The 115,343-nt window shown below is 38.1% G+C and carries 120 protein-coding genes (2 of these 120 only partly in view); 75 read left to right on the top strand and 45 right to left on the bottom strand.

Translation table 11 applies throughout. The annotated features are described in order from the left end of the window. The 5 genes from R2R71_RS11095 to R2R71_RS11075 all read right to left on the bottom strand — a co-directional run. Positions 1-256, bottom strand: the 5' end (the start) of a protein-coding gene (locus R2R71_RS11095) for an anti-sigma factor domain-containing protein (RefSeq protein WP_316831329.1). Its footprint begins 602 nt before the window's first position; only the first 256 of its 858 coding nucleotides appear in the window; it begins with the start codon at positions 254-256; the stop codon falls past the left edge of the window. A 2-nt stretch (positions 257-258) separates the two neighbouring features. After that, entirely contained in the window at positions 259-810 is a 552-nt protein-coding gene (locus tag R2R71_RS11090) for an RNA polymerase sigma factor (RefSeq protein WP_316831328.1), read from the bottom strand. A gap of 116 nt (positions 811-926) precedes the next feature. Continuing rightward, the gene (lipA, locus tag R2R71_RS11085) at positions 927-1,820 is read right to left on the bottom strand and encodes a lipoyl synthase (protein ID WP_316831327.1); all 894 of its coding nucleotides are present in this window, start codon (positions 1,818-1,820) and stop codon (positions 927-929) included. 241 nt (positions 1,821-2,061) lie between these two features. Further along, positions 2,062-2,412, bottom strand: a complete 351-nt coding sequence (locus R2R71_RS11080; RefSeq protein ID WP_316831326.1) for a nuclear transport factor 2 family protein — start codon at positions 2,410-2,412, stop codon at positions 2,062-2,064. Continuing rightward, on the bottom strand, positions 2,409-2,843 hold the full coding sequence (locus R2R71_RS11075; protein WP_316831325.1) for a GNAT family N-acetyltransferase: 435 nt from the start codon (positions 2,841-2,843) through the stop codon (positions 2,409-2,411). The genes R2R71_RS11080 and R2R71_RS11075 overlap by 4 nt, the downstream gene beginning before the upstream one ends. A 228-nt stretch (positions 2,844-3,071) precedes the next feature. Here R2R71_RS11075 and R2R71_RS11070 point away from each other — a divergent pair, with 228 nt between their 5' ends. Continuing rightward, a complete protein-coding gene (locus tag R2R71_RS11070) occupies positions 3,072-4,580 on the top strand; it encodes a malate:quinone oxidoreductase (RefSeq protein WP_316831324.1) in 1,509 nt (502 codons plus the stop codon). Between the two features lie 75 nt (positions 4,581-4,655). Here the strand turns inward: R2R71_RS11070 and ytxJ are convergent, their stop codons facing one another. From ytxJ to R2R71_RS11045, 5 genes are all read right to left on the bottom strand, one after another. Further along, positions 4,656-4,988 (bottom strand): bacillithiol system redox-active protein YtxJ, encoded by a 333-nt coding sequence (ytxJ, locus tag R2R71_RS11065; protein ID WP_316831323.1) that lies wholly within the window; start codon positions 4,986-4,988, stop codon positions 4,656-4,658. Between the two features lie 88 nt (positions 4,989-5,076). Continuing rightward, positions 5,077-5,199, bottom strand: coding sequence for a hypothetical protein (locus R2R71_RS11060; protein WP_316831322.1), 123 nt, complete (start codon positions 5,197-5,199; stop codon positions 5,077-5,079). Between the two features lie 131 nt (positions 5,200-5,330). Next, entirely contained in the window at positions 5,331-5,822 is a 492-nt protein-coding gene (ribH, locus tag R2R71_RS11055; RefSeq protein WP_316831321.1) for a 6,7-dimethyl-8-ribityllumazine synthase, read from the bottom strand. 64 nt (positions 5,823-5,886) lie between these two features. Beyond that, positions 5,887-6,561 carry a LytTR family DNA-binding domain-containing protein gene (locus R2R71_RS11050; RefSeq protein ID WP_316831320.1) on the bottom strand — a complete coding sequence of 225 codons (675 nt, stop codon included), beginning with the start codon at positions 6,559-6,561 and terminating at the stop codon, positions 5,887-5,889. A gap of 171 nt (positions 6,562-6,732) precedes the next feature. After that, the gene (locus R2R71_RS11045) at positions 6,733-8,238 is read right to left on the bottom strand and encodes a sensor histidine kinase (RefSeq protein ID WP_316831319.1); all 1,506 of its coding nucleotides are present in this window, start codon (positions 8,236-8,238) and stop codon (positions 6,733-6,735) included. Between the two features lie 259 nt (positions 8,239-8,497). On the opposite strand from R2R71_RS11045, the gene R2R71_RS11040 reads away from it, so the two are divergent. The 13 genes from R2R71_RS11040 (at position 8,498) to R2R71_RS10980 (ending at position 20,612) form a co-directional block, all read left to right on the top strand. Continuing rightward, positions 8,498-8,845, top strand: coding sequence for a Spx/MgsR family RNA polymerase-binding regulatory protein (locus R2R71_RS11040; protein ID WP_316831318.1), 348 nt, complete (start codon positions 8,498-8,500; stop codon positions 8,843-8,845). Positions 8,846-8,912: 67 nt separating this feature from the next. Continuing rightward, positions 8,913-9,656 carry a hypothetical protein gene (locus tag R2R71_RS11035; RefSeq protein ID WP_316831317.1) on the top strand — a complete coding sequence of 248 codons (744 nt, stop codon included), beginning with the start codon at positions 8,913-8,915 and terminating at the stop codon, positions 9,654-9,656. Between the two features lie 112 nt (positions 9,657-9,768). After that, complete coding sequence (locus R2R71_RS11030; protein WP_316831316.1) at positions 9,769-11,763, top strand: M1 family metallopeptidase; 1,995 nt, start codon at positions 9,769-9,771, stop codon at positions 11,761-11,763. A gap of 86 nt (positions 11,764-11,849) precedes the next feature. Further along, on the top strand, positions 11,850-12,278 hold the full coding sequence (locus tag R2R71_RS11025; RefSeq protein WP_316831315.1) for a RidA family protein: 429 nt from the start codon (positions 11,850-11,852) through the stop codon (positions 12,276-12,278). Positions 12,279-12,287: 9 nt separating this feature from the next. Further along, on the top strand, positions 12,288-12,896 hold the full coding sequence (locus R2R71_RS11020) for a class I SAM-dependent methyltransferase (protein WP_316831314.1): 609 nt from the start codon (positions 12,288-12,290) through the stop codon (positions 12,894-12,896). Between the two features lie 26 nt (positions 12,897-12,922). Further along, positions 12,923-13,144 carry a VF530 family protein gene (locus R2R71_RS11015; RefSeq protein ID WP_316831313.1) on the top strand — a complete coding sequence of 74 codons (222 nt, stop codon included), beginning with the start codon at positions 12,923-12,925 and terminating at the stop codon, positions 13,142-13,144. A 104-nt stretch (positions 13,145-13,248) separates the two neighbouring features. Next, complete coding sequence (locus R2R71_RS11010) at positions 13,249-13,422, top strand: hypothetical protein (protein WP_316831312.1); 174 nt, start codon at positions 13,249-13,251, stop codon at positions 13,420-13,422. 165 nt (positions 13,423-13,587) lie between these two features. After that, positions 13,588-16,404 (top strand): TonB-dependent receptor, encoded by a 2,817-nt coding sequence (locus R2R71_RS11005; protein WP_316831311.1) that lies wholly within the window; start codon positions 13,588-13,590, stop codon positions 16,402-16,404. Between the two features lie 281 nt (positions 16,405-16,685). Next, on the top strand, positions 16,686-17,099 hold the full coding sequence (rpsL, locus tag R2R71_RS11000) for a 30S ribosomal protein S12 (protein ID WP_010599925.1): 414 nt from the start codon (positions 16,686-16,688) through the stop codon (positions 17,097-17,099). Between the two features lie 17 nt (positions 17,100-17,116). Further along, positions 17,117-17,584 (top strand): 30S ribosomal protein S7, encoded by a 468-nt coding sequence (gene rpsG / locus R2R71_RS10995; RefSeq protein ID WP_316831310.1) that lies wholly within the window; start codon positions 17,117-17,119, stop codon positions 17,582-17,584. Between the two features lie 128 nt (positions 17,585-17,712). Then, complete coding sequence (gene fusA, locus R2R71_RS10990; RefSeq protein ID WP_316831309.1) at positions 17,713-19,827, top strand: elongation factor G; 2,115 nt, start codon at positions 17,713-17,715, stop codon at positions 19,825-19,827. A 142-nt stretch (positions 19,828-19,969) separates the two neighbouring features. After that, positions 19,970-20,275 carry a 30S ribosomal protein S10 gene (gene rpsJ, locus R2R71_RS10985; RefSeq protein WP_008244591.1) on the top strand — a complete coding sequence of 102 codons (306 nt, stop codon included), beginning with the start codon at positions 19,970-19,972 and terminating at the stop codon, positions 20,273-20,275. Positions 20,276-20,369: 94 nt separating this feature from the next. After that, the gene (locus R2R71_RS10980) at positions 20,370-20,612 is read left to right on the top strand and encodes a hypothetical protein (protein WP_316831308.1); all 243 of its coding nucleotides are present in this window, start codon (positions 20,370-20,372) and stop codon (positions 20,610-20,612) included. 78 nt (positions 20,613-20,690) lie between these two features. Here the strand turns inward: R2R71_RS10980 and R2R71_RS10975 are convergent, their stop codons facing one another. Then, positions 20,691-21,341 (bottom strand): response regulator transcription factor, encoded by a 651-nt coding sequence (locus tag R2R71_RS10975; RefSeq protein WP_316831307.1) that lies wholly within the window; start codon positions 21,339-21,341, stop codon positions 20,691-20,693. Positions 21,342-21,692: 351 nt separating this feature from the next. On the opposite strand from R2R71_RS10975, the gene R2R71_RS10970 reads away from it, so the two are divergent. Further along, a complete protein-coding gene (locus R2R71_RS10970; protein ID WP_316831306.1) occupies positions 21,693-21,992 on the top strand; it encodes a hypothetical protein in 300 nt (99 codons plus the stop codon). Positions 21,993-22,260: 268 nt separating this feature from the next. On the opposite strand, the gene R2R71_RS10965 is transcribed toward R2R71_RS10970, so the two are convergent. After that, positions 22,261-22,455: a YtxH domain-containing protein gene (locus R2R71_RS10965; protein WP_316831305.1), complete on the bottom strand. Its 195-nt coding sequence runs from the start codon at positions 22,453-22,455 to the stop codon at positions 22,261-22,263. Positions 22,456-22,465: 10 nt separating this feature from the next. Then, positions 22,466-22,834: a hypothetical protein gene (locus R2R71_RS10960; RefSeq protein ID WP_316831304.1), complete on the bottom strand. Its 369-nt coding sequence runs from the start codon at positions 22,832-22,834 to the stop codon at positions 22,466-22,468. A gap of 112 nt (positions 22,835-22,946) precedes the next feature. Between R2R71_RS10960 and R2R71_RS10955 the strand changes: the two genes are divergently transcribed. The 4 genes from R2R71_RS10955 to R2R71_RS10940 all read left to right on the top strand — a co-directional run bounded on the left by R2R71_RS10955 (position 22,947) and on the right by R2R71_RS10940 (position 28,197). Continuing rightward, positions 22,947-24,290 carry a deoxyguanosinetriphosphate triphosphohydrolase gene (locus R2R71_RS10955; protein ID WP_316831441.1) on the top strand — a complete coding sequence of 448 codons (1,344 nt, stop codon included), beginning with the start codon at positions 22,947-22,949 and terminating at the stop codon, positions 24,288-24,290. 255 nt (positions 24,291-24,545) lie between these two features. Beyond that, on the top strand, positions 24,546-26,768 hold the full coding sequence (locus R2R71_RS10950) for a hypothetical protein (RefSeq protein WP_316831303.1): 2,223 nt from the start codon (positions 24,546-24,548) through the stop codon (positions 26,766-26,768). Between the two features lie 8 nt (positions 26,769-26,776). Continuing rightward, positions 26,777-27,295, top strand: a complete 519-nt coding sequence (locus tag R2R71_RS10945; protein ID WP_316831302.1) for a gliding motility-associated C-terminal domain-containing protein — start codon at positions 26,777-26,779, stop codon at positions 27,293-27,295. 5 nt (positions 27,296-27,300) lie between these two features. Continuing rightward, positions 27,301-28,197, top strand: coding sequence for a PorP/SprF family type IX secretion system membrane protein (locus tag R2R71_RS10940; protein WP_316831301.1), 897 nt, complete (start codon positions 27,301-27,303; stop codon positions 28,195-28,197). Between the two features lie 55 nt (positions 28,198-28,252). Here R2R71_RS10940 and R2R71_RS10935 read toward each other — a convergent pair whose 3' ends face one another. Next, positions 28,253-28,864 (bottom strand): hypothetical protein, encoded by a 612-nt coding sequence (locus R2R71_RS10935; RefSeq protein ID WP_316831300.1) that lies wholly within the window; start codon positions 28,862-28,864, stop codon positions 28,253-28,255. Positions 28,865-28,948: 84 nt separating this feature from the next. On the opposite strand from R2R71_RS10935, the gene R2R71_RS10930 reads away from it, so the two are divergent. The 34 genes from R2R71_RS10930 (at position 28,949) to R2R71_RS10765 (ending at position 51,272) form a co-directional block, all read left to right on the top strand. Further along, the gene (locus tag R2R71_RS10930) at positions 28,949-30,205 is read left to right on the top strand and encodes a prephenate dehydrogenase (RefSeq protein ID WP_316831299.1); all 1,257 of its coding nucleotides are present in this window, start codon (positions 28,949-28,951) and stop codon (positions 30,203-30,205) included. 157 nt (positions 30,206-30,362) lie between these two features. Next, positions 30,363-31,196, top strand: a complete 834-nt coding sequence (locus R2R71_RS10925) for a sulfite exporter TauE/SafE family protein (protein ID WP_316831298.1) — start codon at positions 30,363-30,365, stop codon at positions 31,194-31,196. Beyond that, entirely contained in the window at positions 31,196-31,591 is a 396-nt protein-coding gene (locus tag R2R71_RS10920; RefSeq protein ID WP_316831297.1) for a DUF1634 domain-containing protein, read from the top strand. Before R2R71_RS10925 ends, R2R71_RS10920 begins: the two co-directional genes overlap by 1 nt. 171 nt (positions 31,592-31,762) lie before the next feature. After that, on the top strand, positions 31,763-32,380 hold the full coding sequence (gene rplC / locus R2R71_RS10915) for a 50S ribosomal protein L3 (protein ID WP_290241746.1): 618 nt from the start codon (positions 31,763-31,765) through the stop codon (positions 32,378-32,380). Between the two features lie 4 nt (positions 32,381-32,384). Next, positions 32,385-33,014, top strand: a complete 630-nt coding sequence (gene rplD, locus R2R71_RS10910) for a 50S ribosomal protein L4 (protein ID WP_316831296.1) — start codon at positions 32,385-32,387, stop codon at positions 33,012-33,014. A 1-nt stretch (position 33,015) separates the two neighbouring features. Continuing rightward, positions 33,016-33,306 (top strand): 50S ribosomal protein L23, encoded by a 291-nt coding sequence (rplW, locus tag R2R71_RS10905; protein ID WP_231459159.1) that lies wholly within the window; start codon positions 33,016-33,018, stop codon positions 33,304-33,306. 13 nt (positions 33,307-33,319) lie between these two features. Continuing rightward, complete coding sequence (gene rplB / locus R2R71_RS10900; RefSeq protein WP_316831295.1) at positions 33,320-34,144, top strand: 50S ribosomal protein L2; 825 nt, start codon at positions 33,320-33,322, stop codon at positions 34,142-34,144. Then, positions 34,144-34,410, top strand: coding sequence for a 30S ribosomal protein S19 (rpsS, locus tag R2R71_RS10895; RefSeq protein ID WP_010599906.1), 267 nt, complete (start codon positions 34,144-34,146; stop codon positions 34,408-34,410). The genes rplB and rpsS overlap by 1 nt, the downstream gene beginning before the upstream one ends. Before the next feature lie 7 nt (positions 34,411-34,417). Then, the gene (gene rplV, locus R2R71_RS10890; protein WP_113951796.1) at positions 34,418-34,780 is read left to right on the top strand and encodes a 50S ribosomal protein L22; all 363 of its coding nucleotides are present in this window, start codon (positions 34,418-34,420) and stop codon (positions 34,778-34,780) included. 7 nt (positions 34,781-34,787) lie between these two features. Then, positions 34,788-35,621, top strand: a complete 834-nt coding sequence (gene rpsC / locus R2R71_RS10885; RefSeq protein ID WP_316831294.1) for a 30S ribosomal protein S3 — start codon at positions 34,788-34,790, stop codon at positions 35,619-35,621. 40 nt (positions 35,622-35,661) lie between these two features. Further along, entirely contained in the window at positions 35,662-36,084 is a 423-nt protein-coding gene (gene rplP / locus R2R71_RS10880) for a 50S ribosomal protein L16 (protein ID WP_010599903.1), read from the top strand. Positions 36,085-36,156: 72 nt separating this feature from the next. Beyond that, complete coding sequence (gene rpmC / locus R2R71_RS10875) at positions 36,157-36,369, top strand: 50S ribosomal protein L29 (RefSeq protein WP_039475207.1); 213 nt, start codon at positions 36,157-36,159, stop codon at positions 36,367-36,369. A gap of 13 nt (positions 36,370-36,382) precedes the next feature. Then, positions 36,383-36,637: a 30S ribosomal protein S17 gene (gene rpsQ, locus R2R71_RS10870; RefSeq protein WP_010599901.1), complete on the top strand. Its 255-nt coding sequence runs from the start codon at positions 36,383-36,385 to the stop codon at positions 36,635-36,637. Between the two features lies 1 nt (position 36,638). Next, a complete protein-coding gene (gene rplN, locus R2R71_RS10865) occupies positions 36,639-37,007 on the top strand; it encodes a 50S ribosomal protein L14 (RefSeq protein WP_008244575.1) in 369 nt (122 codons plus the stop codon). Position 37,008: 1 nt separating this feature from the next. Next, positions 37,009-37,347 (top strand): 50S ribosomal protein L24, encoded by a 339-nt coding sequence (rplX, locus tag R2R71_RS10860; RefSeq protein WP_124561703.1) that lies wholly within the window; start codon positions 37,009-37,011, stop codon positions 37,345-37,347. Further along, positions 37,347-37,913 carry a 50S ribosomal protein L5 gene (gene rplE, locus R2R71_RS10855; RefSeq protein WP_316831293.1) on the top strand — a complete coding sequence of 189 codons (567 nt, stop codon included), beginning with the start codon at positions 37,347-37,349 and terminating at the stop codon, positions 37,911-37,913. Before rplX ends, rplE begins: the two co-directional genes overlap by 1 nt. Next, positions 37,913-38,182, top strand: a complete 270-nt coding sequence (gene rpsN, locus R2R71_RS10850) for a 30S ribosomal protein S14 (protein ID WP_039475193.1) — start codon at positions 37,913-37,915, stop codon at positions 38,180-38,182. Before rplE ends, rpsN begins: the two co-directional genes overlap by 1 nt. Before the next feature lie 147 nt (positions 38,183-38,329). Continuing rightward, complete coding sequence (rpsH, locus tag R2R71_RS10845) at positions 38,330-38,731, top strand: 30S ribosomal protein S8 (protein WP_231427289.1); 402 nt, start codon at positions 38,330-38,332, stop codon at positions 38,729-38,731. Between the two features lie 19 nt (positions 38,732-38,750). After that, entirely contained in the window at positions 38,751-39,308 is a 558-nt protein-coding gene (gene rplF, locus R2R71_RS10840) for a 50S ribosomal protein L6 (protein WP_316831292.1), read from the top strand. A gap of 5 nt (positions 39,309-39,313) precedes the next feature. Continuing rightward, positions 39,314-39,667: a 50S ribosomal protein L18 gene (gene rplR, locus R2R71_RS10835; protein ID WP_316831291.1), complete on the top strand. Its 354-nt coding sequence runs from the start codon at positions 39,314-39,316 to the stop codon at positions 39,665-39,667. A 17-nt stretch (positions 39,668-39,684) separates the two neighbouring features. Beyond that, positions 39,685-40,203: a 30S ribosomal protein S5 gene (rpsE, locus tag R2R71_RS10830; protein WP_010599893.1), complete on the top strand. Its 519-nt coding sequence runs from the start codon at positions 39,685-39,687 to the stop codon at positions 40,201-40,203. A 4-nt stretch (positions 40,204-40,207) separates the two neighbouring features. Further along, on the top strand, positions 40,208-40,387 hold the full coding sequence (gene rpmD / locus R2R71_RS10825; protein ID WP_115402667.1) for a 50S ribosomal protein L30: 180 nt from the start codon (positions 40,208-40,210) through the stop codon (positions 40,385-40,387). 105 nt (positions 40,388-40,492) lie between these two features. Beyond that, positions 40,493-40,939 (top strand): 50S ribosomal protein L15, encoded by a 447-nt coding sequence (gene rplO / locus R2R71_RS10820; protein WP_316831290.1) that lies wholly within the window; start codon positions 40,493-40,495, stop codon positions 40,937-40,939. 7 nt (positions 40,940-40,946) lie between these two features. Next, complete coding sequence (gene secY / locus R2R71_RS10815) at positions 40,947-42,293, top strand: preprotein translocase subunit SecY (RefSeq protein ID WP_316831289.1); 1,347 nt, start codon at positions 40,947-40,949, stop codon at positions 42,291-42,293. A 95-nt stretch (positions 42,294-42,388) separates the two neighbouring features. Further along, entirely contained in the window at positions 42,389-43,174 is a 786-nt protein-coding gene (map, locus tag R2R71_RS10810) for a type I methionyl aminopeptidase (RefSeq protein WP_316831288.1), read from the top strand. A 71-nt stretch (positions 43,175-43,245) separates the two neighbouring features. Beyond that, positions 43,246-43,464, top strand: coding sequence for a translation initiation factor IF-1 (gene infA, locus R2R71_RS10805; protein ID WP_010599888.1), 219 nt, complete (start codon positions 43,246-43,248; stop codon positions 43,462-43,464). Between the two features lies 1 nt (position 43,465). Then, positions 43,466-43,582, top strand: a complete 117-nt coding sequence (gene ykgO / locus R2R71_RS10800) for a type B 50S ribosomal protein L36 (RefSeq protein WP_082434884.1) — start codon at positions 43,466-43,468, stop codon at positions 43,580-43,582. Positions 43,583-43,653: 71 nt separating this feature from the next. After that, complete coding sequence (gene rpsM, locus R2R71_RS10795; protein WP_010599886.1) at positions 43,654-44,031, top strand: 30S ribosomal protein S13; 378 nt, start codon at positions 43,654-43,656, stop codon at positions 44,029-44,031. A 148-nt stretch (positions 44,032-44,179) separates the two neighbouring features. Further along, positions 44,180-44,569 carry a 30S ribosomal protein S11 gene (gene rpsK, locus R2R71_RS10790; RefSeq protein ID WP_039475175.1) on the top strand — a complete coding sequence of 130 codons (390 nt, stop codon included), beginning with the start codon at positions 44,180-44,182 and terminating at the stop codon, positions 44,567-44,569. 61 nt (positions 44,570-44,630) lie between these two features. After that, positions 44,631-45,239 carry a 30S ribosomal protein S4 gene (gene rpsD / locus R2R71_RS10785; protein ID WP_010599884.1) on the top strand — a complete coding sequence of 203 codons (609 nt, stop codon included), beginning with the start codon at positions 44,631-44,633 and terminating at the stop codon, positions 45,237-45,239. An 85-nt stretch (positions 45,240-45,324) separates the two neighbouring features. Beyond that, positions 45,325-46,317 (top strand): DNA-directed RNA polymerase subunit alpha, encoded by a 993-nt coding sequence (locus tag R2R71_RS10780; RefSeq protein ID WP_056848536.1) that lies wholly within the window; start codon positions 45,325-45,327, stop codon positions 46,315-46,317. A gap of 122 nt (positions 46,318-46,439) precedes the next feature. Next, entirely contained in the window at positions 46,440-46,970 is a 531-nt protein-coding gene (rplQ, locus tag R2R71_RS10775) for a 50S ribosomal protein L17 (protein WP_316831287.1), read from the top strand. Between the two features lie 91 nt (positions 46,971-47,061). After that, a complete protein-coding gene (locus tag R2R71_RS10770; protein ID WP_316831286.1) occupies positions 47,062-48,222 on the top strand; it encodes a hypothetical protein in 1,161 nt (386 codons plus the stop codon). A gap of 89 nt (positions 48,223-48,311) precedes the next feature. Continuing rightward, on the top strand, positions 48,312-51,272 hold the full coding sequence (locus tag R2R71_RS10765) for a glycoside hydrolase domain-containing protein (RefSeq protein WP_316831285.1): 2,961 nt from the start codon (positions 48,312-48,314) through the stop codon (positions 51,270-51,272). A 93-nt stretch (positions 51,273-51,365) separates the two neighbouring features. Here R2R71_RS10765 and R2R71_RS10760 read toward each other — a convergent pair whose 3' ends face one another. Beyond that, complete coding sequence (locus R2R71_RS10760; RefSeq protein WP_316831284.1) at positions 51,366-51,998, bottom strand: gluconate 2-dehydrogenase subunit 3 family protein; 633 nt, start codon at positions 51,996-51,998, stop codon at positions 51,366-51,368. Between the two features lies 1 nt (position 51,999). Continuing rightward, the gene (locus tag R2R71_RS10755) at positions 52,000-53,736 is read right to left on the bottom strand and encodes a GMC family oxidoreductase (RefSeq protein ID WP_316831283.1); all 1,737 of its coding nucleotides are present in this window, start codon (positions 53,734-53,736) and stop codon (positions 52,000-52,002) included. A gap of 203 nt (positions 53,737-53,939) precedes the next feature. Here R2R71_RS10755 and R2R71_RS10750 point away from each other — a divergent pair, with 203 nt between their 5' ends. Further along, a complete protein-coding gene (locus R2R71_RS10750; protein WP_316831282.1) occupies positions 53,940-55,142 on the top strand; it encodes an SAM-dependent methyltransferase in 1,203 nt (400 codons plus the stop codon). Between the two features lie 82 nt (positions 55,143-55,224). On the opposite strand, the gene R2R71_RS10745 is transcribed toward R2R71_RS10750, so the two are convergent. Then, positions 55,225-55,584, bottom strand: a complete 360-nt coding sequence (locus R2R71_RS10745; RefSeq protein WP_316831281.1) for a DUF1304 domain-containing protein — start codon at positions 55,582-55,584, stop codon at positions 55,225-55,227. 666 nt (positions 55,585-56,250) lie between these two features. Between R2R71_RS10745 and dnaK the strand changes: the two genes are divergently transcribed. Continuing rightward, positions 56,251-58,155, top strand: coding sequence for a molecular chaperone DnaK (gene dnaK, locus R2R71_RS10740; protein WP_316831280.1), 1,905 nt, complete (start codon positions 56,251-56,253; stop codon positions 58,153-58,155). A 373-nt stretch (positions 58,156-58,528) separates the two neighbouring features. Here dnaK and R2R71_RS10735 read toward each other — a convergent pair whose 3' ends face one another. The 13 genes from R2R71_RS10735 to R2R71_RS10675 form a co-directional block, all read right to left on the bottom strand. Then, positions 58,529-59,605, bottom strand: coding sequence for an aminoglycoside phosphotransferase family protein (locus R2R71_RS10735; RefSeq protein WP_316831279.1), 1,077 nt, complete (start codon positions 59,603-59,605; stop codon positions 58,529-58,531). Further along, on the bottom strand, positions 59,596-60,495 hold the full coding sequence (locus R2R71_RS10730) for an NDP-sugar synthase (protein ID WP_316831278.1): 900 nt from the start codon (positions 60,493-60,495) through the stop codon (positions 59,596-59,598). Before R2R71_RS10730 ends, R2R71_RS10735 begins: the two co-directional genes overlap by 10 nt. Before the next feature lie 107 nt (positions 60,496-60,602). Then, entirely contained in the window at positions 60,603-62,177 is a 1,575-nt protein-coding gene (locus R2R71_RS10725; protein ID WP_316831277.1) for a helicase HerA-like domain-containing protein, read from the bottom strand. 87 nt (positions 62,178-62,264) lie between these two features. Next, positions 62,265-62,561 (bottom strand): chaperone modulator CbpM, encoded by a 297-nt coding sequence (locus R2R71_RS10720; RefSeq protein ID WP_316831276.1) that lies wholly within the window; start codon positions 62,559-62,561, stop codon positions 62,265-62,267. A 5-nt stretch (positions 62,562-62,566) separates the two neighbouring features. Then, on the bottom strand, positions 62,567-63,448 hold the full coding sequence (locus R2R71_RS10715) for a J domain-containing protein (protein WP_316831275.1): 882 nt from the start codon (positions 63,446-63,448) through the stop codon (positions 62,567-62,569). A 136-nt stretch (positions 63,449-63,584) separates the two neighbouring features. Continuing rightward, positions 63,585-66,002: an alpha/beta hydrolase family protein gene (locus R2R71_RS10710; protein WP_316831274.1), complete on the bottom strand. Its 2,418-nt coding sequence runs from the start codon at positions 66,000-66,002 to the stop codon at positions 63,585-63,587. A 121-nt stretch (positions 66,003-66,123) separates the two neighbouring features. After that, on the bottom strand, positions 66,124-66,540 hold the full coding sequence (locus R2R71_RS10705) for a DUF1801 domain-containing protein (protein WP_316831273.1): 417 nt from the start codon (positions 66,538-66,540) through the stop codon (positions 66,124-66,126). Positions 66,541-66,542: 2 nt separating this feature from the next. Beyond that, a complete protein-coding gene (locus R2R71_RS10700) occupies positions 66,543-67,010 on the bottom strand; it encodes a hypothetical protein (protein ID WP_316831272.1) in 468 nt (155 codons plus the stop codon). 107 nt (positions 67,011-67,117) lie between these two features. Beyond that, complete coding sequence (gpmA, locus tag R2R71_RS10695; protein ID WP_316831271.1) at positions 67,118-67,807, bottom strand: 2,3-diphosphoglycerate-dependent phosphoglycerate mutase; 690 nt, start codon at positions 67,805-67,807, stop codon at positions 67,118-67,120. Between the two features lie 86 nt (positions 67,808-67,893). Beyond that, positions 67,894-69,009, bottom strand: coding sequence for a M42 family metallopeptidase (locus R2R71_RS10690; RefSeq protein WP_316831270.1), 1,116 nt, complete (start codon positions 69,007-69,009; stop codon positions 67,894-67,896). 111 nt (positions 69,010-69,120) lie between these two features. Then, the gene (locus R2R71_RS10685) at positions 69,121-69,537 is read right to left on the bottom strand and encodes a GNAT family N-acetyltransferase (RefSeq protein ID WP_316831269.1); all 417 of its coding nucleotides are present in this window, start codon (positions 69,535-69,537) and stop codon (positions 69,121-69,123) included. Position 69,538: 1 nt separating this feature from the next. Beyond that, entirely contained in the window at positions 69,539-70,696 is a 1,158-nt protein-coding gene (locus R2R71_RS10680) for an MFS transporter (protein WP_316831268.1), read from the bottom strand. 118 nt (positions 70,697-70,814) lie between these two features. Then, positions 70,815-72,356: an acyl-CoA carboxylase subunit beta gene (locus R2R71_RS10675; RefSeq protein WP_316831267.1), complete on the bottom strand. Its 1,542-nt coding sequence runs from the start codon at positions 72,354-72,356 to the stop codon at positions 70,815-70,817. Between the two features lie 273 nt (positions 72,357-72,629). On the opposite strand from R2R71_RS10675, the gene R2R71_RS10670 reads away from it, so the two are divergent. The 3 genes from R2R71_RS10670 to can all read left to right on the top strand — a co-directional run bounded on the left by R2R71_RS10670 (position 72,630) and on the right by can (position 75,385). Continuing rightward, positions 72,630-72,974, top strand: a complete 345-nt coding sequence (locus tag R2R71_RS10670; protein WP_316831266.1) for a hypothetical protein — start codon at positions 72,630-72,632, stop codon at positions 72,972-72,974. Positions 72,975-73,117: 143 nt separating this feature from the next. Beyond that, positions 73,118-74,722 carry a SulP family inorganic anion transporter gene (locus R2R71_RS10665; protein WP_316831265.1) on the top strand — a complete coding sequence of 535 codons (1,605 nt, stop codon included), beginning with the start codon at positions 73,118-73,120 and terminating at the stop codon, positions 74,720-74,722. Positions 74,723-74,728: 6 nt separating this feature from the next. After that, complete coding sequence (gene can / locus R2R71_RS10660; RefSeq protein ID WP_316831264.1) at positions 74,729-75,385, top strand: carbonate dehydratase; 657 nt, start codon at positions 74,729-74,731, stop codon at positions 75,383-75,385. Positions 75,386-75,432: 47 nt separating this feature from the next. Here can and R2R71_RS10655 read toward each other — a convergent pair whose 3' ends face one another. The 4 genes from R2R71_RS10655 to pruA all read right to left on the bottom strand — a co-directional run bounded on the left by R2R71_RS10655 (position 75,433) and on the right by pruA (position 77,910). Next, a complete protein-coding gene (locus tag R2R71_RS10655) occupies positions 75,433-75,693 on the bottom strand; it encodes a hypothetical protein (RefSeq protein WP_316831263.1) in 261 nt (86 codons plus the stop codon). Between the two features lie 121 nt (positions 75,694-75,814). Next, the gene (locus tag R2R71_RS10650; protein WP_316831262.1) at positions 75,815-75,937 is read right to left on the bottom strand and encodes a hypothetical protein; all 123 of its coding nucleotides are present in this window, start codon (positions 75,935-75,937) and stop codon (positions 75,815-75,817) included. A 41-nt stretch (positions 75,938-75,978) separates the two neighbouring features. Next, on the bottom strand, positions 75,979-76,155 hold the full coding sequence (locus R2R71_RS10645) for a hypothetical protein (RefSeq protein WP_316831261.1): 177 nt from the start codon (positions 76,153-76,155) through the stop codon (positions 75,979-75,981). Positions 76,156-76,275: 120 nt separating this feature from the next. Continuing rightward, complete coding sequence (gene pruA / locus R2R71_RS10640) at positions 76,276-77,910, bottom strand: L-glutamate gamma-semialdehyde dehydrogenase (protein WP_316831260.1); 1,635 nt, start codon at positions 77,908-77,910, stop codon at positions 76,276-76,278. 433 nt (positions 77,911-78,343) lie between these two features. Between pruA and R2R71_RS10635 the strand changes: the two genes are divergently transcribed. The 5 genes from R2R71_RS10635 to R2R71_RS10615 all read left to right on the top strand — a co-directional run bounded on the left by R2R71_RS10635 (position 78,344) and on the right by R2R71_RS10615 (position 85,762). Next, positions 78,344-79,162 (top strand): hypothetical protein, encoded by an 819-nt coding sequence (locus tag R2R71_RS10635; RefSeq protein ID WP_316831259.1) that lies wholly within the window; start codon positions 78,344-78,346, stop codon positions 79,160-79,162. 221 nt (positions 79,163-79,383) lie between these two features. Next, positions 79,384-80,022, top strand: coding sequence for a TetR/AcrR family transcriptional regulator (locus R2R71_RS10630; RefSeq protein WP_316831258.1), 639 nt, complete (start codon positions 79,384-79,386; stop codon positions 80,020-80,022). Positions 80,023-80,041: 19 nt separating this feature from the next. Next, positions 80,042-81,415, top strand: coding sequence for a TolC family protein (locus tag R2R71_RS10625; RefSeq protein WP_316831257.1), 1,374 nt, complete (start codon positions 80,042-80,044; stop codon positions 81,413-81,415). A 3-nt stretch (positions 81,416-81,418) separates the two neighbouring features. Further along, entirely contained in the window at positions 81,419-82,471 is a 1,053-nt protein-coding gene (locus R2R71_RS10620) for an efflux RND transporter periplasmic adaptor subunit (protein WP_316831256.1), read from the top strand. Between the two features lie 243 nt (positions 82,472-82,714). After that, on the top strand, positions 82,715-85,762 hold the full coding sequence (locus tag R2R71_RS10615) for an efflux RND transporter permease subunit (RefSeq protein ID WP_316831255.1): 3,048 nt from the start codon (positions 82,715-82,717) through the stop codon (positions 85,760-85,762). A 299-nt stretch (positions 85,763-86,061) separates the two neighbouring features. Here the strand turns inward: R2R71_RS10615 and R2R71_RS10610 are convergent, their stop codons facing one another. Beyond that, on the bottom strand, positions 86,062-87,201 hold the full coding sequence (locus tag R2R71_RS10610; RefSeq protein WP_316831254.1) for a sterol desaturase family protein: 1,140 nt from the start codon (positions 87,199-87,201) through the stop codon (positions 86,062-86,064). 219 nt (positions 87,202-87,420) lie between these two features. Between R2R71_RS10610 and lpxK the strand changes: the two genes are divergently transcribed. The 3 genes from lpxK to R2R71_RS10595 are packed head-to-tail and all read left to right on the top strand — an operon-like array spanning position 87,421 to position 91,298. Then, on the top strand, positions 87,421-88,482 hold the full coding sequence (gene lpxK, locus R2R71_RS10605; RefSeq protein ID WP_316831253.1) for a tetraacyldisaccharide 4'-kinase: 1,062 nt from the start codon (positions 87,421-87,423) through the stop codon (positions 88,480-88,482). Further along, positions 88,454-89,269: a purine-nucleoside phosphorylase gene (locus R2R71_RS10600; RefSeq protein ID WP_316831252.1), complete on the top strand. Its 816-nt coding sequence runs from the start codon at positions 88,454-88,456 to the stop codon at positions 89,267-89,269. Before lpxK ends, R2R71_RS10600 begins: the two co-directional genes overlap by 29 nt. A 1-nt stretch (position 89,270) precedes the next feature. Then, complete coding sequence (locus tag R2R71_RS10595) at positions 89,271-91,298, top strand: putative porin (protein WP_316831251.1); 2,028 nt, start codon at positions 89,271-89,273, stop codon at positions 91,296-91,298. A 171-nt stretch (positions 91,299-91,469) separates the two neighbouring features. On the opposite strand, the gene R2R71_RS10590 is transcribed toward R2R71_RS10595, so the two are convergent. Then, entirely contained in the window at positions 91,470-92,201 is a 732-nt protein-coding gene (locus tag R2R71_RS10590) for a porin family protein (protein WP_316831250.1), read from the bottom strand. Between the two features lie 282 nt (positions 92,202-92,483). Then, on the bottom strand, positions 92,484-93,665 hold the full coding sequence (locus R2R71_RS10585; RefSeq protein WP_316831440.1) for an asparagine synthetase B: 1,182 nt from the start codon (positions 93,663-93,665) through the stop codon (positions 92,484-92,486). Between the two features lie 447 nt (positions 93,666-94,112). On the opposite strand from R2R71_RS10585, the gene R2R71_RS10580 reads away from it, so the two are divergent. Together R2R71_RS10580 and R2R71_RS10575 are read left to right on the top strand one after the other, a co-directional pair. Beyond that, entirely contained in the window at positions 94,113-94,571 is a 459-nt protein-coding gene (locus R2R71_RS10580) for a peptidylprolyl isomerase (protein WP_316831249.1), read from the top strand. A gap of 72 nt (positions 94,572-94,643) precedes the next feature. Next, a complete protein-coding gene (locus R2R71_RS10575) occupies positions 94,644-95,189 on the top strand; it encodes a DUF5606 domain-containing protein (RefSeq protein WP_316831248.1) in 546 nt (181 codons plus the stop codon). A 66-nt stretch (positions 95,190-95,255) separates the two neighbouring features. On the opposite strand, the gene R2R71_RS10570 is transcribed toward R2R71_RS10575, so the two are convergent. Next, the gene (locus R2R71_RS10570; RefSeq protein WP_316831247.1) at positions 95,256-95,381 is read right to left on the bottom strand and encodes a hypothetical protein; all 126 of its coding nucleotides are present in this window, start codon (positions 95,379-95,381) and stop codon (positions 95,256-95,258) included. Between the two features lie 57 nt (positions 95,382-95,438). Continuing rightward, on the bottom strand, positions 95,439-95,912 hold the full coding sequence (rlmH, locus tag R2R71_RS10565) for a 23S rRNA (pseudouridine(1915)-N(3))-methyltransferase RlmH (protein ID WP_316831246.1): 474 nt from the start codon (positions 95,910-95,912) through the stop codon (positions 95,439-95,441). A gap of 97 nt (positions 95,913-96,009) precedes the next feature. Between rlmH and R2R71_RS10560 the strand changes: the two genes are divergently transcribed. Beyond that, positions 96,010-97,821 carry a MutS-related protein gene (locus tag R2R71_RS10560; protein WP_316831245.1) on the top strand — a complete coding sequence of 604 codons (1,812 nt, stop codon included), beginning with the start codon at positions 96,010-96,012 and terminating at the stop codon, positions 97,819-97,821. A gap of 3 nt (positions 97,822-97,824) precedes the next feature. On the opposite strand, the gene R2R71_RS10555 is transcribed toward R2R71_RS10560, so the two are convergent. After that, positions 97,825-100,371 carry a PKD domain-containing protein gene (locus R2R71_RS10555; protein WP_316831244.1) on the bottom strand — a complete coding sequence of 849 codons (2,547 nt, stop codon included), beginning with the start codon at positions 100,369-100,371 and terminating at the stop codon, positions 97,825-97,827. Positions 100,372-100,466: 95 nt separating this feature from the next. Here R2R71_RS10555 and R2R71_RS10550 point away from each other — a divergent pair, with 95 nt between their 5' ends. Together R2R71_RS10550 and R2R71_RS10545 are read left to right on the top strand one after the other, a co-directional pair. Beyond that, positions 100,467-101,804, top strand: coding sequence for a GH1 family beta-glucosidase (locus R2R71_RS10550; RefSeq protein ID WP_316831243.1), 1,338 nt, complete (start codon positions 100,467-100,469; stop codon positions 101,802-101,804). Between the two features lie 236 nt (positions 101,805-102,040). Continuing rightward, positions 102,041-102,361: a hypothetical protein gene (locus tag R2R71_RS10545; protein WP_316831242.1), complete on the top strand. Its 321-nt coding sequence runs from the start codon at positions 102,041-102,043 to the stop codon at positions 102,359-102,361. Between the two features lie 365 nt (positions 102,362-102,726). Here R2R71_RS10545 and R2R71_RS10540 read toward each other — a convergent pair whose 3' ends face one another. From R2R71_RS10540 to R2R71_RS10530, 3 genes are all read right to left on the bottom strand, one after another. Beyond that, on the bottom strand, positions 102,727-105,009 hold the full coding sequence (locus R2R71_RS10540; protein WP_316831241.1) for an aconitate hydratase: 2,283 nt from the start codon (positions 105,007-105,009) through the stop codon (positions 102,727-102,729). 193 nt (positions 105,010-105,202) lie between these two features. Continuing rightward, positions 105,203-107,968 carry a bifunctional aconitate hydratase 2/2-methylisocitrate dehydratase gene (locus R2R71_RS10535; RefSeq protein ID WP_316831240.1) on the bottom strand — a complete coding sequence of 922 codons (2,766 nt, stop codon included), beginning with the start codon at positions 107,966-107,968 and terminating at the stop codon, positions 105,203-105,205. A gap of 449 nt (positions 107,969-108,417) precedes the next feature. Then, entirely contained in the window at positions 108,418-109,071 is a 654-nt protein-coding gene (locus tag R2R71_RS10530) for a polysaccharide deacetylase family protein (protein WP_316831239.1), read from the bottom strand. A 70-nt stretch (positions 109,072-109,141) separates the two neighbouring features. Here R2R71_RS10530 and R2R71_RS10525 point away from each other — a divergent pair, with 70 nt between their 5' ends. The 4 genes from R2R71_RS10525 (at position 109,142) to R2R71_RS10510 (ending at position 113,717) form a co-directional block, all read left to right on the top strand. Beyond that, on the top strand, positions 109,142-110,500 hold the full coding sequence (locus R2R71_RS10525; protein WP_316831238.1) for a TolC family protein: 1,359 nt from the start codon (positions 109,142-109,144) through the stop codon (positions 110,498-110,500). Between the two features lie 73 nt (positions 110,501-110,573). Then, positions 110,574-111,917 carry an efflux RND transporter periplasmic adaptor subunit gene (locus R2R71_RS10520; protein WP_316831237.1) on the top strand — a complete coding sequence of 448 codons (1,344 nt, stop codon included), beginning with the start codon at positions 110,574-110,576 and terminating at the stop codon, positions 111,915-111,917. A gap of 123 nt (positions 111,918-112,040) precedes the next feature. Continuing rightward, positions 112,041-113,039, top strand: a complete 999-nt coding sequence (locus R2R71_RS10515) for an NAD(P)H-dependent glycerol-3-phosphate dehydrogenase (protein ID WP_316831236.1) — start codon at positions 112,041-112,043, stop codon at positions 113,037-113,039. A gap of 336 nt (positions 113,040-113,375) precedes the next feature. Beyond that, the gene (locus R2R71_RS10510) at positions 113,376-113,717 is read left to right on the top strand and encodes a hypothetical protein (RefSeq protein WP_316831235.1); all 342 of its coding nucleotides are present in this window, start codon (positions 113,376-113,378) and stop codon (positions 113,715-113,717) included. A 61-nt stretch (positions 113,718-113,778) separates the two neighbouring features. Here the strand turns inward: R2R71_RS10510 and R2R71_RS10505 are convergent, their stop codons facing one another. Next, positions 113,779-114,273 (bottom strand): hypothetical protein, encoded by a 495-nt coding sequence (locus R2R71_RS10505; RefSeq protein ID WP_316831234.1) that lies wholly within the window; start codon positions 114,271-114,273, stop codon positions 113,779-113,781. A 119-nt stretch (positions 114,274-114,392) separates the two neighbouring features. After that, positions 114,393-115,343: the 3' portion of a 30S ribosomal protein S12 methylthiotransferase RimO gene (rimO, locus tag R2R71_RS10500; RefSeq protein ID WP_316831233.1), read on the bottom strand. Its footprint extends 378 nt past the window's final position; the window shows 951 of its 1,329 coding nt (coding positions 379-1,329); its start codon lies beyond the right edge, outside the window; it ends in the stop codon at positions 114,393-114,395.

Below are 115,343 nucleotides of genomic sequence, written 5' to 3'. Positions count from 1 at the left end.
CCGATGCTTCGGCTAAATCTTCCTCATCACTAATACCAAGTTTTTCAAATAATTTAGTTTCTACATCTGCCGATGGTTCTATAGCATTTTGCATAGCATATTGCTCCATAGCCTGCTCAATTGCAGCTATTTCAGCTTTCACCTCAGGGTTTTGAGCCGCCATTTCCTCCACCTGCAACGCTTCCTCTGGCGATAAATCGCCAAGAACGTACAACTCAAGTACTCCGGATTCGATATATGCTTTTAAATTTTCCACGCTCAATTAAAATTCCTTCTCAATTCTATAATAGCCAACCGGATGCGGGTTTTAACCGTGCCCAATGGCAAATTTAACTTTTCTGCAGCTTCTACATGTGTAAAGCCTTTATAATAAACTAAATCGAGAACAGATTGCAACTCAGGCTTCAGATTCTCTACAAGTTGCTTTACACCCATAAAATCAGGGTTAAAAGTTACCTTGTTTTGTTCATCAACGAAACTTACGTTATTTTCTATATCTTGGTTTTTGAGTGAATTCTTAAAGTCTTTCGAACGAAGTTTATCTATTGAAAGATTCCGGGCGATGTTCATCATCCAGGTAAATAGTCTGCCCTTGGTATTATCATAGTTCGATGCCGATTGCCAGATCTTAACAAAGGTCTCCTGTAAAACGTCTTCAGCAAGTTCGGTATTGGTAATTATGCGGGAAATAACGCCATACAGCGCCGATGAGTACATACTGTACAATGTTTTTAGTACTGCTGAATCTTTCGATTGCAGTGCTGAAACAAGTTCGGGCTCAGTTAGGGTTAATTTTTTTAATGCAGTCACTATTGGTGCTAAGATACAATCTTCAACACAGAATGCAAAGAAATGTTTTGCAAATACACTCCATTCAGGAATGCGATTTTTAAAACTTTTTTAAATAAAAAGTGTGCCTATCAGAATTACGAAATTCCTTCGATCGGAAAAAGATGCTTTTCTGCGTGGTAAGAAGAACGGACAAGTGGGCCGCTTTCTACATACTTTAAGCCTTTGGCCAAACCAACTTCTTTATACATGGCAAATGTATCTGGATGAATCCAGTCTACAACCGGATGATGGTTTTTTGTTGGCTGCAAGTACTGACCTAAAGTTAAGATGTGAACGCCATTTGCTACTAAATCATCCATAGCTTCAAAAATATCTTCTTCAGTTTCACCTAATCCAAGCATAATGCCTGTTTTAGTTCTTAATCCAAATTCCGAAATTCTTTTCAAAGCTTCCAAACTCCTGTCGTATTTTGCCTGGATACGTACCTGCCTTGTTAATCGCTTAACGGTTTCCATGTTATGAGAAACCACTTCAGGTCGCTCATCCAAAACTCTGTATAAATTATCCCATTGGCCTTTAAAGTCGGGGATAAGGGTTTCTAAAGTAGTAACAGGGCTTTCTTTCCGGATAGCTTGTAAGGTTTGTGCCCAGATAATAGAACCACCATCCTTTAAATCATCGCGGTCAACTGAGGTGATTACGCAGTGTTTAACGCCCATTAGTTTTACCGAATTGGCAACACGGTTAGGTTCATCTAAATCTACAGCAAGCGGCCGTCCTGTAGCTACGGCACAGAACGAACAGCTGCGGGTGCAGATATTCCCTAAAATCATGAATGTTGCTGTACCTGCTCCCCAGCATTCGCCCATGTTCGGGCAATTGCCACTTTCGCAAATGGTGTGTAACTTATGCGTATCAACCAAGCCACGAACTTGCGCATATTCTTTCCCAACAGGCAATTTCACACGTAACCAATCAGGTTTACGTTTAACTTCAGTTACAGCAGGTACTACCGGTAAATCAATCATGATACAAAGTTAAGGATTAGGATTGAAATCTTGCAATGAAGAAATGTTTGAGGGTTGTAATAATATATTTGCTGCTGAAACTGGCTTTCCTATTAAATTACCTGTTTAAAAATGATTTGGAAAGGTGCTGCAATGCATATGGTTTGGGTTCGGTCCGTCTTTCCGCTGTATCCCCAACGAAAAAGTTGGGGGATGCCGCTGCAATACGGTTTAGGTGGCCAAAGCACTTAATACGACAACTTTACAAGGGCAAATCATAAAGCCTGTGAAAAGATAATTTATCCCAATAACCCCGCTGTAGAATGATTTTATCGTGCTTAACCTGGAAAAAGCCGCAACCTCTGAAACCTTTCGGATCCTGCCACTCCATTATTGCCCATTCGCTATCTTCAAATATGTTAACGGGCTTACAAACCATTTCTGCAGCAGCAAACTCTGCTTCGAACATCGCTCTTATTGCTGCTTTCCCTTCAACAGGCTGGTTGGCTACCTGGTGGTTAATAGCGTCATCAGCATACAAATCCGTTAATCTTTCTACATCAGCACCATTAAATGCTTCAACCCATAAATTTAATATTTCTTTGGCGCTCATAATCCAATACTCATTTCAAAAATTTTCTGTTCTTTAACTTCGATAAAGCCTGTTTTTTCATAAAACTTATGGCTCCCGGTTCTAAGGGTATTACATCTTACCTTAACTTTCTCAACTTTATAGGTCTCCGCCCATGCAATTACCTCGTCAATAAGTTTTTTGCCAATATTCATTTTTCTATGGTTTGCATCAACTACCAGTCCTGCAATTTCTACAAATTTTGGCGATTCTAACCGGATAGTGAAAAAGCCATGAATCCAACCAACCACTTTACCATCAATGGTTGCTACAAATGCACAATTATCCTGATTATTTCGGGTTGCTTTAATTCTTTCCTCCGTTTCAGGAACTGTTGTTTCGTAACCAAGTTGTGCTGACAAGCTGGTTACGGCATTTGCATCACTTTCTTCAATTTTTCTGATTTTGACCATGTTTTTAAATATAAAAAGAAAAAATTAATGCGTTAATTGCTTGCTGTAATTTTTGCAGGAATAAAATTCAATAAAAATGATTTTGTTAAAGTTTTGGTTTAAACTTTGTTAATATCTTATTGATTTTAATTTAATTTCTAATTTTTTAGCAATTTTTTGAGTATTAATTGCTCAAAAATTCGTGACATGTTTAAAATGATTCTAAATTTGTAACTCCTTTAATATAAGATGACAAAAAAGAAAAAGACAGTTGGTAAAACTGACGCAGATGTAATTTTAATTGGGGCAGGCATAATGAGTGCAACCCTGGGGGTTTTATTAAAAGAATTAGAGCCCAACTTAAGTATAGAAATTTACGAGCGACTTGATATTGCTGCGGCCGAAAGTTCTGATGCATGGAACAATGCGGGTACAGGTCACTCTGCTTTTTGTGAGTTAAATTACACGCCCGAAAAAAAGGACGGTACCGTTGAGACAAAAAAGGCAGTACAGATAGCTGAACATTTTGAAGTTTCCAAACAGTTTTGGGCTTATCTTATAGAAAAGGGTTTAGTTTCAAATCCTGAAAATTTCATTCGTAAAATTCCACATATGAGTTTTGTGTGGGGCAAGAAGAATGTAGATTACCTTAAAAAACGCTATGATGCTTTGCAGCAATGTGATTTGTTTAGCGATATGCAATACACAGAAGATGCGGAGCTTGTTAAAGAGTGGGCACCATTAATTATGGATGGCCGTAAGAAGAACGAGAAAATTGCCGCAACCAAAATGGATTTGGGGACTGATGTGAATTTCGGTTCTTTAACCCGCGATATGTTTAATCACCTTAAAGAACAACCTAATGTTAAACTTTATTTTAATCACGAAATCCGCGATTTGAAGAAAAATAAAGATGAGAACTGGATTGTTAAAGTAAAGGATTTGGAAAGTGGCGACAAAAGTAAACGTGTTGCAAAATTTGTTTTCATAGGTGCTGGTGGTGGCTCATTGCCATTGTTGGAAAAATCTGATATCCCTGAAGGAAAAGGTTTCGGCGGTTTCCCGGTTAGCGGGCAGTGGTTAAAATGTACCAACGAAGAAATTATTGCTAAACACCATGCTAAAGTTTATGGTAAAGCGGCTGTAGGTGCGCCACCAATGTCGGTACCACATTTAGACACCAGAATGATTAACGGTAAACAGGCTTTGTTATTTGGTCCTTACGCAGGCTTCTCAACGAAATTCTTAAAGAACGGCTCTTTCCTGGATTTACCGAAGTCGATTAAATTTAATAACATCCGTCCGATGCTTTCGGCAGGTTTACATAATCTCGACTTAACAAAATACCTGATTGAACAGGTTAGGCAATCGCCTGAAGACAGGCTGGAAGCATTAAAAGAATATTTACCTACAGCTGAATTAAAAGATTGGGAGTTGGAATACGCCGGACAACGTGTTCAGGTTATTAAGAAAGATGAGAAAAAAGGCGGTATTTTAGAGTTTGGTACCGAAGTAGTGAGTGCTGGTGATGGCTCTATTGCAGCCTTGCTGGGTGCTTCGCCGGGTGCTTCGACAGCGGTTTCCATTATGCTCGATTTATTAAATCGTTGCTTTAAAGAAGACCTTGCAACACCGGAGTGGCAGGCAAAAGTTAAAGAAATGATTCCGACTTATGGTAAGGAATTAGCCGCTGATGCTGTGCTTTGCAAAGAAACCAGAAACAGGACATCAAAAATATTAAAAATAGAAAAGGCTTAATTAAGCCACTTCAATATAAATAAAAAAAGCTAGTGAAAACTTTCACTAGCTTTTTTTATTTAACGTTATTAAGCATTAAGCTGCAATCACTTCTGCAACTTCTTCGGCAGATATATCGCTGTGCGATGATTCCAGAACACAATCACCATCCTTTATTAATAATATTTGTGGCGACTGGTGTGCTACCTGGAAAATCTCAGCTATTTTATTTGAAATCTCTCGGTATGCGATTAAATCCAGGAAATAAAGTTTTGTGTCTTCAGGAATGACATCCCAATCCATCTCAAAGTTTTTTCTGGCCATCATACTGATTGAGCAACGGGTACTGTGCTTAAAAATGAGGCTAAAACCGCTTGCGTTTTTTATTTCGTCAAGCTGTTCCATCGAAGTTAAATTAACCCAGGTCATGATAATTTTAAAATATGTTTATAGGTAAACACTTAGCAAAACTTTAAGTTCTGTAAATGACCAAAAAATGAAAAAGAATAGGAAATGACTAATTTCTTCTGCGTCTTCCTTCCGGATACGAACTGTATGCGGGACAAAGTTTAGAAGAACAAGCTTCTAAAATGGTAATGGTGCAAAACACCGCCAATAAAAGGATGGCAACTTTTTTCATTCTTATAAGTTTATTTTCAAAGGCTAATAAGCAGTTATAGCTTAAATTTTATACGTTGAATATGAATTATACTTTTCTTCAGCGTATTCTTTTAATAGCCCTAATGTACAAATAATTATTAAAAGATAATGTTAAATGTTTGCAGAAAAATCGGCCATTTTAATTGCCGTAATTGCTGCTTCATCGCCTTTATTGCCATGTTTACCACCTGCACGGTCTTGTGCCTGCTCTAGGTTATTGGTTGTTAAAACTCCAAAAATTACCGGTTTACTGTATTTAATGCCAACATTTGTAAGTCCCTGAGCTACTGCATCGCAAATAAAATCGAAGTGTTTGGTATCGCCCTGAATTACACAGCCAAGGCAGATTACGCCATCAAGGTCTGCTCTTTTACTTAGTAGAATTTCTGCACCACCAGTTAATTCGAAACTACCCGGAACGGGCAATGAAATAATATTTTCCTCTTTAACACCGTTTTCCAAAAGTGTTTTTAAGGCACCATTATACAATGCGCCTGTAATTTCGGCATTCCATTCGGCAACAATGATCCCGAATTTATAGTTTGAACCATCTGGAACTGTTGTGTGCGAAAAATCGGATAGATTTTTTAATTGACTTGACATAGCACAAAGATAACGCTATGTAGTTAATGTTAAAAGAGGCGAATGTTTAAATGTTGTAAGTTTATTAAATCAGCTGAATATCACTGTAAGTTGCGCCAATAGGTATAGATTTCTCTCCAATCCAGATTTGATTTTTATCGAATCTGGAAACTTTATCTTTCGATATGATAAAGGCCCGATGGCAACGGATAAAGTTGTTTTTAGGTAATAAATCAGCCAGATCATTAATCGTGATCCTTGAACTGATAAGTTTATGTTTTAGCTGAATTTGCGTATAATTTCCTGAAGCCTCAATATAAAAAATTTCATTTAATTCAACCTTTACTTGTTCATACCCATCTTTTACAAAAATATATTCAGGTTTGGCTTCCGAACGTTGATTGCGGAAATTGAACAGTTCCTGAGCTTTGTTACAGGCCTTTAAAAAACGCGATAATGAGAAAGGTTTTAACAAATAATCAACCGCATCAAGTTCAAAACTTTGCACAGCATGCTCCGTATAAGCCGTTGTAAATATTACCATTGGCGGATTACTCAAGCTTTTTAAAAAGTCTATGCCACTGATATCAGGCATTTTGATGTCAAGAAAAATTAAGTCGGTTTTATTTGCCTGCAAATAACTGATTGCTTCAAAAGCATTTGTGAAAGTTGCTGTTAATTCAACAAAGGGAACTTTTGAAGCATGAGTTTTAATAATGTCAAGTGCTATCGGTTCATCATCTATTGCAATGGCGGTCATATCTCTTTTTAGGGTTACCTACCTTAATATCGTTTAATTATTTGGATTATCTCAAACCTTTAGGTTTAGTAAAATTGTTTTTAAGTTCTTACCTGCACTTCTATGGCGCCCAGCGTAACAATTAATCGATTACTTTCACGATAGCTTGTAACCTTGAGTCTGGTTTAAATATCAATCTAACTGTAAAGTTAAGTGAATAAAAAACTCTTTTGCGCTTTCGCGGATAATCAATTCGTGTTTACCATGGTAAAGAAGCGTTAAACGTTGTTTCACATTCTCCAGACCAATACCGCTTTTTAGCTTTTCAGGATCGTTGTCTGCTTTTAAATGGATACTGTTGTGAACATCAAAATAAAGTGTTTTCTCTTTAGTTTGAAGCGTTATTTTAATATGAGAAGGTTGCTGTAAACTAATTCCATGTTTAAAAGCATTTTCTACAAAAGGAATCAGTAACATTGGGGTAATCTGAAGATTATTGAGCTGCTCATCAATTTGCGTCTCTATTCTGATGTCCGCGGAACGAGAAGTTCTGAGCTTTTGTAAATCTATATAGTTGTTCAGGTATTCTACTTCGCGGGTAAGTGAAATTTTATCCTGCATATTTTCGTGCAACATAAAACGCATCATGTCGCCAAGCTTCTGTATACCCTCGCCGGTACGTTCTGCATTTTCCTGCAAAGCTGTACCAAATAAGGTATTTAGTGCATTGAACAAGAAATGTGGATTAATCTGCGATTGCAGAAAACTCAGGTTTGCATCAGATTTGCCTAATTCAGTTTTTAATGTTCTGATTTCAGTTCGGTTTGCCAGTCTCTTTTTATAAATATACCACGATAAAGGTGCACTGATAATTAATTGTGTTGGCAGATAAAATAAGAATACAACGAAAAACATTTCCATCCGCCAGATAAACATGGCGGCTATTAATCCGAGAGGAACGGTTAGTAAAATTGAAATAAAGAATACCTGCCAGAAATAAACTTTAAATGGCTTTCCTTTAGCCGTATTTTGTGGTAGAAGGGTGTAGATAGAATAAATTACAATGCCGATGGTTGCGAAAATTACCAGGGTCCAGCATAGACTGATTTCGATTGCCGAGCGACTCGATACCCATAGTAGAAGACCAACGAACCAGAAGGCTAAGCCGAAGCCAATATCCATCCGCATTTGTACACCATCGTCTGCATTTTTATTTTTGTGTTCGGCTAAATAACCTAAAAAGGCCTTTAAAAGTGAGTAGGCAGAAATAATAACAATAGACCACATGCTGTAAACGTAGCCCCGAAAGAAAACCCGGTTATAAGCATCTTGCAAATTTTCATAATCAAATAAGGTATAAGCTTCCGAGTAAGTTTTACATACACTAAATACAAGGCCACCAATAAGAAAAATACCAGCAAGGAAAAAACTGTTGGCAACTATGTTTCGCTTACTGATCAGAGCAGGCATAATGCAGAAATTTATTGCCAGAAAACTAAAGTAGAGTATCGAGAACCTGAATAATTCTGGTACGAGGTAATTGGAAAAATAAGAGTATTTTATTTTCTCGTTTAAAAAGTAATAATAACTTTCATTGCGGATTCTTCCATCTGCACCGGAAATAAGTAAAATAATGATTAAAACATAAAGCGCTGTAGAAATCCAGAATTCAATTTTGCGTAAATCTTTAAAATCCATTGTATTTGTTTTGATGCTGCAAGTTTACTTCGGTAGTCGCAATATATTTTTAAAATGTGATAGAAGTGATGAAAAATGTGATGAATGAATGAGAATTTCAATATTCAGCACTTTAAGTTATCAAAGATTAGCTGTAAGTTATAGATTGATCGGGAAATGATATTCTTCATATCAACCTTTAAGATACACATAGATTGTTACCTTTGCTTTTCAATAGTGCATAACACATTCATTCACTCATTCAAAAATTCAGAATATTATGGTTGTTTACGGAATCCCAAACTGCAATACAGTAAAAAAGGCCTTAGACTGGTTAAAGGCAAATAAAATCGACTTTGAATTTCACGATTTTAAGAAAAAGGGAGTAACTGCCGAAAAGTTAAATGAATGGTGCAAAGTTTTTGGCTGGGAAACAGTGCTTAACCGTAAAGGGTTAACCTGGAAAAAGCTTACAAAAGAAGAGCAACTTGAAATAGATAACCAGGAGAAGGCTATAACATATTTAATTCAAAATACCAGTGCTATTAAAAGACCCGTGGTTGAAAAAGACGGTCATGCAATTTTAATTTCTTTCGATGAAAGCGTTTATGCTGAAACACTTGGCTAGGACCTTTGTTGTATGTTAAAGTTTGTTAAATCATAATTTTAACATTTAAACTAATATATTTTTGGGTATGTATAAGCTGATCATTTTTTTACTTCTAGCCGTTCCTGTTGGTGTTTTTGCACAATCAACTGTTGTTACCGGTGGTGTTTACGATAATTCAAAGAAATCGGTTACCATTCCGGGTGTTACCATCAGAAACTTAAATAATAAAAAAATAACGACTTCCAGCGCTTCAGGGAAATTTACAATTGCGGCAAATAATGGCGATTTAATTGAGTTTTCGATGGTAGGTTATGTTACTGATACCTTATACCTGGTTAGTTTGTTACCAAAAACCATTTACATGGTTGAAAAAAATAATAACCTTAATGATGTTAATATTCAGGGCGTAAAAATTAACAAAGAAATTCTAAGTCCCGATCCACTTGCGGAGAAGTATACCTTAATGGGGACAGGTGGTAATTTAGATCGTAAGAAAATGACTGATAAAGTTGGCGGTTTAAGTTTGAATCTTGGTTATGGCAAATATAAACGGCAACAAAGAAAAGAAGCCGAGTTAGAAGAACGTGACAGATATCTTTCGGAAATTGATGATAACTTTAATGAAAAATCAATCGGCAACCTGATTAAACTACAAGGTGATGATTTGAAAAACTTTATGATCATTTACCGGCCTTCAGTTCAGCAGGTACAGGCAGAGCGACCTTTTAAATATTCATATTATATTGTTCAGGCCTATCATGCCTGGTTAAAACTCTCGCCGGCCGAACGGAAACTTCAGGATCTACCGGCTTTAAAAAAAGAAAATTAGACCGATTTAGCTGTTTTCTATCGTCTGCATAACTCTTTGTAAAGTAACATTATAAGCACAAATAATTCTCATTGTGCTTATTTTTTATATTTGCCGCCAAATAACTTATATCATGAATATCAGACTAAACAAATTAATCACCTCGTGTTTGGTTTGTATGTCAGTTGCATTTTCTGCAACTGCCCAGCAAGCAAGCACGCCAACCGCTCCTCCAACCAATTACAGTCCTGCAGAAGCATTCGGGCCGCTCTTTTATACACAAAATGGTAACGAATTTCGTTCGGCTAATGGCGCTCCTGGGGCTAAATACTGGCAAAACAGGGTAGATTATAATATCACCGCTAGCCTTGATGAAACTAAAAATATGGTTAGCGGAACGGTAACCATTACATACAAAAATAATAGTCCTGATAAATTGCCTTATTTATGGTTACAATTGGATCAGAATACTTTCAAAGAAGGTTCAAGAGGACAGCAGGTTACTCCGGCGCGTAGCCGTTATGGCGCACAAGGCGAAAAATTTGATGGAGGCTATAAAATCAGCAACGTTAGTGTTTCACAAAAAGCTACGGCGGTTAAGTTTACGTCGATTATAGAGGATACCCGCATGCAAATCCGTTTGGTTCAGCCAATGGCTGCTAATGGCGATGTAGTTACCATTAAAATGGATTATTCTTACATAGTTCCGAAAGAGGGTTCGGATAGAACTGGTCATTTAACTACCCAGAACGGTGAAATATTTGCCATTGCACAATGGTTTCCACGTATGTGTGTGTACGATGATGTATTAGGCTGGAATACCTTACCTTATTGGGGAGGTGGTGAGTTCTATTGCGAGTATGGCGATATTACTTATGCTATTACGGCACCTGCTACACACATTGTTATGGGTTCAGGGGAATTGCTAAATCCACAGGAAGTATTTACCACCGAGCAATTGAAAAGATGGAATGCAGCTAAAGCCAGCGATGCAACGGTACACATCCGCTCTGCTGAAGAAGTTACTGATCCAAAATCTCGCCCTGCGAAAGATAAATTAACCTGGAAATTCAAAATTATGAATGCCAGAGATGCTGCATGGGCATCATCGAAAGCTTTTGTTCTTGATGCCGCTCGTATCAACTTCCCGAGTGGAAGAAAAGGACTGGCAGTTTCAGCACAACCAATTGAAAGTAATGGCAACGATGGTTATGGACGTGGTGTGGAGTATGTAAAATCTTCAATTGAACACTATTCTACAAAATGGTTCGAATTTCCTTATCCAATGGCGGTTAACGTAGCAACGAATATTGGTGGTATGGAATATCCGGGTATTGTTTTCTGCGGATGGAAAGCTAAAAATGCCTCTGCATGGGGTGTTATCGATCATGAATTTGGCCACTCATGGTTTCCTATGATTGTTGGTTCGAACGAACGTAAATACGGCTGGATGGATGAGGGTTTCAATACTTTTATCAATGGTATTTCGGCACAGAACTTTAATAAAGGCGAATATAAGCCAAGGGTTACAGATATGAACCGTATTGGTAAAGCAGTTATTGGAAATCCGGCACAGGAAAACATCATGTTAATGCCTGATGGAATGGCTGAAAGAAATATTGGTGTAAACCTTTACAGTAAGCCAGGCTGGGGTTTAAATATTTTAAGAGACCAGGTTTTAGGCGAAGATAGGTTTGATTATGCTTTCCGCCAGTATATTAAAAACTGGGCATTTAAACATCCAACACCTTTCGACTTTTTCCGCTCGATGGAAAATGGTGCCGGCGAAGATTTAGCATGGTTCTGGAGAAGCTGGTGGTTAAATAACTGGAAAATGGATCAGGCAATTGGCGATGTTCAGGCAGTAAAAACCGACGGCAACATCACTGGTTATACAATCAGGGTAAACAACCTGGAGAAAATGCCAATGCCAATTATCCTTCAGGTTAAAACAAAAAGCGGCAAAACAGATATCATTAAATTACCTGTTGATGTTTGGATGAAAAATACCACTTGGTTGGTTCGTTATCCAACAACTGAAGAGGTTGTATCGGTTGTTTTAGATCCGAATAAAGTTTTACCAGATAGTAATGCAGATAATAATACCTGGAATGCACCTGCAAACTAAGGTCCCAAAATGATTAAAAGCCCCTTAACCGAGCAGGTTAAGGGGCTTTTTTTATTGCATAATATTAACACAGCCGAAATCATAAAATGATAATTTTACAGCAGATGAAAGAAAATATTTTGGAAATAAGTAATCCCGAAGGGATATATGATCCCCGCCCTCACGGTTATTCGCATGTGGCAGCAGTTTCGGCAAAAGATTTATTGGTTTTTGTTGCAGGGCAAGGCGGGAGCAGGGAAGATGGGGTCTTAAGCAATGATTTCAGAACACAAGTAAAAATTGTATTCGAAAATATAAAAACTGCCCTGGGAAGTAAGGGTTTGAGTTTTGAGCATATCGCAAAACTTACAACATTAGTTGTAGATTATAATGAGGAAAAGCATAAGGTACTTATCGAAGAATCAAACCTAATATGGCCTGATTTAAAATTTCCTGTTAATACACTTATTCCGGTGCAGAGACTGGCATTAGATGGAATGCTAATTGAAATTGATGCTACAGCAGTAGCTTTTTAAAGCGGATTAATGGAAGGTAACAAGCAAAATGTTTTTGAGGTTTATGATAAAATTGGCGATTGGTTTGCCGAGCACCGCCCGAAAGGATTAATCGAAAAAAAATACCTCAATAACATAATTTCTTTAATTCCCGAAGATGGGCATATTCTTGATGTTGGTTGCGGTACAGGAATACCCATGCTTAAATATTTTATCGATTCTGGTATTAAGGTTACCGGCGTAGATGCCAGTAAGAAGATGCTAAGCATGGCCAGACAGAATTTTCCTGATACTGAATTTATACTCGCAGATATGCGGGAACTTGATTTAGGCAAAAAATATAATGCAATAATTGCCTGGCATAGTTTCTTTCATCTTCCAGCTGCACATCAGCCGGGGGTAATAGTAAGCTTCAAAGCACATTTACAAGCCGGTGGTGTTTTACTTTTTACATCTGGTACAACCAATGGAGAAGCCTGGGGCTTAAATGGCGGCGAAAACCTGTTCCATGCTTCTTTAGATACAGCTGAATATAAATCGATTCTGGAGAAAAACAACTTTAGCCTATTGGAACATAAAATTGATGACCCTGAATGCGGTTATGCTACAGTTTGGCTGGCTCAATATAATCCTCAATAATTCATAATTTGAATTAACTTTGCAGCATGGCTGAACAGCAAAAAAATAATCCGCTTCACGGCATCACCCTCGAAAGAATTGTAACCGATCTTCAGTTACACTATGGCTGGGAAAAATTGGGTCAGTTAGTCAGGATAGATTGTTTTAATAATAACCAAAGTATTAAATCAAGCCTGAAATTTTTAAGAAGAATGGATTGGGCCAGAAAAAAAGTGGAAGACTTATACCTCAGTACTTTTCATAAATAAACCTAAATTTTTTGGATTGATGATAATTCATTAATTCTTCATGTTGTATTTGGAGATTTATTAAACAATTAACAAGGTTTATTAATCAATAATCAAAGCGCAAAATGAAAGCAATTAAAATTTTAATGATCGCCCTTGTAGCTGCATTTACCGTAAATACAGTAAGTGCACAAACAACTACACCAGCAAAAGCTAAAACAGAGAAAACACAGGTTAAAAAAGTTCACAAAAAACATCATCACAAACACAAAGCAAAGAAAGCTGCAGCAAAAGTATAATACAAGCACAATTGAAATAAAATTGAGAACCCCGGCAATAACCGGGGTTTTCTTTTTTAAGAAAAATAGAATTTAGCTGTCACATTTTGGTTTTTATGGTGTCTTATGAGTGTTAGTTGCTGTTGGCGTACTAATATCAAACCAAACAATAAGTACAATTTTCACATGAAAAACCTTTTTTTAGCACTTTTATGCCTATTATCTACGAAAGTCTTCGCACAAGATAATGGTAGCATTTCCGGGAAAATTATTGATAGTAAAACCAATCAGCCATTGGAATATGCCGGTATAATTTTATCCGGCAAAGCGGATTCGACAAAAAAAATAGGCGTGGTTTCAAATAACTTAGGTGTATTTACTTTCGCAACAGTAACACCAGGTGATTATATAATTAAGGTATCGGTAATTAGTTACAATCCGGTAATGAAAAATATTACGGTTACTACTAAACCACTAAATCTTGGAACAATTAAACTACAGGAAGATGCAATTTCCTTAAAAGATGTAGCTGTTAACGGCCGGTTTTCTACAGCTACTGTAAAAAAGGATACTGTGGAATTTAATGCAGAGGCTTACAAAACAAGGCCAAATGCTGCGGTTGAAGATTTACTGAAAAAGCTGCCAGGTGTAACCATCGATCAGGATGGAAGTATTCTGGTGCAAGGCCAAAAGGTAACCCGCTTAACGGTTGATGGAAAAGACTTTTTTGGAACTGACCCTAAAACGGCAACCAAAAACTTACCTGCCGATGCGATTGCAAAAGTGCAGCTGATTGATAGTAAAACACTCGAAGCCAAGGCAACAGGCATTGATGATGGACAAAGGGAAAAAGTTTTGAATTTAACGATAAAGGAAGATAAGAAAAAAGGTTGGTTTGGCAACGCAAACCTGGCAGGCGGCACTACTGATAAGTACAGCGGCTACCTAAGTGCTAACCATTTTAACAAGAACCTGCAGTTTGCCGTTTTAGGGATGACAAATAACACCAACGAAGCAAGTTTCGGCTTTGATGACCTGAGTAGTTTTAGCGGTGGAAATATCGGGAATATATTTGCTCCGCCAGCCGGTGGAAGTTTTTCGATTAATGGTAATAATGGTAAAGTAACTGTTGGTGGAAGTGGTGTTTTCGATAACAATGCTATTGGTTTATACAGTACCCACAGCGGGGGCTTAAACTATAGTAACAGTTGGGGTAAAAATAATAAACTGGCCATCAGTGGGAGCTATTTTACCTATTTCTCATCAGGTTTGGGCAATAAGCTATCGAACATTCAGGATTTAAGTTCGGGCGATATTTTGCGCACATTGGATAATACCGACCGTAATAGCGATAATCAGGCCCATCGTTTTAATTTTAAGGCAGAATATCATCCCGATTCGTTAACAGATGTCGTTTTAAGACCAAATGTAATCTTAAACAGTACGACCAATATTAACAATCGTTTCTTTAACTCAAGTTTTGATGATACCGGCAAAGCTAATGATGGAACACAATATTACAACCAGCACAATTTTACTCCATCACTATTTGGAGAGTTTTCTATTTTGCGCAGGTTGGCAAATAAAAAAGGGTCAATTTCCATCCGTTTAAACGGTACACAAAATACTTTTAATTCCGATTGGTTAAACCGTTCGCTCCTAACCCAGTATACAAATGGTTCGCCAACGGTTACTAATATCAATCAGGAGGCCAGTCAGGAAAACGCCGCTAAAACCTATACCGGAAATGTAAATTATGCCCGCCAGTTAAATAAGAAATGGAGTGCAAATGTTGGTTACGCTTATTCTAAAAGCATAACCGACGCAACGCAGCTTACTTACGATTATAACCCGGCAACAGGAAATTATGAAACAGTTGTACCATCGTTAACCAACACATTTGATAATCAAAATAGTTTGCAAATTGCAGGTCTTGGCTTTATCTATACCGGAAAAGACTGGACCTACAATTTCGGGGTAAATGCCCAGGAAAGTGCTTTAGATGCAAAGATGTTTAATAATGTTGGTGCTAATACTGGTAATATCGAGAAAACATATTATAACCTTTTGCCAAGACTAACAGTAAACTTTAAAAATAAAGCGAACCAAACATTGGTGGCTAACTACAGAGCGAGTGTAAACTTACCTTCGGTAACTGATTTACAACCTGTACAAAACAATACTAACCCGCTTTACCAGCGCCAGGGAAATCCTGATTTGGAAGCGAGAAAAAGTCATCGAATTTCTGTAAACTTTAATACTTTTAGTCCTGATAATAACCGCTATTGGAATGGTTATTTCCTTTATAATTTAGCTTTTGATGACATCGGAAATAACATTACTTACAATAACGGCATCCAGTACGTTAAGCCTGTTAATGTTGATGGAAATTTTTATGTTAGGGCTGGAACATATTTTGGGATGCCATCTAAAATTAAAGGATTAAGGATGAATTATGGTGCAAATGTTTTCACCGAGCGCAGAACAAACTTCATCAGCGATGCTAAAAACATAACAAACCGTTATGAAATAGGACCGAATTTAAACTGGAGTTATGATATTGAGGATAAATTTAATGCCGGGATATTTGCTTATGTAGGATATACCAAAGTAAATAATTCATTAGAATCGGCGGTTGATAATAAATACTTTACCTTAAATAACACCCTAAACTTAAGTTATGAGTTTATCAAGAACCTTCGCATAGAAGCCGATTTAAATCATATCGGATCTGCCGGAAGAGCTGATGGGTTTAATAATAATTATTTCCTGCTTAATGCCGGTATCAATAAGTTTATTATGGAACGAAGAATTACCTTAAGTTTAAAAGGATTTGATATCCTGAAACAAAACACATCCATTGATCGGATTGTAAACAGCAGCAGGATAGAAGATGTCCGCTACAATAACATCACCAGGTACTTTTTCCTTTCGTTAAATTATAAGCTAACAAAAGTAGGTGCAAATAAGGAACGCAATAATCCAAGGAGTACTGTTAATTAAAGGTGTTGATTTTCATAATCTCCGGTAATCAGGTTGGTTGCTCACTAATCGGATTGCGGGATTTTCAAATGAACCAATAGCGTTTCGGATTTCCGGCATGTGCTAAAATCGCTAACATCCTAATTCATAAGCCTGAACTCAAAACTTTCAGCATTAAAAAAATTCACTTAACCCCTTGATTTTTAAAAAGAATTGTTCTACTTTTGCAGTCCGTTTTATGGGCTATCCGTAAGGATGCCGGGGGAGCGGTAAATTTTTAATAAAAAACATAAAAAAGCACAATGCCAACTATTCAACAATTAGTTAGAAAAGGTAGAGTAGCACTGGAGTTCAAGAGTAAGTCTCCAGCGTTGGACAGCTGTCCACAGCGAAGAGGTGTATGTACACGTGTGTACACCACTACCCCTAAAAAACCAAACTCAGCAATGCGTAAAGTTGCCCGTGTTCGTTTAACGAACGGTAAAGAGGTGAATGCTTACATTCCTGGAGAAGGTCACAACTTACAAGAGCACTCAATCGTATTGATTCGTGGTGGTCGTGTTAAAGATTTACCAGGTGTACGTTATCACATCATCCGTGGTGCATTAGATACATCAGGTGTTGCTGGTCGTAACCAACGTCGTTCGAAATATGGTACTAAACGTCCTAAACCAGGTCAGGCAGCTGCTGCACCTGCAAAAGGAAAGAAAAAATAATCGGGAGGAAATAAGAAATGAGAAAGTCAAAACCAAAAAAGAGAATTATTCTTCCTGATCCAAAATTCAATGATGTTCAGGTAACTCGTTTTGTAAACAATATGATGTACGATGGAAAAAAATCTATCGCTTACGCTATTTTTTATGATGCTGTTGAATTGGCTGAGAAAAAAGCTGGTGAAAATGGTTTAGAGATATTTAAACGTGCATTAACTAACATTATGCCTGCTGTAGAGGTTAAATCTCGTCGTGTAGGTGGTGCTAACTTCCAGGTTCCAACTGAGGTTAGACCAGAGCGTAAAACTGCGCTTGGTATGAAATGGTTAATTTTATATGCTCGTAAACGTGGTGAAAAAACCATGAAAGAGAAATTAGCTGGTGAAATGGTAGCTGCTGCTAAAGGCGAAGGTGCTGCTGTTAAAAAGAAAGAAGATACGCATAAAATGGCTGAAGCTAACAAAGCGTTCTCTCACTTCAGATTCTAATTTAGAATTAATTACACTAGTAAGATTACATAGATTTAATTAGAAGATTATACTGATTAGATAGATTGCACCGATTGTACTTTATAATCGGTGCAATCGTTTAAAAAATCAGAGAATCAAAAAACAACATGGCAAGAGATTTAAAATTTACAAGAAATATCGGAATCGCAGCTCACATTGATGCAGGTAAAACTACAACAACTGAGCGTATTCTTTATTATGCTGGTGTTAGCCACAAAATTGGTGAGGTACACGAAGGTGCTGCAACCATGGACTGGATGGCACAAGAGCAAGAGCGTGGTATTACCATCACTTCTGCTGCAACAACAGTAAACTGGAACTACCGTGGTAGCAAATACCACATCAACATTATCGATACACCAGGACACGTGGATTTTACCGTAGAGGTAAACCGTTCGTTACGTGTATTAGATGGTTTAGTGTTCTTGTTTTCTGCAGTTGATGGTGTTGAGCCTCAATCAGAAACTAACTGGCGTTTAGCAAACAACTATAATGTTGCCCGTATTGGTTTCGTTAATAAAATGGACCGTTCTGGAGCAGACTTCTTAAAAGTTGTTAAACAAGTTAAAGATATGTTAGGTAGCAATGCAGTTCCATTGCAATTACCTATCGGTTCTGAAGATAACTTTAAAGGTGTGGTTGATTTGATCAACAACCGTGGTATTGTTTGGAATGAGCACGATAAAGGTATGACTTTTACTGAGGTGCCAATTCCTGATGATATGTTAGATGAGGTTGCTGAGTGGAGAGAGAAATTATTAGAATCAGTTGCTGATTATGATGAGACTTTGATGGAGAAATTCTTCGAAGATCCAAACTCTATCACTGAACGTGAAATTTTAGACGCTTTACGTGCAGCTGTATTAGATGCTAAAATCGTTCCTATGGTTTGTGGTTCATCTTTCAAAAATAAAGGTGTTCAAACCATGTTGGATTATGTAATGGAATTATTGCCTTCTCCTTTAGATTCTGAAGGTGTTGTAGGTACTAATCCTGATACAAACGAAGAAGTTTTATTAAAACCTTCTGAAAAAGAGCCGTTTGCAGCTTTAGCATTTAAAATTGCTACCGACCCATTCGTAGGTCGTTTATGTTTCATCCGTGTTTATTCAGGTAACTTAGAAGCTGGTTCATACGTATATAATTCACGTTCTGAAAACAAAGAACGTATTTCACGTATCTTCCAGATGCATGCTAACAAGCAAAACCCAATCCCTAACGTAGGTGCTGGTGATATTGCAGCTGTTGTTGGATTTAAAGATATCAAAACTGGTGATACACTTTGCGAAGAGAAAAACCCAGTTGTTCTTGAGTCAATGGTATTCCCTGATCCGGTTATCGGTTTAGCTATTGAGCCTAAAACTCAGGCTGACGTTGATAAATTAGGTTTAGCTTTAGGTAAATTAGCTGAAGAAGATCCTACTTTTAAAGTAGAAACAGATCAGGAAACTGGCCAAACGGTTATCTCTGGTATGGGTGAGCTTCACTTAGACATCTTAATTGACCGTTTAAAACGTGAGTTTAAAGTAGAAGTTAACCAAGGTGCACCGCAAGTAGCTTATAAAGAGGCAATCTTCGGTACAGCTGAACACCGTGAGGTTTATAAAAAACAATCAGGTGGTCGTGGTAAATTTGCCGATATCAAAATTGTAATCTCTCCAATCGATGCAGACTTCGAAAAAGGTGGTTTACAGTTTGTGAACGAAATTGTTGGTGGTGCTATTCCTCGTGAGTTCATCCCTTCAGTTGAGAAAGGTTTCACTTCTGCAATGTCTAACGGTGTGTTAGCTGGTTACCCACTTCCTGATATGAAAGTACGTTTGATTGATGGTTCATTCCACGCAGTCGATTCAGATGCTTTATCATTCGAGCTTGCTGCTCGTATGGCATATCGTGAGGCTTTACCAAAATGTAAACCTGCTTTGATGGAGCCAATCATGAAAATCGAAATCTTAACCCCTGAAGAAAACATGGGTGATGTTATCGGTGATATGAACCGTCGTCGTGGTCAGTTACAAGGTATGGACACCCGTAATGGTGCACAAGTTATCAAAGCATTGGTTCCACTTTCAGAAATGTTTGGTTACGTAACACAATTACGTACAATCACTTCAGGTCGTGCAACTTCTACAATGGAATTTGATCACTACGAACCAGCGCCTAAAAACGTTCAGGACGAAGTAATTGCTAAGTCTAAAGGCAGAATTAAATCTGAAGACTAATTTCTAGTATCTAGATAAAAGTATCAAGTATCAAGAGCGATTTTTCCATCTTGATACTCGATACTAAATGCTTGCTACTAAAGAAGATAAATCCGGTTTCTGTTGTTAATAGCTCTAACAGGAAACCATAATTAAAAATAACATGAGCCAAAGAATCAGAATTAAATTAAAATCTTACGATTACAACTTGGTAGATAAATCTGCTGAGAAAATCGTAAAAACTGTTAAACCTACGGGTGCAGTTGTAAGTGGTCCGATTCCACTTCCTACAGAGAAAAAAATCTTTACTGTATTACGTTCTCCACACGTAAACAAAAAAGCTAGAGAGCAGTTCCAATTATGCGCTTACAAACGCTTATTAGATATTTATAGCTCTAACTCTAAAACAGTTGATGCTTTAATGAAACTTGAATTACCTAGCGGTGTTGAAGTTGAAATCAAAGTGTGATAGATTTTAAAGAGAAAAAAAGTCCCGCTGAAAACCGGGACTTTTTTTTGCACCAGTTTTTAGAACATTATTAAATGGTATCGGTTTTATAATTATGAAAAGGAAAGAAACAAAAACCGGAGAATTGCCTATAGAAGGGCAGGATTTTGATAATCCAAATAAAGATATCATGCAGAAACCTTCGTCGCACGGCGAAGTTGCCAATCAGAAAGGTGGCGATTTTTCTGAACTCGAGGAGAGTAGAATGGAAAATCCTCCCGAAGAAAGAGAAACAAATGGTCTGGTAAAATCAGCTCCTCCTAAGGGTAGTGTAGAACAGGAAAAAGGGATCAGTTAATATTGGTTAAAGATTTTTCCCTTAAATCGACTTTAATTGAGCAGGCTTAGGGTAGTGCTCATCAATAATTTTCTACTACTAATCGATAATCCGGTTACGGACAACAAAGCTGATTAATGCTGCGGTATTTTTAGTTCCTGTTTTCTCCAGCAAACTTTGCCTGTTACCTTCAATAGTACGTTTACTGGTAAATAATTTATCGGCAATTTCACTGTTCGTAAATCCCTGGGCAATCAAATTCAGTATCTCAATTTCCCTCTTCGAAATTTCAGCGTTTGTTTTTAAATGGGTTGAGGCGGTTAGGTGTCTGCTATTTACCTGCGATAATAGTTTTAAGGTAATGCTTGTACAAACATATTTATAGCCAGAAGTTATCTGTTTAATCGCAAAAATGATCTCAGGAATGTTTACATTTTTAAGTAAATAGCCATGAGCTCCTGCATCTAAAGCTTGTACCACATATTTTTCATCATCAAGCATGGTTAAGACAAGAATTTTAATCTTGGGATAGGCCGTGGCAATATTCGAAATTAACTCCATGCCGTTCATATCGGGCATGTTAATATCTGTCAAAATAACATCGGGTTCATCTTCTGTTTTGAGATATTCCAAAACTTCTTTTCCGTTATTAACATCCGCGATAACTTTTATTTCGGCTTCGTTTTCTAATAAGGCGATGATTCCATTTCGCACAATGGTGTGATCTTCAGCAAGTAATACTTTGGTCAAGTTTTTCAATGTTGGGTAATGTAAACCGTTTGGGTTAAATTCAAATATCGAAATATTTTTTATGCTGTAATATGCGTGTTTATACCTCAATTTGCGGTATAAATACGTATTGTTGATGATTCTCAAACGTTTTTATATACCACATAGCTGATAACCCTTAAAAAATAAAACTTAAGTTATTTAGGCTTAGGATGGAAATTTTGATTCTTTTAGATAATGAATAAATATACAATAAATTTTTGAATGCCCCTAATCGTGTGTACCATGATCATTATTTAAAGTGCCTAAAATGATATTAAACTTTTTCTATTTGATAGTGTTATCTAAGTATCTATCATTAAAAAAAAGAATATGAGTTTAAGTAATAATTTTGACAGCCAAAATCGAGGTGAGGAAGAGAAAAAAGAGTCTGGTGATGATGGTAAAATCAAAACCACAGAACTGGATAATGATACCTACGGGCATAGCCCTGATGCTTCTGCATTTAAGCGTAAAGATGAACCGGACGAGGCGCATATCGACCATTTAAAAAGCATTACCAATCATGAAGCAATAAATTCATCTCCCGAATTAAAAAATATTAACTTGTCGAAGGAGGATTTATCTCAAGGGTCGGCCAGTAAAGAAAAAGGTATAGGAGGTAAATCATAATAATACACAGGGAATATGGTAAGTAAACCCTGTGTATTCAAAATAATTTTTCACGGTAGGTGAGCTGTTAATTTAGAATTCAACAACTTAATATCATTATAAACCATTTTCACGGCTCCTAATGTTTAGTTTGAAGAATTGTTATATTATTATTGTTGCGAATTCTAACCTAACAAAATTCGATAAAAAGCATTATACAACTGTTTTTTTCAATAAGTATCAGTTGACATAAGTCAATTTTTTAAGTGTTATTTTTGTTACAAACACCTTAATATAAGTCACTTGTCTGTTTAAAATCTTGCTTAACCCTTTCACCGAATTTCTTCGCTCTGTCCAGATAGTCCGGTGCCTGTTCCTTGAGATCATCCAGTATCGATTTACCATCTGTTTCTCTTTTTCTGGTTGCGTATTTGTACCCATAAACTGCTGCAGCGCCAAGTACTACATATTTTAATAAACTCATATTTCGTTTTTTAAATTCCGGTATTTAAAACATCATCTTCGTCACGCTGTTGTATTTTACCACTAGGTTTAGTTTCAAAATCTTTTGATGAACTTCCTGTGTGGCTTTCAGCACTTTCAATTGTTGGGTGCTTGTCGTTACTGTTGTAGGCATCATCACTCAAAGAATCTTTTGCCTGCGTACCCGTATTATCCAATCCATCGCGTGCACTCGTATTGCCCTTTATTGTTATATCGGGCTCTTTCCCAAAAGTGTTAACACTATTTGAGTCGTTCCCTTTTTCATATGCTTTCTGAACATCCGATTTTTCAGCTGGTGCTTCTCCTGAGCCTACATAGCCTTCCAGGTGTTCTTCTTTATTATATATGCTTGTTTTCATAACTATATTAAAACACCTGTGGTAAAAAATGGTTTTTCTCTTTTATGATAAATATTCGCCTTGATTTTTCTCTTTTGATTAACTTCGCTACCAATTAAAAGCAATGAAATTAATGGAGTGGAAAAAATTATTATCGAATAAACGTTTTGGTCAGGAACAGTATGGTGCTAATTCGGATAGGGCACGTTCTGATTTTCAACGTGATTACGACCGATTGATTTTTTCCTCACCTTTCAGGCGTTTACAAAACAAAACGCAAGTATTCCCTTTGCCGGGAAGTGTTTTTGTGCATAACAGATTAACCCATAGTTTAGAAGTTGCCAGTGTAGCACGGTCTATGGCTAACATTTTCCTGAATACAATTGAAGATAAAAACCCACAGTTAATAAAAGATGTTCCACTAATTAATGAGGTTGGGAATATAGTTGCAGCAGCAGCTTTAGCACACGATTTGGGCAATCCTGCCTTTGGTCATTCTGGCGAAGCAGCCATTTCCAGGTATTTTACCGATGGTGATGGAAAGGTTTACCAGAAAGAAATGAACGATAAACAATGGCACGACTTGATTAACTTTGAAGGTAACGCCAATGCAATCCGTATCCTTACTCACCCGCTTAAAGGAAAAGGTAACGATGCATACGCTTTAACTTATTCTACACTGGCTTCTATAGCCAAGTATCCTTGTGCCTCTATTGCCGGGAAACAAAAAGGTTTGTTGCACCGGAAAAAATATGGTTTTTTCCAATCCGAAGAAGAGAGCTTTAAAAAAATTGCTGTTGAATTAGGCTTAAAACAAGAGGAGAACGAGCATTTGATTTATAAGCGCCATCCTTTAGTCTACCTGGTAGAAGCAGCAGATGATATTTGTTACAGCATTATCGATTTAGAAGATGCCCATCGTTTAAAGATTCTTTCTTATGAAGAGGTGAAAAACTATTTGTTGCCTTTTGCCAATTCGAAAACGATTGAAGATAGGTTGAAGAACGATTATGAAGACGACGATGCGAAAATTGGTCTTTTGAGAGCAAAAGCTATTAATACTTTAACAGTGGTATGTGCCGATATTTTCTATCGCGAACAGGAACAATTGTTGAATGGTGAATTAAATAAGAGTTTAACAGACTTGATTCCTGAACCTTATTTTTCGGCCTGGAAAGCAATTGAAAAAGTTTCTGTAGAAAGGATTTATAATTTCTCGTCGGTAATACAAAAAGAAGTTGCCGGTTATAAAATTATGGCCGGGCTTTTAGAAGAGTTTGTACCCGCATTAATTCATAACGATACACATTATTATAAAAAACTGGTTAAACTAATACCGAAGCAATACCATACCGATTTACCAGATATCTACTCGCGAACTCAAAGCGTGCTTGATTTTGTGTCGGGAATGACAGATTTATATGCAGTTGATTTGTACAGAAACATAAAAGGTATCTCATTTCCTTCTGAAACCTAGGGTTAAACAACCATGGGTTGTAAAAATATTATCCTATCTGGCTTTAATTAGTTTGATTTATATCAAGAAAATTGGCTTTTGTGTAAAAAAACAGTTTCAAAAAATGTGTTTTTACGTATTCTAATCCATTTTTAATGTAGCGAAATAAGCATTTCGTGTAAACAGCCTGTCTACACATATACTAATTATTAGATTTGAGAGTTGTGCCGTGCAATTTTTTGCAGGTACTGACTAAAAAAGATCATACGCTATTAAATGAAAAAAACGTTACTCGTTGCCATGCTTTTGTTAAGCATGGCCTTTGCTGTACAGGCTCAGGCGCCACAACAGTTCAATTATCAGGGCGCAGCCCGCAATACCAACGGAACACCACTAGCTAATAAAAACATCTCATTGAGAATAAGTATTCTTGATGCATCTGCAAGTGGAGCAGCACAATATTCAGAAGTTAGAAATGTTGTAACCAATGCATTTGGCTTGTATAGTGTTGTAATTGGCAGTACGGGTGCCACATCGGTTACAGGTACTATTGCTGGTGTAACCTGGGGAACAAGTTTAAAATTTATTAAGGTAGAAGTAGATCCTGATAACGGCACAAATTTTAGTGTCGCCGGAACAGCTCAGCTTTTAAGTGTACCTTATGCACTATATTCTGCTAATGGGCCTACAGGCGCAAAAGGCGATACCGGTGCAACAGGTGCTACCGGGGCCACAGGCGCAACAGGTGCTACTGGCCCAGCCGGACCTACTGGTGCAACGGGTGCCGCAGGTGCAACAGGCGCAACAGGTGCCACGGGTGCGCAGGGTGCAATTGGTTTAACAGGTCCTGTAGGTCCAACCGGTGCTACAGGATTAACTGGTGCCACGGGAGCGACAGGTGCTACAGGCGCAACTGGTCCGGCGGGACCAACTGGAGCAACAGGTGCACAAGGAATTCAAGGCCCGGTAGGTCCATCTACCGGCGTAGCAGGCGGAGATCTTACCGGTAATTATCCTAATCCAACAATTGCCAGTTTGCAGGGGAAAACGCTTACAGCAACTGCCCCGGGAAATAACCAGGTTTTATTATTCGATGGTACACAATGGAAGCCAGTTACACTAGATGTAACCAACATTGCAGGAGGTAAAGCCTTATCTTCAACAGATTTAAGTGTAGACTCAAATGGTGCAACCGCTTTATTAAAGGATGTTGTTGTAAACATTAACAATGGTGCCGTAACAACAGTTAAACTGGCCGATGGTGCGGTAACTACTCCAAAGCTAGCTGATGGGGCTGTTACCACGGCTAAGCTTGCCGATGCTGCCGTAACGTCAGTTAAAATTGGAAATAAAGAAGTTAAAACTATTAATATTGCTGATGCGGCTGTAGGTACATTACAAATTGCTGATGCATCTGTGTCGGTAGCTAAACTAACTACTGCTGGCGTAACCGATGCAAATAAGGTTTATATCACTAATGCCACAACTGGTGTACCTGAATTAATTTCAAGGTCAGCATTCACAAATTCTACTGGTTGGGCATTAAGAGGAAATTCTGGAGGAGTAGATTTTTCAACAAACCTGCTCGGTAATACCGATGATGTAGCCATAAACTTCCTTGTTAATGGCCAGCGGTCTGGTCGCCTGGGTACTTCAGCAGATTTAAATATTTCTTACGGTTATAAAACTATTATAAGCAATGTAACCGGTTATTATAACAGTGCATTTGGTAAAGAGGTACTTTCATTAAATAATTCGGGTTATGAGAACAGTGCCTTCGGATACTTTACCATGCAAAGGAATATGAGTGGTTATAACAACAGTGCTTTCGGATCACAGGCTTTGGCGGTAAATATTTCCGGTGCTGATAATATTGCGGTAGGTACACATGCTTTATTTTCGAACCTAACGGGAAATGGAAATACGGGCGTTGGTAGTAATGCTTTAGCTGCTAACACAGGTAATAATAACACCACTATTGGGCAATATGCTGGTGCGGCAAATACAATAGGTTCAGGAAATATTTTTATTGGTAGCAACGCCGGAAGTACATTAACAACCTCGAATAACACCCTGGTCATTGCAAATACTAATACAACGTTCCCTTTAGTGTCGGCAACAATGAGTACAAATGGTGGTAATTTAACGCTTAATAATACTACTGCAAATACAACAACAGCGATGGCGCCGGCAACAGCAAGCACTTTAAATGTTAACGGTTCACTTTCAACAAGTATTTTAAGGCATACAGCTGGCGGTAGCTTAACGCTTGATGAAACGCATCATACGGTGAGGCTTTTAAGCGCAGGCTCAACCGCAATTACTTTACCATCTGCTTCGGCAGCAAAAGGAAGGGTTTATATTATTATAAACGGAAGCGGTTTAACGTTTGTAACCCCTGTGGTTAATCCTGACGGAACTGGTATTACAGCTCCTGCAGTAAACCAGGTAATTACCATTCAAAGCGATGGTACGGATTGGGTGAAAATTTCTCAATAATAGCAGCTATGAACAGGATTTACTTAATTTGCTGTTGCATAGTGTTGCTGGGGGTTGGTTTGAAATCAAATGCCCAAACTACGCCTGCTGCAAATTTACCTTCGGTAATTAATACAGCTAGTGGCTATGGTAAAATAAATAATGAATTTTATGATTTTGCCATCGGCGAAATGGTGCTTGTTCAAACTTTCCAGGTAAACAGCACCAGCTTAACTCAGGGTTTTTTGCAGCCAATAATTATATCGCAAAATGCTGCCGACTTAATTATCGCCAACAATTTTCTTACGCCTAATGGCGATGGAAAGAATGATTTCTTTGTGGTGAAAGGATTGGAGAAATACCTGTCAAATAAAATAACAATTTTTGATAGGGCTGGCAGGGTGGTTTACAGTGCATCTAATTATCAGAATAACTGGGATGGCTATTACAACGGAAAACCGCTGGCAGAAGATACCTATTATTATGTAATAGATGTTGATGCTGCCGGCACAGCTAAAGGTTTCATCTCTATACTTTATAAAAAATAACGGCTTTGAAAAAATTAAAAATATATATCATCGGGCTGTTATTCTTATTTGCTGCGCCAGCAGCATACAGCCAGCTTAACCCTATGGGTAGCATATATTATCAAAATCAATACCTGGCTAATCCATCTTTGGCTGGTATCGATACAATGATTAACCTAAATGGTGCTTTTAAAGCACAATGGACAAGTATAAAAGGCTCTCCGAGAATTCAATACATTACAGCCGACTTACCAACAAAAAATAAAAAAGTTGGCTTAGGCTTGCTTGTGTATAATGAAAGTGCAGGTTTAATTAACCGTACACGTGCAACTTTTACCTACGCTTATCACCTTAAACTCAATAACGATTCAAGCTTTGTCGATTTTGGATTATCTGCCGGATTAATGAATGAATGGATTGATTTGGGGAAAGCTGTAGGTGACTTGGGTGATGATGTTCTGGGGAATTTCAGTGATAGAAAAGTTTACCTCGATGGCGATTTTGGAATTGCCTACAGAAATAAAAAACTTACCGTTCAGGCAACACTTCCTAATCTTAAAAGATTTCTTAAACGGGATGAGATCAGGAATGTGGTCGACCGCTCAATTTATTTCGCAGCCGTATCTTATAAAATTCCTTTAAAGGGCGAGACTTTGAATATTGTTGAACCTAAAGTAGTTTTTAGGGGAGTAGAAAACTATAAAGGTATTCTTGATGTTGGTGCCAATCTGGGTTTCTTACAACAGAAACTGATGGCAAGTGCTATTTACCATTCAACAAACAGCGTCACGCTTGGTTTTGGCGCAAACTACAAGAAGACCCTGGGATTGCTTTTACAGTATACATCCAATACATCGGCATTGCAGAACTACAGCAATGGTGAATTTGAAATTGGTTTACGCTACAGCTTTAAAAAGTTTTAATCGCTGTATAAATAAGAAAGCCAGTTAAAAAATTAACTGGCTTTCTTATTCTATGTTATCGCCTCCCGGCTTCGTCCCACTTGTTGCGCTCGTCCTGAAGTTCGCGGGCAAGCTTCATTTCCTTGTCCTTAGCTTTCACCTTGTGTGTCTGGAACTCATCGGCAACCTCCTGGTATAATTGTGTTCGGTAAGTTGCTTCTTTCCTAAACTTACCAGTTTGTAAAATTACAATGGCCAATGCCGCCGCCAGTACAATTATAATAGCCCAAACAATTGTATTATAGGTGCCTTTATTAAAAGATATCCCTAAAAAGTTAATTTCATTTACTGAAGCTGTTGCGCTGGCGAGCGAGCTTTCCTTTCCGGTTACTTCTCCTTTCAAGCTGGCAATATTTTCCGCCTGGGCTTTAATTTGTTGTTTAGCCTCCTGTAATTGTTTACGCTCTTTACGCAATGTGTCGTTTACGCTTTTCCATACACCCGATAATCTCGATGGGTTAATTAAGCGTGCACCATAAAGGCTCTTAGATTTTTTTAACATGAATTGATACTGCCCGTTTAAAGATGGGTCGGTATTTTTTGAAGTGTCTTGCTGTGCATGAGCAAATGCGACGTTTAAAAGTATTAACGCCCCTAAACAGTAGATGATGTGTTTAAATTTCTGCATAGTTTAAAAGTAAATGTTAAAATGTAAAACTACATTTTTATACAATTTATTATAAATTAATTTCGGATAGATTACTTTTGTTTCATGCAAATAGGAATTATTGGATTAGGTGATATGGGCAAATTATATGCACTGTCATTTGCAAAAGCAGGCTACAAAGTTTGTGGTGCAGATATGCCTTTACGTTTTAATGATTTAAAAACAGCACTCGAACCTGATGGAATCGAGGTGCTAAATGATGGCCACGAAGTTTCCCGTAAATCAGATTTCATTATTTATTGTGTAGAAGCAGAAAAGATAGAAGAGGTGGTGGCTACATTTGCTTTATCTACAAAGTATGGTGCAATTGTGGCCGGTCAAACTTCAGTTAAACATCCTGAAATTGCTGCCTTCGAAAAATACCTTCCAAAGGAAACACAAATTGTAACCTGTCACTCCTTGCATGGTCCGGCGTTTAGCCCTGAAGGGCAAACTTTAGTCGTTGTACGGCATCGGGCAACAGATGAGGTTTATGCCAGGGCACTTGAAGTATACCAATCTTTAAAATCGAATATCATCGAGATGAGTGATTTTCATGAGCACGACCGTATTGTGGCCGATACACAGGCGGTTACGCACATGGGTTTCGAAAGCATGGGCTCTGCCTGGAAAAACGCAGGCTTTTTTCCCTGGGATAATCCTTCTTATTCAGGCGGTATTGATAATGTTAAAATTCTGACCACACTCCGGATTTTTAGCTACAAATCGCATATTTATGCAGGTCTGGCCATTCTGAATCCCTACGCCCAAAAACAGGTGAAATATTACGCCCAGGCAGAGTCGGAGTTATTTAAGCTGATGATCTGTGAAAATGAAGCGGCTTTCAGGGCTAAAATTTATGCAGCCAGAGATTTCGTATTTCATGAAAGCCGTAAACTGCTTCTTCTTGATGATAATATTATGAAGGAATTCAGTTTATCAGATGCCAGCCACAAGCAGAAACCTAATTCGCATTTAAGTTTATTAAGCATGGTTTATGCCTGGTATAAAATGGGGGTGAATCCTTATGATAACTTAATTTGTCAAACACCGCCTTTTAAATTACGCTTAGGTATCGCTGAATACCTTTTCAAAAATGATGCAATGCTCGAAGAATCTATTCAAACCGCGTTGTATGATAAATCTATTCGTGGTGATGATTTAGAGTTTCACACCGCGGTGCACGAATGGGCATCAATAATCGGTTATGGCGATTTGAAAGGGTATAAAGAACATTTTGAAGCTGCAAAATCATTTTTTGCCAACAGATTAAATGATGGAAGAGACCTAAGCGCTGAGATGATTAAGCGGCTAGGGAAGTAGGGTAAAAATGAATTATTTTGAATTAGATATTAACTGGATTCAAGGATTCAAAATTAGTTCATTTTAAAGTATAAACCTATCGTCCATATAATATATAGACTTTATTTTATTGCTTTAATCTTTCGTTTAGGCAAAAAGTGTATCTTATATTTGCCGCATGTCGGTCATATTATTCACGATAATTGTTTTAGTAGGCGCTTTTTTAGCCGGTTTATTGGGCTCGCTTACCGGTTTAGGTGGAGGCGTAATTATTATTCCGCTTTTAACCTTAGCATTAGGAGTCGATATTCATTATGCCATAGGTGCATCAATCGTTTCGGTTATTGCAACATCTTCCGGTTCGGCGGCTGCTTATGTTAAAGAAGGCATCACAAATATCCGTATAGGTATGTTTCTGGAAATCGCAACTACAGTTGGGGCCATTTGTGGTGCCATAATCGCTGTATACCTTAATGCGAACTACATTGCCATCATATTTGGTTGTATTTTAATTTTCTCGGCCATTATGACGTTGAAGAAAAAGGTTGATCATTCTACTTTAGACGATTCTGATAAATGGGCCAGTTTTTTTAAATTAAACGGGAGCTATCCTGATAAAGGTACAGAGCATAAATATGCCGTGAAGCATGTGCCGGGAGGTTTTTTAATGATGCTTTTTGCCGGTACGCTTTCAGGTTTACTGGGTATAGGAAGCGGAGCTTTAAAAGTAATTGCGATGGATAATATTATGCGTTTACCGTTTAAAGTATCTACAACAACAAGTAATTTTATGATGGGGGTTACAGCAGCAGCAAGTGCAGTAGTTTACCTCCACCGCGGGCAGATCGATCCGGGTATCGCCATGCCGGTTTGTATTGGTGTTTTAACGGGTGCATCATTAGGCTCCAAAATTCTGCTGAAAACCAAAACAGATAAACTTAAAATTGTATTTGCAATAGTGGTTACTTTTCTGGCTTTGCAAATGATTTATAAAGGAATAAGCGCATTGTAATGAGAAAAGCTGACAAAGAAAATTTAAATGACAAAGATATTCAGGTAATTCTGGGTACGCTGTTGCGTGCTGGTGTAATTATTTCAATGAGTATTGTTTTAATAGGGGGGATTATTTTTCTTGTTCATAACAAGGGTGCTATAACTGATTATAAAGTCTTTAAGCCCGAACTTTCTAAGTTTTCGTCGGTAATTTCAATTTTCAAAGGTGTTGCAACATTTCAGGGCGATGCTATTGTTCAGTTTGGGATACTGATGTTAATCTTTACACCTATTGCCCGTATTGTTTTTGCTATCTTTAGCTTTTTAATCGAACGCGATTACCTTTATGTGCTTATCGGATTCATCATATTGGCCATCATTACCATCAGTTTAAACGGTGGTTTAGCACACTAACATATCTTTTCAGGTTAAAGGCCATCATATCAGCAATTTATTTGAAAAAATATTTCGCTAACTATTTGAAAATTAATAATTCTTGTCTATCTTTGCCGTCCCTTTCGGGGGATGTACAACCACCTTGAACGAAGCCCTACTGCTTCGATGGGTGTTAAATTAAAAGATAAAATGTCAGGAATTATTGGAAAAAAAGTAGGAATGACCAGTATCTTCGATGCAGACGGAAAGAATATTCCATGTACTGTAATCGAGGCTGGGCCTTGTGTAGTTACACAAGTGAAGACCGAAGAAAAGGACGGGTATTCATCTATTCAGTTAGGATATGATGAGAAAAAAGAGAAAAACACAACTCAACCGTTAAAAGGCCATTTCGCGAAAGCAAACACAACTCCGAAACGCAAGCTGGTAGAATTCAACTCATTTACAACTGAACTTAATTTAGGTGATGTGGTAACTGTTGATGCATTCGCAGAAGGCGATTTTGTTGATGTTGTAGGTACCTCAAAAGGTAAAGGTTTTCAAGGTGTTGTAAAACGCCACGGATTTGCCGGTGTTGGTATGCAGACTCACGGTCAGCATAACCGTTTACGTGCCCCAGGTTCATTGGGAGCGTCATCATTCCCATCACGTGTATTCAAAGGAATGCGCATGGCAGGAAGAACAGGTGGAGACAGAGTAAAAGTTCAAAACTTACAGGTTTTGAAAGTTTATGCTGAGCAAAACTTATTAGTAGTTAGTGGTTCCATTCCAGGAGCTAAAGGTTCTTACGTAATCTTAGATAAGTAATCAGATGGAAGTTAAAGTATTAAACATTTCAGGTAAAGAAACAGGTGCCAAGGTGCAACTTCCTGAATCGGTATTTGGTATCGAGCCTAACGACCACGCGATTTATTTAGATGTTAAACAGTATTTGGCTAACCAACGTCAAGGTACTCACAAATCTAAACAACGTAATGAGATTGCAGGTTCTACCCGTAAACTATACAAACAAAAAGGTACAGGTGGTGCACGTGCTGGTAGCATTAAATCTCCGTTATTTAACGGTGGTGGTCGTGTTTTCGGTCCTCAACCACGTGATTACAGTTTTAAATTGAACAAGAAATTAAAATCATTAGCACGTAAATCTGCTTTAGCTTATAAAGCAAAAGATAACAACGTGGTAGTTTTAGAAGATTTCAACTTTGATACAATTAAAACTAAAAACTATACAAGTTTATTGGCTGCGTTAAACGTAGGTACTCAAAAAACTTTGTTGGTTTTACCTTCACAAAATAATAATATCTATTTATCAAGCAGAAATGTTGAGAAAACTAAAGTAATTACTGCAGCTGATTTAAATACTTATGATGTATTAAACGCTGGTGTTTTAGTTTTAACTGCAAATTCTGTAAAAACTTTGGAGGAGGCATTTGCCAAGTAATATGGAAATTTTAAAAAAACCAATATTAACCGAAAAAGCTTCAGGTTTAACTGAAAAATTAAACGTTTTCACGTTTAGCGTTAATCATAAAGCAAATAAATTACAGATTAAATCTGCAATTGAGAAACTTTATGGTGTAACTATCGTAGCAATCAACACTATGGTTGTAGATGGTAAAGCTAAATCTCGTTATACTAAAGCAGGTTTTGTTTCAGGCCGTAGCCCGAAATACAAAAAAGCAATTGTAACGTTAAAAGACGGTGAAACAATAGATTATTACGCAAATCTTTAATTTAATTATAACTATGGGCTTAAGAAAATTTAAACCAGTTACTCCGGGTACCCGCTTTAGAGTTGGTGCCAGCTTTACGGAGATTACAGCAACCAAGCCCGAAAAATCATTGGTTGTATCATCAAAAAAGTCTGGTGGACGTAACAATACAGGTAAAATGACTATGCGCTACATCGGTGGTGGTCATAAAAAATCGTATCGTTTAATCGACTTCAAACGCGATAAATTCGATATTCCTGCAACAGTAGCTACTGTTGAGTACGATCCAAACCGTACTGCCCGCATCGCATTATTAAACTATGCTGATGGCGAGAAGCGTTATATCATTGCTCCTGAAGGATTGCAAGTTGGTTCGGTATTATTATCGGGCGATACTGCAGCACCAGAAGTAGGTAACACTTTAAAATTATCGAACATTCCATTAGGTTCTATCATCCACAACGTGGAGATTCACCCTGGAAAAGGAGCACAATTAGCTCGTAGTGCAGGTGCTTACGCACAATTAGCTGCCCGCGATGGTAAATATGCTACTTTAAAAATGCCTTCAGGCGAAACCCGTTTAATCCTGACTACTTGTCTTGCTACTATCGGTGCTGTATCTAATTCAGATCACGCAAACGAAGTATTAGGTAAAGCTGGTCGTAAACGTTGGTTAGGCCGTCGTCCGAGAACAAGACCAGTAGCGATGAACCCGGTAGATCACCCAATGGGTGGTGGTGAAGGTAGATCATCAGGTGGTCACCCTCGTTCAAGAAATGGCGTTTTAGCTAAAGGCTACAAAACCAGAGAACTTAAAAAATATTCTAATCGTTACATCATAGAGAGAAGGAAGAAATAATGGCTCGTTCGATAAAAAAAGGACCTTATATTGACCATAACGTAGAGAAAAAAGTAAACTCTATGAATGATTCAGGCAAAAAGTCTGTAATCAAAACTTGGTCTCGCAGATCAATGATTTCACCAGATTTCGTTAATCATACATTTGCAGTACACAATGGTAACAAGTTTATCCCAGTGTACGTTACAGAAAACATGGTTGGTCACAAGTTGGGAGAATTTGCTCCAACCAGAACATTCAGAGGACACGCTGAAAAGAAAAAATAATTAGACAATGGAAGCAATAGCAAAATTAAACAATTGTCCAACCTCACCGCGTAAGATGCGTTTGGTTGTAGATCTTATCAGAGGTGAACGTGTAGAGAAAGCATTAAGCATTTTAAAGTTTACCAATAAAGAAGCAGCAATAAGAGTTGAGAAATTATTATTATCTGCTATTAAAAACTGGGAAGCTAAAAATGAAGGTGCCCGCCCTGAAGAAAGTCAACTTTTTGTTAAAACAATTATGGTTGATGGTGGCCGTCAGTTAAAACGCTTACGTCCAGCTCCTCAAGGCCGTGGATATAGAATTCGTAAACGTTCTAACCACGTAACGCTGATTGTAGATAGTAAAAACACAGAAACAACTCAAAACTAATTAGGAAATGGGACAAAAAGCAAATCCAATAGGTGCCAGATTAGGAATTATCAAAGGATGGGATTCTAACTGGTTCGGTGGCAACAACTACTCCGATAAATTAGTTGAAGATGAGAAAATAAGAAAATACCTTTCTGCCCGTATCGCTAAAGGTGGTGTTGCAAAGGTTGTTATCGAGCGTACGTTGAAACGTATCACGGTAACTATCCACACAGCTCGCCCAGGTATCGTAATCGGTAAAGCAGGTGCTGAGGTTGATAAAATCAAAGAAGAGTTAAAGAAATTGACTAAAAAGGAAATTCAAATTAACATTTTCGAGATTAAACGCCCAGAACTTGATGCACAATTAGTTGCAGAAGGTGTTGCAAAACAATTAGAAGCAAGGATCTCATTCCGTAGAGCAATGAAATCTTCTATCGCATCAACAATGCGTATGGGTGCTGAAGGTATTAAAATCATGACTTCTGGTCGTTTAGGTGGTGCTGAGATGGCACGTACTGAGCAGTACAAAGAAGGAAGAGTGCCTTTGCATACATTACGTGCTGATATTGACTACGCTTTAGCTGAAGCTTTAACAACTTATGGTAAAATAGGTATTAAAGTTTGGATCTGTAAAGGTGAGGTTTATGGAAAACGTGATTTGTCTCCAAACATTGGTTCGACAAACAACGGTCCAAAAGGCCAATCAGAGAAACCAGCATTCGGCGGAAGAGATAACAGAGGTGGTGGAAGAGATAACCGTGGCGGTGGTGAAAGACGTGGTGGAAACCAAGGTCGCCCAGGTCAAGGTGGTGCAAACAGAGGTGGTGGCGCAGGCGCTAACAGAGGTCCTCGTAAATAATTGATTTATTAACATCGTTTAACGATTAGAACAAAATAAAATGTTACAGCCAAAAAGAACGAAGTTCAGGAAGATGCAAAAAGGCAGAATGAAGGGTTTAGCTTCTCGTGGAGCTGAATTAGCATTCGGATCTTTCGGTATCAAATCTTTAGAAGCAACTTGGATTACAAGTCGCCAGATAGAGGCTGCCCGTATCGCCGTAACACGTTTCATGAAACGTGAAGGACAGGTGTGGATCAGAATTTTCCCTGACAAACCGGTAACTAAGAAACCTGCTGAGGTACGTATGGGTAAAGGTAAAGGTGCTCCTGAGTATTGGGTAGCAGTTGTAAGACCTGGACGCGTAATTTTCGAAGCTGAAGGTGTGCCTTTAGAAGTAGCTAAAGAAGCATTACGTTTAGCAGCTCAGAAATTACCAATCCAAACCAAATTCGTAGTACGTAGGGATTACGTAGAAGCATAGTAAAGTGTTGAGGTGAATGTTGTAAATACTTGTTTATTATAACCGCTACACTCAACGTAAAAGAAAAGAAAAATGAAAAATTCAGAAATCACAGGGCTTTCAAAAGAAGAATTAGTAGCTAAGATTGCGGAAGAAAAAGAGAACTTATCAAAATTGAAGTTCGCTCACACTATTTCAGCTATCGAAAATCCTTCGCGTATTGCAAAAGTAAGGAAAGACATAGCCCGTTTAAACACTCAGTTGACTAAAGTGAAAAACAGCGAGTCAGCTACTGAAACCAAATAATTTGAGAGTCGACATGGAAAGACAATTAAGAAAAACAAGAACCGGGTTAGTGGTAAGCAACAAGATGGATAAATCTGTTGTAGTGAGCGTGGAGCGTAAAGTGAAACACCCGATTTATGGTAAGTTCGTAAAGAAAACTACCAAATTTATGGCTCACGACGAGAAAAACGAATGCGGTATCGGTGATACAGTATTAATTATGGAAACTCGTCCTTTGAGTAAAAACAAGAACTGGAGATTGGTACAAATTTTAGAAAGGGCTAAATAAGATGGTACAACAGGAATCGAGATTAAACGTTGCTGATAACAGCGGCGCAAAAGAAGTATTAGTAATTCGCGTGCTAGGTGGAACCGGCAAACGTTATGCTTCAATTGGTGATAAAATAGTTGTTACCGTAAAAAGCGCTTTACCTTCGGGTAACATTAAAAAAGGTACAGTTTCTAAAGCAGTTGTTGTAAGAACTAAAAAAGAAATCCGTCGTAAAGATGGTTCTTATATCCGTTTTGACGATAATGCTGCTGTATTATTGAACGCACAGGATGAGCCAAGAGGTACACGTATCTTTGGCCCGGTTGCGAGAGAACTACGTGAAAAACAATTCATGAAAATTGTGTCATTAGCACCGGAGGTATTATAAAATGGGAAACAAAGTAAATACACCAAAACTTAAAATCCGCACTGGAGATTTAGTTAAAGTAATTGCTGGCGATTCAAAAGGTCAACAAGGAAAAGTACTTTCAGTACAAACAGATAAAAACAGAGCCATTGTAGAAGGCATTAACTTAGTATCGAAACATACTAAACCAAATGCTGCAAATCCTAACGGTGGTATTATTAAAAAAGAGGCTGCTCTTCATATTTCTAACTTGATGTTGGTTGATCCAAAATCTGGTAAAGCTACACGCGTGGGTCGTAAACTTAACGCTGATGGCAAAATCGTTAGAGTTGCTAAAATATCAGGAGAGGAGATTAAATAATGGCTACTACACCAAGATTAAAAAGCAAGTACAAAGAAGAAGTTGTAAGTGCATTAAAAGAGAAATTTCAGTACAAAACTGTAATGCAGGTTCCTAAATTGGAAAAAATCTGTATCAATCAGGGTGTTGGTCGTTTTTCTGTAACAGATAAAAAGATTATGGATACTACAATCGTAGAGTTGACTACCATTACTGGTCAGCAAGCGGTTGCAGCTAATTCAAAGAAAGATATCTCTAACTTTAAATTACGTAAAGGTATGCCAGTAGGTGTACGCGTAACATTACGTGATAACAACATGTATGAGTTCTTAGATCGTTTGATCTCTGTTGCTTTGCCACGTATCCGTGATTTCAAAGGTATTAACGATAAAGGTTTTGATGGTAAAGGTAACTACACTTTAGGTGTTACTGAACAAATCATCTTCCCTGAGATAAATATCGATAAAATCAATAAAATTTTAGGGATGGATATAACTTTCGTAACTTCGGCAAAATCTGACGTTGAAGCGCTTGAGTTATTGAAACAATTCGGATTACCATTTAAAAATCAAAAAACAGCAGAATAATGGCAAAAGAAGGTGTAAAAGCACGCGAAGTTAAGCGCCAAAAATTGGTAGCTAGATACGCTGAAAAACGTGCAGCATTAAAAGCTGCAGGAGATTTCGAAGGTTTAGATAAATTACCTAAAAACTCATCTCCGGTACGTTTACACAACCGTTGTAAATTAACTGGCCGTCCTCGTGGTTATATGCGTACCTTTGGTATCTCAAGGGTAACGTTCCGCGAAATGGCGCTAGACGGTAAAATACCAGGTGTTAAAAAAGCATCTTGGTAATATAGCTTAGAGCTGAAAGCTTAAAGTCTAAAGCGAATAAACCCGCTTTAGGCTTTAGTCTTTTTGCTTTTCGCTTAAAAAAGAATTTTAACCGGTAGCAGGTCCCACAGCTGGGTAGCAGAAGGAAACCACTATCAAAAACAATAAATAATGAATACAGATCCAATAGCAGATTATTTAACAAGAGTAAGGAATGCCATTAAGGCCAACCACAGAGTTGTAGAAATTCCTGCATCAAACCTTAAAAAGGAAATTACTAAAGTACTTTTTGATAAAGGTTACATCGCGAACTATAAGTTTGAAGATACTACAGTTCAAGGCACAATTAAAATCGCTTTGAAATACAATCCGATTACTAAAGTTCCTGCTATTCGTACATTAGTGCGAGTAAGTAAACCAGGTTTGAGAAACTACGCTGGTGTTGAAAATATGCCAAGAGTATTAAACGGTTTAGGTATCGCAATCTTATCTACTTCTAAAGGTGTAATGACTGATAAAGAAGCAGCCAAATTAAACATTGGTGGTGAGGTATTGTGTCACGTTTATTAATATTTAGGAGAACAACACAATGTCAAGAATAGGAAAAGCCCCAATTACAGTACCTGCAGGTGTTACTATCACGGTATCTAACGATAACGTTGTTACAGTAAAAGGCCCTAAGGGAGAATTATCGCAAGCAGTTGATAAAGATATCACTGTAAGCCAGGAAGATGGAATTTTATCAGTTCAACGTCCATCAGATCAAAAGAAACACAAAGCTTTACACGGTTTATACCGCTCATTGCTTAACAACATGGTTGTTGGTGTTACAGAAGGTTATACATTAACTCAAGAGCTAGTAGGTGTTGGTTACCGTGCTACAAACACAGGTAATACACTTGATTTAGTTTTAGGTTATTCTCACCACTATGTATTCCAGTTACCAGCTGAGATTAAAGTTACCACACAATCAGAAAAAGGACAAACTCCTAAAATCATTTTAGAGAGTATCGACAAACAATTGATTGGCCAGGTAGCAGCGAAAATCCGTTCGTTACGTGCACCAGAGCCATATAAAGGTAAAGGTATCAAGTTTGTAGGTGAAGTGTTAAGAAGAAAAGCAGGTAAATCAGCATCTAAAAAATAGTAATCATGGCAGGTAAAAAATTATCAAGAAGAGATCGTATAAAAAAAGGGATCAGAAAAAGACTTACCGGTTCGGAAGAGCGTCCAAGGTTATCTGTATTTAGAAGCAATAAAGGTATTTATGCGCAGGTAATTAACGATGTAACCGGTAAAACAATAGTTTCAGCATCATCATTATCAAAAGATTTTGCAGGTACTGGAAGCAAAAGCGACCAATCAGTTGCAGTAGGTAAATTAGTTGCTGAGAAAGCAATTGCTGCTGGTGTTAAAGAAGTTGTTTTCGATAGAAATGGCTATTTATACCACGGTCGTGTAAAATCGTTGGCAGAGGGTGCCCGCGAAGCTGGTTTAGTATTTTAATCTGAAGAAAAAGTAAGATGTCAACTATCAATATAAAAAGAGTAAAAACCACCGATATCGAATTAAAGGATCGTTTGGTTAGTATACAACGTGTTGCCAAAGTAACCAAAGGTGGCCGTACTTTCAGCTTCTCAGCAATTGTTGTTGTAGGTGATGAGAACGGTGTTGTTGGTTTCGGTTTAGGTAAGGCAAAAGAGGTAACTGAAGCAATTGCTAAAGGTGTGGATGATGCTAAAAAGAACTTAGTTAAAGTTCCGATTTTAAATGGTACAGTTCCTCACGAGCAAATTGGTAAATTCTCAGGTGGTTTCGTTTTAATTAAACCAGCTGCAGTAGGTACCGGAGTAATTGCTGGTGGTGCGATGCGTGCTGTATTAGAGAGTGCTGGCGTTCATAACGTATTAGCAAAATCTAAAGGTTCATCAAATCCTCACAACGTGGTAAAAGCAACTGTTGATGCATTAACTAAAATGCGTGATGCTTATACAGTAGCTCAGACCCGTGGTATCGATTTAAACAAAGTTTTTAACGGATAATATCATGGCTAAGATCAAAATAACACAAGTAAAAAGCGTTATCGACAGAAGCGAGCGCCAAAAAAGAACCGTTCAGGCTTTAGGTTTATCTAAAATGAACCAAAGTGTTGAGGTAGAAGCTACTCCGCAAATCATTGGTATGATTCGCAAAGTGAATCACTTAGTAGCAATCGAAGCAATTTAATAAAGAAAATTAGAGCTAGTACGGGGTAAAATCTGTACTAGCTTTATGTATGTTTAATCGTTGTACCTGTTTAGTGAAAGCGAAGGGCAACACAAATTCAAAAAAATGAATTTAAGTAATTTAAAACCTGCAAAAGGTTCTACAAAAAACAGTAAGAGAATTGGTCGTGGTACAGGTTCAGGCCGTGGTGGTACTTCAACCCGTGGTCACAAAGGTGCTGGTTCACGTTCTGGTCACTCAACTAAAATTGGTTTTGAAGGTGGTCAAATGCCTTTACAACGTCGTGTGCCTAAAGTTGGTTTCAAACCAATTAACCGTACCGAATATGTTGGTGTTAACTTAGATGTTTTACAAGGTTTAGCAGAAAAATTCAACTTAACTACAATAGATTTTGCTACTTTGCAAGAACATGGTTTAGCTTCTAAAAATGACCTGGTAAAAGTTTTAGGTCGTGGTGAAGTTAAAGCAAAATTAGAAGTTACAGCACATGCGTTTTCTGCAACCGCACAAAAAGCTATCGAAGCAGCAGGTGGTTCAATTGTAAAATTGTAATTATTAAATGAAGAAGCTATTTACTACTTTAAGTAATATCTGGAAAATTCAGGAATTAAAAGAGCGTATTTTATTTACGGTCATGATTCTTTTGGTATACCGTTTCGTATCTCACGTGGTTTTGCCAGGTGTAGATCCATCAGCTTTAGGAGCTAACGAAAAGTCAGGTATCTTAGGCTTACTGGATATGTTTGCCGGAGGTTCTTTCTCTCGTGTTTCTATTTTGGCTTTAGGGGTAATGCCTTATATCTCTGCATCGATTGTGGTGCAATTATTGGGTATTGCTGTTCCGACTTTCCAAAAAATGCAGAAAGAAGGTGAAAGTGGTAGAAAAAAACTGAACCAGATTACACGTTATTTAACAGTAGCCATCACGATTGTTCAATCTGTTGGTTATGTTAAAACACAAGTTCCGGAAACGGCAATTTTGCCTATCATGAGCCAAACGATGTTCTATGTCGTATCTACATTTGTATTAACAGCTGGTACATTATTCGTAATGTGGCTTGGCGAAAAAATTACAGATAAAGGTATTGGTAATGGTACATCATTGATTATCATGACAGGTATCATCGCTCGTTTACCTCAGGCAATTAGTCAGGAGTTTTCTGATAAAGTTGGTGCATCAAGTACTGGTGGAGGCCCCGTGGCATTAGTATTGGAAGTTGTTGCCTTATTTGCGATTGTAATGTTTACTATCTTAATTGTACAAGGTGTACGTAAAGTGCCTGTACAATATGCAAAAAAGATAGTTGGTAATCGTCAGTTTGGTGGTGTACGTCAATACATTCCTTTAAAGGTTAATGCTGCAGGTGTAATGCCAATCATTTTTGCGCAGGCATTAATGTTTATTCCTGGTGCATTAATTCAGTTTGTTCCTTCATTACAAGGATCGTGGTTAATCCAGTTTAGCAACACAACATCGTTGGCTTACAGTTTAACATTTGCATTTTTAATTATTGCATTTACATTCTTCTATACAGCAATTACTGTAAATCCTACTCAAATGAGTGATGATATGAAGAAAAACGGTGGTTTTATTCCAGGCGTTAAACCTGGTTTGGCTACATCAACTTTTATTGATGATGTAATTTCTAAAATCACTTTCCCTGGTGCGGTATTTTTGGCAATTATTGCTGTATTACCTTCAATAGCTGTTAAGTTTGGTATTAAGCAAGAATTTGCACACTTCTTTGGAGGTACATCGTTACTCATCTTAGTAGGTGTTGTTCTGGATACTTTACAACAAATTGAAAGTTACCTTTTAATGCGTCATTACGACGGTTTAATGAAAACAGGCAGAGTTACTGGCAGAACCGGTGTTCCGGCAGCAAGTAGTAATGCAGCGTTGTAAGAAATGAAATTATTGAATTTTGGATGATTGAATGAGCAAAATGTTAAAATCAACATTTTGCTCAATCAAAATTCATTCATTCAAAACTTTAAAAAATGTCTAAAATTTATTACAAATCTCTCGAAGAGATTGAGTTAATAAGAGAAAGTTCTCTACTGGTTTCGAAAACCCTGGCAGAAGTTGCCAAGATCATCGGACCAGGTGTTACAACAGATCAGCTGGATAAACTGGCTTATGAATTTATGAAAGACAATGGTGCGATACCTGCTTTCTTAAATTACAATGGTTTTCCAAAGTCTTTATGCATATCTCCGAACGAACAAGTTGTTCATGGTATTCCTGGCGATTATGTAATTAAAGAAGGAGATTTGATATCTGTTGACTGTGGTGTAATTAAAAATAACTATTTCGGCGATTCGGCATATACTTTTTCGATTGGAGCGGTTGATGCAGAAAAGCAGAAGTTATCAGCTGTTACCAAGCAATGCCTGGAATTGGGTATTGATAAGGCAGTTGTCGGAATGCGGATTGGTGACATTGGTTTTGCCATTCAACAGTACGCAGAAGCAAATGGATTTGGAGTAGTAAGGGAACTTGTAGGACATGGTGTAGGTGTAAAGCTTCACGAGAAACCGGAAGTGCCTAATTATGGAAAACGTGGTAGCGGACCAAAACTTGAAGAAGGAATGGTAATCGCAATTGAGCCAATGATTAATGCCGGCGTTGCAGGTGTTAAGTTTCATAAGGACGGATGGACAGTAACAAGTAAAGACAACAAACCTTCAGCACATTTTGAACATACAATAGCAATTAAAAAGGGGCAGGCAGATGTTTTATCAAGCTTTTCTTTAATAGAAGAAGTTTTACAACAAAAAAAATAAATAATTAAAATTTTTTATTTAATTTTGCAACCCTGTTTAGAAGCAGCTAATTAAGTAACAATCAATAAAATATGGCTAAACAAGCCTCAATTGAACAAGACGGCGTAATAAGAGAAGCATTATCAAATGCGATGTTCCGTGTAGAACTCGAAAACGGACATGAGATTATTGCGCACATTTCAGGAAAGATGCGGATGCACTACATCAAAATTCTTCCTGGTGATAAAGTAAAACTGGAGATGTCTCCTTATGATTTAACAAAAGGACGCATCACTTATAGATACAAATAAAATGAAAGTTAGATCATCAATTAAAAAACGTAGCGCTGATTGCAAGATTATTCGCCGTAAAGGTAAACTTTACGTTATCAACAAGAAGAATCCAAAATTCAAGCAACGTCAGGGGTAATTAAAAAATATTGTAATAAACCGTACAACGGTGGCCCGCCGTTCGGAATTACTTAAAAACATAATATAAATATGGCAAGGATTTCAGGTATTGATTTACCAAGAAACAAAAGAGGAGAGATCGGTTTAACTTATATCTACGGTATAGGAAGAACAACTGCACAACGTATTTTAACTACTGCAGGTATCGATTTAAACAAAAAAGTACAAGACTGGTCTGATGATGAGTTATCAGCAATTCGTACAATGATTAACGATGAGATTAAAGTAGAAGGTGCTTTACGCTCAGAGGTTCAGTTAAACATTAAACGTTTAATGGATATTGGTTGTTACCGTGGTTTACGTCACAGAAAAGGTTTACCTTCTCGTGGTCAGCGTACTAAAAACAACTCACGTACTCGTAAGGGTAAGAGAAAAACAGTTGCTAACAAGAAAAAAGCTACTAAATAGAAATTGATAGATTTGTACAGTTTAGATGTGTGTATCACATTTTAAAAATCTGCTCAAATCTGGAATAAAAGAGAAAATTAAGATACTGAGTATCGGGATAGTAAAAATAACCTATCTCAAGTCTCATATCTAGAATCTAAAAAATAAAATGGCTAAAAGTAAAAAAGTAACAAAAAAACGTATCGTTGTAATTGAGCCTGTTGGTCAGGCACATATCAATGCTACTTTCAACAACATCATCGTTACATTAACCAACAACAACGGACAGACTATCTCATGGTCTTCTGCTGGTAAAATGGGCTTTAAAGGTTCTAAAAAGAACACGCCGTATGCAGCTGGTCAAGCAGCTTCAGATTGCGGTAAAGTTGCATTTGACTTAGGTTTACGTAAAGTTGAAGTTTTTGTAAAAGGTCCTGGTTCAGGTCGTGAATCTGCAATCAGGACATTACAGGTAGCAGGATTAGAAGTAACATCTATTAAAGATATTACACCACTTCCTCACAACGGATGTCGTCCTCCTAAAAAGAGAAGAGTTTAATTAATTTTAAAGCTAAGAATCTCCAGCTACAGGTTGGATGATACTTTAAAACACAGAAAAAATGGCAAGATATACAGGCCCAAAATCAAAAATCGCCCGTAAATTCAGAGAACCAATCTTCGGTCCTGATAAGGTATTAGACAGAAAAAATTATCCTCCAGGCCAGCACGGCGTTTCAAAAAGAAGAGGAAAACAGTCTGAGTATGCAATCCAGTTAATGGAGAAACAAAAAGTAAAATACACTTATGGTGTATTAGAAAAGCAGTTCAGTAACTTGTTTAAAAAAGCATCTTCACGTGCAGGTATCACAGGTGATAACTTACTTCAATTATTAGAAGCACGTTTAGATAACACTGTTTACCGTTTAGGTATTGCAACAACCCGTTCTGGTGCACGCCAGTTAGTTAGCCATAAACACGTAACCGTGAATGGTGAAGTTGTAAATATCCCTTCATACCAGTTAAAAGCTGGTGATGTAGTAGCGGTACGTGAAAAATCTAAGTCTTTAGAGTCGATCAGTAACTCTGTTGCAGGCAGAACAATTAACAAATTTGCCTGGTTAGAATGGAATGCAAGCGAGTTAACAGGTAAGTTCTTAACTTATCCTCAACGCGACGAGATTCCTGAAAACATTAAGGAAAACTTAATCATCGAGTTGTACTCAAAGTAATAAATAATACAGTTAATTACCTCAAAAGGGTAATTAACTTTTTTCATATTACTATATATTCACTAACGAATTTAAAAAAATATAAATGGCAATTTTAGCATTTCAGAAACCAGACAAAGTGATCATGCAGAAATCAACTGATTTCGATGGTACATTTGAATTTCGTCCTTTAGAGCCCGGTTTCGGTGTAACAATTGGTAATGCCTTAAGAAGAATTTTACTTTCTTCGTTAGAAGGTTATGCTATTACTACTATTCGTTTTTCAGGCGTTTCTCACGAGTTTTCTACCATGAAAGGTGTTGTAGAAGATTTAACTGACATCATTTTGAACTTAAAACAAGTACGTTTTAAGAAAACTGGTGATTCTGGTGATGCTGAGAAAGTTTTCATCATTGTTAACGGTCAGGATCAGTTCAAAGCTGGTGATATTACTAAATTCTCTAACAACTTTACAGTTTTAAACCCTGAGCATGTTATTTGCAACATGGATAAATCTGTTACTTTAGAAGTAGAATTAACCATCAATAAAGGTCGTGGTTATGTTCCTGCTGAAGAAAATAAAGTTGCTGATGCTGTTGTAGGCGTTATCGCTATCGATTCGATCTACACTCCAATGAAAAACGTAAAATACACAATTGAAAACTTCCGTGTTGAACAAAAAACGGATTATGAGAAATTGGTATTAGATATTTCTACTGATGGTTCAATTCACCCAGAAGAAGCATTAAAAGAAGCGGCTAAGATTCTTATCCAGCACTTTATGTTATTCTCTGATGAGAACTTAGTATTAGAATCTCAGGCAAAAGAAGAAACTAAAGAAGTTGATGAGGAAATCTTACACATGCGTAAAATCCTTAAAACTGAATTAGTGGATATGGATTTATCAGTTAGGGCATTAAACTGCTTAAAAGCTGCTGATATCCGTACTTTAGCTGATTTGGTTTCTTACGATGTAGCTGATATGTTAAAGTTCAGAAACTTCGGTAAAAAATCTTTAACAGAGATTCAAGAGCTTGTTAAATCAAAAGGTTTATCATTTGGTATGAACCTGTCTAAATTTAAATTAGACGAAGAATAATTCAGTTTTCAGTTGACAGTTTTCCATTCGAAAATTGGATATTGAAATTTGAAAATTAAATAATTTATAACAGTGTATAATTCCCTCTGAGACAGAGACGGTATACACTTAATCGAAAAACAATGAGACACGGTAAAAAAGTTAATCACTTAGGCAGAACCGACAGCCACAGAAAGGCGATGTTAGCTAACATGGCTACTTCACTTATTAAAGCGAAAAGAATCGTTACTACTTTAGCTAAAGCTAAAGCTTTACGTACTTACGTTGAGCCAATTATCACTAAATCGAAAAATGATACTACTCACTCACGTCGTACAGTATTTGCTTACTTACAAGATAAAGAGGTTGTAACTATTTTATTCCGCGAAGTTGCTGAGAAAGTTGCAAACCGTCCAGGTGGTTACACTCGTATCATTAAATTAAACAACCGTTTAGGTGATAACGCTGAGATGGCTTTAATTGAATTGGTAGATTATAACGAAGTTTACGGTAAAGAAGCAGAAGCTAAAGAAGAAAAGAAAACTACTCGTCGTGGTAGAAGTAAAACTGCTGCAGCTCCTAAAGCTAAAGAAGCAAAAGCTGAGGTTGCAGAAGAAACTGCTCCAGAGGCTGCTGAAGAAGCTCCTGCTACTGAAGAACCAAAAGGCGAATAATTATATTCACCTTAAGATAAAAAAGTCCTGTTCGAAAGAGCAGGACTTTTTTTTTGACTAAATTTTATTATTCTTGCAAAATCTGATGCGCATGAAATTTATCTACTCTTTTCTTTTATTATTCATTTCCTTGGCTGCAAATGCTCAACTGGATAGCATTTACAAACAACTTATTATATCAGAATGCGACAGTAGTAATATTAAGCCACTTTCTGAAGCAATGGCAGCTATTTTACCAGATAAGTCTGTTTATCTAAGAGGAGAAACCCATGATATAAGGTCAAATAATATAAGTTTCAGTTCACTTTTTTTGGGCTTACATGAGCGAAGGGGTGTTAATTATATTTTAGTCGAGTATAGCCATTCTTATTTTTTTATGTTCAATCTTTTCCTGAAAAGTGGTGACGTAAGGATACTGGCTGAGTTGGATAAAAAATTAGATTTAGATAGTTTAAGTCTGCGTAGATATTATTCAAGTGCTATCGCCTTGTATAAATATAATTTGAAACAGCCCCGTGATAAAAAGATTCGTTTTATCGGAATTGATATTGATTTACAGAATGCCTGGAAAAGAACAGAGATTCAAAACAATTATAAATTAGCAATAAGAAATTTTGAAAAGTATTCTGTCGGTGTGATTCCTCAAGATATACTGATTTTGTTTGAAAAAGTGGCCAAGGAATCAGATTATCGATTATTAAACGATTTAAATAATAGATTAATAGAGGTTAGTGCAATGCATGTCGAAGAACTTAAACGTTGCTTCGGTGATTTTTATCCCGATTATTATCTTATTATAAATAGCATTAAAGTTTTGCCTGGAGTATATAGGGATAAACAATTGTTAACAAATTTTGAAACGGCTGTTGAAGCCATCAGGTCTATAAATCCTACAGAAAATCCGAAGTTCTTTGGGAGTTTTGGTTGTGCGCATGTAGAACCTGGTATAAATAATTCTTTTGGTTCGGTGCTAAATCGTTCTAAAAAATTTAAAGATGAGGTTTCATTTATTGGTTCGGGTTATTATAATAGCCTTTGCACTTATGATAAACTAAAACCTATAATATTACAAGGCGCATCTTTACCAGGATTAAGTAAATCGGAGCAAGTTAAGGCTAATCTTTTAGTTTCATCAATAGCTCAGTCACAAAAACGGGATATTGTTTTACTAAGCAAATTCCATTTACTTCCAGATGGTAAATTTGACTTTCTTAAGCACTATGATGCATTCATAATTTATAATGGTTTTTAATTTTTAATACACAAACGTTTGCCTCATTTTTTCATTACATAGTGTTATTACCATCAGGTATCTATAAATTAGCTTAAAATATATTCCTAATGAAATTTAAGCTTTTTCTCATCTGTATCGTTTTTTCTGCTTTATATGTAAACGCACAAACGTTAAAATATACCAATGGAAATAACGCATGGAATGCAGATTCTTTGGGTAATCAACGTGTCGTAGTACAGTATAGTGGTTCAGGCAATGTTGCCCACGTTAAAGTAAACTGGCGCAGGCGCGATGATCATCCTGAATTGAAAGGGTTTATTATTCATGATGCCAATAGAAAAAATGTTACTGTTTTAGGAACGGAAAACTTTAACAGGGAAAGTGCAGATATTTATTTTAAGGCTAATACAAAGGGTAAATATTTTATCTATTATCTTCCCTATAAAAATGAAGGCAGAAGCAATTATCCTAAAGGTGTGTATTTAAATGCAGAACAGCTGAAGATTAGTAAGTCTGATCAAGTTCCTGTTAATGCTTCAGTCTTAGAGATACAATCCGTTGATGCCTTTAATAGTTTCTATCCAATGGAGGTAATTGCCACTGCAAAGGAAGCATCGCAGCTTAAAACTAAGTATGCTTCTGAAGCTTTTGTTATTTTTCCGGAAGACAGGATGTTCCCAATTAAAATGCAGCATGATTTACCTTACCGTTGGATTAAAAAAGGAGCTGCAAATAGTTTTACAGGCAATGCGAAAAGAGGTGAAAACTATGCCTTTCAGTTTGGTGTGTACGCTTTAAAAAGCCTAAGTGACGTAAAAGTAAGTTTTGAGGATTTAAAGTCTGCGACAAATAAATCTATTCCTGCCAGGTACATTAATTGTTTAAATATAAATGGAACAAGTTATGATGGTAAACCATTGATTAAGAACGTTAGTGTCAGTGCTGGAAATGTACAGACCTTGTGGTTTACAATAGATGTTCCTAAAACAACTTCTGCCAGTCTATATACCGGTAAATTTATTGTAAAAGCGAATGGTAAATCAAAAGTAATAGTAGTTAAACTGCTAGTTAGCAATGAAGTTTTAGCGGATGCTGGTGTGGGTGAGCCAATTAAACAAACGAGGTTAACCTGGTTAAATTCGAGAATGGCACAGGCTAATACAGTGGTCGCACCTTATACACCACTTAAAGTTGATGGAAATATAATATCGCTCCTGGGCAGAAAGTTTGAAATTAATAATGATGGTTTCCCTAAACAGATTCAAACTTTCTTCAACGCCGACATGACCGGTTATACAGAAAAACCCAACAATATTTTATACGAACCTTTACATTTCCATTTTTACAATACCCCAAAAATTCAGGAAAAATTTAGCACGGGTAACCTGCAGATCACAAGTAAAGAAAGTGGAACTGTAAAATGGAGTTCAACAAGCAGTTCAGAAAACTTAAAAATGGATGTGGAGGGCACATTGGAATTTGATGGTTATGTGCATTACGTTGTAAAGGTTACGGCGATCAATGAGGTAGCATTCAGTAATATAAATTTTCATATTCCTTTTGAGAAAGGTTCAACTAAATATTTGATGGGCCTGGGTGAGAAAGGCGGTGTGAGACCTGATACTGTAAAATGGAAATGGGATGTTGCGCATAAAAACCAGGATGCTGTTTGGATAGGGAACGTAAATGCAGGCTTGTATTACAATTTAAGAGATGAGAATTACGTTCGCCCGTTAAATACAAATTTCTACCTTCAGAAGCCTTTGGTACTACCTAAATCGTGGGGGAATGATGATAAGGGGGGAATTCAGATTAATGTTAAGGGAAGCTCGATGCTGGCCGATAATTTTACGGGTTCCAGAACGATGAAAAAGGGAGATATTCTTTACTATAATTTTAATTTACTGATTACGCCTTTCCACTTATTAAATACCGATTTTCAGTGGGATAATCGTTTTTACCATAAGTACGGCAATCTGGATTCTATTAAATCTACAGGTGCAACAGTCGTAAATATTCATCATGCAACTCCTATTAATCCATGGATCAATTATCCTTTTATCGAATGGAAAAAAATGAAGGGCTACATTGATGAAGCGCATAGCAAAGGTTTAAAGGTTAAAATTTACAATACTGTCCGGGAGCTTTCTAACCATGCGTATGAATTGCCGGCTTTAAGGAGTTTAGATACTGAAGTTTATTCACCTGGTAAAGGTGGAGGTTTTAGCTGGTTACAGGAACACCTGGATTCTAATTACATCGCAGCCTGGTTTGTGCCTGAAATTAAAGACGCGGCCATTATTAACAGCGGAATGAACCGCTGGCATAACTACTATGTTGAAGGGATGAACTGGCTCGTAAATAATGTAGGTATTGATGGGGTATATCTTGATGATGTAGCATTCGACAGGATTACGATGAAACGGATTAAGCGTGTTTTAACGCAGGATAATCATCCCGGGATTATCGATTTGCATTCGGCGAATCAGTATAATAAAAATGACGGCTTTAACAATAGCGCTATTTTGTACATGGAACATTTCCCGTATTTAAACAGGCTGTGGTTTGGTGAATATTTTGACTATGAAAAAAATAACCCTGACTTCTTCTTAACTGAAGTTAGTGGTATTCCATTTGGTTTAATGGGCGAAATGTTACAAAATGATGGGAATCCATGGCGTGGTATGATTTACGGTATGACCAGCAGATTGGGTTGGTCGGATAAAAGTAATCCGAAGCCATTATGGAAAGTCTGGGATGATTTTGGCCTTAAAGGCTCAGAAATGATAGGTTACTGGAGTGAAAATTGCCCTGTTAAAACAGATAACAATAAAGTGCTGGCAACAGTCTATAAACAAAAAGGGAAAACCATGATTGCTTTAGCCAGCTGGGATGACAGTAATACAACTATTAACCTATCAATAGATTGGAATAAGTTAGGCCTAGATGCAAGTAAAGCTAAAATAACAGCTGCTGAAATCGATAAATTTCAAAAGGCAGGGAGTTATAATGATGGTAAATCGATACCGGTTGAAAAAGGAAAAGGGTTGATTTTGATTGTTGAATAAATCAAAAAAACATCATTGCGAGATACGAAGCAGGCAATCGCTATAATTTTAGTGGCTAAAGATTGCTTCGTGCCCCGCAATGACTAGAAATAATTAAATTTTTACATTCTGCATGCCGTACTGTTTCAATACATCATCAGGTACGCCAGCCCACTGATTAGGTGAATTTCCGGCGTAGCCGATATCTTTAACACCAATTTCGGTAGTATAAAACCCTGATGCTGTTAAATCACGCATTCTGTTAAAAAAGGTTACGCCAGGTTGCATTTCAGGTCTTGCTTTTTTAGGGTATGCAATTTCATCAATAATTGATATTTGCTCTTTTTCCGAGGCTTCTACAAACGATTTTTGAAATTTGTTAAAACAATACACATCGAGCCATTTCAAGCCACCACGCATGGGCACTTTGTGTTCAGGTATATCTTTTACAATAAACTCAATAAACTCAGGTACCTTGGCATCAGAAGCGCTACCTGAAACATCATCTTTAGGGATAATGATATCAGCAAGTACGGTTATGGTTGCCATCTCATGGGCTGTAAAAAACTTCTCAGTGTTAAGTGCTTTATCACGATCAGTTTCCCATTTTTCTCGCCCTGCTTCCGCTGCAGTTTCTTTTGTTACTGCAACTTCTGTTTTAGTTTCAGGTTGTTTACAGGCTTCAACCAAAACTGTTGTGCTCAGAGCGGTTAAACCCAAAGCCTTTATGGAATCTCGTCTGTTCATATTAAATATTTTGTTTTTTCTTTTGTGCTAAAATATATTCTGCGGTTCTCATTGATAAGGCTAAAATAGTCCAGGTTGCATTTTTATCTCCTTGTTGTACAAATGGACCAGCATCAACAACAAATAGATTCTTACAATCGTGGGCCTGACAGTATTTGTTCAATGCCGATTTTTTAGGGTCATCACCCATACGAATGGTACCTACTTCGTGAATAATTTTTCCTGGATTCAGTAAACCATAATTGGTATCTGCTCCATGAATTTCTGAAGTAACAACTGCGCCCATTTCTTTCATAATTGATAAAAATGTTTCCTGCATGTGTTTAGCCTGAAGAATTTCTTCCTTAGCCCATTTATAGTTAAACCTTAGCACCGGAATACCGTACTTATCAACCATGTTGGGATCAATTTCACAGTAATTATCTTCGCGGGCAATAGCTGTTCCACGACCTGCCATGCCAACACTTGTACCATAAAATCGGCGGTAGTCATCTTTTAATGATTTACCATAACCACCTGCTTCTGTCATTTTACCATTTCGATCGGGAACAAGTCCATTCATGGTTGCAACACCTCCACCGAAACCATAGGATGGCATTCCCATACCGCCACCATATTCAATGTGATAACCGCGTGGAAAATTTAATTTTTTATTATCAAGCCACCATGGCGAATAGATATGAACACTGCCCAAACCATCTTCGTTATAACGTTTTCTATCCATTAACTGGGGAAGGAAACCATAAACGCCAGCGCCGGTAGAATCGTGAAGGTACTTACCAACTACGCCACTACTATTTGCCAAACCGCCGGGATGCGCCGAAGATTTTGAATTTAACAGGATACGGGCCGACTCGCAGGCGCTTGCTCCTAAAATTACAAGCTTGCCATTAACCTGGTATTCCTGTAAATCTTTTCGGTTTACGTAAGAAACACCTTTGGCCTGACCATCTTTATCGGTAATCACTTCGCGAACCATTGCATCAGTAATTACGGTTAAATTTCCGGTTTTTACTGCCGGGATAACCAGACATGAAGAGGCAGAGAAATCGCCATAAACTTTACAGCTTCTACCACATTGACCACAATAGAAACAAGGTGCACGGTCATTATTTCCTTTTATGGCTTCAGTCATTACTGCGCCGCGGCCAGTTATTACCCTAACACCAGCTTTTTCAGCGCCCTTTTTAATAAACAATTCGTTTAAACGAGGTTTTGGTGGTTTCATGAAAATGCCATCAGGTTCACTTTCAATGCCTTCAACCGTACCATAAATACCAATCATACGGTCTACTTTATCGTAGAATGGTTTTACATCATTATAAATAATTGGCCATGGATCTGTTAGTCCATCGGTAGGTTTAAAGTCTTCCGGACCCATTCTTAATGAAATACGGCCCCAGTGATTTGTTCTTCCGCCAAGCATTCGAGAACGGAACCACTCAAACTCTGTCTTGTTTTTTTGAGTGTAAGGTTCGCCCTCAAGTTCCCAGCCTCCGTAAGAGGCATCGAAATCGCCAAAAGGCCTAACGGTACCAGCTCCACGGCGGGGAGATTCCCATGGCCATTTTAATTGGTGCGAATCTAACCGTGGGTCGAAATACTGACCTGCTTCGAGCATTAAAACTTTTTGACCTGCATTTGCAAGTACATAGGCTGCCATACCGCCGCCGGCACCAGAACCAACAACAATAGCATCGTAAACTGTGGGAGATTTTTTTATCTGAAAGTCACTCATGGAAATGGTTTAGAAAATTAATCAAAACCTAATCTAACGCTAAATTTTGTGAATTGAAAGCTTATCGAAAAGGATTTTTTATTTGGAATGATTACAGATAAACCCCGTTTGGTTAAGAACTAAATCGTATTAGTATTGTGGTTATATTCCTTTAGGTGTTCTACAGATAAATTGATTTATCTTTGTCGTTTAAATACTAACTGATGGTGGTTGCAACACATAAAGAAGATTTCATTTCAGCGCTGGTTCATAGTCTTGAATCGAAAAGCTTTGCAAAAATTTCTTTAGGGAATTACAGGGGTGATGATGAAGCATTAAAGCAAATTCTTGTTCGTCATATTTTAATTAAGCGAGAAGAGAAGCTCGCTTTTACTTTTCGCTATAAAACACGCGACATTACTAAAAATTATGACCTATCAGATGGTGTTAATCTAATTGCCGAATACCTGAATAAGGGCTTTAAAATAGGTACACTCTTCACATCCGATAAGGATTTGATTGTTGAGGAGCTGAACAATGGGAAAATTGTTTTAAGAGTGGCCAAAGCTTCTACAAAAGAACTTCCGGCAACAAATCACGATAAAGCGAAAGCGAAGTTGATTAACCCTGATGCGAAACCTTATTTAACTGAATTGAAAATTACTGATGCAGAAGGCAAGGTTTTTAAAAATGCACAGGATAAGTTCCGTCAGATTAATCATTATATAGAAATTTTGAGTTCTTTAATTAAAGAATTGCCTGCCGGAACAATCCGGAAGGTTGCTGATATGGGTTCGGGTAAGGGTTATTTAACTTTTGCCTTGTACGATTATCTGCATTCGGTTTTAAAACTAAACACTGAAGTTATTGGTGTAGAGTATCGCCGGGATATGGTTGATTTATGTAATGATGTTGCCGCAAAATCGTCTTTCGACCAATTAAAATTTGTGCAGGGAACAATAGAAGGTTATGATGCAGTTGATGTAAACCTCCTGATTGCGCTTCATGCCTGTGATACCGCTACAGATGATGCCATTTTTAAAGGAATAAAGGCGAATGCAGCGCTAATTGTTGTTGCGCCTTGTTGCCATAAACAAATCAGGAGAGAGATTGAGCAAAGCAAAATAAAAAACGATGTTTCTTTTTTAACTAAATATGGTATTTTTCTCGAGCGCCAGGCTGAAATGGTTACAGATGGAATTCGTGCCTTGATTTTAGAATATTTTGGCTATAAGACAAAGGTTTTTGAATTTATTTCTGATGCACATACGCCAAAGAATGTGTTGGTGGTAGGAGTGAAGAAAGCCGAAAACTTAAAGTCAAAAGCCGAAAAAGAAAGGAAAGAGGAGATTTTACGTAAGATTAAAGCAAGTAAGGCATATTTTGGAATTGGCTATCATCATTTAGAGCGACTGCTGGACTTGTAAGTATAAGGTTTCGGTAGACCGATAAATGAAAACAATACCTGTGGTTGGCAGGTCACCAACCACTAAAAGGGTATTCTATCGTTTATAAATGCAAAAAGATTATTGCTACCAATGCCGGGATTGATTGTACGTAAAGTATTTTCTTACTGGCTGTAGCTGCACCATAAATTCCTGCAATAATTACGCAGGTTAAAAAGAATATTGCAACATATAACCGCCATTGATGGTCGGTAATACATAATGACCAGATTAAACCTGCGGCTAAAAAGCCATTATACAAACCCTGATTTGCAGCCAACGTTTTAGTTGGGGCGAATAAATCTTTAGGGATGGTTTTAAAAACCTTTGGGGCTCTTGTTGTCCAGGCAAACATTTCGAGCCAAAGGATGTAAACGTGGATGAAGGCGACAAGCCCGATCATGATTTGTGCTGCTATCTGCATTTTTTTGAATTATAAGTATTTTCAGATGATTAAAGATATAAAAGATTAGCGGCATTTAGCCTAATCCATTTAACCATTGCAATTAAGTTTTATGCGCTTTGCCAGGCAGAACTGCGTTTTTTGTAATAGCTGTTGTTAATAAACCCGATAGGAGCGGGCACGATCCCGATTTTCATCGGGAGAAGTAAAGCGGATAGCGGGGCTGCTGCTCCCGACGAGATTCGAACTTTCATTTTCAAATCACTTTTAAGTCTCTCTTTCAACTTTAGTCTTGATTAAGCTTTCACCTTTGGTCTTGCCCGTTGTTAATAAACCCGATAGGAGCGGGCACGATCCCGATTTTCATCGGGAGAAGTAAAGCGGATAGCGGGGCTGCTGCTCCCGACGAGATTCGAACTTTCATTTTCAAATCACTTTTAAGTCTCTCTTTCAACTTTAGTCTTGATTAAGCTTTCACCTTTGGTCTTGTCCCTTATCCATCTTCCATTCCACATCTTCCATTTCTCATCATCCATCATTCTCTGTCATGCTGTCAGTATCAAGTCTGGTTATTTTTTACATTTTTTCAGTCTTTTGTCTGTAAAATCTGCCAAAAACCAATTGGCACAAGCATTGTTTAATAGGAGTAGAAATTATAATACTTTAAAAAGAGAAAATAAAAATACAATGGGAAAAATTATTGGAATAGACTTAGGAACAACAAACTCTTGCGTAAGCGTAATGGAGGGCAATGAGCCTGTAGTTATTGCGAACAGTGAGGGTAAACGTACTACACCGTCTATTGTTGCTTTTGCAGAAAACGGTGAGCGTAAAGTTGGCGAGCCTGCTAAACGTCAGGCTATAACCAACCCAACAAAAACAATATATTCAATTAAACGCTTTATGGGTAACAGCTACGACGAAAGTGCGAAAGAAGCTGGACGTGTACCTTATAAAGTTGTTAAAGGTGATAATAATACACCGCGTGTTGAAATCGACGACAGAAAATATACTCCACAAGAGATTTCTGCAATGATTTTGCAAAAAATGAAAAAAACTGCTGAAGATTTCTTGGGACAAGAGGTTTCAGAAGCAGTAATTACTGTACCTGCTTATTTTAATGATGCACAGCGTCAGGCTACAAAAGAAGCTGGCGAAATTGCAGGTTTATCTGTAAAACGTATCATTAACGAGCCAACTGCAGCAGCTTTAGCTTATGGTTTAGATAAAGCACACAAAGACATGAAAATTGTTGTGTTTGACTGTGGTGGTGGTACACATGACGTTTCTGTATTGGAATTAGGCGATGGCGTTTTCGAAGTAAAATCTACTGATGGTGATACACACTTAGGTGGTGACGACTTTGACCACGTAATCATTGACTGGTTAAATGATGAGTTTAAATCAGAAAACAGCATGGATCTTTCTAAAGACCCAATGGCTTTACAACGTTTAAAAGAAGCTGCTGAGAAAGCTAAAATTGAGTTATCGAGCACAACTTCTACTGAAATTAATTTACCATATATTACTGCTGATGCAAGTGGCCCTAAACACTTAGTGCGTACATTAACACGTGCTAAATTTGAGCAACTAGCTGATAGCTTAATCAAACGTACGATCGATCCTTGTAAATCGGCTTTGAAAAATGCAGGTTTAAGTACTGGCGATATCGACGAGATTATTTTAGTAGGTGGTTCAACACGTATCCCTGCAATTCAGGATGCTGTTAAAGCTTTCTTTGGTAAAGAGCCAAGTAAAGGTGTTAACCCTGATGAGGTGGTAGCTATTGGAGCTGCAATTCAAGGTGGTGTGTTAACCGGTGATGTGAAAGATGTATTGTTATTAGACGTTACACCTTTATCATTAGGTATCGAAACTATGGGTGGTGTTATGACTAAATTAATCGAGTCGAACACTACAATTCCAACTAAAAAATCAGAAACATTCTCAACTGCTGCTGATAACCAGCCTTCAGTAGAAATCCATATTTTACAAGGTGAGCGCCCGATGGCTGGCCAGAACCGTACAATTGGCCGTTTCATTTTAGATGGTATTCCACCAGCGCCACGTGGTGTGCCTCAGGTAGAAGTATCATTCGATATTGATGCTAACGGTATCTTACACGTAAGTGCAAAAGATAAAGCTACCGGTAAAGAGCAAAAAATCCGTATCGAGGCTTCTTCAGGTTTAACTGATGCTGAGATTCAGAAAATGAAACAAGAAGCTGAAGCTAATGCTGATGCTGATGCAAAAGCTAAAGAAGAAGCTGATAAAATTAACGGTGCTGATGCTTTAATTTTCTCTACAGAGAAACAGTTAAAAGAGTTTGGTGATAAATTATCTGCTGATAAAAAAGCACCGATTGAAGCTGGTTTAGAGAAATTAAAAGCAGCTCACAGTGCACGTAACTTCGCGGATATCGATGCAGCACAAGCTGAATTACAAAATGCGTGGAATGCAGCATCTGAGGAAATGTACAAAGCAGGTGAGCAACCTCAGGGTGGCGAACAACCACAGGCTGATGGTCAACCTCAAGGTGGTGGCGATAACGTTACTGATGTTGATTTCGAAGAAGTAAAAGAAGAAAAATAGTTTTTAGTCGAAAGACAAGAGATTATAAATAAAAAAGCGTTTCTGATTAAATTCAGGAACGCTTTTTTTATTGAATTATTTATTGCGAGTTACGATGCAACCTTAATACGACTTTTATTTAAACTGAAGGTTGCAGGATAGCCTGGTAGCTCGCAATTGACATTTTTTATGGGGATAATGGTAAATGTCAGAAGTCTATAGTTCGGCCATTCACTATAATATTTTTGTTGGCTTCTGTCATGCAGCGGTACGAAGTATGTGTTTTATCGTTTGAAGATGCTTCGTGCCTCAGTATGACAGCAAATTCGAGTTCATGCTAACAAAAAGTATTTTCGATGCTGTCGGGTTTAGTATGTATAGGTTTCTTTGTAATCTAGCTCAAACAATCATCTATAATTCCCTGCAGTTCTTTCTCGTTTAGTGATAATTCTTGGAGTAGCTTAAACTGATTTTTGGTTCTATCTAAATTTTGAGTAGAATAGCTAATAGGATAATAGCTGTTTCCGTTTAAAAAATCAGCTAAAAAACGCAATGCCTGCATATAAATAATGTATTTTCCCGAAAATAAAATCAGCTCTTTTTCTGTTGATGTTAAAGTATCTTTCATTTCCATTAAATATCCTTTAATCATAGCCTCGAAATAAGGCAAACGGATTTTAATTTTCTCTAAATCTGTTTCGTTCTCTGTGAAAGCACAAAGATAGGTGCGCATCATATCGCCCAGATCTGAAATAAACTTACCTGGCATTATGGTATCTAAATCAATTACACAAATACCTTTAAAAGTCTCGGCATCTAATAGTACATTACTGATTTTAGTATCATGATGCATAACCCTTTCCGGAAAATCTGCCCGGTGAGAATAAGATTTAAAATAATCAAGCAGGTATTTGTATTCTAACGCGGTATCGATTTGAGCTTTCGCCAGCACATTTAGTTCTTCCGAAGTTTCATTCAATGCTTGTGTAAACTGATCGAAACGTAAGCTCAAATCATGAAACCCGGGTATTGTAGCTTCGAGTATGGTTGCGTCGAAGTTATTTAAGAGACGACTTAATTTTCCGAACTGTTTTGCCGCTTCATACGCCTGTTGCGGCTCAGTCAAAACATCAAGCGAAACTGTTTTGGGTATATAAGGTAAAACCCGCCAATATTCATTTTTAACAAAAGCCATTTCACTACCGTTAATAGTTGGAACGGGCTTTATGAAAAGATATTCGGGATATGTTTTTGAAAGATAATCGGCTATTGCTTTGAGGTTATTCGCAATAGCTTGAGGATTCTTAAAAACTGAAGTATTTATATTTTGAAGAATATACTTTTTGTTTTCAGACAATGGTGAAAGCAAATAAGTACGGTTAATTAAACCCGTACCTATTTGTGTTAATGTTATATTTTCTTTAGTGTATCCGTAGGCTTGTAGAACTTCGGAGTCTAAATTTAGCTCCATAATTTTTCAGGGTACGTTCCGTTTTTTACTAACTGGTTAATGCTGTCCTGAACATATGGTTTATCTTCTTTGTAAGTTACGCCAAACCATTTATTTGAAGTTGGTACAACTTTAAAAGTAGCTTCGCCAGATTTTACCAGGTTCTCGCCAATTAAAGGAATGAAGAACTCAGCTTTAGGTTTTTCTTTATTTGCGAGTGCAAATTCAACGAATAACTTTTCAGTAATGCTGAAAACAGCAGGCGTAAAGCCCCAGAAATTCATTGAAACAGGGGTGTCAAAACTTAACGGGAATTCTTCGCCATCTTCTTCATAGAAGATTTTATCCTCTTTAGGATATACTTTTGTACGTTCAATAATTTCTTCAAGGTTTCCTGAAGCATCAACTTTACAAACACCACGAGACACAGCACCAAACTCTGAAAGGGTTTTACCAATCTCATAGCCAATGATAGAGAAATTACTATCGGAAGCTTCATCGTTTAAGAAATCGACCATCTTTTTAAATGCGTCGTAACCATAATAATCATCAGCATTAATAACACAGAATGGCTCTTTAACAACTTTTCTGCCTGAAAGAATGGCGTGAGCGGTTCCCCATGGTTTCTCGCGGTAAATTTCTTCTTCAATGCCAAATTGTTTTAAATCGAAGTTTTGGAAAACATAGTCTGTTTCAATTCTTCCATTTAATTTAGGCTCAAAAATAGATTTAAAATTATCTACGAATTCTTCTTTGATAATGAATACAACTTTACCAAAACCGGCTTTAATTGCATCGTAAATTGAATAATCAATAATGGTTTCGCCATTAGGGCCAAATCCATCTATTTGTTTCATACTTCCATAACGGCTTGCCATTCCGGCAGCCAGTATTAATAAGGTAGGTTTCATATGCGAAAATAATAATACCCAACCGTTTTTTAGTTAGGTAAGCGTTTAATTTTAATTAATGGTTTAAATATGTAAATAATTTAATATAAATGTTTTAAATGATTGTTTTAGAAACCAAATAAACCTCCGCCACTTTTGGAGCGTGTTTTTTTTCCTGTTATCATCCCAAAGATACCCCGAACAATTTCTTTCCCGATTTGTCGTGTTATTGTTGCCCCCATAACCTGCTCTACTAAACTTTTTTCGCCGGGCTTTGGTTTGCTTTCTATTTCAGCCTGTTTCTGTGCTTCAGCTTCCTCTTTTTGTTGTTCAGCAGCAGCAACCTGGTCATTGATTCTTTTGGTTAGTATTTCGTAGGCACTTTCCGGATCAATTGTGTCTTTGTATTTGGTGTACATCGGACTTGCAGTTACCAGTTTATCGAAATCGGCTGCGGTTAAAGGCCCCATTACTGCCCGAGGTGGCGTAAGCATGGTTGCTGAAACTTCAGTAGGAATACCTTTCTCATTTAAAACAGTTACCAATGCCTGTCCTGTTCCCAATGAGGTAAGTACCTTATCAATTTCGTAGAATTCTGATTTTGGGTAAGTATTAACCGTTTTCTTTAAAGCATCTACATCGTTAGGTGTGAAAGCCCTTAAAGCATGTTGAACGCGATTTCCAAGTTGACCTAAAACGCTTTCCGGAACATCAGTAGGTGATTGTGTACAGAAGAAAACACCAACGCCCTTTGAGCGGATTAACCTGATGATTGTTTCTATTTGCTCTAAAAATGTTTTTGATGAATTATTGAAGAGTAAATGCGCCTCATCAAAAAAGAAAACCAATTTTGGCTTATCTAAATCGCCCACCTCAGGTAAGGTATTAAATAGTTCGGCCAGTAAGCTTAATAAAAATGTAGAGTATAAAACCGGTTGATTCTGAACATCAGCAATGTTTAACAGGCTAATAACGCCTTTGCCATCAACACGCTCAAACAAATCTTCAGCGTCGAAAGATTTTTCCCCGAACATTCCTGACAGACCTTGCTGTTCAATGGCAACAATCTTTCTTAAAATAGTACCCGAAGTAGCGGTTGAAATACTGCCATAGCTTGCCTTAATTTCTGCAGCGCCTGCACCTTCTGATAAATAAGAAAGGAGCTTCTTTAAATCATTAAGGTCGATAATTGGCAATTTATTATCGTCTGCATATTTGAATATAACGGCAAGAACCCCGGATTGGGTATCGTTTAAATCTAAAATTTTTGCTAAAAGTGTGGGGCCAAACTCTAAAACCGTAGCACGCATTTGTGCACCAAGTTTTCCGGAAAGAGAATAGATTTCGACAGGGAAGCCTGTTGGTGTAAATGTTTTTTTAAGCTGTGCTGCTCTTTCCTCGATTTTTGGGTTTACACTTCCTGGTTGGTTTAGACCAGATAAGTCGCCCTTTACATCGAGCATAAAAACGGGTACACCAGCATCAGAAAGCTGCTCAGAGAGTAACTGGAGTGTACGGGTTTTACCAGTACCAGTTGCTCCGGCAATTAAACCATGCCTGTTCATCATTTTTAACGATAGATTTACTTCGGCATCGCCATAAACCTGGCCATCCAGCATGCCTGCTCCAAGGTAAATATATGAACCGGTAGGGGCGTAGGCGGCTTTTATTTTCTCAATAAATTTTGATGAAGAATCGCTCATTGTTTTAGTTTTGAGCCCCCAATTTAATAAACTAATATTAAAAAAAGGATTTTTTTCTTATGGCCTTAAGTGGCTATGGTTTCAAAACTAATGTAGTTGCTTGTAATAGCTAATTTCGTTATTTAATGCTTTAACTTTGTTTTGCAAAAAGTCGAGTTGTTTTAATAAATGCCCTACGGCGTGTAAACCTTCCAGGTTAATTTCAAGTTCCTTATATAGTCTCAGATACCTTTCCAATCCTGATAAATCATCAGCGTTTATGAATATAGATTTCTTAATTGCCTTTGTTTTTATCAGACCAAATTCTTCTAAAGATTTGATAAAGTTTATTTCCACTTTGTAGTGGATACAAAAATCGTCAACTGAAATTAAATTAGCTTCCATATTGGTTAGAGTTTGGAAAGTTTTTCGAATAATTCTTTTTGTTGAGCGTTTAATTTCGTTGGTAATTTAATCTGCCATTTAATATAAAGGTCGCCGAATTGGTTTTCTTTTTTATAAACAGGAAAGCCTTTTCCTTTTAATCTTAAGGTCGTATCGGGTTGTGTTCCGGCAGGTACATTAAGTTTAACTTTCCCGTTTAATGTTTCAACTATTTTTTCGCCCCCAAGTATCGCAGTGTATAAATCTACTTCTTCCTGAATATATATATCGTTCCCTTTTCTTTTAAATTTCGGGTGCTCAGAAATAATAAACGATATGTATAAATCGCCTGCCGGACCATGATTTGGCCCCGGAGCTCCATAGCCAGGTAATTTTATTTTTTGTCCGTTTTCTACACCAGCTGGTATGGTAATTCTGACCTGCTTCCCATTTACCGTAAGGGTTTGTTTGTGGGTTGCGTAGGCATCAAGTAGGTTTAAGTTTAAGTCAGAGCTGTAATCCTGACCTTTGAAAGGTGAACGGCTACTGCTTCTGCTACCTCCTCCACCAAACATAGAAGAGAAGAAATCAGAGAAGTCTTCGCCTCCAAAGCCTGAGAAACCACCCCTGCTTCTACCACCCGATTGTCTTTGTTGTTGTTGCTGTGCATCAAAGCGATCGGCATGTTGCCAGTCGGTTCCATAACGATCGTATTTCTTTCTTTTTTCAGGATCACTTAAAACCTCATTTGCCTCATTAATCTGCTGGAACTTTTTGTTAGCCTCTTCATTATTTGGATTTAAATCAGGATGGTATTTTCTCGCGAGTTTACGGTACGCTTTTTTTATATCGTCAGCTGATGCATCTTTTTTAATTTCAAGAACTTTATAGTAGTCTATATATTCCATAAGGTTTAAACAAATAAATAAATTGAATGTTCGGGTTTGATTTCGAAAAATGTAAAATTAACCATTAAGCAGCAAGAACACTAATAATAACAAAAAATGCCCCGGATATCGGGGCATTTTTAGGAGAGAAATTGTATTATTTTTTGTTTTTAACATATTTTTCCAGCCATTGGTCTTGTTCCCAAAGGGCATGTAAAATGTTTTCCTTTCCGCGATAGCCATGTGCCTCATAAGGCAGGAAAACAAAACGTACTGTACCACCAGCACCTTTAATTGCGGCAAACAAACGTTCACTGTTAATTGGGAATGTCCCGGTATTATCGTCTGAATCGCCGTGAATTAAAAGCAAAGGCGTTTTAATTTTATCTGCATAGCTGAAAGGGCTCATTTCGTAATATAGCTGTGGTGCCTGCCAGTAAGTACGATCCTCGTTTTGGAAACCAAAAGGTGTAAGCGTACGGTTATAAGCACCGCTTCTTGCAATACCTGCAGCAAAAAGATTAGTATGTGCCAAAAGATTCGCAGTCATGAAGGCTCCATAGCTATGTCCGCCAACGGCCATACGTTTTCTGTCGCCAACGCCTAAATCAGCTAATTTATTTATAGCAGCTTCTGCATTTAAGCTTAACTGATCAACAAATGTATCATTTGGTTTTTTACCATCTTTTGCAACAATTGGCATTTCGGCATTATCTAAAACGGCATAACCGCGGGTTACCCAATAAATTGGTGAGCCCCATGCAATTGCTGTAAACTTATCTTTTGAGCCACGGATTTGCGCCGCATCTGCGGCAGAGTTAAATTCTCTTGGATAAGCCCAGATAATTGTTGGTAGCGGTCCGTCTTTTTCTTTATTATATCCCTTTGGAAGATATAAATCACCTGTTAAATCAACGCCATCAGCTCTTTTGTAAGAGATTTTTTCCTTAACAACGCCATCTAATGAAGGATATGGGTTGGTGAAAGCCGTAACGGGTCTGTCTGCAACGCGTAGCACCAGGTTTTTGATATAATAGTTAGGAACCAGTTTCTGGCTTTCTTTTCTTGTTAACAAAACGAGCTTTTCAGGGTCGATAACATCACTTACATATTCAAAAGTACCTTCTGCGCTACGCCAGATAATTTCATTCTTTTTAGTAGCAAGGTCGAATTTTGCTAAGAAAGGTAAGTCGCCTTTATCAGATGAACCTACCGTATTATTCATTAATAATTTAGTGCCATTATCAACTGTTTGAATAACCGGGCGGCCATATTTATTTTTTGTTGTTACGGGTGAACCAGGGTTTCCGTATGCATCAGTCTGGTTGCGGGTGTATAGTTCTTCGATATTTCCTGTTGTAGGGTTATAAATACTAACCTTATTGGTTTGTTTGCTTCTTAAGCCTTCCATTACCAGGGCAAGCGTTGCATTTCCCCATTGTATATTCCGAAAACGTGTTTGTGTTTTAAACAACTCTTTTTCCGTTCCTGTAAACGGAGCGCTAAGTGCGTAAACAGCATCGTGAAAAGGCACATTTTTCTTTATTAATCCACTATCCAATGGTTTAGCCCAGGTTACTGTAGCAGCTTCATCATCTCTCCAATCGAAACCTCTTGGAACGTTTTGGGTATTGTCATATCCAGATGGGGTGCCTTCAGAAGACGGTAACTCGGCTAACACTTTAATCGTTTTGCCATTTAAATCGGTAACGGCAACAGTTGATGGGAAACCATTTGCTGTAACCAGGTAAGAGAAAGGCTTGCGAATGGTTTCGATAAGCATGTAGCTTTTATCAGGAGAGAGGCCAACCCTTGCATAGATGGCGGGTTTTCCTATCGGTGTTTCTACACCATTTGTATTTTTTACCAATTGTGAAGTGCCATAGAACTCAAACAGTTGTTCATCAAAAGGGGATTTTATTAAATCCTGGTAGGTTGGGCTAGGTGCGGCTTTACCTAGATTTTGCTGTACGGTTGGTCCTTTTGGCATCAATGGTTTTACCGGTGCGGCGCTTGCCGGTTTAGTAACTGCCCTGTAAATTATGGTATTATCATTTAACCAGGTTAAGCCACTACCCAAAACAACGTTTAAGAAAGCTTTATTAACTTTAGTAGCTTTCTTGGTTGCGATATCAATAATATACAAATCGACACCTTTCTGCGTAGTGTTTGTAAAAGCTATTTTATTCTGTGTTGGGTTCCAGCTGATGTTACTGGCATATAAAGGACTTGGTAAACCTGTAACAGGAAAGGTTTTATCAGCCTTAATATTTTTTAAGCTAAAGTTATTGATGTAAGTAATTCTGCTTGGTGAATAATTGTTTGGGTTTAATCTTAACCCTGCAATGCGGTATTCGGGCATTGCCAGTTCTTCTACCGAAGGGTAGGAGTTTCTTTCACTGAACAAAATCCACTCAGCTTTATCATCAATGCTAACACCTGGAGTAGGTTTTGCAAGTAATAAATCGGCAATTTCTTTTGGTGGCGTTTGATAGCTTACAGCATCCTGAGCTGCAGCATTCAAAGAAATACTTGCCCCAGCTATTAAAAAATAGAGTTGTAGTTTTTTAAACATAATCCGGTTTGGTTTATTTGATAAGGAAACTCAAATATTGTAAAATAAACCGACCAATAAGCTGCGTAACTGCTTATTTACATGTTTTAGAAAGCGGTTTGCTTGAAAAGAAAGCACATATTTAGGGATATTTACTTTTAATATCTTCCATTGAATTAACGATGATCTGTTTTAATACATCGGTATCAGCATCACTTAGTTTCTTGATGTAAACACATGCTTTTCCGGTTTTATGTTTACCTAAGGCTGCCAGAAGTTTTTCCCTGTCTTTAAGTTGCGATGAAAAATATAGGGCAAATGAATCTTTTCTCGGCGAAAAGCCTGTTAGCGGTGCATCACCCTCACGGCCGCTTTCATATTTGTAATGATAGCTGCCAAAGCCAACAATTGCCGTGCCCCACATTTTTGCTTTATACGATGATACTTCTTCAAATAGCTTTACGAGGCTAAAACTATCCTGCCTTTTGGCTTCATCAGTTACTGTATTCAGAAATGCAGCAACATCGCCATCGTTTTCGGTTGTTTTGTTCTGTGCCATGCCTAGTTATTGAAAACTTCCCATTTATCAACGTATAAAGTTAATCCTTTGGGTAATTCCGGGTCAGCATTTGAAATGGTTAGTTTACCTTTATCGTCTCTTGAGATTTTAATAACCGAATTTGTAGCATCGCCGTTTTCGTGTTTAACATAACCTTTGTAAAGTGCGGTACCTTTTGTTAATTCAGTGTTTAAATCGCAATCTGCCGATTCGATAATGATATCGAAGTTTGTTTTGGGTTGATTCGGGATTTCCATGTCAACATTAATCAGGTTTATCGGATTTACCGTAATTACAGCATTCAACTTAAATTCCTTATCTCCTTCCTTACCCGATTTGACATAATATTTAATTACCCTTTCGCAAATTTCATCCTGTTTAGCAGTTTTAGTTTCAATTTTTGCCGAAACAGAAAAAAACATAATAGCAATTAAGGCTAGAATGGATTTGATTTTATTGGTGTTATTCATTGTAATGATCAGAAATATTTTGGCTGCAAGATAGAACTTTACCAGGCAAATCGCCACATTAATTATGCCTTAAAGATAACTAATTACCCACCATAAATTATGAAGATTTATTCGAGGTAATAGTGCCTTATTTTTTGGAGTTTATCATCAAGCTCGTAAACCAGTGGAATACCTGTAGGAATTTCAAGTGCAGTTACTTCTTCGTTAGAAAGGTTATCGATATATTTTATTAATGCCCTTAAACTATTGCCATGTGCGGCGATTATTACTTTTTCATTCCGGCTTATTGCCGGAACAATCGACTCGTTCCAAAAAGGAAGCACTCTGCTGATGGTATCGCTCAGGTTTTCACTTAACGGCAGTTCTTCGGGTTTTAGGTGCTGGTAGCGCAAATCGTTTCCAGGGAAGCGCTCATCGTCTGGTGTGATAGCTGGCGGTTCCTCATCAGCATCACGGCGCCATTTCTGCACCTGTACAGCTCCATATTTATCAATTGTTTCGGCCTTATTTAAACCTTGTAAAGCACCATAAAAACGTTCGTTTAAATGCCAGCTTTTAAATTCCGGAATCCAGAGGTGGTCTAAATCTTCCAGTATAATATGCAAAGTTTTAATGGCCCTCTTTAGTAAAGAGGTAAAGGCTACATCAAAATTATAATCGTGTTTTTTTAATAGGGTGGCCGCTTTTTTAGCCTCCAGATGTCCCTCTTTCGATAAATCAACATCCGTCCATCCTGTGAAACGGTTTTCCTGATTGTAAATACTTTGCCCGTGGCGGATTAATATCAGTTTTTTCATTGCTTAGTTAACAGCTATTGTGACAGTTTGTTCAAATAAAAAAGGCCTGAAGAATATCTTCAAGCCTTAATGTTAATGAGCAGGGTTTATTTAAACTCCCTGAAGTCCTGTCCGTCTTTTATGTTGAGTAAACTCTCATAAATTAAACTGATTACATTATCTACGTCTTCTTTATGCACCATTTCTACGGTAGTATGCATGTAGCGTAGAGGCAAAGAAATCAATGCCGATGGGACACCGCCATTTGAATAGGCAAAGGCGTCAGTATCAGTTCCTGTAGAACGCGATGAAGCCTGGCGCTGGAAAGGAATGTCGTTCTTTTCAGCTGTTTTAATTAACAATTTATTCAGGTTGGTTTGTACCGCCGGAGCATAAGAAACTACCGGGCCTTTGCCTGATGATAAATCGCCCTGCGTGTTTTTGTTAATCATCGGTGTTGTGGTATCGTGTGTTACATCGGTAATGATTGCAACATTAGGTTTGATGCGTTGTGCGATCATTTCAGCACCACGCAAGCCGATTTCTTCCTGTACTGAATTAACAATGTATAAGCCGAAAGGTAATTTTTTCTTGTTTTCTTTCAATAAACGGGCAACTTCGGCAATCATGAAACCACCTACACGGTTATCTAAGGCACGACCAACATAATAACGGTCGTTCAGTACCATAAACTCATCTTCATAAGTAATTACGCAGCCCACATGGATACCTAATTTTTCTACTTCTTCTTTCGAAGTGCATCCGCAATCTAAAAAGATGTTTTTAAGTTCTGGTGCCTGTTCTTTTTCTCCGTGACGGGTATGGATTGCAGGCCAGCCGAAAACTGCCTTAACCATGCCTTTTTCGGTATGGATATTTACACGTTTCGATGGTGCAATCTGGTGGTCAGAACCGCCGTTGCGGATTACATAAATTAAACCATCATTGGTAATATAGTTTACATACCATGAAATTTCATCAGCGTGTGCTTCAATTACAACCTTGTAAGGCGCTTTCGGGTTGATCACACCAACAGCAGTACCATAATTATCAATAAAATGCTCATCGATATAAGGTTTCAGGTAATTTAACCAAAGTTTCTGGCCTTCCCACTCGTAACCAGTAGGTGCAGGGTTGTTTATGTATTCTTCAAGAAATTGTAACGATTTTTTAGTTACAACAGCAACATGTTTTTTCTTGTCGTCTTCTTTTTTCTTAGCCATATTATCTATTTAAGATTTCAGGTTTACAGTTCCAGGTTGGCAGGCGCCTCTTTTTTATAAACCTAATTATTTATTTAATTTCTAAATTTATTGTAATTGCAAGTTTATAGTCTAAAATTCCAATTCCATTACAACGAAATCGTAACCATCTTTAAAAAAGGTCTTCCCGGTTTCGCTAAAGCCAAATTTATAATAAAATTCCTTTGCATTAACACGGGCATTGCACCAAAGCTTGCTTGCTTTCTGAATTTTACAAAAATCCAAGATATACTCCATCAGTTTAGTGCCTAAACCTGATTTTTGGACATCATTCTGGATTGCCAACTTTCGAAACTGGTAAACATCACCTTCGTGAAACAGGGAAACAACGCCTGTGAGTTTATGGTTCAGGTATAAGCCAAAGTGTGTGCCCTCAAAATCATCAGCAAGTTTTACGCTATCAAAAGGTAGTTCGGGGTACATTACTTCATGCCTGATGCGCCATGTTAACTGAGGAATGATTTGTTCGATTTGAATAAGTGCTTCCAAGTTAAAATTTCTTGCTTCCGTAAAATTTGTAAATTAAGATATTCAGGGCGATAATCCCTGTCATTCCATAGCAGAATAAGTTCCAGCCGCCCTGGTCCCAAAGGAATAAACCCAATGCTGAACCACAACTTGCACCAATAAAACTAACCGACATAAATATCGTGTTTAACCTGTTTCTGGCTTCGGGAATTAAAGTATAAATCCGGGTTTGATTGGTAACATGTATTGCCTGCTGACCGATATCGATAAGGACGATACCGATTACAAACAGGTACAAATAGCTTCCTGTAAAATAAAATAAAGCAATGCTTATGATTTGCAGGATAAAACCAATCATTAAATTCTTCCGTGGGTTACCTCCATCACTTAATTTGCCAACCAGGGGTGCGGCTAATGCACCGGCGGCTCCGGCAATTCCGAACAGCCCGATTTGCAGGGTTTGGAAACTGAAAGGCGGGTTAGCCAGAAAAAGTACCATGGTAGTCCAGAAAGCACTAATTATGGCAAAGGCCAGGAAATTAATAACCGAGGTTTCGCGTAGTACCGGCTGTGTTTTAATGTAGCCAAGCATCGAGGTCATGAGTTCTTTATAACTACCTTTAAATGCCGGATAACTTTGTGGAAAACGCTTAGCCATTAAAGCAATCAGTAATGCGCATATACCGGCTGCGATGTAATACATGGCACGCCAACCCAGCCAGAAACCGATGCTTCCGCTTACGGCTCTCGATGCCAGAATACCAACAAGGAGCCCGCTCATAATCATCCCGATATTTGCGCCGCGATTTTCATCTGAACTTAAATTAGCGGCAAGTGGCAAAATAAGCTGCGGCACAATTGAGCATGCCCCGATTAACAGCGAAGCAATTTCCAGTAAGAAAAATGTTTTTGAAACAGCAGCAACCAGAAGTGCCAAAATAGCCAAACCTGTTATAATTAATATCTGCTTTTTACGCTCGAACATATCACCAAGCGGCACCAGCAAAAATAAACCCAAAGCATAACCAATCTGTGTTAAATAGGTAATGCGCCCGGCATAACTTTCTGTAAGGTTAAAATCTTTTGCTACCAGAATTACCAAAGGCTGGCAGTAATAAATATTTGCAACAATTAAGCCTGTGCAAAAGGCCATTAATAGGATATCGGCTCGTTTTAACATAAAGAGATGTAAAATGTAAGATGTAAGATGTAAAATGGATGATGGTTTTTTGAAAGTATTAAGATGAATGGACAATGTTACACAAGCTCGTCCATATTACATCAAACATCTTCCATCCTTACAAAGGTATGTTTCCGTGTTTTTTACGCGGACTGTTTACCACCTTATTTTCCAACATCCTGAAAGCTTTTATTAACTTACTTCGTGTTTGCGATGGTTCGATCACTTCATCAATAAAACCACGTTCGGCAGCACGGTATGGGTTGGCAAAAATATCTGAGTACAATTTTTCTTTTTCCAGCCATTTTTCCTGCGGGTTTTCGGCTGAAGAGATTTCTCTTTTAAAAATAATTTCCGCAGCACCCCTGGCACCCATAACTGCAATTTCAGCACTTGGCCATGCATAATTCATGTCGGCACCAATATGCTTACTATTCATCACATCGTAGGCACCACCATAAGCTTTTCTGGTAATTACCGTAATTCTCGGAACAGTTGCCTCGCTAAAAGCATAAAGTAATTTTGCACCATTGGTAATAATACCATTCCATTCCTGATCAGTGCCGGGAAGGAAGCCAGGAACATCTTCAAAAACAAGCAAGGGAATATTGAAGCAATCACAGAAACGCACAAAACGGGCAGCTTTATTTGAGGAATTACTATCTAAAACACCGGCCAGATAAGCCGGTTGATTGGCTACAATGCCAATGCTTCGGCCAGCTAACCTCGCAAAGCCAACAACAATATTCTCTGCAAAATCTTTATGTACCTCCAGAAAACTATCTGCATCGGCAACTGCTGAAATCACATCTCTTATGTCGTAGGGTTGTGATGCATTTTCGGGCATAAAGGTATTCAGTTCAGTTCTGCTTTCATTCGCTGGTTCATAAGGGAGCTGCCCGGCCATTTCCTCGCAATTCTGGGGCATATAACTCAGCAGCTTTTTTAAATGGCTTATGGCTTCAATTTCATTTGCACATGCGAAATGCGTTACACCAGATTTAGTAGCATGCGTGCTTGCGCCTCCGAGTTCTTCTGAGGTAACTTCTTCATGTGTTACGGTTTTCACCACATTAGGGCCCGTTACAAACATGTAAGAAGTGTTTTCTACCATTAAAATAAAATCGGTTATTGCCGGAGAATACACGGCGCCCCCGGCACAAGGACCCATAATTGCCGAGAGTTGCGGAATGACGCCTGATGCCTGGACATTTTTGTAAAAAATATCGGCATAACCACCTAAAGAAACTACACCTTCCTGGATACGGGCACCACCACTATCATTTAATCCGATTAAGGGCGCTCCGTTTTTCATGGCCATATCCATGAGCTTACAGATTTTCTCTGCATGGGTTTCCGATAAGGAACCGCCAAAGACTGTAAAATCCTGGGAAAAAACATAAGTTAACCTACCGTTAACTGTGCCATAGCCAGTAACTACCCCGTCGCCCAGGTATTTTTCGTTTTCCATGCCAAAATCGGTACTGCGGTGGGTAACCAGCATGCCGATTTCTTCAAAAGAGCCTTCATCCATTAAAAAATGAATACGCTCCCTGGCCGTAAGTTTTCCTTTTTTATGCTGACTGTCGATACGTGCCTGCCCACCGCCAAGGTTTGCCTGTTTTATTTTATCCTGAAGTTGTGCTATTTTCTTATCCATATTAATAACATGAGTTTTTAAAATTAAAAATTAGTATCGGGAATGCAATGTTTGGTCTCTTGTTATTTACAGGAAGATGGCGCTAAAAAGGTTTTTCAGAAATACAGTACACCTGCAAATGTATTTTGCTGTAAAAGTATAAAGGTTCTTTATATCAGATATTTAGGTGTTTTGTTTCTTTATATTGCATTTTTTTTACACCTTAAAGTATTGAAAAGTCAATTATCCGTTTATTTTTGTAATCAACATTAAAACGAGATTAGAATTTAACTCATGTTGTTAAGGAAGTACAAATATCTTATCGTTGGAGCCTTTATGCTCATCTTCAGTGCGAAGATGGTAATTTCTGGCGCACCGGTATTTTGTACTTGTATCGATAAGGAAATTATGAATGCCGTAATCATGCAAATTGAGTTAGAGCATGATGGCGGAAAGGATGCCGCCAAAGACGTATCGAAATTCACCGATTTTAAAATGGTCGAATTAAACCATCCTATCTTTTCTTACGAATTCTCTTCGAGCCATTTTGTTTTGAAGAGCAGCTTTATAGAGCATTTCAAAAGATATGTAGACCCATATCACCCTATCGTTCCGACACCGCCGCCTAACTTTATCTAGTTTCCTGGTGTAACAGCATTTTTCTTATGATTGGATTTATAGATAACCGTTTTGTTTATGGTTAGCTAAGTCTATATTTTACCTTTCATTTTGTTGTTGCACACGATTTTATTCGTTAAAGTTTACCAGATAATCATATCGTTATGCAAAAGTTTAACCCGGCCTTTTCAGGTACGGATGTAAAGAAATATTTTCTTGCAAAGAATTTAAAGAAAGATTTACCATCAAGTATTGTGGTGTTTTTAGTGGCTTTGCCACTGTGTTTAGGTATTGCGTTGGCCTCAGGTGCGCCATTATTTGCCGGCTTAATTACGGGTATCATTGGTGGTATCGTCGTCGCAACATTCAGCGGATCGCAGTTAAGTGTAAGTGGGCCTGCTGCCGGTTTAACGGTAATTGTGTTAGGTGCAATTACTTCCCTTGGTTCGTATCAAACCTTTTTACTCGCAGTTGTACTTGCGGGTGTTTTCCAGTTGATTTTAGGTTTAGTAAAAGCCGGAACAATTGGTAATTATTTCCCTTCGAGTGTAATCGAGGGTATGCTGGCTGCCATCGGATTAATCCTGATTTTAAAACAGCTCCCACATGCTTTAGGTGTTGATAGTGATTTTAGTGGCGATGAAGGTTTCTTTCAGCAAGACCATGAGAATACTTTTTCGGCAATAACAGCGGCATTGAGTCATTTTAGTCTGGCCGCGGTGGTAATCAGTTTAGTATCCATAGCCATTCTGGTTGTATGGCCTAAATTCCCTAAGCTGGCAATTGTACCAGCGCCATTACTGGTGGTAACATTAGGCGTACTCGGAACAATATTTTTCGGAAGTACCGAACATCCACTGAGGGCCGATCAGATGGTTAAAATACCTGTTGTAAATGGTATCGGAGAGTTCTGGGGCTTATTTACCATGCCCGATTTTTCTCAGCTTGCAAACAAAAACGTTTATGTTGTTGCCATTACGATAGCCATTGTGGCGAGTCTGGAAACTTTACTAAGTATTGAAGCCATTGATAAGATAGACCCTATAAAACGCGTAACACCAACAAACCGCGAGTTAATTGCACAAGGTATTGGTAACATTACCAGCGGAATGGTTGGCGGTTTGCCGATGACATCTGTAATTGTAAGAAGCTCGGCTAACGTAAATGCAGGTGGAAGAACTAAAATGTCGGCTATTTTTCATGGAACATGGCTATTATTGTCGCTATTATTTATTCCGCAACTGATAAATATGATACCGCTTTCCTGTCTGGCAGCAATTTTGTTGGTAACCGGATATAAGCTTACGCGTATTGGCCTATTCAGGCATATGTATCACAAAGGCTGGGATCAGTTTATACCTTTTGTAATCACGATAATTGCCGTGTTGTTTACTGATTTACTGAAAGGTGTGGCCGTTGGAATGCTGGTTTCCATCTTCTACCTGTTGCGTACCAATATGCGTAACCCATTCTTTTACCGGATTACAAATGATGGTGATAAAAAGAATGTGCGTATTAAGCTTGCTGAAGAAGTTTCCTTTTTAAATAAAGCAGCGATACAGGTGGTTTTAACGAATATTCCCAGAGAAACGAATGTTATTATTGATGGAACAAATGCCCGCTATATCGATCCTGATGTGCTGGAAACCATCTTCAATTACAAACATAATGCCTATACAAAAGGTATTATTGTAACACTCGAAAATGTACAGAAACATTATACTGTACCTAAATTAAACAATAAGATAGTAGAAGATATTAATAAATAAAAAGCTATGTGCGCAAAAACAATTGAGACAAAAGATATAACATACGATAGTTTGTTACAGGGAAATAAAGACTGGGTTAAAGATATGATCGATAACGACCCTGCTTTTTTTGATAAACTTTCTGAAGGACAAAGCCCTCCGGTTTTATGGATAGGCTGTTCTGATAGCAGGGTGCCGGCCAATCAAATTACAAATACTAAGCCTGGCGATGTTTTCGTTCACCGTAATATTGCCAATGTAGTTGTTCATACTGATATGAACATGCTTTCGGTGCTCGATTATTCGGTAAATGTGTTAAAAGTAAAGCATGTAATCGTATGTGGTCATTATGGCTGCGGTGGTGTTAAGGCAGCATTGGGTAACAAACAGGTCGGTATTATCGATAACTGGTTACGAAATATCCGTGATGTTTATCGCACACATGAACGTGAAATGGCAACCATTAAAGATGAAGAACAAAGGTTCAATCGTTTGGTAGAGTTAAATGCTATAGAAGGCGCTGCGAACATTAGTAACACTTCTATTGTACAGGCAGCCTGGGCGAATGGCCAGGAATTAGCTGTACATGCCTGGGTTTATAGCCTGAAAACGGGAATTATTAAAGATTTAAAAGTAACAAGTTCAAGCCTTGAAGATGTTACCCCAACTTTTAAGGTGGGCTAATTTACATCCCTCCATATAAACAATAAATAATGCCCCGTTTTGGGGCATTATTTGTTTTCGGTATTTGGCATATTCCCTGCATGACCCTTGTTGCCCTTTTCGGCATCTTCACGGGCTTCTTCCGATCCGAAATCACCTCTGCCAAAGTTTCTTCCCAGGTTACCAGCATCGGTTTTAACTTTGTTCTTTTCATGATTTGCATCGCTATGGTGGCGTGGAACAAGTTGGTCGGGCATGTTTGTTTTATCTGCTGAGTTGTTCGCTTTTTCGTTACTTAAGTTTTGATTTTTATCTTCTTGATTTTCCATGATATTGTTCTTTATCTATAGAACATTTAGATATGATGATAGTTTTAAGGGATTTGGGAATGAAGGTTTAGTTCTCAGCGGATGACTGTGAGGATCGCCTGGGAGAGCTGAGGTAATCTATTTAAAAAAAGAGTTCTAATTGAGGTAGCTTCGCCTGATGCGAAACCGGTTTTGTAACTAAAAACTTCAGCGGCAGGTTAAAAGTAGCTATTCCATCGGTTGCAGATGCTTCGTTCCTCAGCATGACAGTTTGCTCAAGGTTGTAGCAAAAAGAAAAGGTTTTTACTATTTTCTGATTCTTACCCTGTCGATTAAATCAACAGGAAGAAAATCAGATAAAACCAGGTAACCATCTCTGTTATAATCGGTGGCTAATTTCTTTTGTTCTTCAGTAAGATTTTTAGTTTTGATGATTTCGCTAAAAAAGGGAGATTCTACCCATGGGAAATTCGACTTGATCATAGTTGGATAATTGGTGTTAAATCAATTTCTAGAAACGACATATTTAAGCTTAAAAAGAAAAATGTTGTACTATAATAATAAAACCCCTGCATTTGGCAGAGGTTTTATTATTAAAATTTATTAATCTTCAGCCAGAAACGGATAACGGTAATCTGTTGGTGATTCGAAAACTTCTTTGATTGTACGTGGTGAAACCCAACGTAGTAAGTTAATCATCGAACCTGCTTTATCGTTCGTGCCCGAACCTCTCGCACCACCAAATGGTTGCTGACCAACAACTGCACCTGTACATTTATCGTTAATGTAAAAGTTACCTGCTGAGTTGCGTAAAGCATGGCTCGCTTTCTCAATGGCGTAACGGTCTTGAGCGATTAGCGCACCAGTTAAAGCATATGGTGAAGTTGTATCAATTACTTTTAAAATAGAATCGAAATCTTTATCTGCATATACATAAACAGTTAAAACCGGACCAAATAACTCTTCGCACATGGTTGTATATTTCGGGTCGTCAACTACTAAAACAGTTGGCTCAACAAAATAACCTTTGCTCTTATCGTAATTACCGCCGGCGATAATTTCAACGCCTTTATCTTTTTTAGCCTGATCGATGTACTTCGCTAATTTATCAAAAGAACGCTCGTCGATAACGGCATTGATAAAGTTGGTGAAATCTTCAGTTCCGCCCATTTTAAATGTAGCGATATCGCGTAGCATTTGTTTTTTAAGTTCAGGCCATAAACTTTCCGGAATATAAACACGGCTTGCAGCTGAACATTTTTGTCCCTGATATTCGAAAGCGCCTCTCACAATTGCTGTGTTTGCAATGTCTGTTTGCGCTGATGGGTGAACCAGGATAAAGTCTTTACCACCTGTTTCGCCAACAATGCGAGGATATGATTTGTATTTATGGATGTTGGTACCGATGGTTTTCCAGATTTCCTGGAATACTTTGGTTGAACCTGTAAAGTGGATGCCTGCAAAATCAGGGTGATTGAAGATCACATCACCTGTTTCAGGTCCGTCGGCGTAAACTAAGTTCACAACGCCATCAGGTAATCCCGCTTCGCGGAAAATCTCCATTAAAAGGTTAGCGGCATAAACTTGTGTATCTGCTGGTTTCCAAACCACAACATTACCCATCATGGCTGCTGATGCAGGTAAGTTTGCAGCAATGGCCGTAAAGTTGAATGGTGTTAAAGCAAAAACAAAACCTTCAAGCGGACGTTGTTCAACACGGTTCCAGCTGCCTCGTGGCGAAACCGGAGGTTGTTGTTTGTAAATTTCAGACATATAGCTTACGTTGAAACGTAAGAAATCAATGAGCTCGCAAGCTGCATCGATTTCTGCCTGATAAGCATTTTTGCTTTGACCTAACATGGTCGCAGCGTTTAATTTATAGCGATATTTTCCGGCAATTAAATCTGCTGCTTTTAAAAAGATAGCCGCACGGTGTTCCCAGGCAAGGTTTTCCCAGTCTTCTTTTGCTGCCAAAGCTGCATCAATTGCATGCGCAATATGTGTTTTATCGCCAATACTGTATTGTGCTAAAATATGTTGGTGATCGTGTGGTGGAACAACTTTCCCTTTTTTAGTGGTGTGAACTTGTTTGCCCCCAATATACATTGGGATGTCTTGCTGGTGCGAACGGGCTTCGGCAAGGGCTTCTTTTAAAAGAACACGCTCTGTGCTGTTCGGGCCATAATTTAATATAGGTTCGTTAACCGGAGCCGGTACGTTAAAAAATCCTTTAAGCATATTTTATTTTTTATGATTTGTACAAAGATAAGGCTTTTTAAGAGATGCTATTCTATTCTTCTGTAAAGAAATATAGGACATTGCGCTTATGATATCTTTCATTCAGGTATGATTCTGATATGCATTTCGTACAGTGTTAGCATAGCATGGTTATGGGTGGAATGGTTATTTAAGGTCTTTTATTCGCCCATTAATTATTTATAATTTTTAAGAAGCAATTGACAGTGAAGCGGGTAATACCATACCAAGGTGCTACCGTAAACTAATACAGTAGACTTGTATGAACAATTAATGATGCACGGATAAGGTACGGATATGACACGGATTAGAGTCGCATTTGATATGCTTTAGGGGAGAGAGCTTTTTGGAATATTTAGCAAGAATTGTTAGATTAGGTTAATCATCCCCCTGGCCACACTAATATAAGCAAATTATGGCAACATCTGATGGGATTGTTAGATTTTCCGGGAAATTAGGAGATCTTATTTTTTATGTTCGAGGGAAAAAGCGTGTAGTGAGGAAGAAACCAATTACTCACCAACTTTCGGCGGCTAGCAAAAGTGCATCAACAGACTTTGGAGAAGCCAGCAAACAGGCCGCTTATATTCGTAATGCTTTTTCACCACTGTTAAAGATTTATTCCTATGGAGATGTCACCTCCAGATTTACCCAGCGCCTTTGCAAGATTTTTAAAACTATTCCTGATAAACACAGGGGTAACAAAAAACTAATTGATGGTGATGTGAAATTGTTGTGTGGGCTGGAATTTAATGCGGTTACGCCATTGGCTAATCTCCTGTATCAGCTTCCGTTTATAAAGATAAGCGCTAAGGGCTTGCTGCACCTTCAATTGAACAGGATGAAAATGACCCAATTCGTTAAAGTAGTGGCTAAGTCTGATGCATTTGTTCTTCGCTTAATGGTTTTTGCTTTAGGGCTTGCGGATGATCAGATTGAAATTATCGCTATAGAGGATTACCAGGTTGATTTGAATCTGCCAGATTTTGATGGCGCAACATTGGATATTCCTTTTGAAGCTGCAGGGGAAAAGGCTTTAATGATTGCTTTAGGGGTTTCTTATCTAAAAGACGGTATTCCATCAGGAAACCGAAAGTATTTTGCCGGTGGGATTACACATTGCTGGCACCTAAGAGATGGCGTGGAAGTGGTGTTTAAGCCAGAATTACCTGTAAAAGAAGATGAAGTGGTTGAGCAGATTGTCCGGCTAAAATGGAAGCCTTCCCAGGATTAGTGGCTTAAAAGAACATGAATTTGCTTTAAGCTTGTGTTCTGTTTTTTTTTAAAAAAGACTTAATCCCTTTTAATTTGAGCTGTTTTTCTTGTGATCGAGTCATCAATGAGAGATGTTCCTGAATCCTGCTCCGTCGTTCAGGCGGATACTATCGGAAATTATTTTAAAATAAATTATGAATATTAACACTGTTAAGTATATTTGCAGTGTAAATATTTATCATGGGAATTAAAGAGCGTAAAGAAAAGCATAAAGAAGATTTAAGGCAACGGATTTTAGATGCGGCAAAAGAACTTTTTCTGAAGGATGGTTATGATGCCACTTCTATCAGAAAGATTGCAGAAAGAATAGAGTTTAGTCCGACCACGATTTATCTATACTATAAAGATAAAGCTGATATCATGTATGCGCTTCATCAGGAGGGCTTTATTTTGCTGGGTACGCAATTCGCCGTTTTGCAACATGTTCATGAACCATTTGAACGCCTAAAGGCAATGGGAAGGGTTTATATGAGCTTCGCATTGAATAACCCCGATTTCTATGAACTCATGTTTATCATGAAAGAACCAATTGAATTTGTTAAAGCGCACTGCCTTGATGAAGAGTGGGAAGAAGGCGAGCAGGCTTTCGCGGCACTGATCATGACGGTTAACCAATGTAAAGAAGCGGGTTATTTTACGCAGTTCGATACCACAACCTTTGCCTTAAATATCTGGTCGCTGATGCATGGTTTATGCAGTTTAAAATTGCAGGGGCATCTTGATCACATGGCCTCGACCAAAACTGGTATGGACGAGGGAGTAGATTGGCTTGAGCAAACTTTCACTGGTTTTATTGCCATGTTAAATAGTATGAAGTAGTAATAACTTAACACTGTTAATGATGAAATTCATCTCACTAAAAAACGCTGTAGCTTTTCTTATAATAGGTTTGATTTCTATCTCAAAGGGAAAGGCACAGCAAATCCTCGATGCCTATGTGGCAGAAGGGTTTAAGAACAATATTGTGCTGCAACAGAAAAGTATTTCTTTAGAAAAAGCACAGTATGCCTTAAAAACTGCAAAGAGCTTGTTCTTACCTACGGTAGCTTTTTCTACCAGCTGGTCTACTGCTGATGGTGGCCGCAACATTCCTTTGCCTCTTGGCGATTTGCTCAATCCGGTGTATGGTACACTTAACCAGCTTACGGCTACGAATAAATTCCCGATGCTCGAGAACCAGAGTATTAACTTCCTGCCAAAGAATTATTACGATGCGAAAGTACGGACGACTGTTCCGATACTCAATACCGATATCGGATACAATAAGAAAATCTCCGAGCAGCAAGTTGTATTGCAGGAATTTGAAGTGCAGATTTATAAACGCGATCTGGTTAAAAACATCAAAACCGCTTATTACAATTACTTAAATGCCGTGCAGGCTGTTGATATTTACAAGTCTGGTTTGCAGCTTGCCAATGAAGGATTAAGGGTGAATGAGAAGTTGCTGGAAGGAGGAAAAGGCTTGCCTGCCTATGTGCTTCGTTCCAAAAGTGAAGTTGAAAATGTAAATGCCCAGGTAGTTTCGGCCCAACAGCAGGTAATGAATGCCAGGATGTATTTCAATTTCCTTCTGAATAGAAATGCGGATGAAAAGATTGATGTCAGTTCGGATGATCAGGACATTTTAAATAATTCAGCGAGTTTAGCTGGTGATTTATCAATTTCAGGAAATAGGGAAGAGTTAAAGGCCCTTGATCAGGTGATCAATATCAATAAAACCGCACTTAAAATGAACAAGGCTTTTGCTGTTCCAAAACTTGGTGCTTTTGCCGATTTAGGTTCTCAATCAGAAGGCTTTCATTTTAACAACAATACAAGATATTATATGCTGGGCTTGCAGCTTGATATCCCAATCTTTACAGGAAACAGGAATAACTTTAAAATCAAACAAAGTAACCTGGAAATCAAAAATGCTGAACTGAATGCGTCTTTAGTCGCTCAACAGTTAAACCTCACGGCTAAAACAGCACAAAATAATCTTCGTTCCGCATACCAGACTTATCAATCATCACTTAAACAACTTGAAGCCGCCTCGAGCTATCAACGTTTAATTGAAAAGGGTTTTAAAGCAGGAACGAACTCCTTTATCGAAACAGTTGATGCCCGAAACCAATACACTTCAGCACAACTGCTGGTAAACATAAACAAATATAAAGTGCTTTCGGCAGTGGCCGATGTAGAACGCGAAACAGCTACTTACTCCATAAATTAATATATGAACAAGATATTTATTTACTCCACTTTAATTGCTGCAACGCTGGGGATCAGTGCCTGCGGTAACCATAAAACCGAAGAAACTAAAGTCGGTGGCGAGGAAACTATCCCTGTAAAAGTAATGGAATTAAAAGTTGAAGATGCCAGCCATGCCATTGCAGCTTCAGGACAGTTTACTACCAATGACGAAACTTTCCTTTCCTTTAAAAATGGCGGAATCATCAATAAGATACTGGTAAAGGAAGGCGATGCCGTGCGTCAGGGGCAGGTATTGGCTACCGTCAACCAAACGGAAATATCCGCTCAGGTACAACAGGTTAATTTATCTTACCAGAAAGCCGAACGCGATTTTGCCCGGGCCAGTAAACTGTACAAAGATAGTGTGGCCACTTTAGAGCAGATGCAAAATGCCAGGACGGCATTACAGGTTGCAAAACAACAGTTAGATGCAGTAAAATTCAATCAGAATTATTCCGAGATCAGGGCAACAAGTAATGGGTATGTGCTTAAAAAACTGGCAAGCGATGGGCAAGTGGTTGGACCGGGAACACCAATTCTTCAAATTAACGGTGCAAACCAAAGCAAGTGGATTTTAAAAGCAGGCCTGAGTGATGCACAATGGTCGACCCTGAAAATAGGCGATAACGCTACCATTACCACCGATGCTTTGCCAAATCAAACGTTTCAGGCAAAGGTAAGCCGTAAGGCAGAAGGTATCGATCCGCAAAGCGGCACCTTTGGTGTGGAACTCACACTATCAGAAAGTAAAGTTAAAGGCCTCGCAGCAGGTTTATTTGGAAAAGCTACTATTATCCCGACGAAAAGTACCAGCAGCTACACTATTCCATATGATGCCTTGCTGGATGGTGATGAAAATGTGGGTTATGTGTTCATTACGAATGATAACAAAACCGCACAAAAAGTAAAGGTTCAACTGGGTACAATCCTGAACGATAAAATCAGTATTACGGGAGGTCTGGAAAATGCAGGTGCCCTAATTGTATCGGGTAGTGCTTATTTAACCGATGGTTCTAAAATAAAGGTGGTTAGGTAAAAGCTGAAAGATTAAAGCGGAAAGGGTAAAGCTGAAAGGCTAAAGCGAAAAGCTTTAATGCAAAGGATAAAAAAAATGCTGTCATTCTGAGCGCAGCGAAGAGGGAGAAGCAGCCATGAAGTAAATCTGCAGGTTATAATGCAGTGGCTTTTGTTTGGTTTGACACCAATAGGTTAGAGGTTTTTCGCTGTGCTCAGAATGACAAAAGAAATTATATAGAAGAAAATACTATATCTCGTTAAGATGAAAATATCAGAATACGCTGTAAAAAATTACCAGTTTACCTTAATCATGGTGCTCATGGTTCTGGCGCTGGGTATTACCACAATCTTCAATATGCCGCGGTCGGAAGACCCTGATATGAATGCCCCAAACTATCCTGTGGTAGTTGTTTATCCAGGTGCAAGTCCAAAAGATATGGAAGAACTTGTGGTAAAACCGTTAGAAAAGAAAATCTACGGGCTGGATGATATCAAGCAAATTAAAACCACCATTCGTGATGGCTTAGCTGTAGTATTTGTTGAGTATAAATATGCCGTTAATGTTGATGAAAAGTATCAGGAACTGGTACGCGAGGTAAATAGCGAGCGGGCAAATCTTCCTCAGGAAATTTACAGTATGGAAGTGCAGAAAGTTCAGCCATCTGATGTAAATGTTTTGCAAATCGCTTTGCTATCTGAAAATGCATCGAGAGATAAGTTGAAAAACAAAGCAGAGGATTTGCAGGATGAGCTGGAAAAAATTCCTTTTCTCAAAAATGTTGAGATTGTAGGCTTGCCTGATCAGATCATCAGGGTAGATTTAAATCTAGACAAGCTGGCTCAGTTACATCTGCCAGTAACCTTTATCGCAAATGCCATACAAAGTGAGGTTGCTAATATTCCAGGCGGCAGTGTAAATGCCGGAACAAAATCATTCAACATCAAAACCAGTGGAAACTATCAGGATATTGATGAAATAAAAAACACTGTCGTTTTTAGTGGAAACGGTAAAAATACTGCGCTTAAAGATGTTGCAAATGTATATTTTGATTACTCACAGGAAAAAGACATCACCAGGTTAAATGGTTACCGCTGTGTATTTGTAGTTGCTGCACAAAAATCAGGAGGCAATATTACCAATGCGCAAAAGGCCTATTTGCCTGTTATCGAGAAGTTCAAAAAAACGCTGCCTGCTAATATCGATCAGCAGTTGATGTTTGATCAGGCTGATAATGTAAACAACCGATTGGGTGGATTGGGAACTGATTTTTTGATTGCTATTCTTTTAGTTTTGGTTACACTATTACCTTTAGGCACGAGGGCCTCAATCGTCGTAATGGTTTCCATTCCACTCTCCTTAGCCATAGGGGTAATTCTGCTAAGCGTTTTAGGTTTCAGCTTAAACCAGTTAAGTATTGTTGGGCTCGTGGTATCATTGGGTTTATTGGTTGATGATAGTATTGTTGTCGTCGAAAATATAGAGCGGTGGATGCGTGAAGGGCATAGCCGTTTAGATGCAACACTAAAGGCAACCAAACAAATTGGTATGGCAGTAATGGGTTGTACGGCCACATTAATTATTGCCTTTATGCCTTTGATGTTTTTACCCGAAGCTTCAGGCGAATTCATCAGGAGTTTACCGGTAGCGGTAATTTGCTCGGTAATTGCTTCCATGCTGGTCGCTTTAACAGTTGTTCCATTCTTATCGAGCAAGTTATTAAAACCACATGCTGATGTAAACGGAAACGTTTTCCTGCGTACCTTACAGAAAATTATTCACGGCTCTTATTCAAAACTTTTAGATAAAGCACTTGCGAAACCGGTATTAACGATTTTAATCGCAGTTGGTATTTTTGTTGGTTCCATATTCCTGATTCCCGTTATCGGATTCAGTTTGTTTCCTGCTTCAGAGAAACCACAGTTTTTAATTGATATTTCAACGCCATTACAGTCTAATCTGAAATATACCGATTCAATCACCAGGCAGATCGAGGCAGAGCTAAAGAAAATCCCTGAAGTGCGTTACTTTGCCTCGAATGTAGGTAAAGGGAACCCAAGAATTTATTACAATGTACTGCCACAAAATGAGCGTACGGATTTCTCAGAATTGTTTGTACTGTTACAGCCCGATATCCGTTCTGATCGAAAACTGGAAATTATTGAAATGCTCCGCAAAAAATGGACACCATACGCCGGAGCCAAGGTTGAAGTGAAAGATTTTGAACAGGGCCAGCCAATTATTTCTCCTGTAGAAGTACGTTTACTAGGCGATAACCTGGATACTTTACGGAATCTTGCCGAAAGGGTAGAGAATATGCTCTTGAAAACGCATGGTACCATGTATGTGAATAATCCACTAAAAAACCTGAAATCTGATATTAAAGTTGACATCAATAAAGATAAAGCGCAGGCATTGGGTATTCCTACCGTTAATATCGACAGGACCGTCAGAATGGCTGTTGCCGGAATTGAAGTAGGTAAGTTCTTAAATCCTAAGTCATCAGGCGATGATTACAGTATATTGCTGACTACCAAACACCCTTCAAATCCCGATTTATCTGTGTTTGATAATTTATACATTAATAACAATCAGGGAACTTCTATTCCGTTGTTGCAGATAGCTTCATTAAAGTTGGAAACCTCACCACTGAGCATTAACCACCACAATAAAATCCGGACAATTTCGGTAAATGCTTTCGTACAGAAAGGTTTCTTAAATGATAAGGTGATTCAGGATGTGGAGGGTAAAATGAAAAATATAAAACTTCCTGAAGGTTACAGTTTTGAAATGGGCGGAGAGGTAGAAAGTCGTAACCAATCGTTCGGTGGTTTTGGCAGTATACTATTGGTTACCTTGTTCCTTTTTATAGCGGTATTAGTGCTGGAATTTAAAACCTTTAAAAGTACAATGATCGTGCTTTCCGTTATTCCATTGGGCATTGTAGGAGCAGTGTTAGCCTTAATGGTTACCGGAAACTCGCTGTCTTTCGTTGCTACGATTGGTATTGTGGCACTGGCGGGTATCGAAGTAAAAAACACCATCTTACTGGTCGATTTTACAAACCAGTTACGTGCAGAAGGGATGCCACTTAATCAGGCCATTGAAGTAGCTGGTGAAATCAGGTTCCTGCCTATTATCCTGACTACCTTCACAGCTATCGGAGGTTTGTTGCCAATCGCCTTGTCGAGTAATCCACTGATATCGCCACTTGCGATTGTGATGATTGGTGGTTTGATCAGTTCAACTTTGCTGTCGAGGATTGTAACGCCAGTGGTGTATAAGCTTATGCCGCCTAAAGTTGAAAGTTAAAAGAATAAAGGTTTCGCCCGCAGATTGCACTGATTTTCGCAGATGAAGAAGCGTTTAAGTGATTTGCAATTTTCCTCTTTGTTAGAAGGGTGTCCGCAGGGCGGGGTTTTTAATAAATATTAGAAAAGCATGGGTTGGTGTTTCATCGGATACATCAGCCCCGTTTTTTGCTGCAATCTTTTTAAATAAAATCTGTCATGCTAACTAATGGAGAATCTGTTTCATCGGTTGCAGATGCTTCGTTCCTCAGCATGACAGTATGTTCAGGGTTGTTGCGGTTAGAACTAAAATAATCGCTCCTATCTATCGCTTCTCTCTTCCATATTCAAGTCTGTATCAAACGGACTTTTAGTAAAAGGATAAATGGTTTGTTTAACAAAACCTTTCGGATAAGCCGCTTCGTGTACACCCGTTCCCGCCGGCCACTCCTTATCCGGTAAGTAATAGGTGCCGAACATCATATCAATGAAAGGAAATATTGATGCAAAGTTGTGCCCGTAATATTTTGGGTCCTCGCAATGATGCCAGTGGTGATATTGAGGTGTGGTGAAAATATACTTCAGAAAACCAAAATTTATTCTTGTATTGGCATGAATCAAAACGGCGTGAATGGCAATAAAGATGATATATACATTAAACACTGTAGATGAAAAACCTAAAATATACAGCGGGATAAATGTCATCGCACGGGTAAAAAAGATGTCAATAAAGTGTGTCCGGCTCCCGGCAAGCCAATCCATATTTTGAGTAGAATGATGGATGGAGTGAAAACGCCATAAGGCTACTTTGGTGTGAAAGAAACGGTGCGCCCAGTATTGGAATAAATCCGTCGTGAAAAAAGCAAGAAACAACGCGAGGGCAAATGGGAGTCCTTGTACCCAGGTATGCAGTTTGTCCAGGCCCATCCAGCCAAAAAATAATACTGCAGGTTTTTGTGTTACAATACCGAAAAACTGGATGAATAGATGGCTGATGACAAAGTATGTTAAATCTGTTCTCCACTCTTCGTGAAATTTGGTTTGTTTATCATTCTTCGGGAAGAATAATTCAAGGGGTACAAAAATAGCAACCATTAAAAGCAAGTCTAAAATCATCCAGTCTAAGCCGAAATGCCACGATGATTTGGCTACATCCCTGCCCTCAACACTAAGTGCACCTAAAATAACGGCCAAAGCCGCCAGTACAAATCCAGGCCATCCCCATTTTAATTTTTTACTTAAAATAACACTAAGGGCTGCAAAGAAAAAGGACGCAATAACGCCACCGAGCATCAGGGCCTCCATACTTTCTTTTGTGTATACTTCCCTGAATTCGGGCGTGGTTAATTTTTCCGGGTAATGGAAACATAAAATTCCCAGTAGCGCTAAAACAGCTAAAAATATAGAAACATAGCCGCTAATCTGGCCTTGGCCAACAACTAATCGTTTTCTTTCAGACATTGAGGTAGAGTTTTGTTAATCAGCAAGTATAATAAAAAAAACGATTTGGTTAAAGCGTACAAGTAGTCCTCTACATCTGTGCTAATCCTGTAAATCTGTGGTTAGCATATTTCAATCTGCATTTACAAACATTTTTCAATAATTCAGGGTTGCATTAATAGTGTCGGCTAGTCATGCTTCGATTTTTTAAATAATCTGTACTTTTGAAAATACTACGATATGTTTTTAAACTATTTACGCCTTTTACTGCTTCCTTTCTCTTTAGTTTATGGCCTGGCGGTTACACTCCGTAAAAAACTTTACGACTGGGGCCTAATGCGTTCGGTGAAGTTCGATTTGCCTGTAATCTGCGTTGGTAATCTGGCTGTTGGCGGTTCAGGTAAAACCCCAACTACCGAATATCTGGTAAGGCTTTTAGATGGATACAAAGTTGCTATACTTAGCAGGGGTTACGGTCGCAAAACAAAAGGATTTATACTCGCTGATCAGACAGCATCAGCGGAAACCATAGGTGATGAGCCACTTCAGTATTTTCAGAAATTAAGCAATGTAACTGTAGCCGTTTGTGAAGACCGTGTTGCAGGAATCAGGAAACTTGAAGAAAATCATGATGTAATTATTCTTGATGATGCCTTCCAGCATCGGGCAGTTCAGGCGGGCTTTAACATCTTGCTTTTTGAATTCAGGAAGTTAGGTACAATGCAGTTTTTACTTCCGGCAGGAAATTTACGCGATGTTTTTTCTTCCAGAAAAAGGGCAGATGTATTGCTGGTGACTAAATCGCCTGTGCCGCTTTTACATGTTGCTCAACAGGCATCGGTAAATGAGTTGCAAGCCAACAGTAACCAAAAAGTATTGCATTCCTATCTTAAATATGGCGATTTGCAGCATTTATATGAGCACAAAAGCCTTCAGTTATCTGGGGTAAAGGATTATGAAATATTCCTTTTAACCGGCATTGCTAATCCGAAGCCCCTTATTGAAGAGCTGGAAAAATATTCGGGCAACATCAATCACCACAATTTTCCCGATCATTATGCTTTTAAAACAGATGATATAAAAAAGGTTAAAGCTGCCTTTACATCAGGAATTAAAAAAGAAAAAATCATCATCACAACAGAAAAGGATAGTAAGCGTTTAAAAGCTGCGGGATTTGAAGATTTACTGGTAAATTTACCTGTATATTTTTTACCCATCGAGGTTGAATTATTTGAAGAAGATAAGATTACCTTTGATGAACTTATTTTAAATTATGTTAAGAGCAATAGAAGAAACCGTTGAATATATTAAGCGTAAAACCGAGAACTTTAAACCGGAAATAGGTATTATCCTGGGAACGGGTTTAGGCGGTTTAGTAAAGGAAATAACAATTGAGCATCAATTGATGTATTCCAATATTCCTAATTTTCCAATTTCAACGCTGGAGTTTCACAGTGGTAAATTAATTTTCGGAACGTTAAACGGGAAGAAGATTATTGCCATGCAAGGTCGCCTGCATTATTATGAAGGATACAGTATGCAGCAAATCACTTTTCCGGTAAGGGTTATGAAAGGTTTAGGTATCGAAAATTTAATTGTTTCCAATGCTGCAGGTTCATTAAATCCGGATTTCAAAAAAGGCGATCTGATGATTATTGAAGATCACATTAACCTGCAACCTGATAACCCTTTAAGAGGATTAATAGAAAGCGAATTGGGTCCGCGTTTTCCGGATATGAGTGAGCCGTATAAACGATCTATCATTAGTAAGGCATTGGATATAGCCAAAAATGTTGATATAAAATGCCATAAAGGTGTGTATGTTGCGGTATCAGGTCCTAACCTGGAAACCAAAGCAGAATACAAATACCTGAGGTTAATTGGAGCGGACGCTGTGGGGATGAGTACCGTACCTGAAGTAATTGTTGCCAATCATGCCGGTTTACCTGTTTTTGCTATTTCGGTACTTACCGATGAAGGTTTTCCTGAAGATTTAAAACCATTTAATCTAGATGAAATTTTAGAAGCTGCGGCAAAGGCCGAACCTAAAATGACGGAGATTTTAACCACGCTAATTGCTCAATTATAAAATGCATAGAGTTGTTCTGTTCTGTTTATTAATTTTTACCGGCATTGGTGTTAATAATGCTTTTGCCCAGGATTTGAAAACAACTGTTGGTAATAATAAAGAGCTCGATTCTTTGAGGAAAAAAGAAGAGGGTGCTAAAGATTCGATTGTTTATACCGCAAAATTTATTCGTTTTACCAAGCTGGGCCTTAGTAAAGATAGTATCGTTCTTTTGCCGCTTGATACTTCGACTACAAATATCCAGAATTACAGCCCCTTACTGCAGCCAACGCATCCTACAATAACCACGGGAAGTATGGGGCAGGTGGCCCGACCGCTTTTATATGAGCCATCAAAACGAATTGGTTTCGATGTTGGCTTCCATTCACTGGATTATTATGCATTGACACCTGAAGATATTATTTATTATCAGGCAAGGGCACCATTCACAAGTTTGTATTTAATTAGTGCAGGGCAAAAAGAACAACTTTTCAAGGGAACGCATACACAGAATATCAAGAAAAACTGGAACGCCGGATTTAATTTTAACAGAATGGATTCGCGTGGCTTTTACAGCAGGCAGCGTGGCGATAATTTAAATATTGCCGTTTTCAGCTGGTATCAGTCGCCAAATAAGCGTTACAATATGTGGGCTTCGGCTATTTTTAATACATTAAGGGCTTATGAAAATGGCTCAATAACTTCAGATACTTCTATTTTCGAGTCGGGATATAGCAAAATATCCCGTGATGCAGAGGCGGTAAGGTTATCATCAGCGGTAAACCGTTACCGGAAGAATACTTTGTTCCTGAAACAAACTTATTATGTTGGCCGGATAGACAGTACGAATAAGATAAACGGATCGGTTGTACCAACAAATAAAATAACATATACGGTAGAATATAACAATGATAGTTACGATTTCAGGAAGAACGAAGCTGACAATAATACCGTAATCCCTACGGCGCTTAAGAAAAGTGATGGTTTAACAGACGCAACATTTACAAATGATTCCACACATGTTATGCATGTAAAGAATGAGTTTATTTATAGTTTCTTTTTAAGGCCAAAAAGTTCATCGGTTATTAAAAATGAATTAAAGCTGGATGCCGGAATAAGACATGATTATTATACTTACCACTCGCTTGGAATAAAAAGTTCAGGGGCAACTTATGGCAGTGATGACAGATCTTTCGGCTTTCAGAATATAAGCGTTCTTGGTTCACTGGGTTATCGATTTACAAGTAATATTGATTTAAATTTAGATGTTCAGCAAATTTTTCAGGGAAGAAATGCCGGCGATTTTTTATATGAAGCAAAAAGTAGAATTGCTTTAGGTAAAACCATTGGCCGACTTGAATTAGGTGCTTATCTGCAAAATCAATCTCCATCAGAAATCTTTAATACATACCATGGCAATCATTATACCTGGGATTTAGATTTCAAGAACACCAAAGTGGCAAACCTTAACTTTGGCTATGTTAATGATAAACTCATGTTAGCAGTTGGTGCAAAATATTTTTTAACCAGTAACTATCTTTATTTTGGCACAACAATAAAAGGCATTGGCGATATTAATGTAAAGCCGCTGCAAGAAAGTGCAGACATTAACCTCATCAGGCTCGATGTTTCTAAAAAATGGCGTTTCGGAAAATTTGTGCTCGAAAATTACCTCGCTTATCAAAAAACAGATAATAGTAGTGTATTAAGAACCCCTGAGTTTTATACCTATAATAGCATTTATTATGATATTACATTCTTTAAGATACTAAAAACAAACCTGGGTTTCGATGTCAGGTATAATACAGCCTATGCCAATTATTCTTATGCACCTGCTTTGTCACAGTTTTATGTGGGCGATGCTACTGTGTTGAAATCTACACCTGTTGTCGATTTTTTCCTTAAAGCAAACCTTAAACGGGCGAATATATTTGTAAAATACGATTACCTGAACCAGGGACTTCTTTCGAGCGGTTATTTTACGGTAAACCGTTATCCAATGCCCGATGCTTTATTGAAATTTGGCTTAACCTGGAATTTTTATGATTAAGGTTGTTTTTACCGCAAAGAGCGCAGAGATATTTCGCAGAGGGCGCAAAGTTGGGAGATGATTTTTTAGCACAAGGGCATAAAGAATTTTACATTTTATGATTTAAATTTTACCCAAAAAAAAGGCTCCCGAAATATTTCGGGAGCCTTTTTTGTTATAGGTTATTTTGTATTAGAATGAATAACCAACTGAGAAACCGATGATGCGGTTTGTAAATTTGTTAGCGTTAGCTTGTCTGTCTTTTGGCGTTAAATCACTCAATCCCAAACCGTAGTTAGCGCCAACCAAGATACCTGATGAAGCACGGTAAGTTAGGCCAAAATTAGCACCAAAATCTATACTGCTTTGATCTTTATCATTAGCACTACCAAAACTTAAATCACGGTCATTGTTGGTCGTAGCGGTTGTACTTGCATTAGTATTATTATTTAATGTAGTTACAGTAGTTGTACCCTTGTTTTTACCGGAAATGTTGAAGCCGATGTAAGGACCCGCACTAATTTGTACTGCACCTGCATTACCAGTTGGGATATTGAATACTGCATTAACCGGTACTTCAATTGCCATTACGTTGGTTTTAATTGATGAATTCGTTGTGGTGGTAACAGCGCCTATCGTTGTAGAAGATGAGCCTTCGAATTTCACACCTTTATTCTGTAAGGAAATTCCCGGCTGGATGAAGAAATTGTTTGCCACACCAAAATCGCCGAATGCAGTAACGTTATAGCCAACGTTATTTTTGGCGTTATCGTTATATATTGCACTATTATCTCCGCTTGAATGAACTTTGGCAAGGTTTACGCCTGCTTTAATTCCAAATCTTGAAGTTGAACCCGTAGTAGACTGCGCAAAAGCACCCGTTGCCAATAAGATAACCGATGCACTTAATAATAACTTTTTCATAATATTTTTTCTTTAGGTAAAAGAATCTTGTTTAAAATTTCAGGAATTTTTCCTGTTTGTTAATTACAAGCCCCATATCCAAAAGCTGTGCCAAAGTATTATTTAAGTTACATTGCTTCTTGGTAAAGTGTTGGTTTACAGTTGTATTTTATGTTGATTTTAGGTATTAAAACCGTTTTAACATAATTTTAACATCAAATAGATTTCTGTATAGATTAAAGGATAAACTGAATTTTAATCAGTCAGTTTATGAGTAGCTATAGTAGAATTGGGTGTAAAAGATTAAGTTTTCTGCGGTTTTTTCTTTGCTGCAGGAAACAAAACATTATTTAAAATAAGGCGGTATCCGGGCGAGTTAGGATGGAGGTTGAGGTCGGTAGGCGGGTCGCCAACTGCATGCTGGTAATCTTCCGGATCGTGGCCGCCATAAAAGGTAAACTGTCCTTTTCCTATTTCACCGTGCAAATACCTTACTTCGGCTGCGCCTTTGTTTTCTCCCAGGACCGTTACGCTGGTTTTTACCAGGCTCTTTTTAAAGGCTGTTGTTTGCCCCATAAAGCCTTTGATCACTTTATCGTGGTTTTGTGTAAGCATTGTTGGAACCAGGTCCCATTTTGCAGAAAAGTCGAATAGGGTGAAATAATCGTTTGTTTGGTTGAGGCCGCGGGTATTGGTAACATCGATATCCGAAAACTCATAGTTCATGGGGTTATTATCCAGTTTGAAATTCTGGAAGGCCATGGTTTTGCTAAAGTCGAGTTTTGCCTGTGCATTTGGGTCTGCAGGGTCACCATCAAACATAGCTGCACAAATGTCTACACCTTCTGCGGCCAGGGCAATATCAAAACTATCAGTTCCCGAACACATGGCAAACAAGAAACCACCACCGGCACAATATTCTTTAATGTGTTTTGCAACTGCAAGTTTCATTTCCGAAACTTTCTTATAGCCCATCTTTTTTGCCAGCGCTTCCTGGTTCTTTACATCCTCCTGGTACCAGGTGGCATATCTGAATGAAGCATAGAAGCGGCCGTATTGTCCGGTAAAATCTTCGTGGTGCAGATGGAGCCAGTCGTACTTGCTTAATTTATCCTGAAGGATATCGTCATCGTAAATTACATCGTAAGGAATTTCAGCATAAGTTAAAACAAGTGTTACGGCATCATCCCAGGGGAGTTTGCTTTTAGGAGAGTAGACGGCAATCTTTGGTGTTTTTTCGAGTTTTACCATTTCCATGTTTACCGATGGATCGCTGATTTCATTTAAAAGGTTCACCACCTTTCCATCGGCCAGCACTTCATAAGAAACGCCTCTTATTTTTAATTCATCTTCAACTGTTTTGTTGTATTTAATGAGGAAGCTCCCGCCGCGATAATTAAGCAGCCAATCTACCTCAAGTTGTTTACTTATGGTCCAGTAAGCTATACCATAAGCTTTCAGGTGGTTTTTCTGATCTTCATCCATAAAAACCAACAGGGATGAGGCTTTAGCACAAATACTCAACAACAAACAGAAAACGAGGATATAGTATTTCTTCTGAACCGCCATAATTACTTAAAACACTAAAATACCTGATTTAGTCTGTTTACAGAAATTTAATTAATGATTGCCGGTGTTATGAACTGTGGTGTTTGGTTTAGCCAGGGCTTTTTGTTTTTTTATGCAGAAACCTGATCATTAAACCTGACAGCAGCGGCAGCCCCGAAACCTTTTCGGTGAGGGCTACAGCGAATGGCAGGGCTGCAGGTTACGAAGAATTGCCTTGCCATTTGTTTTCCTGATCTTTTTGATTGGCGGGTATTGTTTATAATTTAAATCTTTAAGGCTGTTCTATTTATCTAAATTTGTTATTTTTGCCCTTCACTTAAAAACAGAAAGACTTTTGAGCTGTTTTTATAAAATAAAATTGATATGAGTAAAGCAATAATAAAAACCGAAAAAGGTAATATGACTGTAGAGTTCTTTGAAAAAGATGCTCCAAAAGCAGTTGCAAACTTCAAAAAATTAGCAAATGAAGGATTTTATGATGGTGTTCGTTTTCATCGCGTAATTCCTAATTTCATGGTTCAGTCGGGTTGTCCGAATTCAAAAGATGGTGCTACAGGCATGCCTGGAACTGGTGGCCCGGGTTATAAAATTGATTGTGAATTAGATGGCGAAAACCAATACCACGATCGCGGTGTATTATCAATGGCACATGCAGGTCGTAACACAGGTGGTTCGCAATTTTTCATTTGCCATAGCAGAACAAACACGGCTCATTTAGACCGTAACCACACGGTGTTTGGTAAAGCAATCGAAAATGTTGATCTTGTTGATGATATCCGTCAGGGAGACAAAATTTTAGGTATCGAAATAATTGAGGACTAAATTGCATTTTGCGTTTGGCCATATGGGTTTAAACCCGCAAAGCCCAGGCGCTAACTGCTAAACAAATATAATATGAATTTAAGAGGAATAGTTGCCGTTTCGGGCAGACCAGGTTTGTTTAAACTTGTAGGACAAAATAAGGTTGGTTATATTTTGGAAGGTCTTGATGCGCAGAAACTTAAAATAGTAGCTAATATTACGAATACAAAGCTTGCATCGCTTGAAGATATTACTGTTTATGGTGAAGACGAAGAGATTAAGCTGGTAGATGTTTTTGCTAAAATTTCGGCTAAAGGATCAACACCTGATACCAAGGCTGATACAGCTACTTTACGTGCTTATTTTAATGAGGTTGCGCCAGGACATGACGAAGATAAGGTTTATGCTTCTGATATGAAGAAGATCATCGGTTGGTATAACATTATTAAAGATTTACCTTTATTTACAGAAGAAACACCTGACACAGAAGGTACTGCTGCTGAGGTAAAACTAGCTGAAGAAAAAGCTGTAGCAGATAAAAAACCTAAAGCTACTGCCGCAAAAGCAAGTGCTAAGGCAACAACTAAAACATCAGCGCCTGCTAAAAAAGCAAGTATGACAAGTAAAAAAGGAGTTTAAACTTCCTGAGTTATTTTGTAGAAACACCGGTTTATGCCGGTGTTTTTTTATGCCTTATTTTTTCTGTTAAAAGAAGTAATAGATGATTGCGCAGATTACCAGTGCACCAACGATGCTTATCCATAAGTATTTATCCGCACCGCCTTGTTTACTTTTAAACTTGTATTGTCTTTTATATTTATCTAGAATCATAATCTTTTTATTAAAGGATGAAAACGGACAATTAATTCCATAAAGTGCATAGTTTTATTATGCGTGATGATAAGGTTCGCCTTTTAAAATACTAAAGCCCCGGTATAACTGCTCTACAAAAAATAATCGGATCATCTGGTGAGAAAATGTCATATCGGATAAAGATATTAAACCATTTGCTCTTTTATAAATACTATCATCAAAACCATAGGGGCCACCAATAATAAATATTAAATGCTGTACACTGCCCACCATTTGTTTATTAAGATAGGCTGAAAATGCTATTGAAGTATATTTTTTACCTTGCTCATCCAGTAAAATAACAACATCGCTATTGTTAATTTGTTTATGTAAAAGTTCGGCCTCTTTAGCTTTTTGTTGGGCTTCTGACAGATTTTTTACATTTTTAACATCGGGAATGGCCAGAAAGCTAAAGTTAATATAATGTTTTAAGCGGTTGATGTACTTGTCTATTCCTTCGATTAAATATTTATCTTCTGTTTTGCCAATGGCGATAAGGGTAATTTTCATCTGATTTTACCGGTAGTTGTCAATTTATGTTACAAACTTAGCTAAAATTGAAGCAAGAAAAATTAATATTGCGCTTAATATCTTTTTAGCCTGTTTAATGATTGATAAAAGAAAAAATATACCGGCCGAATATAGCGAGTGGGTAAATAATGCCGAACTGAACGTTGCCGGTACCAGAAAGTTAATCGATCAGCTATCGCTAGTTCGTATAGGGCTGTTTTTGGCGGAAGTTTTATGCTTCGTTTTACTTTTGAATTCTGCTGATAACGGTTGGCGGGTATTTATAGCGTTTTTGATGGCCTTGCCAGTTTTTTGTTTTGTGCTGATTGTTCGTAAACAAAGCATGCTGGATAAAAAGTTAAGCTTTGAAAACAAACTGCTTTGGGTTTACCAGAACGAGTCTAACATTTTAAACGGAATGGATAATGGTTATGATGATGGAGAAAAGTATGTATCTGAAGCCCATCCATATACTTCAGATCTGGATATTTTTGGTAAATCATCACTGTTTTCATTGCTGAACCGTTGTAGTACAGCTAATGGTAATGATTTACTTGCAGCGAGGTTTATGGCTGCAAATACGGTTGATGAAATAATATTGAGACAGGAAGCCATTGCCGAAATGGCCGGGATAACCGAAAAAACTTTTGCGTTCAGGGCCAATTTGCTGGAAAGTGATCCTGCAAAAATAACGTTGATTAAAGAACAGCTTCAGGCAAAACTGGCAGAAAAACTCTCTTTTGTACAAAATAGATTCTTAAAATTTTATGTGAAGCTGGTTCCGTTTATTACAGTGCTCCTTTTGCTTGGCGGGGTGTTGGCCGGTGGTATCTTCTGGAACCTGTTAGCCTTTTTCTTTTTTGCCCATATATTTTTAAACGCGGCGTTCAGCTCAAAAACAGACCTTGTTTTTTACAGTTTTAGTGGAGGTTCCGACTTACTGAATAATTATTCAGCGGCAATTCAATGGACGGAAACCCAGCAATGGAAAAGCAATTATTTACGAAGTTTATTTATAGCTGATTCAGTGGCGAGTAAAGAGATAAAAGCGCTGGCTAAAATTATCCAGCAGTTCGATTCGAGGTTAAATTTAATGATAGGCAGTATTTTAAACGGATTATTGCTTTGGGATTTCAGGTGTTGCGTAAGCCTGGATAAATGGCTGAAGTCATCATCAAAAAATGTAATTTCCGCCCTGGATAACCTGGGCAATTTTGAAGAAATAGTTTCATTGGGTACGCTTCGGTACAATCAGCCTGAATGGGTTTTTCCAACTGTTAAAAAATCATTTTCATTGTCAGCACATTCATTGGGCCATCCCTTAATTAAAGAAAAGCTACGGGTTGTTAACGATTTTAACCTTAAAGATGTACCAACTGTTGATGTGATTACCGGCTCAAATATGGCTGGTAAAAGTACATTTCTGCGAACAGTTGGAATTAATATGGTTCTGGCCTATGCAGGCGCTCCTGTTTGTGCAAAGGAAATGGAATTATCTGTTTTTGCGATCAACACTTACATGCGTATAAAGGACTCGCTGAACGAAAGTACATCAACGTTTAAGGCTGAACTGAACCGGTTGAAAATGATCTTAAACAATGTTGCCCATACAGAAAATACATTTGTGTTTATAGATGAAATGCTCCGCGGCACCAATAGTCGGGATAAGTACCTTGGTTCAAAAGTTTTTATAGAAAAGTTACTAGAGCTGAAAAGGTCTGCTTTGTTTGCCACCCACGATTTACAACTTGCTGATATGCAACAGGAGCATCCCCAAAGCCTTCGTAATTATCATTTTGATATTAGCATTAAGGATGGAGAAATGATGTTCGATTATAAATTGAAGCAAGGGCCGTGTGCTACTTTTAATGCGGCTATCTTATTAAAGGAAATCGGACTGGCGCTATAAAAATTACCTGACTAGTGTAACTGACCCGGAATATTTTACATTTTCGTTTTTTAGCGTTGTGCCCATGATGAGGTAATAATAAACACCTACAGGTAAATCATTGCCTTTAAAGGTTCCTTTCCAGTTATCGTAAATATTATTGCTTAGGAATACGACGCTTCCATATCGGTTAAATACCTGGATTTTATATTGCTTTAAATTGGTAAGGCCCACAACAAATTCATCATTAACGCCATCTCCATTAGGTGAAAAGGAGTTAGGTGTAAAAACAGAACTTTCTTTACGAACAACTAAATCACCTAAAAGAATATTGGTAGAACAGCCGTTTTTGGAAAATGCGGTAAGCCTAATTTTAAAGATCCCGTTCGTTTCATAAGTGTGTACAGGGTTAGTTTCGGTTGAGGTAAGGTTATCGCCGAAATCCCACAAGTAGTAATCTGCATCGATCGATTTATTAACGTAGGTTATGGGTGCCGGAACGGCGTATTTCCAATTAAATCCCGGTTCGACATAAAAACTGGCAACGGGTACCCTGGCAATAGGTGGAACAATTAAACTTGCAATAACAGGGTCGCAGCTTCCTGAGGTAAGTGCCACTTTGTATGTTCCGGCCTGGCTTAAGCTGGTAACCGGTATTTCGACACTACTTGAGGTAGCTGTAAAATTGTTTGGTCCGCTCCACACGTAAGTGATATTTTCCAGTTCCGGTACCGATAATTTAATCACATCGCCAATGCAAAACAGTGGTTGGTTTATAGTGATAACAGGAAGTTCGGGCTTAAGCTCTACCAATAAATCGAGCGTTTTAGTTGCCTTGCATCCATTGTTGGTTTCTATTGTTAATGTTATTTTCCTCAATCCCGGTGTGGAGTAAGTTACGAGCCTTCCGTCATTTGTGGTATTTGAACTACTGTTAACACCAGCTCCAAAATTCCAGGTGATTTTAGTATAGTTTTTTGAGGCATTGACAAATGAAAAGCTCTGGTTTTTTTCACATTTATTATTGATTACGATGGAAAAATCTGCTTCAGGTTTTAAATCTACCGAGAGTATTTCTATGCTATTTTCTTCACTGATACAATCACCAACCTGAATAAACAACTTATAGCTACCTTTAATTTCAGGGCCGGTTACAGGGAGTTCAGGATTCCGGAGTTGCGATGTAAAACCATTTGGGCCAGACCAATGGTAGGTAGCGAGGTTTACATCAGGCGTAGAAAGCCGGAGTACATCGCCCTGACATAGGTTTAGCCCTGAGGCAGTTATTGAAGGTTTATCCGGCGTTTTTGCCACAATGAAATTTTTTGTGGTAACCACATTACAACCATTTAGCGCTTTGGCTTCTAATACCACAACCTTTTCGCCAGGTGTACTGTAAGTTATGGTGAAAGGCCCTTCAGTTGTAGCCGATGCAATACTTGCACCTTCCCCAAAAGACCATTTTAGTGATGAATAATTGGTGGCATTACTTTTAAAAATATACGCCTGGTTGTCGGTACATGGATTTAATTTATCAACTAATATTTCTGCGGTAGGGCCCGCGAAATCAGCCGTTCCGCCAAACTCAATAGTAAAACCATTATTCCCACTCGAAAAATTATCAATTAAAAGGGCATAATTGTGGCCTTCAATTAAGTCGACATATTTAACAAAACCATTTTGCGGTATAATCGGGCAGCCAGAACTTTCCGTTAAGTCGGTTTCAGTCATACTTAATCCGGTTTTGTAATAACTGGGCGTACAGGTTACCCCGCTACCAGCGGCACAACGAATCGCATTGGCTGCATTAATATTAGTACAATCTCCGCCAATGCCTAAATCGTAAAATACCCAATCAATATCGTTTGTTGTTACTGATGGTGTAATTACAAAGGTTAAGGTACCGGCTTTAGAAGCCTGAAACATATACCAGGAAGAATTCGATTCGGTGCCGAGGCAAGTTCCAATCGATTCGCGGTTATTATTGCCTGGGCCAGTAACATTTAACTGGGTAAATGTTTCTTTGGAGCAGAGAATTGATGCAGAAATACAATCCTGTCCGGCCTTTATGGGTGGAAAATAATTATCCACACATAATTTGAAAGTTCCGGTATTATCGTTAGTGGCACTAACCCTGATGTAATATTCCTGACCAAGCGTTAATGCGCCCTTATACAGCGAAGTAACATTGTTTGATGTAAAACTGGTACCGATCATTTCAGATATTCCTGAGGTGTTCGGCTCAAAAGTATATAAGGCAACAAGCGGATTAATCAAGGTATTTGTACTTGCAGCGTTAACCTGCCCGGTAACTGAAATATTTACATCATATTTTGAAGCCGTAAATTTAAACCAGACATCCTTTCCTGTTGCCGGCCAGGCCAAGGGTTTATTGTAGGTAAGCGTTTGGGTAGCTTCGAGGTTACTATATTCAGCATCGTTAGAACAAAAAGCGGCTGTATTCGTGATTTTTATTGCGCCTGCCAGTTCATCATTTGTTGGTGGTGCAAATTTTGCCCATATTTTAATGTTAGCTGAGAGCAGGAGTAATAGGAGTATGAGAAAGCGCATAAAGTAAAACTATTAAAAAAAATCCTCTTTGTTAATTAAAGATTATTAATGATTTGTTAATATTAAACTTGCATCTTGAGGCAAGCTATTTGTAAATGATAAAAGCTTCTGATTTTGGAAAAGACTTTTTATGGGGTGTAGCTACTGCTGCCGCACAGATTGAAGGTACCGCTGACTATTACGGGAAAGGGCTCTCCATATGGGATACTTTTTCTGCGAAGGGCGGGAAGATAAAAAAAGGGCACAGGCCCAATGTGGCCTGCGATTTTTATCATCGTTTCAGGGAAGACATTGCTCTTGTAAAAATCCTTGGATTTAAGGTGTTCAGGTTTTCGGTTGCCTGGTCCAGAATTTTGCCACAGGGAAAAGGGGAGGTTAATCCCGAAGGTATCAGGTTTTATCATAATGTTATTGACGAATGCCTTGAAAATGGTATTACACCGTATGTAACGCTATATCATTGGGATTTGCCACAGGCACTTGAAGATGAAGGTGGCTGGACAAGCTTTAGCATCAATGCCGCTTTTAATGCTTTTGTGAGTATTTGTGCCACTGCGTATGGCGACAAGGTAAAAAACTGGATGGTTATAAATGAGCCTTTTGGTTTTACATCGCTCGGTTACATGCTTGGTGTGCACGCACCTGGTAAAACAGGTCTTAATAATTTCTTTTCTGCCGTGCACCATACGGCTCTTGCCCAGGCCGAGGGCGGTAAAATTCTGAGGGCTGAAATCAGTAAAGCCAATATCGGTACAACATTTTCATGTTCTGAAATCCTGCCATATACACAAAGTGATAATGATATTTTAACTGCGAAAAGGGTAGATTGTTTAATGAACAGGCTTTTTGTAGAGCCGAGCTTAGGTTTAGGTTTTCCAACCGAAAACTGGGACGTACTGGAGAAATTCCAGATCGAGTATGGAACCTGGCGGCACAATGATCGGTATAAGTTCGATTTCGATTACATCGGATTACAAAATTATTTCCCCCTAACGGTGAAGTATAATGCCTTTATACCCGTAATTCAGGCATGGGAAGTTAAAGCAAAGAACAGAAAGCAACCACATACTGCAATGGGTTGGGAGATTAATGCGGATAGCTTCTATAACATTATTAAACAATTCTCAGCTTACGAGGGTGTTAAAAACATCATTATCACCGAAAACGGAGCTGCCTATCACGATAAAATGGTTGACAACAGGATTGAAGACGCGGATCGGATAGCCTATTTCAAGCTTTACCTCTCAGCTTTATTGAAAGCTAAAAGTGAAGGTATGCCAATTACAGGTTATATGGCCTGGACATTAATGGATAATTTTGAGTGGGCGGAGGGATTTACCGCCAGGTTTGGTTTGGTATACAACGATTTTAAAACCCAGGAGCGAACCATAAAAGATTCCGGTTACTGGTGGCAGCAATTTCTTAAATCTTAATAATATTTTTCATTTAAATCATTATGAATCAGCCACATTTCTGTGGATTAGAATTATTGTGAATAAATATTCTATATTTTTATTTAGACTTAATCTTAATAGTGTATATTTGTCCAGTGGTTTTGTAATACTCAACATCATCTTTTGGTTAGTTTTGTTGATTAATAAGTCCTGTTTACCCGCATAGTATGTGTGCGGGTAAATCAGGCGCTATTGGGAAATTAAAGCATTTATTTATGTGTAAAACGTTGGTACTCGCTCAAAATGAAAATATAACGATAGCGCAATGTTGCAACTGCAGGATTTTAAATATCTGGAGGGCAGGTGTTTTAATGAATTTTTCTTTTGAGCAATTCGATGCTTTTTATCATGCTACTAAAAAGCTGGAGTTTGATAATTATCTGGAGAACAGACCCGATGGTCAAGAAATTGTTATTCTCTCTACACCTTTCCCTGATATCAGTTTAGTATTTACCCGGTACGAGTGGCGGGAATTCTTTGAGAAAATGGAGGAGGCCACATATATGCAAAGGGTTTATGAACTGGTGCATAGTTGAAATTTGATCGCTTTAAATATGGCTCATCAAATGTAGGGTATGGCACGGCAACACAAAAAACATACGGTTTTTGGTCTACTATTCTCGCATTTTTAACATTTACCACTCCTATTATAGAGAATAAATGTAACCACTGTTACAATTGTGGTTATGAGTTTGAATAATTTATTCTTCCGGTAACAACATTTTATAGTTGCAGCAACCTTGAATGTGCTGTCATGCTGAGGAACGAAGCATCTGTGGGCAATGAAACAGATGCTTCGTTCCTCAGCATGACAGTTTACTATAGGATTTTCCAAACAAAAATCCCGTTCTGAGTTAACAAAACGGGATTGATATTTTGACTTAGGACTAAAGACTATTGATTAATTAATAGCTGCTTTAGCAGCAGCTTCAGCCCTGATAATGTTTAGCGCACCACCCGCTTTAAACCAATCAATTTGTTGTGCATTGTAGCTGTGGTTAACCGGAAAATCCTCCTGTGTTCCATCGGCATGGTGTAATACCAGCGTTAAAGATTTATCAGGTGTAAATTCTGTTAAGCCTAAAATATCAACGGTATCATCCTCCAGAATTTTATCATAATCATCCTTGTTAGCGAATGTTAAGGCCAGCATACCTTGTTTCTTTAAATTGGTTTCATGGATACGGGCAAAAGATTTTACCAGAACCGCACGTACGCCTAAGTGGCGAGGTTCCATGGCTGCATGCTCACGTGATGAGCCTTCACCATAGTTTTCATCACCAACAACAATAGAGCCTAAACCAGCTGCTTTATAATCGCGTTGTGTTGCCGGAACCGGGCCGTACTCACCAGTCAACTCATTTTTAACGTTATCGGTTTTATCGTTGAAATAGTTAACTGCACCAATTAACATGTTATTGGAAATGTTATCCAGGTGACCACGGAATTTTAACCATGGGCCTGCCATAGAAATATGGTCGGTGGTACACTTACCTTTTGCCTTGATTAAAAGTTTTAAGCCTTTTAAATCTGTGCCTTCCCAAGGGCTAAATGGATCTAATAATTGTAAACGGTGTGATGTTGGCGAAACCAAAACCTCTACCTTTGAACCATCCTCTGCCGGCGCCTGGAAGCCAGCGTCTTCAACCGCAAAACCTTTAGTTGGCAATTCATAACCGGTAGGTGGATCTAGTTTTACCTGTTCACCTTTATCATTTGTTAAAGTATCTGTTAAGGGATTGAAACCTAAATTACCAGAAATGGCAATGGCAGCAACCATTTCCGGAGAAGCTACGAACGCGTAAGTATTCGGGTTACCATCGGCACGTTTAGCGAAGTTTCTGTTAAACGAGTGAACAATCGTATTTTTTTCTGCTTTTTCTGCCCCTGTACGGTCCCACATACCAATACATGGTCCACAGGCATTGGTAAAGATTGTTGCATTCAGATCTTCGAAAGTTTTTAAATAACCATCGCGATCAGCCGTATAACGAACCTGTTCTGAGCCTGGGTTAATACCAAATTCTGCCTTAGTAGCTAAACCCTTAGCGATGGCCTGATTTGCAATAGATGCTGCCCTGGATAAATCCTCGTACGAAGAGTTTGTACAAGAACCAATCAGGCCCCATTCTACTTTTAAAGGCCAGCCATTTTTCTCTGCCTCCGTTTTCATCTGAGAAACCGGGGTAGCTAAATCTGGTGTGAAAGGGCCGTTTAAATAAGGCTCTAAAGTATCTAAATCAATTTCGATAACCTGATCGAAATAGTTTTCCGGATCAGCATAAACTTCAGGGTCTCCGGTTAGGTAAGCAGCAATTTTGCTGGCCTCATCGGCAACTTCATTTCTGTTAGTAGCACGTAAATAACGTTCCATGCTTTCATCGTAACCAAAAGTTGATGTGGTTGCACCAATTTCAGCACCCATGTTGCAAATGGTACCTTTACCTGTACAGCTCATTGATGTAGCACCATCGCCAAAATACTCTACAATTGCACCCGTACCACCTTTTACTGTTAAAATACCTGCAACTTTAAGAATTACATCTTTAGCGGCGGTCCAGCCGTTTAATTTACCGGTTAGTTTTACACCAATTAACTTCGGAAATTTCAGCTCCCAGGGTAAGCCAGCCATTACATCGCAGGCATCGGCACCACCAACACCAATGGCAACCATACCTAAACCTCCGGCATTTACCGTGTGTGAGTCGGTTCCAATCATCATTCCGCCAGGGAAAGCATAATTTTCTAAAACAACCTGGTGAATAATACCTGCACCGGGTTTCCAGAAACCAATGCCATACTTATTTGAAACAGATGAAAGAAAGTCGAAAACTTCGGCACTTTCTGTTCTGGCATGTGGTAAATCTATCGCAGCACCTTCTTTAGCCGTAATGAGGTGATCGCAGTGAACAGTTGAAGGAACAGCGACTTTTGGTCGGCCTGCCTGCATAAATTGCAATAGCGCCATTTGTGCTGTTGCATCCTGCATAGCAACGCGGTCTGGAGCGAAATCTACGTAATCGGTTCCGCGTGAAAATGCTTTTTTAGGTTCTTCATCCCAAAGGTGAGCATATAATATCTTTTCTGATAATGTTAAAGGTCTGCCAACAACTTTACGTGCTGCTTCAACGCGGCCCGGAAATTTTGCGTAAACCTTTTTAATCATGTCTATATCAAAAGCCATACTTTATTGTTTTAATTTATTGTCTATATCAATACTATCTAATGTAAACAATTTTAAACAGATTTATTTTTGAGAATTGTCAAAATGTCTTATTTAAAACCATTCTATGCAAATATTTTGCGTAAAGAAAAAGGCTATCTGAATTACCGGATAGCCTCTTCTTTTGCTTAACAAATGATATGATTATTTGTTCTTATTGTTTAGTAGAAATTGGGGTAAACTTTGTCAGATTAATCCCCTCTACAGCTGCTTTATATTCGTCGATATTTGGAATGCGGCCTAAGATGGCAGATAATACTACTACTGGCGTAGAGGCCAACAGTGATTCTCCTTTTTTGCCATCACGGTCTTCTACCACACGGCCCTGGAATAAGCGTGTTGAAGTAGCCATTACAGTATCGCCTTTAGCAGCTTTCTCCTGGTTACCCATACACAAGTTACAACCCGGACGCTCTAAATACATGATGTTTTCATATTCAGTACGGGCTGTACTTTTTGGTAAAGCATCACTGAACTCGAAGCCAGAGTATTTTTGCAGGTATTCCCAGTCGCCCTCTGCTTTTAGTTCGTCGATAATGTTATAAGTAGGTGCAGCAACCACTAATGGTGCTTTGAATGATACCGTACCTGTCATGGTTTCAACGTTTTTCAACATTTGAGAAACAATTTTTAAATCGTCTTTATGTACCATGCAAGAGCCTACGAAGCCTAGGTCAACTTTCTTATCGCCACCGTAAAAGGTTAAATCCCTGATGGTGTCATGTGTATAACGTTTTGAAACATCAGCATTGTTTACATCCGGATCGGCAATCATTGGTTCGTTGATTACATCCAAATCGATAACAACTTCTGCATAGTATTTTGCATTATCATCAGGCATTAAAGCTGGTTTTATACCTGTTTTAATTTCCTCGATACGTTTGTTTGCCTTGTTAATCAGTCCCTGAAGTACCTGGTTATGGTTATCCATTCCCTTGTCGATCATGATCTGGATACGGTTTTTAGCAATTTCCAGCGATTGGATCAAAGTATCATCCTGTGAAATACAAATAGAAGCTTTTGCCTTCATTTCTGCGGTCCAATCGGTAAAAGTAAAAGCCTGATCGGCTAATAAAGTACCGATGTGCACCTCGATGATACGACCCTGGAATACGTTTTCGCCATCAAATTGCTGCAACATTTGCAGTTGCGTTGCATGAACCACATCACGGAAATCCATGTGTTCTTTCATTGCACCTTTGAAGGTTACTTTTACTGATTCAGGAATCGGCATAGATGCTTCACCGGTAGCCAAAGCCAATGCCACAGTACCAGAATCGGCACCGAAAGCAACACCTTTTGACATACGTGTGTGCGAGTCGCCACCAATGATGATAGCCCACTCGTCGATGGTAATGTCATTCAGAACTTTATGGATAACATCTGTCATTGAATGATAAGTACCTTTAGGGTCACGGGCGGTAATCACGCCAAACTCATTCATAAACTTCATCAGTTTAGGGATGTTTGCCTGTGCTTTCTTATCCCAAACTGAGGCGGTATGGCAACCTGACTGATAAGCACCATCAACAATAGGCGAAATAACTGTTGCCGCCATGGCTTCTAATTCCTGAGCAGTCATTAAACCTGTAGTATCCTGAGAACCTACAATGTTTACTTCTACACGAACGTCAGAGCCTGCATGTAATACTTTTCCTGCTGTTAAGCCTACAGCATTTCTGTTGAAGATTTTTTCAACGGCTGTTAGTCCGACACCTTCTTTGATTACTTCTTTGGCAGGAGCAAAAACCAACGGTGCTTCAATGCCTAATGTTTTAGCAGCGAAAGTTTGAATTTTCTTGCCAAATACAATGGCATAAGAACCTCCGGCTTTAATAAATTCAAGTTTTTGAGGAGTGAAAGATTTTGAAATATCTTTTAACTCTTTATCGCCGTTATATAGTTTTTTTGTTCTGGTATTGATGGTCAGTACTGTTCCCGTAGCAACTGAATAAGCTTCTTCTAAAACGATATCACCATTTTCGTTACGAACAACGTTTCCTTCAGCATCTGTTTTTTTAACCCAGTTCTGAAGATCGATCCCGATACCGCCCGTCACATCAACCGTAGTTAAGAAAATAGGAGAAATACCGTTTGTTCCTGCTACAATCGGCGCAATGTTTACAAAAGGTACATATGGAGAAGCTTGTTTACCTGTCCATAAAGCCACATTGTTTACGCCCGACATACGTGATGAACCCACGCCCATGGTTCCTTTTTCGGCAATTAACATAACGCTGGCATCAGGATGCAGGGCTTGTAACGCTTTAATTTCCTGCTGAGCCGCAGGAGTGATCATGCACTGCCCGTGTAATTCACGGTCAGAGCGTGAATGCGCCTGATTACCAGGAGATAATAAATCAGTAGAAATATCACCTTCAGCAGCAATGTAGGTCACCACTTTAATTTCTTCAGCTACGGCAGGTAATTCTGTAAAGAATTCTGCTTTAGCATAGCTTTCTAATATTTCTTTTGCAATTTCATTGCCACTGCCATAAGCTTCTTTTAAACGATCCGTATCGGCATCATAAAGGAAAACCTGGGTTTTAAGTACGTTTGCTGCTTTTTTGGCTTTATCACCATTGTCCGCTAAAGCAATATCCAATAAAACCTTAATTGATGGCCCACCTTTCATGTGAGATAACAATTCAAAAGCAAAGTCAGGAGTGATTTCTGCAACCGCAACTTCACCCGTGATAATTTCTTTTAAAAACTGTGCTTTTACACCAGCTGCAGCTGTAGTACCCGGTAGGGTATTGTATATGAAAAAATTAACAGCATCTGCTCTGTCAATATTATTTACATTTTTGATTTGAGTGATGATTTCGCTTAGTAATTCAGCACCATCAATAGGTTTAGGGTGAAGACCTTGGGTTTTCCTTTCTTCAATCTCCTGGATATAATCGTTATAAATACTCATCGTAGCTATTTTATTCTTTTTTGCTGTAGGTTTTGTGAAACAAATTAAACCTTACATTTCGCCTGAAGAATAATGTTTTTTGTGTATTAATTTGTGTTGGTTAACTAAAAAAACTGTTTTTCAGTTTAGAACAAAAATAGCAAAAAACAACCTTTAAATGTAATTTACGCAGGCGATTAAGCAATTTGGAATTATTCTAAACTACGAAAAATTAGGGTAAAAAGGAAGTCATAAAACGATGTGAGTGCATCATAAAAACAGGTGATTATTGATTTTGATATTAGCTACGCTCGTATTCCAAAATAGTTTTTTTAATCAATGGTATAAACTGTCCGTTTGTGAACAGTGATGTTCAGTTATGAACGCCAGGATGGCAGCATTAGGCCTGTAACTGCCGTTTGCCGATTAACAGTGACAGTTATTTTTACTGGCACAAGAATGGCTTGTTGTTACAGCGTTGAAAAAGTGAAACCTTTATCGGCAAAATATTGTAAAACGCGTGGTAATGCATATTCGAGACGATCAAAAGCTTTTAAGCTATCGTGAAAAACAATCACAGATCCGTTTCGGGTATGTTTTATCACATTTTGATAGCATTTTTCAGGAGAAAGATTGATGTCGAAATCGCCGCTTAAGATATCCCACATTACAATTTGCAGTTTGTGGTTTTTAGTTCGCGATTGGCTACCTGTTGATAATGGCAAACTGTTAGTTAACTTATGGATTTGACTTTTCTTAATCCTCCCATAGGGTGGGCGAAAAAGATTTGTCAGGGTTAATGCCTGGCATTTTAAAGTATTTTGAAAATAGGTTTCATCATCGGTAATCCACCCTTTGAGGTGATTAAAAGTATGGTTTCCGATGGCGTGACCGTCGTTTTTGACACGATTAAAAACCTCGGGATGCTTAACAATATTATCACCAATGCAAAAAAAAGTCGCTTTGGCATTAAAGGCTTTTAAAGTTTTTAATACAAAATCTGTAACATTGGGTATAGGTCCATCGTCAAAGGTTAAATAAATAACTTTATCGGTTCGAGACTTATTCCATAATAATGATGGATAATACCATTTAAGCAGAAGCGGCGATTTGACCAGGTACATTACTCAAAGTTAGTAATTGCCCGGATAGATTGAAATTATTAAAGTTGTTTATATAGATTTGAAACAAATTATGAAGATGTTTACCCAAACAAAATTTTTTACCGGCTCTGCATTATTAATTGCCTTAGGTTTTAGTCAAGTTGTTAACGCTCAACAAGTAATTACCATACAACAAGCTGTTGATAATACCCTAAATAATAACCTTACCATTAAACAGGCACAATTTAGTGCGGCGATAACACAGGAAAATTTAACCCAGTCTAAATATGCTGTTTATCCAAATTTAAATGCCAGTGTTAACCCGAATTTAACTTTCGGACGTGGTTTGGACCAGACAACTTTCCAGGTTACCAACCAAACCTCGTTGTACACCAGTGGTAATTTAAGTACCAATGTGGATGTGTTTCGCGGTTTTGAAAAAATTAATCAGATCAGGCAAAATAAAACCTTACTTGAAGCGGATAAAACCAACGTTGATAAGATTAAAAATGATTTAATTCTAAATGTAGTTACGGCTTATCTTCAGGTACTTTATAATACCGATTTAGAACGTGCCTCGAGAGAGCAGTTAGATATTGCCAACAAGACACTGACAAGGGAATCGGCTTTGCTTGATGCAGGTAACAAGACACTTGCCGATGTTTCTCAGGCTAAATCGCAGGTTGCTACCGCAGAACTTAATTTAACAAATGCGCAGAATGCACTTTCTATTTCATATTTAACTTTAGGCCAGTTAATGGAGATGCAGCCAAACCAGAAATTTGTTGTGCAGGCACCGCTAATTGATAATGTTAAAGCTGTCCCATCAGCGGAAAGTGCGGAAGAGATTTATAACAGTGCCTTAAATATTTTTCCTGATATTAAGCTGGCGAGTTTACGAGCTTTAGCAGCAAAACAAGCAATAGCTGTAGCCAAAGGTGCTTATTCACCTTCACTAAGTTTAGGGGCGGGTATTAATACTTCCTATTCATATCAGTTTAATTATAACGGACAAACGCCTCAATCATCTTTTGCTGATCAGATTAACCAGCGTTTGGGACAAAGCATAGGGATGAGTTTACAGATTCCGATTTTTAATGGCTTCACTGCACGTTCTTCAGTAAGAAGAGCGAAAATAACGTATCAAAACAGTTTAACAACCGAACAATTGGCTAAGAATAATTTGAATAAGGTTATTTTTCAGGCGACAACCGATTTGAAAGCTGCGCAAAGTCGTTATGGCTCCACTCAAAATGCTTTTAATGCACAAAAAGATGCCTTTTACGTAGTTGAACAACGCTACAATGTTGGTCTGGTAAACTCTTTAGATTACAGTACAGCACAAACGAATAGAAATAAAGCTGAAATTGATTTTATACAGGCTAAATACGATTTGCTTTTCCGTGCAAAGGTGATCGACTACTATTTAGGAAAACAGATAACTTTTTAACTGAGCTGAAAGGCTAAAGCTTAAGGCGGATAGATAAAACCTTAATACAAACAAACGAAATACAATAAATATTATGAAACTGAAGCACATTTTAATTACCATTGGTGTTATTCTTGTTGTTCTTATCGGATTAAAGCTAGCCGGTGTAATAGGTGGCAGCAAAACCGAAAAAATAACTACCGAGAAAGCATCGGACAGAACTGTTGTTGAAACAGTTACGGCCAGTGGTAAGATACAGCCTGAAACGGAAGTGAAGTTAAGCTCTGAAGTATCGGGTGAAGTGGTTGAACTTAAAGTTAAAGAAGGCGATATAGTAAAGGCCGGACAATTACTTTGTAAAGTTAGGCCTGATGTTCTGCAATCGGGTTACGAAAGAACCGTTGCAACATTTAACGCCCAAAAAGCCAGTGTTGCTGCAGCTCAACAACAGTTAATCCAGAATCAGGCAAATTTTGTTAATGCCGATGCAACTTACAAACGTAATGTTGAATTATTTAACAAAAAAGTGATTTCAGCTTCGGAATTTGATGCTGCCAAAGCCGCTTATTTAACCGCCAAAGCAAACCTTGCGAGTGCTAAAGAAAACGTTACAGGTGCTAAGTTTACCTTAGAGCAAACAGGTGCAAACGTAAAAGAAGCTGGTGCAAACCTGGCAAAAACAACTATTTACGCACCGGTTGATGGTGTTGTTTCGAAATTATCAATTGAATTGGGCGACCGTATTTTAGGTACTTCTCAAATGGCTGGTACCGAGATCATGCGTATTTCGAACTTATCATCAATGGAAGTTAACGTTGATGTAAACGAAAATGACATCACCCGTGTTAAAGTTGGAGATAAAGCTTCGATTGAGGTTGACGCTTTTTCTGACAGAAAATTCAGGGGAGAGGTTACCGAAATCGCAAGTTCATCAACAGCGGTTGGAACAACGACTTCTACTTCTGTAGATCAGGTTACCAACTTCTCGGTAAAAATCAGGATTACCGAAGAGCTTGCCGGTAAACAGCAATCTATTTTCCGTCCGGGCATGTCGGCAACGGTTGATATTGAAAGTGAATCATTAAAAGGTTTATCAGTACCAATTCAAGCTGTATTTACCGATAATAAAAATAAATCAGCTGATGCTGCCGCAACAGCAAATAACCAGGAAAACAGCGATAAGCAAAAGTCTAAACTTGCTGATAAAAAAGTAAAACAGTTCGTGTATGTTTACGATGCAACAAGCAAAAAAGTTAAACAAACTGAAGTGACAACGGGCATTCAGAATGACCAGTTTATTATTGTAAAAACAGGTGTTAAAGCCGGACAAGAAGTTGTTACTGGTCCGTATTCTGCTATTCAAAATAAGTTAAAAGATGGAATGGTGGTAGAAAAAACCTCTAAAGACCAGCTATTTAGCAAAGACGGTAAAAAGTAGTATATATTTAATTGCAAGAAATAGTAACTTGCAAAGGTTAAGGTGTAAGGTTTAGGGTTTCTGGCGATAGCTGCGAGCCTTGTACCTTACACCTTTTACCTTAAATCCATTTTTTATATTACCATGGTACCTAAAATAGCGATGATTGGGGGCGGAAGCTGGGCTACTGCCATAGTAAAAATGCTATCAGATAATCTGACTGAAAAGGAGATATACTGGTGGATGCGCAATACTGAAGCGATTGAGCACATCAAAAAATTTAAGCACAATCCGCATTACATCAGTTCTGTCGAAATTAAGCTATCTCCCGATAATATTTCGAATGATATAAGTGCAATTATTAAGGCAGCCGATTACATTGTTTTAAACGTTCCTGCTGCCTTTTTAAAGGATAGTCTTGCTGGTATTACTTCAGCAGATTTAAAAGGAAAGAAAATCGTTTCTGCCATTAAGGGTATCGTACCCGATGATAACCTGATTATAGGAGAGTTTCTCCACGAAGTTTACGAAATTCCATACCATGATATTCTTGTGGTTAGCGGCCCATGTCATGCTGAAGAAGTTGCATTCGAAAAACTATCATATTTAACCATTGCCTGTACTGATCTGACCAAAGCAACGGCATTTGCGTCTTACTTAAACACCCGCTATATCAAAACCAATGTATCTGATGATATCTACGGCACGGAATACGCTGCGGTATTAAAAAACATTTACGCAGTGGCGAGTGGTATCTGTCATGGAATAGGATATGGCGATAATTTTCAGGCAGTTCTAATCAGTAATGCCATTCGCGAGATAAAACGCTTTGTAGATGCTGTACATCCAATAAACCGTGATATTATGGAATCTGCCTACCTTGGCGATTTATTAGTTACTGCATACTCACAATTCAGCAGAAACAGAACTTTTGGTAACATGGTTGGCAAAGGTTACACAGTTAAATCGGCACAACTGGAAATGAATATGATTGCTGAGGGCTATTACGCCGCAAAGTGCATGCACATAAAAAATAAAGACTATAATGTAGATCTGCCAATCTGCAAGGCGGTACACAATATTTTATACGAGAATCGTTCGCCTTTGATCGAAATGAAACTTCTGGCAGAAAAGCTGAATTAATGCTTTTGCCTTTATTAGCAGTAGTTTTATTTTTAGCCCCGGGCAAAGCGGCATCCCTGTAGCGAAGCGAAAGGATAAAGCGGAGCACGGGTAGATCCTTTAAAAGGATTACAGGTTTTGCGCTTCAAAAATTTTGTAAAGCAATTTCATCGCATTTTGGTTTCAGCAGCCCTACTTTTCGCTAAATCTATTTTGCCAAAATTAACCTGTAAAATGAATGTTTATGCTTCAAAATAGGATAACGCTTCAATTAGGTTTATTTAACATCTGGCTTGCTGCTATTATAAAACAAAAGCTCCAGGCAAAGTGTTATTTGTGGAAATAAAATCAATAGCCATGAAAAAGAAATTTGCAATAGGATTATTAACGCTTGCACTATTTGGAGGTTTATCACTTAGCTCGCAAGCACAGGAAAAGAAAACAGATGTTGGTAAAGCTTTAGATAAAACAGGTAAAGCAATAGGGAAGGGCGCAAAATCAGTAGGTAATAAAACTGCAGAGGTTGCAGTAAAAGGAGAAGCTAAAGTAGCTGATAAAACCTGGAAAGGTAAAATGGCACCAGATGGCTCAAATGTTTACATTAATGCGAAAAACGAAAAATATTATGTGAACGCAAAAGGTGCTAAAATATGGCTAAAACCGAGCCAGATAAAAGACAGGCCTGCACCAAAAAACTAATTTGCATAAAAAAACCGATATGGAAGTATCGGTTTTTTTATGCACTAACTTTAGTAACTGATTAAAGTTGTAAAGTGTAAATATTGTTTAAGGGTTGGCTTGCTGCATTTGGAAATTCTTTTGGTGCATCTTTTTTATCTATCAGCAATTTGTCGATTGAATTTGAATTTACTTTCAGGTTTAATTCATACAATTTATCATCACCCAGTTTCAAATAAAAGGTATTATCTAAACTTTTCGCAAGTCGTGGTAATTCATATGATATCAATTGATAATAAGTAACCTTACTGTCTGCGGTTATGGTGAAAGGCTTATTGATATTAAAGCTGATTTGTTTAACGGTGTTATTTTCTTTTAAATAAATCTGCACTTTGTTAATGTCAAAGTATCCGGTTGTTTCAGGGTTTAGTAAATCAACCCCGGAGGCGCCTTTTATTGTTAAAGCAAATGTGGCTTCGGAAACAGGAGAGCATGCACAAAGTCCACCGCCACCAATTTTCTTGCAGCTTAAAGTTACGGTAAATAAGGTTAAGAGGATTAGTAAAAACTTTTTCATATGCGGGTGTTTTTGTTTTGTTAAACGTATTGTATGTTCTAAATGCTACAAGTAATATAATTTTAGCGCATAAAAAAAACGGGAGTATAGCTCCCGTTTTTTGATTAGTTGATATAATGTTAAAGGATCTTTCCGTATAGATCGAAATCTTCAGCCCTGTCTATTTTCACGTTAACGAAACTTCCATTTGCTGCATAACCTGTTGCAGCATCGATTAGCACTTCGTTATCAACCTCTGGTGAATCGAATTCTGTTCGGCCAACAAAGAAATCTCCTTCTTTTTTATCTACCAGTACTTTAAATGTTTTGCCAACTTTTTCCTGATTAATATCAAAAGAAATACCTTGTTGAATTTCCATAATGTCATCAACGCGTTGTTGTTTTATTTCTTCCGGAACATCGTCTACTAAAGTATGAGCATGCGTTTTTTCTTCGTGCGAATAAGTAAAGCAACCCAAGCGGTCAAATTTTGTATCAGCAACCCAGGCGGCCATTTCTTCGAAATCGCGTTGAGTTTCACCAGGATAACCGCAAATTAGTGTTGTACGCATGGCAATGTTTGGTACTTTATCTCTAATCTGGTTAACCAGGTCGATCGTTTTTTGCTTTGTAGTTCCGCGGCGCATGGATTTAAGCATGTTGTCTGTGATATGCTGTAAAGGCATGTCAAGGTATTTGCAAATATTATCACGCTCGTTCATGGCATCAAGAATTTCCATCGGGAAACCTGATGGATATGCATACTGTAAACGAATCCACTCAATGCCCGGAACATCAGAAAGGCGACGCATCAGTTCATCAAGCTTACGTACACCGTATAAATCCAGTCCGTAGTAAGTTAAATCCTGTGCAATAAGAATAAGCTCTTTAGTGCCATTCTTAGCTAAAATCTTCGCTTCGTTTACCAGTTCTTCCATGGGCTTGCTCAGGTGCTTGCCACGCATAAGCGGAATTGCGCAAAAAGAACATGGACGGTTACAACCTTCGGCAATTTTAAAATAAGCAAAATGAGAAGGAGTGGTTAACAATCGCTCGCCAATAAGCTCATGCTTGTAGTTTGCACCTAGCTC

Origin of the sequence: Pedobacter aquatilis (assembly GCF_032678405.1) — a bacterium.
Taxonomy (GTDB): domain Bacteria; phylum Bacteroidota; class Bacteroidia; order Sphingobacteriales; family Sphingobacteriaceae; genus Pedobacter; species Pedobacter aquatilis_A.
The sequence above is the reverse complement of the archived record's forward strand: the minus strand, read 5'-3'. Positions and strand labels throughout refer to the sequence as shown.

Bases quoted from the DNA above. Each gene is read 5' to 3' on its own strand.
- rplV (WP_113951796.1), top strand. From the start codon at position 34,418: ATGGAAGCAATAGCAAAATTAAACAATTGTCCAACCTCACCGCGTAAG.
- R2R71_RS10680 (WP_316831268.1), bottom strand. From the start codon at position 70,696: ATGTTAAAACGAGCCGATATCCTATTAATGGCCTTTTGCACAGGCTTA.
- R2R71_RS10725 (WP_316831277.1), bottom strand. From the start codon at position 62,177: ATGAGCGATTCTTCATCAAAATTTATTGAGAAAATAAAAGCCGCCTAC.
- R2R71_RS10535 (WP_316831240.1), bottom strand. From the start codon at position 107,968: ATGAGTATTTATAACGATTATATCCAGGAGATTGAAGAAAGGAAAACC.
- R2R71_RS10615 (WP_316831255.1), top strand. From the start codon at position 82,715: ATGAAAATATCAGAATACGCTGTAAAAAATTACCAGTTTACCTTAATC.
- rplE (WP_316831293.1), top strand. From the start codon at position 37,347: ATGGCTACTACACCAAGATTAAAAAGCAAGTACAAAGAAGAAGTTGTA.
- R2R71_RS10715 (WP_316831275.1), bottom strand. From the start codon at position 63,448: ATGGAATATATAGACTACTATAAAGTTCTTGAAATTAAAAAAGATGCA.
- R2R71_RS10635 (WP_316831259.1), top strand. From the start codon at position 78,344: ATGGCAACATCTGATGGGATTGTTAGATTTTCCGGGAAATTAGGAGAT.
- R2R71_RS11015 (WP_316831313.1), top strand. From the start codon at position 12,923: ATGGCTGAACAGCAAAAAAATAATCCGCTTCACGGCATCACCCTCGAA.
- rplQ (WP_316831287.1), top strand. From the start codon at position 46,440: ATGAGACACGGTAAAAAAGTTAATCACTTAGGCAGAACCGACAGCCAC.
- R2R71_RS10980 (WP_316831308.1), top strand. From the start codon at position 20,370: ATGAAAAGGAAAGAAACAAAAACCGGAGAATTGCCTATAGAAGGGCAG.
- R2R71_RS10950 (WP_316831303.1), top strand. From the start codon at position 24,546: ATGAAAAAAACGTTACTCGTTGCCATGCTTTTGTTAAGCATGGCCTTT.
- rpsK (WP_039475175.1), top strand. From the start codon at position 44,180: ATGGCTAAAAGTAAAAAAGTAACAAAAAAACGTATCGTTGTAATTGAG.
- R2R71_RS10655 (WP_316831263.1), bottom strand. From the start codon at position 75,693: ATGGAAAATCAAGAAGATAAAAATCAAAACTTAAGTAACGAAAAAGCG.
- R2R71_RS10645 (WP_316831261.1), bottom strand. From the start codon at position 76,155: ATGATCAAGTCGAATTTCCCATGGGTAGAATCTCCCTTTTTTAGCGAA.
- R2R71_RS10935 (WP_316831300.1), bottom strand. From the start codon at position 28,864: ATGCAGAAATTTAAACACATCATCTACTGTTTAGGGGCGTTAATACTT.
- R2R71_RS10515 (WP_316831236.1), top strand. From the start codon at position 112,041: ATGGTACCTAAAATAGCGATGATTGGGGGCGGAAGCTGGGCTACTGCC.
- R2R71_RS11035 (WP_316831317.1), top strand. From the start codon at position 8,913: ATGTATAAGCTGATCATTTTTTTACTTCTAGCCGTTCCTGTTGGTGTT.
- secY (WP_316831289.1), top strand. From the start codon at position 40,947: ATGAAGAAGCTATTTACTACTTTAAGTAATATCTGGAAAATTCAGGAA.
- rpsJ (WP_008244591.1), top strand. From the start codon at position 19,970: ATGAGCCAAAGAATCAGAATTAAATTAAAATCTTACGATTACAACTTG.
- R2R71_RS10705 (WP_316831273.1), bottom strand. From the start codon at position 66,540: ATGGCACAGAACAAAACAACCGAAAACGATGGCGATGTTGCTGCATTT.
- R2R71_RS11045 (WP_316831319.1), bottom strand. From the start codon at position 8,238: ATGGATTTTAAAGATTTACGCAAAATTGAATTCTGGATTTCTACAGCG.
- rpsQ (WP_010599901.1), top strand. From the start codon at position 36,383: ATGGAAAGACAATTAAGAAAAACAAGAACCGGGTTAGTGGTAAGCAAC.
- rlmH (WP_316831246.1), bottom strand. From the start codon at position 95,912: ATGAAAATTACCCTTATCGCCATTGGCAAAACAGAAGATAAATATTTA.
- rpmD (WP_115402667.1), top strand. From the start codon at position 40,208: ATGGCTAAGATCAAAATAACACAAGTAAAAAGCGTTATCGACAGAAGC.
- R2R71_RS10955 (WP_316831441.1), top strand. From the start codon at position 22,947: ATGGAGTGGAAAAAATTATTATCGAATAAACGTTTTGGTCAGGAACAG.
- R2R71_RS10585 (WP_316831440.1), bottom strand. From the start codon at position 93,665: ATGGATGAAGATCAGAAAAACCACCTGAAAGCTTATGGTATAGCTTAC.
- R2R71_RS10555 (WP_316831244.1), bottom strand. From the start codon at position 100,371: ATGCGCTTTCTCATACTCCTATTACTCCTGCTCTCAGCTAACATTAAA.
- rpsL (WP_010599925.1), top strand. From the start codon at position 16,686: ATGCCAACTATTCAACAATTAGTTAGAAAAGGTAGAGTAGCACTGGAG.
- R2R71_RS10540 (WP_316831241.1), bottom strand. From the start codon at position 105,009: ATGGCTTTTGATATAGACATGATTAAAAAGGTTTACGCAAAATTTCCG.
- R2R71_RS11050 (WP_316831320.1), bottom strand. From the start codon at position 6,561: ATGACCGCCATTGCAATAGATGATGAACCGATAGCACTTGACATTATT.
- rpmC (WP_039475207.1), top strand. From the start codon at position 36,157: ATGAAAAATTCAGAAATCACAGGGCTTTCAAAAGAAGAATTAGTAGCT.
- R2R71_RS10610 (WP_316831254.1), bottom strand. From the start codon at position 87,201: ATGTCTGAAAGAAAACGATTAGTTGTTGGCCAAGGCCAGATTAGCGGC.
- R2R71_RS10730 (WP_316831278.1), bottom strand. From the start codon at position 60,495: ATGAAACCTACCTTATTAATACTGGCTGCCGGAATGGCAAGCCGTTAT.
- rpsG (WP_316831310.1), top strand. From the start codon at position 17,117: ATGAGAAAGTCAAAACCAAAAAAGAGAATTATTCTTCCTGATCCAAAA.
- R2R71_RS10600 (WP_316831252.1), top strand. From the start codon at position 88,454: ATGTTAAGAGCAATAGAAGAAACCGTTGAATATATTAAGCGTAAAACC.
- rpsC (WP_316831294.1), top strand. From the start codon at position 34,788: ATGGGACAAAAAGCAAATCCAATAGGTGCCAGATTAGGAATTATCAAA.
- R2R71_RS10770 (WP_316831286.1), top strand. From the start codon at position 47,062: ATGAAATTTATCTACTCTTTTCTTTTATTATTCATTTCCTTGGCTGCA.
- R2R71_RS10665 (WP_316831265.1), top strand. From the start codon at position 73,118: ATGCAAAAGTTTAACCCGGCCTTTTCAGGTACGGATGTAAAGAAATAT.
- R2R71_RS10675 (WP_316831267.1), bottom strand. From the start codon at position 72,356: ATGGATAAGAAAATAGCACAACTTCAGGATAAAATAAAACAGGCAAAC.
- R2R71_RS10925 (WP_316831298.1), top strand. From the start codon at position 30,363: ATGTCGGTCATATTATTCACGATAATTGTTTTAGTAGGCGCTTTTTTA.
- R2R71_RS10945 (WP_316831302.1), top strand. From the start codon at position 26,777: ATGAACAGGATTTACTTAATTTGCTGTTGCATAGTGTTGCTGGGGGTT.
- can (WP_316831264.1), top strand. From the start codon at position 74,729: ATGTGCGCAAAAACAATTGAGACAAAAGATATAACATACGATAGTTTG.
- lipA (WP_316831327.1), bottom strand. From the start codon at position 1,820: ATGATTGATTTACCGGTAGTACCTGCTGTAACTGAAGTTAAACGTAAA.
- ribH (WP_316831321.1), bottom strand. From the start codon at position 5,822: ATGTCAAGTCAATTAAAAAATCTATCCGATTTTTCGCACACAACAGTT.
- R2R71_RS10510 (WP_316831235.1), top strand. From the start codon at position 113,376: ATGAAAAAGAAATTTGCAATAGGATTATTAACGCTTGCACTATTTGGA.
- rplP (WP_010599903.1), top strand. From the start codon at position 35,662: ATGTTACAGCCAAAAAGAACGAAGTTCAGGAAGATGCAAAAAGGCAGA.
- R2R71_RS10595 (WP_316831251.1), top strand. From the start codon at position 89,271: ATGCATAGAGTTGTTCTGTTCTGTTTATTAATTTTTACCGGCATTGGT.
- R2R71_RS10625 (WP_316831257.1), top strand. From the start codon at position 80,042: ATGATGAAATTCATCTCACTAAAAAACGCTGTAGCTTTTCTTATAATA.
- R2R71_RS10690 (WP_316831270.1), bottom strand. From the start codon at position 69,009: ATGGCTAAGAAAAAAGAAGACGACAAGAAAAAACATGTTGCTGTTGTA.
- R2R71_RS10745 (WP_316831281.1), bottom strand. From the start codon at position 55,584: ATGCAGATAGCAGCACAAATCATGATCGGGCTTGTCGCCTTCATCCAC.
- rplB (WP_316831295.1), top strand. From the start codon at position 33,320: ATGGGCTTAAGAAAATTTAAACCAGTTACTCCGGGTACCCGCTTTAGA.
- R2R71_RS10720 (WP_316831276.1), bottom strand. From the start codon at position 62,561: ATGGAAGCTAATTTAATTTCAGTTGACGATTTTTGTATCCACTACAAA.
- rplC (WP_290241746.1), top strand. From the start codon at position 31,763: ATGTCAGGAATTATTGGAAAAAAAGTAGGAATGACCAGTATCTTCGAT.
- R2R71_RS10960 (WP_316831304.1), bottom strand. From the start codon at position 22,834: ATGAAAACAAGCATATATAATAAAGAAGAACACCTGGAAGGCTATGTA.
- R2R71_RS10530 (WP_316831239.1), bottom strand. From the start codon at position 109,071: ATGTACCTGGTCAAATCGCCGCTTCTGCTTAAATGGTATTATCCATCA.
- rpsS (WP_010599906.1), top strand. From the start codon at position 34,144: ATGGCTCGTTCGATAAAAAAAGGACCTTATATTGACCATAACGTAGAG.
- R2R71_RS10520 (WP_316831237.1), top strand. From the start codon at position 110,574: ATGAAACTGAAGCACATTTTAATTACCATTGGTGTTATTCTTGTTGTT.
- rplN (WP_008244575.1), top strand. From the start codon at position 36,639: ATGGTACAACAGGAATCGAGATTAAACGTTGCTGATAACAGCGGCGCA.
- R2R71_RS10525 (WP_316831238.1), top strand. From the start codon at position 109,142: ATGAAGATGTTTACCCAAACAAAATTTTTTACCGGCTCTGCATTATTA.
- R2R71_RS11010 (WP_316831312.1), top strand. From the start codon at position 13,249: ATGAAAGCAATTAAAATTTTAATGATCGCCCTTGTAGCTGCATTTACC.
- R2R71_RS10765 (WP_316831285.1), top strand. From the start codon at position 48,312: ATGAAATTTAAGCTTTTTCTCATCTGTATCGTTTTTTCTGCTTTATAT.
- R2R71_RS10670 (WP_316831266.1), top strand. From the start codon at position 72,630: ATGTTGTTAAGGAAGTACAAATATCTTATCGTTGGAGCCTTTATGCTC.
- R2R71_RS10620 (WP_316831256.1), top strand. From the start codon at position 81,419: ATGAACAAGATATTTATTTACTCCACTTTAATTGCTGCAACGCTGGGG.
- R2R71_RS11025 (WP_316831315.1), top strand. From the start codon at position 11,850: ATGATAATTTTACAGCAGATGAAAGAAAATATTTTGGAAATAAGTAAT.
- rpsN (WP_039475193.1), top strand. From the start codon at position 37,913: ATGGCAAAAGAAGGTGTAAAAGCACGCGAAGTTAAGCGCCAAAAATTG.
- lpxK (WP_316831253.1), top strand. From the start codon at position 87,421: ATGTTTTTAAACTATTTACGCCTTTTACTGCTTCCTTTCTCTTTAGTT.
- fusA (WP_316831309.1), top strand. From the start codon at position 17,713: ATGGCAAGAGATTTAAAATTTACAAGAAATATCGGAATCGCAGCTCAC.
- R2R71_RS11060 (WP_316831322.1), bottom strand. From the start codon at position 5,199: ATGAAAAAAGTTGCCATCCTTTTATTGGCGGTGTTTTGCACCATTACC.
- R2R71_RS10735 (WP_316831279.1), bottom strand. From the start codon at position 59,605: ATGGAGCTAAATTTAGACTCCGAAGTTCTACAAGCCTACGGATACACT.
- infA (WP_010599888.1), top strand. From the start codon at position 43,246: ATGGCTAAACAAGCCTCAATTGAACAAGACGGCGTAATAAGAGAAGCA.
- R2R71_RS11005 (WP_316831311.1), top strand. From the start codon at position 13,588: ATGAAAAACCTTTTTTTAGCACTTTTATGCCTATTATCTACGAAAGTC.
- R2R71_RS10930 (WP_316831299.1), top strand. From the start codon at position 28,949: ATGCAAATAGGAATTATTGGATTAGGTGATATGGGCAAATTATATGCA.
- R2R71_RS10920 (WP_316831297.1), top strand. From the start codon at position 31,196: ATGAGAAAAGCTGACAAAGAAAATTTAAATGACAAAGATATTCAGGTA.
- R2R71_RS10560 (WP_316831245.1), top strand. From the start codon at position 96,010: ATGATTGATAAAAGAAAAAATATACCGGCCGAATATAGCGAGTGGGTA.
- rplF (WP_316831292.1), top strand. From the start codon at position 38,751: ATGTCAAGAATAGGAAAAGCCCCAATTACAGTACCTGCAGGTGTTACT.
- R2R71_RS11030 (WP_316831316.1), top strand. From the start codon at position 9,769: ATGAATATCAGACTAAACAAATTAATCACCTCGTGTTTGGTTTGTATG.
- R2R71_RS11070 (WP_316831324.1), top strand. From the start codon at position 3,072: ATGACAAAAAAGAAAAAGACAGTTGGTAAAACTGACGCAGATGTAATT.
- R2R71_RS11020 (WP_316831314.1), top strand. From the start codon at position 12,288: ATGGAAGGTAACAAGCAAAATGTTTTTGAGGTTTATGATAAAATTGGC.
- rplD (WP_316831296.1), top strand. From the start codon at position 32,385: ATGGAAGTTAAAGTATTAAACATTTCAGGTAAAGAAACAGGTGCCAAG.
- R2R71_RS10760 (WP_316831284.1), bottom strand. From the start codon at position 51,998: ATGAACAGACGAGATTCCATAAAGGCTTTGGGTTTAACCGCTCTGAGC.
- R2R71_RS10710 (WP_316831274.1), bottom strand. From the start codon at position 66,002: ATGTTTAAAAAACTACAACTCTATTTTTTAATAGCTGGGGCAAGTATT.
- R2R71_RS11075 (WP_316831325.1), bottom strand. From the start codon at position 2,843: ATGGTCAAAATCAGAAAAATTGAAGAAAGTGATGCAAATGCCGTAACC.
- rpsE (WP_010599893.1), top strand. From the start codon at position 39,685: ATGTCAACTATCAATATAAAAAGAGTAAAAACCACCGATATCGAATTA.
- R2R71_RS10575 (WP_316831248.1), top strand. From the start codon at position 94,644: ATGAATTTAAGAGGAATAGTTGCCGTTTCGGGCAGACCAGGTTTGTTT.
- R2R71_RS11040 (WP_316831318.1), top strand. From the start codon at position 8,498: ATGGTTGTTTACGGAATCCCAAACTGCAATACAGTAAAAAAGGCCTTA.
- ykgO (WP_082434884.1), top strand. From the start codon at position 43,466: ATGAAAGTTAGATCATCAATTAAAAAACGTAGCGCTGATTGCAAGATT.
- R2R71_RS10545 (WP_316831242.1), top strand. From the start codon at position 102,041: ATGTGTAAAACGTTGGTACTCGCTCAAAATGAAAATATAACGATAGCG.
- rplW (WP_231459159.1), top strand. From the start codon at position 33,016: ATGGAAATTTTAAAAAAACCAATATTAACCGAAAAAGCTTCAGGTTTA.
- ytxJ (WP_316831323.1), bottom strand. From the start codon at position 4,988: ATGACCTGGGTTAATTTAACTTCGATGGAACAGCTTGACGAAATAAAA.
- R2R71_RS10570 (WP_316831247.1), bottom strand. From the start codon at position 95,381: ATGATTCTAGATAAATATAAAAGACAATACAAGTTTAAAAGTAAACAA.
- R2R71_RS10755 (WP_316831283.1), bottom strand. From the start codon at position 53,736: ATGAGTGACTTTCAGATAAAAAAATCTCCCACAGTTTACGATGCTATT.
- R2R71_RS10550 (WP_316831243.1), top strand. From the start codon at position 100,467: ATGATAAAAGCTTCTGATTTTGGAAAAGACTTTTTATGGGGTGTAGCT.
- R2R71_RS10580 (WP_316831249.1), top strand. From the start codon at position 94,113: ATGAGTAAAGCAATAATAAAAACCGAAAAAGGTAATATGACTGTAGAG.
- rplX (WP_124561703.1), top strand. From the start codon at position 37,009: ATGGGAAACAAAGTAAATACACCAAAACTTAAAATCCGCACTGGAGAT.
- R2R71_RS11080 (WP_316831326.1), bottom strand. From the start codon at position 2,412: ATGAGCGCCAAAGAAATATTAAATTTATGGGTTGAAGCATTTAATGGT.
- R2R71_RS10965 (WP_316831305.1), bottom strand. From the start codon at position 22,455: ATGAGTTTATTAAAATATGTAGTACTTGGCGCTGCAGCAGTTTATGGG.
- R2R71_RS10590 (WP_316831250.1), bottom strand. From the start codon at position 92,201: ATGAAAAAGTTATTATTAAGTGCATCGGTTATCTTATTGGCAACGGGT.
- R2R71_RS10780 (WP_056848536.1), top strand. From the start codon at position 45,325: ATGGCAATTTTAGCATTTCAGAAACCAGACAAAGTGATCATGCAGAAA.
- R2R71_RS10750 (WP_316831282.1), top strand. From the start codon at position 53,940: ATGGTGGTTGCAACACATAAAGAAGATTTCATTTCAGCGCTGGTTCAT.
- dnaK (WP_316831280.1), top strand. From the start codon at position 56,251: ATGGGAAAAATTATTGGAATAGACTTAGGAACAACAAACTCTTGCGTA.
- R2R71_RS10700 (WP_316831272.1), bottom strand. From the start codon at position 67,010: ATGAATAACACCAATAAAATCAAATCCATTCTAGCCTTAATTGCTATT.
- gpmA (WP_316831271.1), bottom strand. From the start codon at position 67,807: ATGAAAAAACTGATATTAATCCGCCACGGGCAAAGTATTTACAATCAG.
- rplR (WP_316831291.1), top strand. From the start codon at position 39,314: ATGGCAGGTAAAAAATTATCAAGAAGAGATCGTATAAAAAAAGGGATC.
- R2R71_RS10650 (WP_316831262.1), bottom strand. From the start codon at position 75,937: ATGCTGAGGAACGAAGCATCTGCAACCGATGGAATAGCTACTTTTAAC.
- rpsD (WP_010599884.1), top strand. From the start codon at position 44,631: ATGGCAAGATATACAGGCCCAAAATCAAAAATCGCCCGTAAATTCAGA.
- R2R71_RS10630 (WP_316831258.1), top strand. From the start codon at position 79,384: ATGGGAATTAAAGAGCGTAAAGAAAAGCATAAAGAAGATTTAAGGCAA.
- map (WP_316831288.1), top strand. From the start codon at position 42,389: ATGTCTAAAATTTATTACAAATCTCTCGAAGAGATTGAGTTAATAAGA.
- R2R71_RS10505 (WP_316831234.1), bottom strand. From the start codon at position 114,273: ATGAAAAAGTTTTTACTAATCCTCTTAACCTTATTTACCGTAACTTTA.
- pruA (WP_316831260.1), bottom strand. From the start codon at position 77,910: ATGCTTAAAGGATTTTTTAACGTACCGGCTCCGGTTAACGAACCTATA.
- rpsM (WP_010599886.1), top strand. From the start codon at position 43,654: ATGGCAAGGATTTCAGGTATTGATTTACCAAGAAACAAAAGAGGAGAG.
- rplO (WP_316831290.1), top strand. From the start codon at position 40,493: ATGAATTTAAGTAATTTAAAACCTGCAAAAGGTTCTACAAAAAACAGT.
- R2R71_RS10970 (WP_316831306.1), top strand. From the start codon at position 21,693: ATGAGTTTAAGTAATAATTTTGACAGCCAAAATCGAGGTGAGGAAGAG.